110 protein-coding genes and 1 tRNA gene (1 of these 111 running past the window's edge) are annotated in these 114,281 nt (G+C 66.0%); 60 read left to right on the top strand and 51 right to left on the bottom strand.

Annotation, left to right across the window (positions count from 1 at the left end):
* The 8 genes from carB to IEY43_RS08995 all read left to right on the top strand — a co-directional run.
* On the top strand, window positions 1-737 hold the end of the coding sequence (gene carB, locus IEY43_RS09030; RefSeq protein ID WP_188948276.1) for a carbamoyl-phosphate synthase large subunit. It extends 2,542 nt beyond the left edge of the window; 737 of the gene's 3,279 nt are visible here — the last part of the coding sequence; its start codon lies beyond the left edge, outside the window; it ends in the stop codon at window positions 735-737.
* Window positions 730-1,572, top strand: a complete 843-nt coding sequence (gene pyrF / locus IEY43_RS09025) for an orotidine-5'-phosphate decarboxylase (protein ID WP_188948275.1) — start codon at window positions 730-732, stop codon at window positions 1,570-1,572. Before carB ends, pyrF begins: the two co-directional genes overlap by 8 nt.
* Window positions 1,573-1,715: 143 nt before the next feature.
* Window positions 1,716-2,051, top strand: coding sequence for an integration host factor, actinobacterial type (gene mihF / locus IEY43_RS09020; RefSeq protein WP_047119171.1), 336 nt, complete (start codon window positions 1,716-1,718; stop codon window positions 2,049-2,051).
* A 3-nt stretch (window positions 2,052-2,054) separates the two neighbouring features.
* Window positions 2,055-2,618, top strand: coding sequence for a guanylate kinase (gene gmk, locus IEY43_RS09015; protein WP_188948274.1), 564 nt, complete (start codon window positions 2,055-2,057; stop codon window positions 2,616-2,618).
* Window positions 2,619-2,628: 10 nt separating this feature from the next.
* Window positions 2,629-2,889, top strand: a complete 261-nt coding sequence (gene rpoZ, locus IEY43_RS09010; RefSeq protein WP_374189860.1) for a DNA-directed RNA polymerase subunit omega — start codon at window positions 2,629-2,631, stop codon at window positions 2,887-2,889.
* A 99-nt stretch (window positions 2,890-2,988) separates the two neighbouring features.
* Window positions 2,989-4,248: a bifunctional phosphopantothenoylcysteine decarboxylase/phosphopantothenate--cysteine ligase CoaBC gene (coaBC, locus tag IEY43_RS09005; RefSeq protein ID WP_508614597.1), complete on the top strand. Its 1,260-nt coding sequence runs from the start codon at window positions 2,989-2,991 to the stop codon at window positions 4,246-4,248.
* A gap of 76 nt (window positions 4,249-4,324) precedes the next feature.
* A complete protein-coding gene (gene metK, locus IEY43_RS09000) occupies window positions 4,325-5,530 on the top strand; it encodes a methionine adenosyltransferase (RefSeq protein WP_188948272.1) in 1,206 nt (401 codons plus the stop codon).
* Between the two features lie 5 nt (window positions 5,531-5,535).
* On the top strand, window positions 5,536-7,500 hold the full coding sequence (locus IEY43_RS08995) for a primosomal protein N' family DNA-binding protein (protein WP_188948271.1): 1,965 nt from the start codon (window positions 5,536-5,538) through the stop codon (window positions 7,498-7,500).
* 22 nt (window positions 7,501-7,522) lie between these two features.
* Here IEY43_RS08995 and IEY43_RS08990 read toward each other — a convergent pair whose 3' ends face one another.
* Window positions 7,523-7,780, bottom strand: a complete 258-nt coding sequence (locus IEY43_RS08990) for a hypothetical protein (protein WP_188948270.1) — start codon at window positions 7,778-7,780, stop codon at window positions 7,523-7,525.
* Between the two features lie 197 nt (window positions 7,781-7,977).
* Here IEY43_RS08990 and IEY43_RS08985 point away from each other — a divergent pair, with 197 nt between their 5' ends.
* Window positions 7,978-8,160: a hypothetical protein gene (locus IEY43_RS08985; protein ID WP_188948269.1), complete on the top strand. Its 183-nt coding sequence runs from the start codon at window positions 7,978-7,980 to the stop codon at window positions 8,158-8,160.
* A 41-nt stretch (window positions 8,161-8,201) separates the two neighbouring features.
* On the opposite strand, the gene IEY43_RS08980 is transcribed toward IEY43_RS08985, so the two are convergent.
* Together IEY43_RS08980 and IEY43_RS08975 are read right to left on the bottom strand one after the other, a co-directional pair.
* On the bottom strand, window positions 8,202-9,071 hold the full coding sequence (locus tag IEY43_RS08980; protein WP_188948268.1) for an alpha/beta fold hydrolase: 870 nt from the start codon (window positions 9,069-9,071) through the stop codon (window positions 8,202-8,204).
* 9 nt (window positions 9,072-9,080) lie between these two features.
* Entirely contained in the window at window positions 9,081-10,088 is a 1,008-nt protein-coding gene (locus IEY43_RS08975) for a sugar-binding transcriptional regulator (RefSeq protein WP_308425052.1), read from the bottom strand.
* Between the two features lie 107 nt (window positions 10,089-10,195).
* Between IEY43_RS08975 and IEY43_RS08970 the strand changes: the two genes are divergently transcribed.
* The 3 genes from IEY43_RS08970 to glpK all read left to right on the top strand — a co-directional run bounded on the left by IEY43_RS08970 (window position 10,196) and on the right by glpK (window position 14,219).
* The gene (locus IEY43_RS08970) at window positions 10,196-11,872 is read left to right on the top strand and encodes a glycerol-3-phosphate dehydrogenase/oxidase (protein WP_188948267.1); all 1,677 of its coding nucleotides are present in this window, start codon (window positions 10,196-10,198) and stop codon (window positions 11,870-11,872) included.
* Between the two features lie 71 nt (window positions 11,873-11,943).
* Complete coding sequence (locus tag IEY43_RS08965) at window positions 11,944-12,666, top strand: MIP/aquaporin family protein (RefSeq protein WP_188948266.1); 723 nt, start codon at window positions 11,944-11,946, stop codon at window positions 12,664-12,666.
* A gap of 32 nt (window positions 12,667-12,698) precedes the next feature.
* A complete protein-coding gene (gene glpK / locus IEY43_RS08960) occupies window positions 12,699-14,219 on the top strand; it encodes a glycerol kinase GlpK (RefSeq protein ID WP_188948265.1) in 1,521 nt (506 codons plus the stop codon).
* An 84-nt stretch (window positions 14,220-14,303) separates the two neighbouring features.
* On the opposite strand, the gene IEY43_RS08955 is transcribed toward glpK, so the two are convergent.
* Entirely contained in the window at window positions 14,304-16,139 is a 1,836-nt protein-coding gene (locus IEY43_RS08955) for an HNH endonuclease signature motif containing protein (RefSeq protein WP_188948264.1), read from the bottom strand.
* Between the two features lie 89 nt (window positions 16,140-16,228).
* Complete coding sequence (locus tag IEY43_RS08950) at window positions 16,229-16,732, bottom strand: hypothetical protein (RefSeq protein WP_188948263.1); 504 nt, start codon at window positions 16,730-16,732, stop codon at window positions 16,229-16,231.
* A gap of 274 nt (window positions 16,733-17,006) precedes the next feature.
* Between IEY43_RS08950 and leuS the strand changes: the two genes are divergently transcribed.
* The 5 genes from leuS to holA are packed head-to-tail and all read left to right on the top strand — an operon-like array spanning window position 17,007 to window position 24,499.
* A complete protein-coding gene (gene leuS / locus IEY43_RS08945; RefSeq protein WP_188948262.1) occupies window positions 17,007-19,496 on the top strand; it encodes a leucine--tRNA ligase in 2,490 nt (829 codons plus the stop codon).
* A gap of 31 nt (window positions 19,497-19,527) precedes the next feature.
* Window positions 19,528-20,466, top strand: coding sequence for a DegV family protein (locus tag IEY43_RS08940; protein WP_188948261.1), 939 nt, complete (start codon window positions 19,528-19,530; stop codon window positions 20,464-20,466).
* A 15-nt stretch (window positions 20,467-20,481) separates the two neighbouring features.
* Window positions 20,482-21,192 (top strand): ComEA family DNA-binding protein, encoded by a 711-nt coding sequence (locus IEY43_RS08935; RefSeq protein ID WP_188948260.1) that lies wholly within the window; start codon window positions 20,482-20,484, stop codon window positions 21,190-21,192.
* A gap of 10 nt (window positions 21,193-21,202) precedes the next feature.
* Window positions 21,203-23,473, top strand: a complete 2,271-nt coding sequence (locus IEY43_RS08930; RefSeq protein WP_188948259.1) for a ComEC/Rec2 family competence protein — start codon at window positions 21,203-21,205, stop codon at window positions 23,471-23,473.
* Between the two features lie 33 nt (window positions 23,474-23,506).
* Window positions 23,507-24,499, top strand: a complete 993-nt coding sequence (gene holA, locus IEY43_RS08925) for a DNA polymerase III subunit delta (RefSeq protein WP_188948258.1) — start codon at window positions 23,507-23,509, stop codon at window positions 24,497-24,499.
* 146 nt (window positions 24,500-24,645) lie between these two features.
* On the opposite strand, the gene rpsT is transcribed toward holA, so the two are convergent.
* The gene (gene rpsT, locus IEY43_RS08920) at window positions 24,646-24,906 is read right to left on the bottom strand and encodes a 30S ribosomal protein S20 (RefSeq protein ID WP_188948257.1); all 261 of its coding nucleotides are present in this window, start codon (window positions 24,904-24,906) and stop codon (window positions 24,646-24,648) included.
* A 169-nt stretch (window positions 24,907-25,075) separates the two neighbouring features.
* Window positions 25,076-25,666 (bottom strand): type II toxin-antitoxin system PemK/MazF family toxin, encoded by a 591-nt coding sequence (locus IEY43_RS08915; RefSeq protein ID WP_188948256.1) that lies wholly within the window; start codon window positions 25,664-25,666, stop codon window positions 25,076-25,078.
* A gap of 110 nt (window positions 25,667-25,776) precedes the next feature.
* Between IEY43_RS08915 and lepA the strand changes: the two genes are divergently transcribed.
* Together lepA and hemW are read left to right on the top strand one after the other, a co-directional pair.
* On the top strand, window positions 25,777-27,621 hold the full coding sequence (gene lepA / locus IEY43_RS08910) for a translation elongation factor 4 (RefSeq protein ID WP_188948255.1): 1,845 nt from the start codon (window positions 25,777-25,779) through the stop codon (window positions 27,619-27,621).
* Between the two features lie 4 nt (window positions 27,622-27,625).
* The gene (gene hemW, locus IEY43_RS08905; protein ID WP_188948254.1) at window positions 27,626-28,855 is read left to right on the top strand and encodes a radical SAM family heme chaperone HemW; all 1,230 of its coding nucleotides are present in this window, start codon (window positions 27,626-27,628) and stop codon (window positions 28,853-28,855) included.
* Window positions 28,856-28,884: 29 nt separating this feature from the next.
* Here hemW and IEY43_RS08900 read toward each other — a convergent pair whose 3' ends face one another.
* Both IEY43_RS08900 and IEY43_RS08895 read right to left on the bottom strand, forming a co-directional pair.
* Window positions 28,885-29,232, bottom strand: coding sequence for a DUF4870 domain-containing protein (locus IEY43_RS08900; protein WP_308425051.1), 348 nt, complete (start codon window positions 29,230-29,232; stop codon window positions 28,885-28,887).
* Between the two features lie 145 nt (window positions 29,233-29,377).
* Window positions 29,378-30,247: a DUF3097 domain-containing protein gene (locus tag IEY43_RS08895; protein WP_188948252.1), complete on the bottom strand. Its 870-nt coding sequence runs from the start codon at window positions 30,245-30,247 to the stop codon at window positions 29,378-29,380.
* Window positions 30,248-30,374: 127 nt separating this feature from the next.
* On the opposite strand from IEY43_RS08895, the gene hrcA reads away from it, so the two are divergent.
* From hrcA to IEY43_RS08880, 3 genes are all read left to right on the top strand, one after another.
* Window positions 30,375-31,388, top strand: a complete 1,014-nt coding sequence (gene hrcA / locus IEY43_RS08890; RefSeq protein WP_188948251.1) for a heat-inducible transcriptional repressor HrcA — start codon at window positions 30,375-30,377, stop codon at window positions 31,386-31,388.
* Window positions 31,389-31,454: 66 nt separating this feature from the next.
* Window positions 31,455-32,576, top strand: a complete 1,122-nt coding sequence (dnaJ, locus tag IEY43_RS08885; RefSeq protein WP_188948250.1) for a molecular chaperone DnaJ — start codon at window positions 31,455-31,457, stop codon at window positions 32,574-32,576.
* A 3-nt stretch (window positions 32,577-32,579) separates the two neighbouring features.
* Complete coding sequence (locus tag IEY43_RS08880) at window positions 32,580-33,353, top strand: 16S rRNA (uracil(1498)-N(3))-methyltransferase (protein WP_188948249.1); 774 nt, start codon at window positions 32,580-32,582, stop codon at window positions 33,351-33,353.
* 364 nt (window positions 33,354-33,717) lie between these two features.
* Here IEY43_RS08880 and IEY43_RS08875 read toward each other — a convergent pair whose 3' ends face one another.
* Window positions 33,718-33,936, bottom strand: a complete 219-nt coding sequence (locus tag IEY43_RS08875; protein WP_188948248.1) for a hypothetical protein — start codon at window positions 33,934-33,936, stop codon at window positions 33,718-33,720.
* Here IEY43_RS08875 and IEY43_RS18345 point away from each other — a divergent pair.
* Window positions 33,935-34,063: a hypothetical protein gene (locus IEY43_RS18345; protein ID WP_268240061.1), complete on the top strand. Its 129-nt coding sequence runs from the start codon at window positions 33,935-33,937 to the stop codon at window positions 34,061-34,063. The two genes, IEY43_RS08875 and IEY43_RS18345, sit on opposite strands and share 2 nt — an antisense overlap.
* Window positions 34,064-34,547: 484 nt before the next feature.
* Here the strand turns inward: IEY43_RS18345 and IEY43_RS08870 are convergent, their stop codons facing one another.
* Entirely contained in the window at window positions 34,548-35,474 is a 927-nt protein-coding gene (locus tag IEY43_RS08870; protein ID WP_188948247.1) for a GerMN domain-containing protein, read from the bottom strand.
* 303 nt (window positions 35,475-35,777) lie between these two features.
* On the opposite strand from IEY43_RS08870, the gene IEY43_RS08865 reads away from it, so the two are divergent.
* The 4 genes from IEY43_RS08865 to era are packed head-to-tail and all read left to right on the top strand — an operon-like array spanning window position 35,778 to window position 39,538.
* The gene (locus IEY43_RS08865; protein WP_188948246.1) at window positions 35,778-36,806 is read left to right on the top strand and encodes a PhoH family protein; all 1,029 of its coding nucleotides are present in this window, start codon (window positions 35,778-35,780) and stop codon (window positions 36,804-36,806) included.
* Between the two features lie 11 nt (window positions 36,807-36,817).
* Window positions 36,818-37,291 (top strand): rRNA maturation RNase YbeY, encoded by a 474-nt coding sequence (gene ybeY, locus IEY43_RS08860; RefSeq protein ID WP_188948245.1) that lies wholly within the window; start codon window positions 36,818-36,820, stop codon window positions 37,289-37,291.
* Between the two features lie 5 nt (window positions 37,292-37,296).
* Window positions 37,297-38,583, top strand: coding sequence for a hemolysin family protein (locus tag IEY43_RS08855; RefSeq protein ID WP_188948244.1), 1,287 nt, complete (start codon window positions 37,297-37,299; stop codon window positions 38,581-38,583).
* Window positions 38,576-39,538 (top strand): GTPase Era, encoded by a 963-nt coding sequence (era, locus tag IEY43_RS08850; RefSeq protein WP_188948243.1) that lies wholly within the window; start codon window positions 38,576-38,578, stop codon window positions 39,536-39,538. Before IEY43_RS08855 ends, era begins: the two co-directional genes overlap by 8 nt.
* Window positions 39,539-39,561: 23 nt before the next feature.
* Here era and IEY43_RS08845 read toward each other — a convergent pair whose 3' ends face one another.
* Window positions 39,562-40,740, bottom strand: coding sequence for an FAD-dependent monooxygenase (locus IEY43_RS08845; protein WP_188948242.1), 1,179 nt, complete (start codon window positions 40,738-40,740; stop codon window positions 39,562-39,564).
* 291 nt (window positions 40,741-41,031) lie between these two features.
* On the opposite strand from IEY43_RS08845, the gene leuA reads away from it, so the two are divergent.
* From leuA to IEY43_RS08830, 3 genes are all read left to right on the top strand, one after another.
* Complete coding sequence (gene leuA, locus IEY43_RS08840) at window positions 41,032-42,774, top strand: 2-isopropylmalate synthase (RefSeq protein ID WP_188948241.1); 1,743 nt, start codon at window positions 41,032-41,034, stop codon at window positions 42,772-42,774.
* Window positions 42,775-42,877: 103 nt separating this feature from the next.
* Window positions 42,878-43,627: a DNA repair protein RecO gene (gene recO / locus IEY43_RS08835; RefSeq protein WP_188948240.1), complete on the top strand. Its 750-nt coding sequence runs from the start codon at window positions 42,878-42,880 to the stop codon at window positions 43,625-43,627.
* Window positions 43,624-44,430, top strand: coding sequence for an isoprenyl transferase (locus tag IEY43_RS08830; protein ID WP_188948239.1), 807 nt, complete (start codon window positions 43,624-43,626; stop codon window positions 44,428-44,430). Before recO ends, IEY43_RS08830 begins: the two co-directional genes overlap by 4 nt.
* Here the strand turns inward: IEY43_RS08830 and IEY43_RS08825 are convergent.
* Complete coding sequence (locus IEY43_RS08825; protein ID WP_188948238.1) at window positions 44,427-45,458, bottom strand: alpha/beta hydrolase; 1,032 nt, start codon at window positions 45,456-45,458, stop codon at window positions 44,427-44,429. The two genes, IEY43_RS08830 and IEY43_RS08825, sit on opposite strands and share 4 nt — an antisense overlap.
* Before the next feature lie 60 nt (window positions 45,459-45,518).
* Between IEY43_RS08825 and IEY43_RS08820 the strand changes: the two genes are divergently transcribed.
* Entirely contained in the window at window positions 45,519-46,583 is a 1,065-nt protein-coding gene (locus tag IEY43_RS08820) for a quinone-dependent dihydroorotate dehydrogenase (protein WP_188948237.1), read from the top strand.
* 549 nt (window positions 46,584-47,132) lie between these two features.
* Here IEY43_RS08820 and IEY43_RS08815 read toward each other — a convergent pair.
* A complete protein-coding gene (locus tag IEY43_RS08815) occupies window positions 47,133-47,684 on the bottom strand; it encodes a DUF3043 domain-containing protein (protein WP_229777337.1) in 552 nt (183 codons plus the stop codon).
* 111 nt (window positions 47,685-47,795) lie between these two features.
* On the opposite strand from IEY43_RS08815, the gene IEY43_RS08810 reads away from it, so the two are divergent.
* The 6 genes from IEY43_RS08810 (at window position 47,796) to IEY43_RS08785 (ending at window position 53,837) form a co-directional block, all read left to right on the top strand.
* The gene (locus IEY43_RS08810; RefSeq protein ID WP_188948235.1) at window positions 47,796-49,205 is read left to right on the top strand and encodes a dipeptidase; all 1,410 of its coding nucleotides are present in this window, start codon (window positions 47,796-47,798) and stop codon (window positions 49,203-49,205) included.
* 134 nt (window positions 49,206-49,339) lie between these two features.
* A complete protein-coding gene (locus tag IEY43_RS08805) occupies window positions 49,340-49,714 on the top strand; it encodes a HesB/IscA family protein (RefSeq protein WP_047119131.1) in 375 nt (124 codons plus the stop codon).
* A gap of 212 nt (window positions 49,715-49,926) precedes the next feature.
* On the top strand, window positions 49,927-50,814 hold the full coding sequence (gene ctaC, locus IEY43_RS08800; RefSeq protein WP_434089221.1) for an aa3-type cytochrome oxidase subunit II: 888 nt from the start codon (window positions 49,927-49,929) through the stop codon (window positions 50,812-50,814).
* 5 nt (window positions 50,815-50,819) lie between these two features.
* Window positions 50,820-52,538: an aa3-type cytochrome oxidase subunit I gene (gene ctaD, locus IEY43_RS08795; protein ID WP_188948233.1), complete on the top strand. Its 1,719-nt coding sequence runs from the start codon at window positions 50,820-50,822 to the stop codon at window positions 52,536-52,538.
* 2 nt (window positions 52,539-52,540) lie between these two features.
* The gene (locus IEY43_RS08790) at window positions 52,541-52,942 is read left to right on the top strand and encodes a cytochrome c oxidase subunit 4 (RefSeq protein ID WP_188948232.1); all 402 of its coding nucleotides are present in this window, start codon (window positions 52,541-52,543) and stop codon (window positions 52,940-52,942) included.
* A gap of 112 nt (window positions 52,943-53,054) precedes the next feature.
* Entirely contained in the window at window positions 53,055-53,837 is a 783-nt protein-coding gene (locus IEY43_RS08785; RefSeq protein WP_188948231.1) for a GntR family transcriptional regulator, read from the top strand.
* Between the two features lie 473 nt (window positions 53,838-54,310).
* On the opposite strand, the gene qcrB is transcribed toward IEY43_RS08785, so the two are convergent.
* From qcrB to ctaE, 4 genes are all read right to left on the bottom strand, one after another.
* On the bottom strand, window positions 54,311-55,981 hold the full coding sequence (gene qcrB, locus IEY43_RS08780) for a cytochrome bc1 complex cytochrome b subunit (RefSeq protein ID WP_188948230.1): 1,671 nt from the start codon (window positions 55,979-55,981) through the stop codon (window positions 54,311-54,313).
* A gap of 2 nt (window positions 55,982-55,983) precedes the next feature.
* The gene (gene qcrA, locus IEY43_RS08775) at window positions 55,984-57,036 is read right to left on the bottom strand and encodes a cytochrome bc1 complex Rieske iron-sulfur subunit (protein ID WP_188948229.1); all 1,053 of its coding nucleotides are present in this window, start codon (window positions 57,034-57,036) and stop codon (window positions 55,984-55,986) included.
* A 70-nt stretch (window positions 57,037-57,106) separates the two neighbouring features.
* Window positions 57,107-57,901 carry a cytochrome bc1 complex diheme cytochrome c subunit gene (qcrC, locus tag IEY43_RS08770; protein WP_188948228.1) on the bottom strand — a complete coding sequence of 265 codons (795 nt, stop codon included), beginning with the start codon at window positions 57,899-57,901 and terminating at the stop codon, window positions 57,107-57,109.
* Between the two features lie 76 nt (window positions 57,902-57,977).
* Window positions 57,978-58,616 carry an aa3-type cytochrome oxidase subunit III gene (ctaE, locus tag IEY43_RS08765; RefSeq protein WP_188948227.1) on the bottom strand — a complete coding sequence of 213 codons (639 nt, stop codon included), beginning with the start codon at window positions 58,614-58,616 and terminating at the stop codon, window positions 57,978-57,980.
* Between the two features lie 287 nt (window positions 58,617-58,903).
* Between ctaE and trpD the strand changes: the two genes are divergently transcribed.
* On the top strand, window positions 58,904-59,971 hold the full coding sequence (trpD, locus tag IEY43_RS08760) for an anthranilate phosphoribosyltransferase (RefSeq protein WP_188948226.1): 1,068 nt from the start codon (window positions 58,904-58,906) through the stop codon (window positions 59,969-59,971).
* Between the two features lie 83 nt (window positions 59,972-60,054).
* Here trpD and IEY43_RS08755 read toward each other — a convergent pair whose 3' ends face one another.
* The gene (locus tag IEY43_RS08755; protein WP_188948225.1) at window positions 60,055-60,336 is read right to left on the bottom strand and encodes an Lrp/AsnC family transcriptional regulator; all 282 of its coding nucleotides are present in this window, start codon (window positions 60,334-60,336) and stop codon (window positions 60,055-60,057) included.
* Between the two features lie 162 nt (window positions 60,337-60,498).
* Between IEY43_RS08755 and IEY43_RS08750 the strand changes: the two genes are divergently transcribed.
* Complete coding sequence (locus tag IEY43_RS08750; protein WP_188948224.1) at window positions 60,499-61,092, top strand: sigma factor-like helix-turn-helix DNA-binding protein; 594 nt, start codon at window positions 60,499-60,501, stop codon at window positions 61,090-61,092.
* A gap of 5 nt (window positions 61,093-61,097) precedes the next feature.
* Window positions 61,098-61,640 carry a hypothetical protein gene (locus IEY43_RS08745; RefSeq protein ID WP_188948223.1) on the top strand — a complete coding sequence of 181 codons (543 nt, stop codon included), beginning with the start codon at window positions 61,098-61,100 and terminating at the stop codon, window positions 61,638-61,640.
* Here the strand turns inward: IEY43_RS08745 and IEY43_RS08740 are convergent.
* Window positions 61,620-62,003: a DUF3054 domain-containing protein gene (locus IEY43_RS08740; RefSeq protein WP_188948222.1), complete on the bottom strand. Its 384-nt coding sequence runs from the start codon at window positions 62,001-62,003 to the stop codon at window positions 61,620-61,622. The two genes, IEY43_RS08745 and IEY43_RS08740, sit on opposite strands and share 21 nt — an antisense overlap.
* 118 nt (window positions 62,004-62,121) lie before the next feature.
* Here IEY43_RS08740 and IEY43_RS08735 point away from each other — a divergent pair, with 118 nt between their 5' ends.
* From IEY43_RS08735 to IEY43_RS08720, 4 genes are all read left to right on the top strand, one after another.
* Entirely contained in the window at window positions 62,122-63,114 is a 993-nt protein-coding gene (locus tag IEY43_RS08735) for an arsenic resistance protein (RefSeq protein ID WP_229777336.1), read from the top strand.
* An 86-nt stretch (window positions 63,115-63,200) separates the two neighbouring features.
* Entirely contained in the window at window positions 63,201-63,764 is a 564-nt protein-coding gene (locus IEY43_RS08730) for a dihydrofolate reductase family protein (protein WP_188948220.1), read from the top strand.
* Between the two features lie 179 nt (window positions 63,765-63,943).
* A complete protein-coding gene (locus tag IEY43_RS08725) occupies window positions 63,944-64,129 on the top strand; it encodes a hypothetical protein (RefSeq protein WP_188948219.1) in 186 nt (61 codons plus the stop codon).
* Between the two features lie 75 nt (window positions 64,130-64,204).
* Window positions 64,205-64,534, top strand: coding sequence for a dihydrofolate reductase family protein (locus tag IEY43_RS08720; protein ID WP_188948218.1), 330 nt, complete (start codon window positions 64,205-64,207; stop codon window positions 64,532-64,534).
* Between the two features lie 305 nt (window positions 64,535-64,839).
* Here IEY43_RS08720 and IEY43_RS08715 read toward each other — a convergent pair whose 3' ends face one another.
* Window positions 64,840-65,196 carry an ArsR/SmtB family transcription factor gene (locus tag IEY43_RS08715; protein ID WP_188948217.1) on the bottom strand — a complete coding sequence of 119 codons (357 nt, stop codon included), beginning with the start codon at window positions 65,194-65,196 and terminating at the stop codon, window positions 64,840-64,842.
* 318 nt (window positions 65,197-65,514) lie between these two features.
* Here IEY43_RS08715 and zapE point away from each other — a divergent pair, with 318 nt between their 5' ends.
* The 6 genes from zapE to IEY43_RS08685 all read left to right on the top strand — a co-directional run bounded on the left by zapE (window position 65,515) and on the right by IEY43_RS08685 (window position 70,146).
* Window positions 65,515-66,561 carry an AFG1/ZapE family ATPase gene (gene zapE / locus IEY43_RS08710; RefSeq protein ID WP_188948216.1) on the top strand — a complete coding sequence of 349 codons (1,047 nt, stop codon included), beginning with the start codon at window positions 65,515-65,517 and terminating at the stop codon, window positions 66,559-66,561.
* A 2-nt stretch (window positions 66,562-66,563) separates the two neighbouring features.
* Window positions 66,564-67,202, top strand: coding sequence for a peptide deformylase (locus IEY43_RS08705; RefSeq protein ID WP_188948215.1), 639 nt, complete (start codon window positions 66,564-66,566; stop codon window positions 67,200-67,202).
* Window positions 67,202-68,050, top strand: a complete 849-nt coding sequence (locus tag IEY43_RS08700) for a putative RNA methyltransferase (RefSeq protein WP_188948214.1) — start codon at window positions 67,202-67,204, stop codon at window positions 68,048-68,050. Before IEY43_RS08705 ends, IEY43_RS08700 begins: the two co-directional genes overlap by 1 nt.
* A gap of 104 nt (window positions 68,051-68,154) precedes the next feature.
* Window positions 68,155-68,628, top strand: a complete 474-nt coding sequence (locus tag IEY43_RS08695) for an NfeD family protein (protein WP_188948213.1) — start codon at window positions 68,155-68,157, stop codon at window positions 68,626-68,628.
* A 65-nt stretch (window positions 68,629-68,693) separates the two neighbouring features.
* Window positions 68,694-69,611 carry an SPFH domain-containing protein gene (locus IEY43_RS08690; RefSeq protein WP_188948212.1) on the top strand — a complete coding sequence of 306 codons (918 nt, stop codon included), beginning with the start codon at window positions 68,694-68,696 and terminating at the stop codon, window positions 69,609-69,611.
* A 187-nt stretch (window positions 69,612-69,798) separates the two neighbouring features.
* Window positions 69,799-70,146, top strand: coding sequence for an RNA polymerase-binding protein RbpA (locus tag IEY43_RS08685; protein ID WP_188948211.1), 348 nt, complete (start codon window positions 69,799-69,801; stop codon window positions 70,144-70,146).
* Window positions 70,147-70,296: 150 nt separating this feature from the next.
* On the opposite strand, the gene IEY43_RS08680 is transcribed toward IEY43_RS08685, so the two are convergent.
* From IEY43_RS08680 to IEY43_RS08605, 16 genes are all read right to left on the bottom strand, one after another.
* Window positions 70,297-71,025 (bottom strand): polyprenol monophosphomannose synthase, encoded by a 729-nt coding sequence (locus tag IEY43_RS08680; RefSeq protein ID WP_188948210.1) that lies wholly within the window; start codon window positions 71,023-71,025, stop codon window positions 70,297-70,299.
* A gap of 397 nt (window positions 71,026-71,422) precedes the next feature.
* Window positions 71,423-73,030: an amidohydrolase gene (locus IEY43_RS08675; RefSeq protein WP_188948209.1), complete on the bottom strand. Its 1,608-nt coding sequence runs from the start codon at window positions 73,028-73,030 to the stop codon at window positions 71,423-71,425.
* A 69-nt stretch (window positions 73,031-73,099) separates the two neighbouring features.
* Window positions 73,100-75,892: a DEAD/DEAH box helicase gene (locus IEY43_RS08670; protein ID WP_188948208.1), complete on the bottom strand. Its 2,793-nt coding sequence runs from the start codon at window positions 75,890-75,892 to the stop codon at window positions 73,100-73,102.
* 78 nt (window positions 75,893-75,970) lie between these two features.
* Window positions 75,971-76,837 (bottom strand): twin-arginine translocase subunit TatC, encoded by an 867-nt coding sequence (gene tatC, locus IEY43_RS08665; RefSeq protein ID WP_229777335.1) that lies wholly within the window; start codon window positions 76,835-76,837, stop codon window positions 75,971-75,973.
* 9 nt (window positions 76,838-76,846) lie between these two features.
* Complete coding sequence (tatA, locus tag IEY43_RS08660; protein WP_047119106.1) at window positions 76,847-77,062, bottom strand: Sec-independent protein translocase subunit TatA; 216 nt, start codon at window positions 77,060-77,062, stop codon at window positions 76,847-76,849.
* Between the two features lie 32 nt (window positions 77,063-77,094).
* On the bottom strand, window positions 77,095-77,454 hold the full coding sequence (locus IEY43_RS08655) for a hypothetical protein (protein ID WP_188948207.1): 360 nt from the start codon (window positions 77,452-77,454) through the stop codon (window positions 77,095-77,097).
* Complete coding sequence (locus IEY43_RS08650; RefSeq protein ID WP_188948206.1) at window positions 77,455-79,458, bottom strand: helix-turn-helix transcriptional regulator; 2,004 nt, start codon at window positions 79,456-79,458, stop codon at window positions 77,455-77,457. It lies immediately after the preceding gene.
* 99 nt (window positions 79,459-79,557) lie between these two features.
* On the bottom strand, window positions 79,558-79,953 hold the full coding sequence (locus IEY43_RS08645; protein ID WP_188948205.1) for an FKBP-type peptidyl-prolyl cis-trans isomerase: 396 nt from the start codon (window positions 79,951-79,953) through the stop codon (window positions 79,558-79,560).
* A gap of 37 nt (window positions 79,954-79,990) precedes the next feature.
* Window positions 79,991-80,923, bottom strand: a complete 933-nt coding sequence (locus IEY43_RS08640) for an FKBP-type peptidyl-prolyl cis-trans isomerase (protein WP_188948204.1) — start codon at window positions 80,921-80,923, stop codon at window positions 79,991-79,993.
* A gap of 119 nt (window positions 80,924-81,042) precedes the next feature.
* Window positions 81,043-82,416: a Pup--protein ligase gene (gene pafA / locus IEY43_RS08635; protein ID WP_188948203.1), complete on the bottom strand. Its 1,374-nt coding sequence runs from the start codon at window positions 82,414-82,416 to the stop codon at window positions 81,043-81,045.
* A gap of 67 nt (window positions 82,417-82,483) precedes the next feature.
* Complete coding sequence (locus IEY43_RS08630) at window positions 82,484-82,666, bottom strand: ubiquitin-like protein Pup (RefSeq protein ID WP_188948202.1); 183 nt, start codon at window positions 82,664-82,666, stop codon at window positions 82,484-82,486.
* 70 nt (window positions 82,667-82,736) lie between these two features.
* The gene (gene dop, locus IEY43_RS08625) at window positions 82,737-84,350 is read right to left on the bottom strand and encodes a depupylase/deamidase Dop (RefSeq protein ID WP_188948201.1); all 1,614 of its coding nucleotides are present in this window, start codon (window positions 84,348-84,350) and stop codon (window positions 82,737-82,739) included.
* Window positions 84,347-85,981, bottom strand: coding sequence for a proteasome ATPase (gene arc, locus IEY43_RS08620; protein ID WP_188948362.1), 1,635 nt, complete (start codon window positions 85,979-85,981; stop codon window positions 84,347-84,349). Before arc ends, dop begins: the two co-directional genes overlap by 4 nt.
* Window positions 85,982-86,180: 199 nt before the next feature.
* Window positions 86,181-87,263 carry a tRNA (adenine-N1)-methyltransferase gene (locus IEY43_RS08615; protein WP_188948200.1) on the bottom strand — a complete coding sequence of 361 codons (1,083 nt, stop codon included), beginning with the start codon at window positions 87,261-87,263 and terminating at the stop codon, window positions 86,181-86,183.
* Between the two features lie 26 nt (window positions 87,264-87,289).
* Window positions 87,290-88,417, bottom strand: coding sequence for a site-2 protease family protein (locus IEY43_RS08610; protein ID WP_188948199.1), 1,128 nt, complete (start codon window positions 88,415-88,417; stop codon window positions 87,290-87,292).
* On the bottom strand, window positions 88,414-89,127 hold the full coding sequence (locus IEY43_RS08605) for an HAD family hydrolase (protein ID WP_188948198.1): 714 nt from the start codon (window positions 89,125-89,127) through the stop codon (window positions 88,414-88,416). The genes IEY43_RS08610 and IEY43_RS08605 overlap by 4 nt, the downstream gene beginning before the upstream one ends.
* A 95-nt stretch (window positions 89,128-89,222) precedes the next feature.
* Here IEY43_RS08605 and IEY43_RS08600 point away from each other — a divergent pair, with 95 nt between their 5' ends.
* Entirely contained in the window at window positions 89,223-90,131 is a 909-nt protein-coding gene (locus tag IEY43_RS08600; protein ID WP_188948197.1) for a proteasome assembly chaperone family protein, read from the top strand.
* Window positions 90,132-90,167: 36 nt separating this feature from the next.
* On the opposite strand, the gene mshC is transcribed toward IEY43_RS08600, so the two are convergent.
* The 3 genes from mshC to IEY43_RS08585 form a co-directional block, all read right to left on the bottom strand.
* Window positions 90,168-91,433, bottom strand: coding sequence for a cysteine--1-D-myo-inosityl 2-amino-2-deoxy-alpha-D-glucopyranoside ligase (gene mshC, locus IEY43_RS08595; protein WP_188948196.1), 1,266 nt, complete (start codon window positions 91,431-91,433; stop codon window positions 90,168-90,170).
* A gap of 126 nt (window positions 91,434-91,559) precedes the next feature.
* Window positions 91,560-92,384: an undecaprenyl-diphosphate phosphatase gene (locus IEY43_RS08590; protein WP_188948195.1), complete on the bottom strand. Its 825-nt coding sequence runs from the start codon at window positions 92,382-92,384 to the stop codon at window positions 91,560-91,562.
* Window positions 92,385-92,463: 79 nt separating this feature from the next.
* A complete protein-coding gene (locus tag IEY43_RS08585) occupies window positions 92,464-92,673 on the bottom strand; it encodes a hypothetical protein (protein WP_047119094.1) in 210 nt (69 codons plus the stop codon).
* Window positions 92,674-92,717: 44 nt separating this feature from the next.
* On the opposite strand from IEY43_RS08585, the gene IEY43_RS08580 reads away from it, so the two are divergent.
* Entirely contained in the window at window positions 92,718-92,957 is a 240-nt protein-coding gene (locus IEY43_RS08580; RefSeq protein ID WP_188948194.1) for a DUF5703 family protein, read from the top strand.
* Between the two features lie 63 nt (window positions 92,958-93,020).
* Window positions 93,021-94,466 carry an HNH endonuclease gene (locus IEY43_RS08575; protein WP_188948193.1) on the top strand — a complete coding sequence of 482 codons (1,446 nt, stop codon included), beginning with the start codon at window positions 93,021-93,023 and terminating at the stop codon, window positions 94,464-94,466.
* Window positions 94,467-94,532: 66 nt separating this feature from the next.
* Here IEY43_RS08575 and IEY43_RS08570 read toward each other — a convergent pair whose 3' ends face one another.
* The 5 genes from IEY43_RS08570 to IEY43_RS08550 form a co-directional block, all read right to left on the bottom strand.
* Entirely contained in the window at window positions 94,533-95,672 is a 1,140-nt protein-coding gene (locus IEY43_RS08570; RefSeq protein WP_188948192.1) for an acyl-CoA dehydrogenase family protein, read from the bottom strand.
* Between the two features lie 41 nt (window positions 95,673-95,713).
* Window positions 95,714-97,030 carry a M20/M25/M40 family metallo-hydrolase gene (locus IEY43_RS08565; protein WP_188948191.1) on the bottom strand — a complete coding sequence of 439 codons (1,317 nt, stop codon included), beginning with the start codon at window positions 97,028-97,030 and terminating at the stop codon, window positions 95,714-95,716.
* An 86-nt stretch (window positions 97,031-97,116) separates the two neighbouring features.
* Window positions 97,117-98,073 carry a TAXI family TRAP transporter solute-binding subunit gene (locus tag IEY43_RS08560; RefSeq protein WP_188948190.1) on the bottom strand — a complete coding sequence of 319 codons (957 nt, stop codon included), beginning with the start codon at window positions 98,071-98,073 and terminating at the stop codon, window positions 97,117-97,119.
* A gap of 1 nt (window position 98,074) precedes the next feature.
* Window positions 98,075-99,505, bottom strand: coding sequence for a HAMP domain-containing sensor histidine kinase (locus tag IEY43_RS08555; protein ID WP_188948189.1), 1,431 nt, complete (start codon window positions 99,503-99,505; stop codon window positions 98,075-98,077).
* On the bottom strand, window positions 99,502-100,167 hold the full coding sequence (locus IEY43_RS08550) for a response regulator transcription factor (RefSeq protein ID WP_188948188.1): 666 nt from the start codon (window positions 100,165-100,167) through the stop codon (window positions 99,502-99,504). The genes IEY43_RS08555 and IEY43_RS08550 overlap by 4 nt, the downstream gene beginning before the upstream one ends.
* Before the next feature lie 254 nt (window positions 100,168-100,421).
* Between IEY43_RS08550 and IEY43_RS08545 the strand changes: the two genes are divergently transcribed.
* The 3 genes from IEY43_RS08545 (at window position 100,422) to IEY43_RS08535 (ending at window position 104,090) form a co-directional block, all read left to right on the top strand.
* Window positions 100,422-101,705, top strand: coding sequence for an Nramp family divalent metal transporter (locus IEY43_RS08545; protein ID WP_188948187.1), 1,284 nt, complete (start codon window positions 100,422-100,424; stop codon window positions 101,703-101,705).
* 118 nt (window positions 101,706-101,823) lie between these two features.
* Complete coding sequence (locus IEY43_RS08540) at window positions 101,824-102,465, top strand: NADPH-dependent F420 reductase (RefSeq protein WP_188948186.1); 642 nt, start codon at window positions 101,824-101,826, stop codon at window positions 102,463-102,465.
* Window positions 102,466-102,578: 113 nt separating this feature from the next.
* Entirely contained in the window at window positions 102,579-104,090 is a 1,512-nt protein-coding gene (locus tag IEY43_RS08535) for an FAD-dependent oxidoreductase (protein WP_188948185.1), read from the top strand.
* Between the two features lie 150 nt (window positions 104,091-104,240).
* Here IEY43_RS08535 and IEY43_RS08530 read toward each other — a convergent pair.
* A tRNA-Leu gene (locus IEY43_RS08530) sits at window positions 104,241-104,325 on the bottom strand.
* A gap of 279 nt (window positions 104,326-104,604) precedes the next feature.
* Here IEY43_RS08530 and pip point away from each other — a divergent pair.
* Together pip and IEY43_RS08520 are read left to right on the top strand one after the other, a co-directional pair.
* On the top strand, window positions 104,605-105,585 hold the full coding sequence (pip, locus tag IEY43_RS08525) for a prolyl aminopeptidase (RefSeq protein ID WP_229777333.1): 981 nt from the start codon (window positions 104,605-104,607) through the stop codon (window positions 105,583-105,585).
* Window positions 105,586-105,647: 62 nt separating this feature from the next.
* Window positions 105,648-106,838, top strand: a complete 1,191-nt coding sequence (locus IEY43_RS08520) for a glycosyltransferase (RefSeq protein ID WP_188948184.1) — start codon at window positions 105,648-105,650, stop codon at window positions 106,836-106,838.
* Between the two features lie 58 nt (window positions 106,839-106,896).
* Here IEY43_RS08520 and IEY43_RS08515 read toward each other — a convergent pair whose 3' ends face one another.
* From IEY43_RS08515 to IEY43_RS08505, 3 genes are read right to left on the bottom strand one after another with little or no spacing between them, the layout of a single operon-like run.
* On the bottom strand, window positions 106,897-107,754 hold the full coding sequence (locus IEY43_RS08515) for a MaoC/PaaZ C-terminal domain-containing protein (RefSeq protein ID WP_188948183.1): 858 nt from the start codon (window positions 107,752-107,754) through the stop codon (window positions 106,897-106,899).
* Window positions 107,755-109,092: a 3-oxoacyl-ACP reductase gene (locus tag IEY43_RS08510; RefSeq protein WP_188948182.1), complete on the bottom strand. Its 1,338-nt coding sequence runs from the start codon at window positions 109,090-109,092 to the stop codon at window positions 107,755-107,757.
* Window positions 109,092-110,387 carry an acetyl-CoA C-acetyltransferase gene (locus IEY43_RS08505; RefSeq protein WP_188948181.1) on the bottom strand — a complete coding sequence of 432 codons (1,296 nt, stop codon included), beginning with the start codon at window positions 110,385-110,387 and terminating at the stop codon, window positions 109,092-109,094. Before IEY43_RS08505 ends, IEY43_RS08510 begins: the two co-directional genes overlap by 1 nt.
* 66 nt (window positions 110,388-110,453) lie before the next feature.
* On the opposite strand from IEY43_RS08505, the gene IEY43_RS08500 reads away from it, so the two are divergent.
* Together IEY43_RS08500 and IEY43_RS08495 are read left to right on the top strand one after the other, a co-directional pair.
* The gene (locus IEY43_RS08500; protein ID WP_229777332.1) at window positions 110,454-111,131 is read left to right on the top strand and encodes a TetR/AcrR family transcriptional regulator; all 678 of its coding nucleotides are present in this window, start codon (window positions 110,454-110,456) and stop codon (window positions 111,129-111,131) included.
* A gap of 43 nt (window positions 111,132-111,174) precedes the next feature.
* Window positions 111,175-113,196: an acyl-CoA dehydrogenase family protein gene (locus IEY43_RS08495; protein ID WP_188948180.1), complete on the top strand. Its 2,022-nt coding sequence runs from the start codon at window positions 111,175-111,177 to the stop codon at window positions 113,194-113,196.
* Between the two features lie 98 nt (window positions 113,197-113,294).
* Here IEY43_RS08495 and IEY43_RS08490 read toward each other — a convergent pair whose 3' ends face one another.
* Together IEY43_RS08490 and IEY43_RS08485 are read right to left on the bottom strand one after the other, a co-directional pair.
* The gene (locus tag IEY43_RS08490; RefSeq protein ID WP_188948179.1) at window positions 113,295-113,561 is read right to left on the bottom strand and encodes a hypothetical protein; all 267 of its coding nucleotides are present in this window, start codon (window positions 113,559-113,561) and stop codon (window positions 113,295-113,297) included.
* A 179-nt stretch (window positions 113,562-113,740) separates the two neighbouring features.
* Window positions 113,741-114,281, bottom strand: a 541-nt coding sequence (locus IEY43_RS08485; protein ID WP_229777331.1) for a helix-turn-helix domain-containing protein, incomplete at its 5' end; no start/stop codon positions are given.

Genomic DNA, 114,281 nt, shown 5'->3' with positions numbered 1-114,281 from the left:
TGCCGTTCACCTCCAAGGCCACCGGCGTGCAGCTGGCCAAGGTCGCTGCGCTGATCGGCGTGGGCAGGACCCTGTCCGAGCTGCGCGGCAGCTACCTGCCGGCCGAGGGCGACGGCGCGAACCTGCCGGACTCGGCCCCGATCGCCGTCAAGGAAGCGGTCATGCCATTCGCCCGCTTCCGCACCCCGGAGGGCAAGGTCGTCGACTCGCTGCTCGGCCCTGAAATGCGCTCCACCGGCGAGGTCATGGGCATCGACAAGTACTTCGACACCGCCTTCGCCAAGTCTCAGGCCGCCGCGAACAACCCGCTGCCGACCAGCGGCAAGGTCTTCGTCTCGGTCACCAACCGCGACAAGCGCTCGATCGTGTTGCCGGTCAAGCACCTGGCCGACCGCGGCTTCGAGATCATCTCCACCGGCGGCACCGCCGAGGTGCTGCGCCGCAACGGCATCCCGACCCAGGTGGTGGGCAAGCTGCACGAGGGCGGCGAATCCATCGTCGACCTGATCCATGCCGGCGAGATCGGGCTGATCCTGAACACCCCGTCGGGCTCCGACGCCCGCGGCGACGGCTACGAGATCCGTGCGGCCGCCACCTCGGTCGGCACCCCGGTGATCACCACCGTGGCCGAATTCGGCGCCGCGGTCCAGGCCATCGACGCCCTGCGCGAATACGCATGGGACGTCACCAGCCTGCAGGAGCACGAAGCCGCGCTGGAAGCAGCCCGCAATGCCTAGTCCGGTGTCCTTCGGAACCCGGCTGCGGCAGGCCATGGACGCCCGCGGACCGCTGTGCGTGGGCATCGACCCGCACCCGGCGCTGCTGGAGGCCTGGGGCCTTGCGAACAGCGCCGAGGGCGTGCGCGAGTTCTCGCTGCGCGTCGTTGAGGCGATGGCCGGAGTAGCGGCCATCGTGAAACCGCAGGTCGCCTTGTATGAGCGCTTCGGCTCAGCCGGTTTCGCGGCCTTGGAGGAGACCCTCCAGGCCGCGAAGGCGGCCGACCTGCTGACCTTGTCCGATGCCAAGCGCGGCGACATCGGCTCGACCATGGCGGCCTACGCGACCGCCTGGCTGGACGATGCCTCGCCGCTGGCCTCCGACGCAGTGACCCTGAGCCCGTACCTCGGCTACGAGTCGCTGCGCCCGGCCATCGACCTGGCCGCGGCCACCGGCAGGGGAGTGTTCGTGCTGGGCTTGACCTCCAACCCTGAGGGCGCTTCGGTGCAGCACGTCGGCGGCGATAAGTCGGTTGCTAAATCAATCATCGAGCAGGTCAGCAAGGAAAATGCTGCTGCCGAAGATATGGGCCACGTCGGCCTGGTGGTCGGTGCGACGATCGGCGACGCCCCGGCGAAACTGGGGATCGACCTGAGCGCTTCCAAGGCCCCGCTGCTCACCCCGGGCCTCGGCGCCCAGGGTGCAACGGCGCAGGATATCGCGACGGCTTTCGCCTCCAGCTACCGCCAGGTGCTGGGCACCAGCAGCCGCGACATCCTCAAGGCCGGTCCGGATGCGCTGGGTCTGCGCGACAAGGCCCGCAGGGTTCGCGATCAACTGATCGCCGCGAAGTAGCAACAACTGGAAAAGTAACCCAATCGCGTTGTGGCCAAGAGAGTTTCTACTGGCCACAACGCGATTAGTCTTGCCAAACGCGTGTTGGAAAGCTATGTTCGGTTCATAGCCTTAGTCCACTACACATTAAGGATGGCTGAACGATGGTTCTGCGAGAACTCTCTGACGAAGACCGCATCCGGGCACGCGCCAAAGCACTTGCTGCCCGCACCCGTCGTGCTGAAATCAAGGCCCAGTTCAGTGCCGGCAAGATTTCCATCACCGAGGTACTAGACTTGGTATACGAAGATGAGGCCGTGGGGCGCATGCGCGTCATGGACCTTCTGGAATCGGTACCGGGCGTTGGTGAAGTACGCGCGGCGAATTTGCTGGAGCGACTTGGCATTTCACCGTCCCGCCGTTTGCGCGGACTGGGACGCAAGCAGCGCACCGCGATTACCGAACACTTCAAGCAAAGCCCGCCAAAAACGAAAGTGTAGTCAATGACCGCTGCGTCGGTAACTGTTCTAGCCGGCCCCACGGCTGTAGGTAAGGGCACCGTCTCCACCTACATCCGAGATAACTATCCAGATGTCTGGCTCTCGGTGTCGGCAACGACCCGCGACCCGCGACCGGGTGAAAACGACGGAGTCCACTATTTTTTTGTGGGCCCGAAGAAGTTCCACGAGCTCGTCGACCAGGGCCAGATGCTGGAGTGGGCTGTGGTTCACGGCCAGAATAGCTATGGCACGATCCGCTCGACGGTGGAGGCCGCGGTAGCCGAAGGCAAGAAGGTGCTGCTGGAGATCGATCTGCAGGGCGCCCGGCAGGTCAAGGAGTCGATGCCCGAGGCAAAATTCGTCTTCCTGGCCCCGCCGTCGTGGGACGAATTGGTGCGTCGGCTGATCGGCCGCGGCACCGAAACGCCCGAAGAACAGCAGCGCCGTCTGGAAACCGCTAAACTAGAACTTGCGGCGGAATCAGAATTCGACGTGACCATCGTCAACGACGATGTCGCACGTGCCGCCGAAGAGCTTGTGGCCCTCATGGGGCTGAAGAATGACTAAAGGGAGTCCTGTGTCCAACCTAGAGGGAATCATCAACCCGTCGATCGACTCGTTGCTTGAGACGAACGACTCGAAGTACGCGATCGTGCTGAATGCAGCCAAGCGTGCCCGCCAGATCAACGCCTACTACGCACAGCTGAACGAGGGCCTGTTCGAGTACGTCGGTCCGCTGGTGGAAACCAAGCTGAACGAGAAGCCTCTGACCATCGCCCTGCGCGAGCTGGACGGGAACCTCTTGAAGGTAACTCCGTCCGAGGTCACCGAGGACTAGTCGAAAAGGTGGCGCCCCATTTGTGGGCGCCTTCTTTTTCGTTAAGGACCTGAAAACACGCCCGCAACGGGTTGATGTTCCGCGGTGCGGTGAAAATCACTGCTACCGCCCAACCATCCAAGGAAGAGCTGCGTGAAGCGAATCGTCTTAGGCGTCTCGGCTGGGATTGCCGCCTACAAATCCGTCCTCCTGCTGCGTCTGCTGCGCGAGGCCGGCCACCACGTCGACGTCATCCCCACCGGGAACGTGGCCAACTTCGTCGGCAACGCCACCTGGGAGGCGCTCTCGGGCAATCCGGTCACCTCCAACGTCTTCGACGCCGTCGACACCGTGAACCACGTGCGCCTGGGCCAGCAGGCCGATCTGGTGCTCGTCGTGCCCGCTACCGCGGACATCATGGCCCGCGCCGCCTCCGGGCTGGCCGACGACCTGCTCACCGGCACGCTGCTGGCGACCCGTGCCCCGGTGGTCATGGCCCCGGCGATGCACACCGAGATGTGGCAGCATCCGGCCACCGTGGCGAACGCCGCCGTGCTGCGCGAGCGCGGGGTGCGGGTGATCGAACCGGCCTCGGGACGCCTGACCGGCAAGGACACCGGACCCGGCCGGCTGCCCGAGCCCGGGGAGATCTTCGAATCCATCCAGGATCTGCTCTCCGAGCCGACCCTGGCAGGTCGCAGGGTGCTGATCACCGCCGGCGGTACCCGCGAGCCGCTGGACCCGGTGCGTTTCCTTGGCAACCGGTCCTCCGGCCGCCAGGGCGTGGCGCTGGCGCAGGCCGCCCGCGACGCCGGGGCGCAGGTCACGCTCATCGCCACCCACCTCGAAGTGCCCGCCCCCCACGGGGTGGCGCTGGTGCATGCCTCCAGCGCGCTGGAGCTGCGCGAGGCGGTCTTCGCCCACGCCGAGGGGCAGGATGCGCTGATCATGAACGCCGCCGTCGCGGATTTCCGCCCGGCGAGCATCGAGGGCTCGAAGATCAAGAAGCGCGACGAGCATTCCGCCCCGGTGATCGAACTGGTGCGCAACCCCGACATCCTGGCCGAGGTCGTCTCCGCGCGCGGCGCGAACGACCGGCTGCCCCCGGTCGTCGTCGGCTTCGCCGCGGAGACCGGTGACGAGCAGGGCACCGTGCTGGACTACGGCAAGGCCAAGCTCGCACGCAAGGGCTGCGAGCTGCTGGTGGTCAACGAGGTCGGCGCGAACCTGACGTTCGGCACCGACTCGAACACCATCCAGGTGCTGTTCGCCGACGGGAAACCCGCAGTCAGCGCCGCCGGAAGCAAAATCGAGGTGGCCCGCGTCGTCATCGAGCAGCTCGCCGCCGAAATAAACGGACACACTGCCGACGCAAAGTGAGCCGCGCCATATAGCGCTTGGTCACGAACGCGGCAACTTCTGCCAACCGGTCGATTCGACCAGATAGAGTACAAAGGTGACTTCAACAACCCCTGAACTACGTCTTTTCACCTCGGAATCCGTTACCGAGGGCCACCCGGACAAGATCTGCGACCAGATCTCCGACGCGATCCTCGACGCCATGCTGGCGCAGGACCCGGATTCCAAGGTCGCCGTCGAAACCCTGACCACCACGGGCCTGGTGCACGTGGCGGGCGAGGTAACCACCAACGGCTACGTCGAAATCCCGGAGATCGTGCGCCGCACCATTCTGGACATCGGCTACGACTCCTCGGCCAACGGCTTCGACGGCGCGCGCTGCGGCGTGTCGGTCTCGATCGGGCAGCAGTCCCAGGAGATCCACGACGGCGTGTTCAACTCGTTGGAGTCCCGCGAAGGCATCGCCAAGGACCCGCGCGACATGCAGGGCGCCGGCGACCAGGGCCTGATGTTCGGCTACGCGTCGAACGAAACCGCCTCGCTGATGCCGACCCCGATCTTCCTGGCGCACCGCCTCTCCGAGCGGCTGACCCAGATGCGCAAGAACGGCCGCATGCCGCTGCTGCGCCCGGACGGCAAGACCCAGGTCACCATCGGCTACGACGGCGACAAGCCGGTCTCGGTGGACACCGTGGTGGTTTCCAGCCAGCACGCCGCCGAATACGAGCTGAACACCCTGAAGGCCGACCTGCTCGAGGAGGTCGTCACCCCGATCCTTCAGCGCTCGGAGCTGGACATCTCCAACACCAAGGTCATCCTGAACCCCTCGGGCCCCTTCATCATCGGCGGCCCGGTGGGCGACGCCGGGCTGACCGGCCGCAAGATCATCGTGGACACCTACGGCGGCTTCGCCCGCCACGGCGGCGGCGCCTTCTCCGGCAAGGACCCCTCGAAGGTCGACCGCTCGGCGGCCTACGCGATGCGCTGGGTGGCGAAGAACGTCGTCGCCGCGGGGCTGGCCAGCCGCGCCGAGGTCCAGGTGGCCTACGCGATCGGCGTGGCGCGCCCGGTGGGCCTGTACGTGGAGACCTTCGGCACCGAAACCGTGGACCCGGCGAAGATCACCGCCGCGATCAACGAGGTGTTCGACCTGCGTCCGCTGGGCATCATCGAGGACCTGGACCTCAAGCGCCCGATCTACCGCAAGACCGCCGCGCACGGCCACTTCGGCCGCGACGACAACGATTTCACCTGGGAGAAGCTGGACCGCGTCGACGCCCTGCGCAGCTGGTTCAACGCCTAGCAGCCGTGCAGCAGGATGCCCTCATCTCGGCACCCGGACAGGCCCGCGTCAAGCGGGTCGCCCGGGTGCTGATTGACTCCTCGGTCCCGCATCTGGACCGGCTCTTCGACTACGAGGTGCCCGAGTCCATGCACGCGGACGCCCGCGCCGGGGTGCGCGTGAAGGTTCCGTTCGGACCGCAGCAGCTGTCCGGCTTCATCGTCGAGCTGCTGGAAGACCACCAGCCGGCGATGAAGCTGCGCCCGCTGTCCAAGCTGGTCTCCGGCCAGGTGGTGCTGCACCCCGACGTCGTCGAGGCCGCCGCACTGGTCGCCGCGCGCTATGCCGGGACGCTGTGGGACGTGGTGCGCCTGGCCGTGCCCGCCCGCGCGGCCAAGGTCGAGGCCGAGGAACTGGCCTGCGCCCCGGCCCTGCCGGCAAGCGACGCCCCGAACCAGCTGGAGCACTACGAACAGGGCGCCGCGGTGCTGCAGGACTGGGCCGACGGCGCCACCCGCCGCGCGGTGGCGACCTGGGTGCCGAACTTCTACGGCTCCTGGCCCGGATTCCTGCTCGACGCCGCCCGGCCGGTACTCGAGCGCGGGGCCCGGGTGCTGATCGTGGTGCCCGACGCGCGCGACCTGGACCTGCTGTGCGCGCACCTGGACGAGCAGCTCGGCGAGCAGTCCTATGCGCGGCTGCAGGCCGACGACGGCCCGACCGGCCGCTACCGCAATTTCCTGCGCGCCATCGGCGGGCACGTGCAGCTGGTGGTGGGCACCCGCTCCGCCGCCCTGTGCCACGTGCCGGACCTGGAACTGATGATCATCTGGCAGGACGCCGACCGCTCGCACCGCGAACAGCGCGCCCCCTACCAGCACAGCCGCGAGGTGGCGCTGCTGCGTAGCGCGCAGGCGGGCATCTCGCTGCTGCTGGCCTCCCCGTCGCGCTCGGTGGAAGCCCAGCGCCTTGTCGCGACCGGCTGGGCGAGCGAGCTGAAGCTGCCGCGCGAAACGCTGCGCGCCCACACCCCGCGCGTGGTGGCCACCACCAACGACTTCGAGCTGGAGCGCGACCCGCTGCTGGCGCGCGTGCGCATCCCCTCGCTGGCCTGGCGCGAGGCCACCAAGGCGCTGCAGGGCGGCCCGGTGCTGGTACAGGTCGCGCGCACCGGATTCATGCCGGCGCTGGCCTGCCAGGACTGCCGCACCCCGGCGCGCTGCCGGCTGTGCCAGGGGCCGCTGCAGCTGGCCGGAAAGCAGTCCCACGTGGGCTGCCGCTGGTGCGGGGAGCAGTTCCACGACTACCGCTGCGCCCAGTGCGGCTCGCCGCGCATCCGCGCGGCCAGCATCGGCGCCGACCGCACCGCCGAGGAGCTGGGCCTGGCCTTCCCGCAGGTCTCCGTGCTGTCCTCCACCGGGGCCAAACCGCTGGCGCGCATCGGCGAGAAGCCGGCGCTGGTGGTCGCCACCCCGGGGGTGGAACCGGTCGCGGAGGGCGGCTACGCCGCGGTACTGCTGCTGGACGCGGACAAGATGCTCGCCTACGACTCGCTGCGCAACACCGAGGAGGTGCTCGCACGCTGGTTCACCGCCGCGTCGTTGGCGCGCGCCAGCGGGGTCGTGGTGCTCACCGGCACCCCGGGCCCGGCCGGCGCCGCGCTGGTGCGCTGGGATGCGGCCGGGTTCGCCGAGCGCGAGCTGGCCGAACGCCGCGAGGTCGGGCTGCCGCCGTCCGTGCGCAGCGCCCTGGTCTCGGGACCGGGCGCCGAACGGATGATCGCGGCGCTGGACGACGACACCCGCGCGCTGGTCGCGATCCACGGGCCGAGCATCATCGACGGCCCGCCCGTCGAGCACCGCTACGTGCTCTTCTTCAGCTACGCGCACGGCCCGGCGGTCACCGAGGCGCTGCGCGCGGTGCGCGCGCGGATGTCCGCGGCCAAGGAGCCGGTCGCCACCATCGCGGTCGACCCCGATGAGGTGCTCTAGTCCGCGCTCCGGGCGTCCAGGCTCAGGTACCCATTGACGGTCGCGTAGAACCGGCGCCCTGGGAACGACTGCTCCCACCCGTGCGACGCAGCCCGCACACCAGCTCCGGTCCCGGGGTGCGCAGGATCTTGCACTGGTAGAGGTCCAGGACCATCAGCCGGGCCGGCTCCGGCTCCAGTCCTGTCTCCAGCACCTGCTGCGCGATCCGCCGCACCGATCGGGTGTAGCCTTCGGGCCGGGTCTTGCGGGCGCTGATGTTGTTGGCGTCCTCCAGCCGCACCCGCCCCTCGGAGAAGCGCAGGCCGAGCCGTTCGACCGCGCCGGATCAGCTTCTGCGGGGCCAGGGTGCCGAAAATCTTGCGCAACCCCGCATCCGGCTCGCTGCGCGCGAACAGCGACCGGTTTACCGCGCGGCCGTTGATCCCGGCGATGCGCGGGATCACCATGTCCGAGTCGTGCTTCGAGGCGTAGTCCAGCATGCGGCGCGAGCACGTCGTCGGCGTCGGCGAAGAACACGTCGTCGGCGCGCGTGGCATCCAGCCCCGCTTGCGCGGCTGGCCTGGCCAGGCTGTCGAGCAGCTGCTGCAGACAGGGCATGGCGTTGACAACGGGCACGATGACGCCGATGCGGGCGCTGCCTGGAACTCCAACGCACCATGAGCTGCGCCACTCGTTCATGACGGCGCGGGGCGGGCCGCCGGCTAGGCCGAAAGCGGGGACAGGAAACGGCGGATCGCCGCGGCCGTTTCCGGGGCCTTTTCATAGTGGATCAGGTGGCCGACGTCCTCCAGCATCACCAGCCGCGCCTGCGCGAACGTGGAGCGCAGCGCCTCCTGGGTGGCCGGGGTGCCCAGCTCGTCCTGCAGCCCGCCGACCAGCAGCGTGGGGACGCCGATGCCCCGGGAGTACTCGCCCACGGTGTGGCTGATGGAGGCAAGGTAGGCCTCGGCCAGGGTGTCGCGCGAATGGAACCCGCCGAAGTAGGCAAGGTGCTGTTCGCGCACGTAGCGGCGCATCGCCGGGTCGGCGCTCTTGGTCATCACCAGGGACATGCCGTCGGTGAACAGCTTCGAGCGCAGCAGCGGTTCGCCGATGCGCGCCGGCAGCGCGGCGCACAGCGCATAGTAGCCGCTGGTCAGCCGCGCCAGCAGCGCCTGCGAGGATTCCAGCGCCGGTTCGGAGATCGGGTTGAGCAGCGTGAGCGAGGCGAAGTCGCGGCCGGCGGCCAGCCGGGCGGCGACGATGGACCCGAAGGAGTGCCCGAGCAGGTGGGTGCCCGGCCCCAGTCCCAGCTCGTCGGCCAGCACGTCGAGCATGCGGGCGTAGCCCTCGACGTCGTGCGGCGCCTGCGTCATGGAGCTGGACGCGCCGAAGCCGGGCAGGTCGGGCACCACCACGGTGTACCCGGGCAGCTGGGAGATGATCCGATCCAGCCCATGGTGGTCGCCGCGGAATCCGTGGACCGCGTAGATCACCCCGGCGCTGGCCGGGGCGGAGGCCCGGTAGGTGAAGACCCTGGCGGCGGAGCCGAAGAGGCGGTGTGTGGTGACAAGTTGCGTGCGTGGGCCCATGCTCAAATCCTACCCGTCCAGCAGCGCCAGCGCGGCGCCCTCGTCGATCACCAAATCGGTGATCAGCCCGCCCTTCAGCGCCCCGCGCACGGCCTCGATCTTGCCCCGGCCGGCCACCACGCAGAAGCGCTGGGGCACCCGGCGCAGGTCGTCGAGCGCCGGTCCGGTGGAGCGTGCGTTGATCCCGATCCCGGAGCTGTGCCCGTTGGCGTCGAAGAACACCGTGGCCACATCGCCCACCACCCCGATCTTCGCCAGCTGCGCGGTCTCCTGCTTGCTCAGGTAGCCGCCGCGGTAGACCTGCGAGGCGACCTCCGAGCCGGCCGCGCCCAGCGAGAACACCGCCAGGTTCATCTCCGACTGCACCTTCAGCACGCGCTTGACCGAGGTTTCCTGCCACATCGCCCGGCGCGTGGTGGCGCGGTCGAAGAACGCCGGCACCGGGAACTGCTCGGTGCGCGCGGTGAACGCCTCGCCGAAGCGGGTGAGGATTTCGCTGGCGTAGCGCACCCCGCTGGTCACCGGGTTCGCCGCGCCGTTCAACTGCACGATCACGGTGTCGTGGGTCGGATGGGAGCCCAGCGCGGTGGAGACCGCCTGCATGGTCGAGCCCCAGGCGACGCCGACCGTCATCGAGGAGGAGACCATCGCGCCGAGCTGGTGGGCCGCGTGCGCGGCGACGCGCCCGAGCAGCTGGGCGTCGTCCATGGAGCCGTCCGTGGGGACCACCTGCACGTTGATGCCGAAGCGCTCGGCCAGCCGGCTGGAGAGCTGGGCGGACATGTCGGCGCTGGGGGAGATGCTGATCGAGACCATGCCGGTGCGCCTGGCCTGGGTGAGCAGGCGCGAGACCGTGGAGCGCGAGGTGCCCAGTTCGCGGGCGATGACCTCCATCTTCAGGTCCTGCAGGTAGTACAGCTGCGCGGCGCGCAGCGCGTCCCGCTCGCGTGAGCCGTACTGCACGGATGTGTCATGCGCCGGGCGCCGGATGGGCTCCGGGGAGGATGGTTTCTGCATCAATCTGACCATTTCTGCACGTTTGTGCAATTCATTTGACCGGTTTGCGAACTACCGACAACACTAACCGGTAGCACTACTCAATCGTTACAAAGGGGCAACACGTCGTGAATCGGGAACAGCTGGCCAAACTGCGCGAACGGCCGAACGCGCGGGTTCTGATCGTCGGCGGCGGCATCAACGGTGTCGCCACCTTCCGCTACCTTTCCATGCAGGGCATCGATGTCGCGCTGGTCGAACGCGGGGACTACTGCCAGGGTGCGTCGGGGGCCAGCTCGCACATGATCCACGGTGGCATCCGCTACCTGGAGAACGGCGAATTCCGCCTGGTGCACGAGTCCGTGCAGGAGCGCAACTCGCTGCTGCAGATCGCCCCGCACTACGTCAAGCCGCTGCAGACCACCATCCCGATCTTCTCCACCTTCTCCGGGATCCTCTCCGCCCCGCTGCGCTTCCTGACCCACAAGTCCGGCAAGCCCACCGAACGCGGCGCGGCGCTGATCAAGGCCGGGCTGGTGATGTACGACGTCTTCGCCGGCATCGGCGGGCGCAACACCCCGTGGCACAACTTCAAGGCCGGCAAGGCCGCGCGCCGCGACCTGCCGCAGCTGCGCGAGGACGTGAAGTACACCGCCACCTACTTCGACGCCTCCGTGCACAACCCCGAGCGCCTGACCCTGGACGTGTTGCGCGAAGGCCTGCGCGCCAACCCGGAGGCCCGCGCCAGCAACTACGTGGAGCTGGCAGGGATCGACGGCGGCACCGCGCAGCTGCGCGACGTGCTCACCGGAGAAGGCTTCGACTTCGACGCCGAAGTCATCATCAACGCCACCGGCGCATGGGTCGATGAGACCAACAAGCAGCTGGGCCGGGACACCCGGTGGACCGGCGGCACCAAGGGCTCGCACATCGTGCTGGACCACCCGGAGCTGCTCGCCGCCACCGGCGGACGCGAGATCTTCTTCGAGCACGAGGACGGGCGCATCGTGCTGATCTACCCGATGCTCGGGCGCGTGCTGGTGGGCACCACCGACCTGGAACACGACATGGCCGAGCCGGCGGTGTGCACCGAGGAAGAGGTCGACTACTTCTTCGAGCTGGTCCACCACGTCTTCCCGCGCATCACGGTGCGCCGCGAGCAGATCGTCTACAAGTTCTCCGGCGTGCGGCCGCTGCCGAACCACGACGACACCGCCCCCGGCTTCGTCTCCCGCGACTACCAGGTGCGCGAGACCCGGCTGACCGATGCAACCACGATGCTCTCGCTGATCGGCGGCAAGTGGACGACCTTCCGCGCGCTGAGCGAGAACCTGGGCGGCAAGGCGCTGGAGTTCCTGGGCGAGCGCGAGATCCGTTCCACCGTCGGCGTCGCGATCGGCGGCGGCAAGGACTTCCCGATGAACGAGGGCGAGCTGGCGGCCTGGTACGCGGCGCGCGAGAGCATTGCCGGACGCGACCGCCTGCGCGTATTGCTCGAACGCTACGGCACCGGCGCGGACGCGGTGCTGGAACAGCTTGGCGAGGACACGCTGCTGCAGCACTCCGGGGAGCTCTCGCGCCAGGAGCTGGCCTACATGGCCGCCCACGAGCAGGTCGGACGCCTCGTCGACGTCTTCATCCGCCGCACGAACTTGGCCTTCCGCGGCCTGGTCACCAAGGATCTGGTCAGCGAGGCGGGACATTGCCTGGCTGAACCAATGGGCTGGGATGAAACCCGGACCCAGGCCGAGATCGCCCATACGATCTCGGTCCTGGCAGGCAGTCACGGGGTTGTCCTGGACTGAGCCTGCCGTTGCTGCCGGCGGCAGAGCGCCGCCGGCAGGATGTGAAATCACCCTAAAGGTCAAAGTTGCCCATGCAAGTGTTTTTCTCCGAATTCATCGGTACATTTATCCTCGTTCTCATGGGCGCCGGCGTCTGCGCCAACGTGTCCCTGAAGGGAACCCTCGGCAGCGCCGCCGGGTGGGTCGCCATCAGCTTCGGCTGGGGCCTGGCCGTCTTTTCCGGGGTCTGGGTCTCGGCGCCCTCCGGTGCGCACCTGAACCCCGCCGTCACCCTGGGCCTGATGGTCAACCCCGAAGCGACGGAACTCGCCCCTGGTGTGCCCAAGGCGATGGCCACCGCGCTGGTCTACGTGGCGGCGCAATTCATCGGCGCCTTCCTGGGCGCGGTCGTCGCCTGGCTCGCCTACAAGAAGCACTTCGACGAACCGGCAAACCAGGGCAAGGTGCTCGGGATTTTCGCCACCGGCCCGGCCATCCGCTCCTACGGGTGGAACACGGTCTCGGAGATCATCGGCACCTTCGTGCTGGTCTTCGTGATCGGCGGCTTCGGCGGGACCCCGCATGGTCTCGGCCCGCTGGCCGTGGGCCTGCTGGTTGTCGCGATCGGCCTATCCCTGGGCGGCGCAACCGGATACGCTATCAATCCGGCACGCGACCTCGCCCCACGTCTTGCGCATGCGGTGCTGCCGATCCCCGGCAAGGGATCCTCGGACTGGTCCTACTCATGGGTTCCCGTCGTCGGTCCGCTGGCCGGCGGAGCCCTGGGCGGCCTGGCCGTCGCCGTCCTGCTGTAATGCCCGCACCCTCTACAGAAAGTTGATTGACCGTGAGCAACAAGTACGTCATCGCCATTGACCAGGGAACCACCAGCTCCCGCGCCATCGTCTTCGACCACGCAGGAGAGGTCGTCTCCGTGGGGCAGAAGGAACACGAACAGATCTTCCCGGCCGCCGGATGGGTCGAGCACAACCCGGCCGAGATCTGGGACAACGTGCGCGAAGTCATCGGCAACGCGTTGGCCAAGGAGAACCTGACCCGCCACGACATCGAGGTCGTCGGCATCACCAATCAGCGCGAAACCACCGTGGTGTGGGACAAGCGCACGGGCGAGCCGGTCTACAATGCGATCGTCTGGCAGGATACCCGCACCCAGGACATCGTCGACGCGCTGTCGGCCGAGGGCGGGATCGAGCGTTACAAGGACCGCGTCGGGCTGCCGCTGGCCACCTACTTCGCCGGCACCAAGATCAAGTGGATCCTGGACAACGTCGAGGGCGCGCGCGAACGCGCCGAGGCCGGGGACCTGCTGTTCGGCACCACCGACACCTGGGTGCTGTGGAACCTGACCGGCGGGCCGGAAGGCGGAGTGCACGTCACCGACGTCACCAACGCCTCGCGCACGCTGTTCATGAACCTGCAGACCCTGCAGTGGGACGAGCAGATCCTGGCCGACTTCGGCGTCCCGGCCTCGATGCTGCCGGCCATCAAGTCCTCCTCCGAGGTCTACGGCGCCGTGGCGTCGAACCAGCTGCTGCGCGAGGTGCCGGTCGCCGGCATCCTGGGCGACCAGCAGGCGGCGACCTTCGGCCAGGCGGCGTTCGGCGCGGGCAGCGCGAAGAACACCTACGGCACCGGCTGCTTCCTGATCTTCAACACCGGCGAAGAGATCGTCTCCTCGAGCAACGGGCTGATCACCACCCTGGCCTACAAGCTGGGCGACGCGGCCCCGGTGTACGCGCTGGAGGGCTCGATCGCCGTCGCCGGTTCGCTGGTGCAGTGGCTGCGCGACAACATCGGCATGATCGCCAGCGCGCCGGAGATCGAGGAGCTGGCCAGCCAGGTGTCGGACAACGGCGGGGTGTACATCGTGCCGGCGTTCTCCGGGCTGTTCGCCCCGTACTGGCGCTCGGATGCCCGCGGCGCGATCGTCGGGCTGACCCGCTTCGCCGACAAGCACCACATCGCCCGGGCGGCCCTGGAATCCACGGCCTTCCAGACCCGGGAGGTGCTCGACGCGGTCAACGCCGACGCCGAGGTGCCGCTGACCGAGCTGAAGGTGGACGGCGGCATGGTCGCCAACGAGCACCTGATGCAGTTCCAGGCCGACATCCTCGGTGTGCCGGTGGTCCGCCCGAAGGTCACCGAGACCACCGCGCTGGGCGCGGCCTACGCCGCCGGCCTGGCCGTCGGCTTCTGGAAGGACCTCGGCGAGCTGGAGGCGAACTGGTCCGAGGACAAGCGCTGGGAGCCGGTGATGGGCGCCGAAGAGCGCGAACGCAGCCTGCGGCTGTGGAAGAAGGCGGTCACCCGCACCTTCGACTGGGTCGACGAGGACACCAAGGCCTAGAAGCTGAGGGGTTTCCCGGCGGCCAAGCCGCCGGCGGACCAAGGGTCCCGGTCAAACACCAGGTTGGCCGGGATCCTTTTTCGTTCACCCGCGCCGGTCCGCGGGAGGTCCCGCTTCCGGGGGCGGCCCTGCGCCGGGCGGGTCCTCGCCGAGCTGCAGGGCTCCCCAGTAGGTGTTGCGCCGGGGCTTCTGCTCCGGGTCCAGGTGCGGGGGCAGCAGCACATGCGGCAGCCCGTCCACGTCGACGACCTTGAACTGGCCGGAATGGCGGCCGTGGTGCTCGTTGGAGCACATCGCCGCCCCGGAGTCGACGCTGGTGGTTCCGCCCTCGGACCACGGCTTCTTGTAGTGGTCGATCTCCACCAGGTCCGGCGGCGTCGTGCACTCGGGCACAATGCAGCCGCGGTCGCGGGCCATCACCGCCATCTTGAGGTATCCCTGGTGGAAGCGCCTGGAGCGGCCGACGTCGATCGGCTGGCTGTTGCCGCCCAGCACCAGCGGGATCACCCGCGCGGTGGCCAGCAGGCGCCGCAGTTCACCCGGCGGGATGTCCACCCCGTGGGCAGTGATGCCGTGGGCCTCGGCCAGGTTCTGCAGGTCCTTGAGCCAGAGGTAGACCAGCATCTTCGGGACGATCGGCTTGGCGGCTGCGCCTGCGGGCGGCGCGGCGAGGATGGCCATCAGCGCGTTCAGCCGGCGCAGCGGGGCGCTGGGCTCTTCCGGAGCCGGAGTTCCGGTTGCCGTTTCGTCCGTTTCGGCCGTTTCGTCCGCGTCCTGCGCGTCATCGGGTTCCGGTCCATCCTGCTCCGGGGTGCGGTCCGCGCCGCCGTTCGGGCAGGCTTCCTCCGCAGCCCAGTCGGGCATCGGGGACTCGGGCCGGAGCCAGTCCGGGGTCGGCCGCTCGTTGCCGGGGGTGGTGTCCGCGGTGTCCGCGGTGTCAGCGTTGTCCGCCTCGGGGGAGTTCTGCTGTGCTCGGGAGTCCGGGGTTCCGGAGCCTTCCGCGCCGGATGAACCGCCGGAATCCGCCTCGGGCTTGCGCGCATGCCGGCCGGCCTTGGTGCGTTTGCTGCCGGCCTGGGCCGCCACCGAGCGCAGGTATTCCGCGTGGGTGGCCAGCGTGCGCAGGGTGAAGGTGTGCACGCCGCGCACGACGGGCCCGATGAACAGGCCCAAATCCGGCGGAAGCTTGTCCTCGTGCAGGTCCTTGTAGGCCTTGACCAGGGTGCCGATCTGCTTGCGCGCCTCGATCGGGCCGAGCCCGCGCAGCTCCATCGCGGCGTGCTCCTCCAGCGGCCGGCCGTCGGGGGCGCGGGCGGTGAGCGTGCTCGGCACCCCGTCAAAGGTGGTGTCCGGCTTCTCCAGCTTCTCCAGGCTGCGGGCCACGCCGGCGATGGCGCGGCGATCCGCCAGCCCGTCGGCGTAGAGCCCGGCCAGGTGCTCGAAGCGCGGCGCGCAGATGGTGCCCTGGGCGGTGCGGCGGCCGATGAGCAGGTGCGCGTCGTCGATCCGGCGCTGCGCCTCGAAATAGGTGATGCCCAGCCACGCGGCGAGCAGATCGCCGGCGCTCTTGTAGCAGGCGCGCCCGGAGGCGACGTCGGGTTCGGACTCAAGGTCGCAGGTTCCTGCGCGCAGCGCGTCGTAGGTGGCCAGACTGAGCCCGGCCGCGCCGGCGACCTCGGCATCCAGTGCGCAGGCCAGCTGCTGATGGTGCACCTGCTGGCCGAAGTCTTCCACCAGCTGCGCGTGGGCCAGGACCAGGCGCGGATCCCTGGAGTCGCGGACCAGCCGGCCCAGCGCGGTGAACAAGGCCAGGCACAGCGCGCCCAGACGCACCAGCATCCCAGCGGTGAGCTGGGTCCCCAGGTGCTTCGGGGAGGTGCACAGGGTGTGCAGCGCGGTGAGCAGGGCTTCGGTGGTCATGGCTCCAGCCTCCACCCGGCGCCGGCCGCACGGGGGCGGTTGCGTGCGCAGTGTGGATAACCCCGGTGGGCGGAAGCGCCCGCTGCGGGCTACGGCGCCGCGGAGGCGGAATGCGAGGCTGGATCCTCGGGCGCCGGCGGCAGGTCCGGGTAGACCTGGTCGGGCAGCCCGATGGTGTAGCCGGCATCCCAGACCGCGTGGCCGGTGACCGCGACCTGGCCCTCGCCCTCGGCGCTGCCCAGCTGCACGGAATACGCGCTGCCCATCTGCTCGCCGACGCGCACCTGCACGTTCTGCGGGGTGACTCCTGCCTTGGCCAGCAGCTCCCGGGTCGCATCGATCATGCCCGGCTCCAGTTCGATGCCAACGTACGGGGTGGCGACCCGGCAGGCGGCGTCCAGGTCCTGGTCGTACGCGGCCTGGACCAGCTGGCGGCCTGCCTGCTCCAGGGAAGCGACGGGTTTCCTGCCGTCGCAGGTGTGCCCCTCGTAGGTGCCGAGCAGGGCGCAACCGGCCAGCAGGAGGGCGCTGGCGGGCAGCAGCAGCAGCGGGGCGGCGAAGCGGCGCGCGAGGCGCGGGGAGCGTAAGGTCATGAGCCAATTGTGGCAGGCGCCGCGATCGTACGCCTGGACGTGGCGCACATGCAGGCGGCGCGGCCTGGACTGTGGCCAAGCTTGCGCTTCACGGATGCGGCGAGCACCGCCGCCGGTGCGGTAGAATCTCCCTATGTATTCCCAGCGCGACCTAGCCTAAGAACGGCCATGCGGCCGTACCCCCGAGTGGAAATTTGGGGGCTTTTGTTGTGTCTGGAAGCAGAAACCAGTTTTCCGTCAGGAAATTTTTCCGCGAATCTGTGAGAAGAGCTCAGTGACATCATCGACGAACGAGACCAGAACCTACGACTTCAAGGACATTGAGTCCAAGTGGCTACCGGTTTGGGACGAGCTAGAGGTGTTCAAGCCGGCCGACGACGGCACGCGTGAACGCCGCTACGTGCTGGACATGTTCCCGTACCCCTCGGGCGACCTGCACATGGGCCACGCCGAGGCCTTCGCCATGGGCGACGTCGTGGCTCGGTACTGGCGCTTGCGCGGCTACGATGTCATGCACCCCATCGGATGGGACTCCTTCGGGCTGCCCGCGGAGAACGCCGCGATCAAGAACAACGCGCACCCCGCGGACTGGACCTACACGAACATCGACACCCAGGCCGCCAGCTTCAAGCGCTACGCGATTTCCGCCGACTGGGACCGCCGCCTGCACACCTCGGATCCCGAGTACTACCGCTGGACCCAGTGGCTGTTCACCAAGTTCTTCGAGAAGGGCCTGGCCTACCGCAAGGACCACCCGGTGAACTGGTGCCCGAAGGACCAGACTGTGCTGGCCAACGAGCAGGTCGTCAACGGCGCCTGCGAACGCTGCGGCACCGCGGTGACCAAGAAGTCGCTGAACCAGTGGTACTTCAAGATCACCGAGTACGCCGACCGCCTGCTGGAAGACATGGAGCAGCTCAAGGGCCACTGGCCCGAGCGCGTGCTGCTGATGCAGAAGAACTGGATCGGCCGTTCCGAGGGCGCCGAAGTGACCTTCGAGATCGAGGCGCACCAGGAGCAGCCGGCGGTGAAGATCCCGGTCTTCACCACCCGCCCGGACACCCTGTACGGGGCGACCTTCATGGTGGTCGCCGCGGATGCGGAGCTGGCCGGCGAGCTGGTCACCGACGAGCACCGCGAAGCCCTGGAAGCCTACCAGGAGCAGGTCAAGGCGCTGTCCGAGATCGAGCGCCAGTCCACCGAACGCGAAAAGACCGGTGTGTTCACCGGGCGCTTCGGCATCAACCCGCTGTCGGGGGAGAAGCTGCCGATCTGGGCTGCCGACTACGTGCTGGCCGACTACGGCACCGGGGCGATCATGGCCGTGCCCGCGCACGACCAGCGCGACCTGGACTTCGCGCGCACCTTCGACCTGCCGGTGCGCGTGGTCGTCGACACCGGCCTGGAGGACCCGAACGACACCGGCGTCGCCACCGCCGGGGAGGGCCAGCTGGTCAACTCCGGCGAACTGAACGGGCTGACCAAGGTGGACGCGATCGCCAAGGCCATCGAGCTCGTGGAAGCCGCCGGCACCGGCGAGCACACCGTGAACTTCCGCCTGCGCGACTGGCTGCTGTCCCGCCAGCGCTTCTGGGGCACCCCGATCCCGATCATCCACTGCGAAGCCTGCGGCGAGGTCCCGGTTCCCGGGGACCAGCTGCCGGTGCGCCTGCCCGATGACCTGCGCGGCGAGCAGCTCTCCCCGAAGGGCACCAGCCCGCTGGCGGCTGCCGAGGACTGGGTCAACGTGGCGTGCCCGAGCTGCGGCGGCACCGCGAAGCGCGACACCGACACCATGGACACCTTCGTGGACTCTTCCTGGTACTTCCTGCGCTTCGTGTCCCCGAACTACACCGAAGGCCCGTTCGACCCGAAGGCCGTGCGCGACTGGATGCCGGTGGGGCAGTACGTCGGCGGCGTCGAGCACGCGATCCTGCACCTGCTGTACTCCCGCTTCTTCACCAAGGTCATCTACGACCTGGGCCTGATCGACGTGCAGGAGCCGTTCAGCGCGCTGCTGAACCAGGGCCAGGTGCTCAACGGCGGCAAGGCCATGAGCAAGTCGCTGGGCAACGGCGTGGACCTGGGCCAGCAGCTGGACAAGTTCGGCGTGGACGCGGTGCGCCTGACCATGGTGTTCGCCTCCCCGCCGGAGGACGACGTGGACTGGGCCGACGTCTCGCCGTACGGTTCGCAGAAGTTCCTGGCCCGCGCCTGGCGAGTGGCCCAGGACGTGGCCAGCGCCCCGGGCGTGGACTATCGGGAAGGCGACAAGGCGCTGCGCCAGGTCACCCACCGCACCGTGCACGAGTCCGCCGCGCTGCTGGATTCGGGCAAGTTCAACGTGGTGATCGCCAAGACCATGGAGCTGGTCAACGCCGCCCGCAAGACCATCGACTCGGGCGCCGGCGCGGCCGATCCGTCGGTGCGCGAGGCCGCGACCGTGGTCGCCCAGCTGCTGAGCCTGTTCGCCCCGTACACCGCCGAGGACATGTGGGAGGCGCTGGGCTACGCCCCGAGCGTCGCGACCAGCGCCTGGCCGGACGTGGACGAGTCGCTGCTGGTGGATGACACCGTCACCGCCGTGGTGCAGATCAAGGGCAAGGTGCGCGCGCGCCTCGAAGTTCCGGTGGACATCTCCGAGGACGAGCTGCGCGAGCAGGCGCTGGCCCACGAGGCCGTCGTGCGCATGCTGGACGGGAAGGCGCCGCTGAAGGTCATCGTGCGCGCCCCGAAGCTCGTGAACGTGGTTCCGGCGCCGTAGTTCCGGCCGACGCGTACCGTAAGCTCAAGACATGACTGAGCGATCCAAGAGCCCACGCACGGGCTGGCTGCACAAGCTGCTGGCCCCGCGTGGGCTTTCCGGCGCCCGGATCGGGGTGGTGACCGATTCGGCCTCCTGCCTGCCGCCGGCGCTGCTGGCCAGCGCTGACTTCATCCAGCTGGGCATCCCGATCATCGTGGACAACCATGTGCACGGGGAGGACGTGAACGCGCTGATGATGGGCCTGGCCATGGGCCAGAGCGTGAAAACCTCGAGGCCGGCCCCCGGCGAGTTCGCGCGCGCCTATGCGCAGCTGGCCGCGGCCGGCTGCCGGGAGGTCGTCTCCATCCACCTCTCCGCGGGGCTCTCCGGGACGGTGGACGCCGCCCGGCTGGCCGCCTCCCAGGCCCCGGTGCCGGTGAGCGTCATCGATTCGCGCACCGTGGCGATGGCCCAGGGCTTCGCGGTCGCCGACGTGCTCGCCGCGCGCGACGCCGGCGCGCAGCTGGGCATGCTGGAGCAGATCGCCTCCGGCGCCGCCGGCAATACCATCTACTTCGCGGTGCCCTCCCTGGAGCAGCTGCGCCGCGGCGGGCGGATCAGCGCGGTCTCCTCGGTGTTCGGCAGCCTGCTGAACGTCAAGCCGATCCTGGGCCTGGCCGACGGGGTCATCGCCCCGCTGGAGAAGCCGCGCTCCTTCGCCCGCGCCCAGGCGCGGCTGGTCGCCCTCGCCCAGCGCGACGCCGCCGCGGCGCAGGGCCCGGTGCGGCTGGGGGTCATGCACTTCGGCGCCGCGGAGCTGGCCACCGAGATCGCCACCGAGCTGAACCCGTACTGCGCCGGCGAGGTGCTCATCGAGTCGCTGCCGGCGGTGCTGGCCGCGCACACCGGCATGGGGGTGCTCGGCGTGGCCGTGGCCCCGCTGTATCCACAGCCCGCGCCGCAACCCCAGCAGCCGCCCGCCCGCTAACGCACACTGGCTCCCATGGGGCGCCATGACTTCTTCAGCAGGTATGCGCCGCGTGCCTCGCGGCTGCGATTCGCCGTGAGCCGCGTGGCGGTGCTCGTGCTGGTGCTGGTGGTGCTGGCCTGGATCGGGCTGTCGATCCTGCTGGCCCCGCCGCCGACCACCACGCAGCTGCAGACCGTGCCGCTGGTTTCCGATCCCTCGCCGCCGGGCACCGCTGCGCCCGGCCCCTCCGCCGCGTCCTCCGCCGACCCCGGCAGCTCCGCGGGCGCGGTGACCGTGCACGTGGTCGGCGCGGTGAAGCGGCCCGGGGTCTACACCCTGCCCGCCGGATCGCGCATCGCCGACGCGCTGGAGGCGGCCGGCGGCCTGCGGCGCTCCGCCCGCCCCGAACTGCTGAACCTGGCCGCGCGGCTGGCCGACGGGCAGCAGATCGTGCTGCCCGGCGCCTCGGACGCCCCGGCCCCCGCCGCCCCCTCCGCCGCCGGCCCTTCAAGCGGCGCATCCTCCGGCACGCCGGGCGGGGCGCAGCGCGGCGGGAAGATCTCGCTGAACAGCGCCGACGCCCAGCAGCTGCAGGAACTGCCGGGCATCGGTCCCGCGCTGGCCCAGCGCATCATCGACTTCCGCGAAGCCAACGGCCCGTTCGCCTCCGTGGAGGAGCTGGACGCGGTCTCCGGGATCGGCCCCGCGGTGCTGGGCAACCTGCGCGAGCTGGTGCAGCCGTGAGGGGCTCGTAGTGCGCACCGACTTCCGCGGGCTGTGGCTGCTGGCCGGGGCCTGGCTCGCCGCGTTGCTGCCGCCGCCGGGGTGGGCGGTGCTGATGCTGCTCGCGCTCTTCGCCGGGTTGTTCGCGCTGCTGCTGCGCGTCCGGCACGACGCGCCCCATGCGGCCCCGTGGTTCACCGGCCCGCTGGTGCTGCTGCTCGCGGCGCTGGCGGTGCTCGGCACGCACCCGGGCGCGGCCGACTGCACGCTGCCCGACCCCGGAGCGCAGCAGCGCCGGATCACCGCGCATTTCACGGACCCGCCGCGGCCCGTCGACGGCGGCGGGGTCGCCGGCGCGGCGCAGCTGGATGGCTACCAGCACCAGGGCCAGTGGCGGCGCTGCGAGCTCCCGATCCACCTGTCCCTGGGCGGCCCGCTGCCGGGCAGGGCGCGCGACCTCACCGTGATCGCTTCGCTGCAGCCGGCGGGGGACTCTGGCAGCTTCCGCTGGTGGGCCCGCGCCGACAGCGAGCCGCGGGTCACCAGCTGGCAGCTGCCCACCCCCGCCTCGAACCTCAAGGAGCACTTCGCCGCGCAGCTGGACGGGCTGCCGCCCGACGCCAGGGCGCTGCTGCCGGGCATGCTCTACGGGGACCGCTCAGGACAGGACGAGGAACTGGGCGAGGCGATGCGGGGCAGCGGGCTGAGCCACCTGACCGCGGTCAGCGGGTCGAACATCGCCCTGGTCGGCTCGATGCTGATGGTGCTGCTGCGGCTGTTCGCCGTGCCCCGGGTGCTGGCCGGGGTCCTGATGGCCGGCGGGCTGGGTCTGTTCGTCGCCTTCGTCGGCCCGGATCCCAGCGTGCTGCGGGCGGGACTGATGGGCGCGATCGCGGTCTTCTCGCTGCTTTCCGGGCGCGGGCAGGGCTCGCTGGGCATCCTCGGACTGAGCGCCTCGGTGCTGCTGGTCCTGGACCCGTCGCTGGCCGCCGAGCCGGCGTTCGCGCTGTCGGTGCTGGCCACCGCCGGCATCATCATGCTCACCGTGCCGCTGTCCGAGCTGGCCGCCCGGTTCCTGCCCGCGCCGCTGGCGGAACCGACCGCGATCTGCTGCGCCGCCCAGTTCACCTGCCTGCCGGTGGTGATCTCGCTGAATGCGGACTTCAGCCTCTACTCGCTGCCGGCGAACCTGCTGGTTGCTCCGCTGCTGCCGGTGATCACGGGGCTCGGGGTGGCCGCGCTGCTGCTGTGCACCGTGCTGCCCGGCGCCGCGCACGCCTTGGCCTGGCTGATCGGATGGCCGGCCGAAGCGGTCGGGCAGCTCGCCCGGCTGGCCGTGCGGCTGCCCGGGGCCAGCCGCCCGTGGCCCGAGGGGATGCCGGGCATCGTGGTCGCGGCCGGCATCGCGGCGGTCTTCTGCGTGCTGCTGGTCGCCGGGAGCCAGACCGAGCGGCTGCGCGTGCGCCGGATCTGTCTGGCCCTGCTCGGGGTGCTGGCGGTGTTCCTGGCCGCGCTGGTGCTGCCGGCCACGCTGTTCTGGAAACCTGCCGTGGACCAGCCCTGGTCCATCGCGATGTGCGACGTGGGCCAGGGCGACGCGCTGGTCATCCGCGACGGCGAGTCCGCGGGCTGGCTGATCGACGCCGGGCCGCCCGATGGCGGGGTGGCCGGCTGCCTGCGCCAGCTGGGCATCGAGTCGCTGACCAAGGTATTCATCACGCACCAGGATGCCGACCATTTCGGCGGCGTGCCGGAGCTCGAGTCCTCGGGCATCGACCTGGGGGAGCGGCTGGTCTCCGCGGGATTTCCGGAGCCGCTGTGGCAGCCGCACCGGGCGCTGCTCCCGGGGGACACCGGGCAGGGGCAGGGCGTGTCCTACCGGGTCATCGGCCCGGATCCCGCGGCCGTGGCTGGCGCGGAGCCGAACGACATTTCGCTGGTGCTGCGCTTCACCTTCACCCGCGGGGACCGGCAGATCGACTTCCTCACCGCCGGGGACATGGAGGAGCAGGCCATGCACCGGCTGCTCGCGGCCCACCCGCAGGGTCCCGCCGCGATCCTCAAGGCCTCGCACCACGGGGCCCGCAACGGCGGGCAGGAGCTGGTCGCAGCGGCCCGGCCCCGGGTGTTCCTGGTGTCGGTGGGCGCCAAGAACACCTACGGACACCCCAACCAGGGCATCCTCGACACGGCCCAGGCGCAGGGCGCGCAGGTGCTGCGCACCGATAGGCTGGGCACCGTTCTGCTCACATTGGATGCCGACGGCGTGCACGCGGCCTCGCTGGGGGCGCCGGTTCGGTAGGATCGATATATTGCACCTGCACTAAGGAGTTCGATGGCACGCGCCCAGGCCAATCCCGGGATCTCTTGGCGAGACCTCACCCCGCAGCCGCTGATCCTGCTCTCCGGCTCCGAGCAGTACCTGGCTTCCCGCGCCTTCGAACTGCTGCGCGCCCAGGCGGCCTCCCGCGAGGACATCGCCCACACACGGCTGAACGCGCAGAGCTACGAACCGGGGGAACTGCTGCTGGCCACCAGCGCCTCGCTGTTCTCCACCGCGAACCTGGTCGAGATCCACGACCTGGCGACCATGAACGAGTACTTCCTGAAGGACGCGCTGGCCTACCTCAAGAGCCCCGCGCCGGAGAACGTGCTGATCATGCACCACTCGGGCGGCGCCCGGGGCAAGAAGCTGCTCGATGCCGTCAAGGCAGCCGGCGCGGTGCTCGTGAACTGCCAGCCGGTGAAGAAGGACGCGGAGAAGATCGAGTTCGTCACCGCCGAATTCAAGGCCGCCAAGCGGCGCATCACCAACGACGCGGTCAAGGCCTTGGTCGCCGCCGTCGGCAATTCGCTAGCCGAGCTCGGCTCCAGCTGCTCCCAGCTGATCCAGGACACGACCGGCACCGTCGACCAGGACGTGGTCGACAAGTACTACGGCGGCCGCGTGGAAGCCACCGCCTTCAAGGTCGCCGACGCGGCGATCGCCGGCAACGCCCAGGTGGCCCTGCGCACGCTGCGCCACGCGCTGGGCACCGGCACCGATCCGATCCCGATCGTCGCCACGCTGGCCATGAAGGTGCGCCAGCTGGCCAAGGTGCTGGGCGTGAACGAGCCGGCCGCGGTGCTGGCCTCCCAGCTGGGCATGGCCCCGTGGCAGGTCCAGCAGGCGCAGCAGCAGGCCCGCGGCTGGAAGCGCGCGGACTTGGCCGCCTGCGTGGAAACCATCGCGCAGACCGACCGCATGGTCAAGGGCGGGGGGCGATCGCCGGGTTATGCGCTGGAACGCGCGATCCTTTTCATCGCCGGCAAGGCCCCGCGCCACTAGCAGGCCTACGACAAGGCGCCGCCAGGAATTCTGGCGGCGCCTTCGTTGTCCCCGGTGCGCAGCCGCAGTACTGCCGCGGGCTGCACCGGGGCAAAACAAAACCCCCGGAACCGAAGTTCCGGGGGAGTTGTAGAGTCTAGCTGAGCTTAGAGGGCGTTAACCTTCTTGGCCAGGGCCGACTTGCGGTTAGCAGCGTTGTTCTTATGCAGAACACCCTTGCTAACAGCCTTGTCCAGCTTCTTGCCGGCCAGACGCAGTGCGTCGGTTGCCTTGTCCTTGTCGCCGGCAACCACAGCATCGTTGACGCTGCGGATAACGGTCTTGACCTCGGAGCGGACAGCTACGTTACGCAGGCGTGCCTTCTCGTTGGTGAGGATGCGCTTCTTCTGGGACTTGATGTTTGCCACTTAATAAACTCTCTCGTTTATCGTCTAATACGGTCGGTAGAGGGTTCATCCTTCAGGCCATCGACTGAGCGGTGTGGGGCACCTATGGCGACCCGAAGGGGGCGTGTCGCCCAACCTGCGCGACACACAAGAACTAACTCTAGCAGAACAGGCTCCCCGCAGCGACCGCTTAGCGGCGGTTGTTTAGGACCTTCACCACATTGCGGAAACGGTCCTCATCCAGGATCGCCCCTTCGCGCCGCACCGAGTCCTGGGAGAGCCGGATGATGCGGTCCAGCTTGACCTCGCTGGGGCGCCGTTCACGGTCCCAGGCTCCGGTGCCGATATCCAGGTAGTTCGGATTGTGGTGCTGCGAATTGTTCTTGTCCTTGCTGGTGAGCATCAGCCCCAGCAGCCAGCCGTCGTCGCGGCCGATGACCAGCACCGGACGGTCCTTGCCCTGCGAGTAGTCCTTTTCGAAGGGGACCCACCCCCAGACGACCTCGCCCGGGTCCGCGTCGCCGTCCATGCTCGGGTTGTACTCGTAGCGGATGGTTCCGGTGAAGTCGCCCGGGTAGCCCGACCTGGATCCCGCCGCCGGCGCGGGTCGGGGGCTGGCGCCGGCGGATCGGTTGCCTCCCGAGGCAGGACGCCGGGAGTCCGCCACGCCGCCTGGCTGCGGCTTTGCGCCGCCGGCGTTCGTGCTCTTGGTGCTGGAGGAACCCAGTTCCTTGACCGCGCGGAGGATGAAGTCGAAGATCTTCTGTGCATTCAAAGCCATGCACCACAAACTATCAGTGAGCGGCGCCGGAAATATGTTCTCACCGGCAAAGCATGACAGAATAGGCGTAATTCAATCATGTCTGCTCATCGCTAGTGAGGTCTGTTTAGGTGTCTCCATTGGCCCGCACCGCTCCGGTGCCTGCCGCGACGGATCCGTCGCTCATCCGTAACTTCTGCATCATCGCGCATATCGACCACGGCAAGTCCACCCTGGCCGACCGGATGCTGCAGCTCACCGGCGTGGTCTCTGCCCGTGACATGAAGGCCCAGTACCTGGACCGCATGGATATCGAGCGCGAGCGCGGCATCACCATCAAGTCCCAGGCCGTGCGCATGCCATGGGAGGTCGACGGCACCTCCTACGCGCTGAACATGATCGACACCCCCGGCCACGTGGACTTCACCTACGAGGTGTCCCGCTCCCTGGCTGCCTGCGAAGGCGCGGTCCTGCTGGTTGACGCGGCGCAGGGCATCGAAGCCCAGACGCTGGCCAACCTGTACCTGGCGATCGAGAGCGACCTGAACATCATTCCGGTGCTCAACAAGATCGACCTGCCCAACGCCCAGCCCGAGAAGTACGCGGCCGAGCTGGCCAACCTCATCGGCTGCGATCCGAGCGAGGTGCTGAAGGTCTCCGGCAAGACCGGCGAAGGCGTCGAAGCCCTGCTCGACGAGGTCATCAAGCAGCTCCCCGCCCCGGTGGGCGATGCAAATGCTCCGGCCCGCGCGATGATCTTCGACTCGGTCTACGACACCTACCGCGGCGTGGTGACCTACGTGCGCGTGGTCGACGGCAAGCTGGAGCCGCGCGAGCGCATCCAGATGATGTCCACCGGAAGCACCCATGAACTGCTGGAGATCGGTGTCTCCTCGCCGAACCCGGTCCCGACCAAGGGCCTGGGCGTGGGCGAGGTGGGCTACCTGATTACCGGCGTGAAGGACGTGCGCCAGTCCAAGGTCGGCGATACCGTCACCAACTCGCTGAATCCCGCGGAGAAGTCCCTCGGCGGCTACGAGGAACCGAAGCCGATGGTGTTCTCGGGCCTTTACCCGCTGGACGGCACCGACTACCCGGCGCTGCGCGATGCCCTGGACAAGCTGCAGCTCAACGACGCGGCGCTCATCTACGAGCCGGAAACCTCCGTTGCCCTGGGCTTCGGCTTCCGCGTGGGCTTCCTGGGCCTGCTGCACCTGGAAATCACCCGCCAGCGCCTGGAGAGCGAATTCAACCTGGACCTGATCTCCACCGCCCCGAACGTGGTGTACGAGGTCATGGGCGAGGACAAGCAGTTGATCACGGTGACCAACCCCTCGGAATTCCCCGACGGGAAGATCCTGGAAGTGCACGAGCCCATGGTCGCGGCGACCATCCTCGCCCCGAGCGAGTTCATCGGCGCCGTCATGGAGCTGTGCCAGTCGCGCCGCGGCACCATGCGCGGGATGGACTACCTCTCCGAGGACCGCGTGGAAATGCGCTACCACCTGCCCCTGGCAGAAATCGTGTTCGACTTCTTCGACCAGCTCAAGTCCCGGACCCGCGGCTATGCCTCGCTGGACTGGAAGGCCGACGGCGAACAGGTCGCAGACCTGGTCAAGGTCGACATCCTGCTGCAGGGCGAGCAGGTGGACGCATTCTCCGCCATCACCCACCGCGACAAGGCCTACGCCTACGGCACCATGATGACGGTGAAGCTGCGCGAGCTGATCAACCGCCAGCAGTTCGAGGTGCCGATCCAGGCCGCGATCGGTTCGCGCATCATCGCCCGCGAAACCATCCGCGCCATCCGCAAGGACGTGCTTGCCAAGTGCTACGGCGGCGACATCAGCCGCAAGCGCAAGCTGCTGGAAAAGCAGAAGGAAGGCAAGAAGCGCATGAAGATGGTCGGCCGCGTGGAGGTCCCGCAGGAGGCGTTCATCGCCGCGCTGTCCACCGACGAAACGAAAAAGAAGTAGCTAGATGCCCTCAGTCCTGCCTGACGGCGATCCGGCTCCGGCCGATGGTCTGCTCCCCGCAGCGTGCGCGCACGGTGCGTCGGAGCGGACCATGTCCTTTTACGTCCACATTCCGTTCTGCACTGTGCGCTGCGGCTACTGCGATTTCAACACGTATACCGCCACCGAGCTGGGCAACGGCTCCAGCCAGGCGACCTATGCGGCGACGGTCGGAAAGGAGATCGGCTTCGCCAAGCAGGTTCTTGAACGCTCCGGCGTGCCGCAGCGGGAAATCGAGACGGTCTTCTTCGGCGGCGGCACCCCGACCCTGCTGCCCGCCTCCGACCTCGTTTCGGTGCTGGGCCGCATCGTTTCCGACTTCGGCCTGAAGCCCGGCGCCGAGGTCACCACGGAAGCCAACCCGGATTCGGTGACCCGCGAAAGCTTGCAGGAGCTGGCCGACGGCGGGTTCACCCGCGTGTCCTTCGGCATGCAGTCGGCCGTGCCTCACGTGCTGAAGGTGCTGGAGCGCACGCACGATCCTGCAAGGGTGCCGCAGGCGGTGGCCTGGGCCCGCGAAGCGGGGCTGGATGTCAGCGTCGATTTGATCTACGGCACTCCGGGGGAGTCGCTGGCCGATTGGCGCACCAGCATCGAGGCCGCGCTGAGCTATCAGCCGGACCATATTTCCGCCTACGCGCTGATCATCGAGGACGGCACCAAGCTGGCCGCGCAGATCCGCCGCGGCGAAGTTCCGGACATCGACGACGACGACCACGCGGAGAAATACCAGCTGGCCGACGAGCTGTTTTCCGCCGCCGGCCTGAACTGGTACGAGGTGAGCAACTGGGCGCGCGGCGAAGAGCACGCCTGCCGCCACAATATCGCCTACTGGCAGGGCGGGGACTGGTGGGGTGCCGGTCCCGGCGCGCACTCGCATGTCGGCGGGCTGCGCTGGTGGAACGTCAAGCACCCGGCCGCCTACCAGCAGCGCATCGACGGCGGCATCTCGCCGGGGCACGGCCGCGAATTCCCCGACGACCAGGCCGTGCAGCTAGAACGCACCATGCTGCTCACCCGGCTCAGTTCCGGCATGCAGATCGGCGAACTGGAATCCGCGGGCCGCGCCAAGGTCGCCGGACTGATCGCCGACGAGCTGGTCGATCCCAAGGCGGCGTTCGCAGGACGCATCGTGTTAACGCAAAGAGGCCGGCTGCTGGCCGACCTCGTGGTGCGTGAACTGCTGGATTTCTAGGACGTTCGCAAGCGCATGCGCCCCTGCTGCTACTTCATCAACCGCAGGTTGATCGGGTAGCGGTAGGGGCGTCCCTTGTTTGCCTGGATCGCGGCGTACGCGCCCATCAGGGTCATGAAGACCCACAGGCAGACGGCGATGACCGCAAAGAGCCAGCCGATGCCCGGCAGCAGGTTCAGGATGTTCAGCACGATCGCCAGGATGGTCAGCGGGAAGGTGAAGTTGAACGCTTCCTTGGACTCCTGGGCGGTGAAGGGACCGCGGTCGCGGTACACGGCGAAGATGATGGCCGAGGGAATGCATCCGAGGATCGCGCCGAAGTGCGCCATCGTCGCCCACTGGCGATCCTCCGACGGGGAGAGCGGCAGCGCGGACACGTTTGATCCCTCGAAACGCGAATTCTCAGATGATGGTACCTGGCGAGATGTCACGGAAATGTCCTTGTCTTACGGTGCGGCTTCTCCACCATGTTATCGAGCTTCCACGGACGCCCGGCACAACGGCACCCTGAATGTCCAAATCTTAGTCAATCGTTAGGAAACCGTAATCTTCCGTGGTGAGGAAATCGATTAGTTCCTCAACTTTACCCAATAGCGCCGGCTCCAGCTGCCCGTAGTGCTTCACCGTCGACAGGATCCGCTGCCATCCGATGCCGATGTCGGCGGCGGAGTCATGCGGCCAGCCGAAGGCGCGCAGCACACCCGTTTTCCAGTCGGTGCCGCGGGGGATGACCGGCCAGGCCTTGATGCCCAGGGTTTCGGGCTTGATCGCCTGCCAGACGTCCACGTAGGGATGGCCGAGGATCAGCACGTTGCCCGCCGCACCGGGGACCTTCATGGCTTCGGCGACGATCCGCTCCTCCTTGGTGCCGGAGATCAGGTGGTCGACCAGGATGCCCAGGCGCCGGGTCGGGGAGGGAGCGAACTGGCGGATGGCCCCGGCCAGGTCGTCGACGCCGTGCAGCGGCTCGACGACGATGCCTTCAACACGAAGGTCGTGGCCCCAGACCTTCTCGACCAGCTCCGCGTCGTGCTTGCCTTCGACCCAGATGCGGCTGGCGCGGGCGGTGCGGGCCTTCAAGTCGGCCACGGCCCGCGAACCGGACGCGGAGATCATTGTCGCCGGGGCCGCGGCTTTCGCGACGGGTTCGACGATCTCCACCGGTTCGCCTTCCAGCAGGAAGCCGAAGCCGGCCTGGAAGGAGCGCGTCTTGCGGTGGCGGTCCTCCAACACGATCACACGCATGCCGCCGGACTTCTCGGTCCGGATGACTTCGCCGACCCAGCCGGAGACCGCGTCTTCAAGGATCATGCCGCGTTCAACGGGCACCTGGCGGAGTTTTTTGGGTGCCGGAGCACTCAGGTCTTGCGGTCCCCAGGAGAAATTGGACACGGGCTGCCTTTCGCTGTGATCGAATACGCTCGAAATCCAATGCTAGCAACTGCCGAAGGTATTAGACTTGGCACTTGACAGGTTAGAGTGCCAATTGTGCCGGCAGGGGATCCCGGGAGGTGTTTTCGTGAGCGAACTACGACGTCTTGACGTTTTACGCGCCATCGTCGAGGACTATGTACAGTCCCGCGAACCGGTGGGTTCCAAGGCGCTGCGCGAACGCCACAACCTCGGGGTCAGCGCCGCCACCATCCGGAACGACATGGCGTTGCTGGAGGAGGAAGGCCTGATCGCCGCCCCGCACACCTCGTCGGGGCGCATCCCCACGGAGAAGGGGTATCGCCGCTTCGTGGACGAGATCGGCGAACTCAAGCCGCTCTCGCGCGCCGAGCGCGAGGCGATCAACAAGATCCTGGACAGCTCGCAGGACCTCGACGAGATGCTGCACAGCACCGTGCGACTGCTGGCCCGGCTGACCAACCAGGTGGCGATGATCCAGGTGCCGCACTACGACACCGCCGAACTGCGCAACCTCGACCTGGTGGGCCTGGGCGCACGCCAGGTGCTGATGGTCATGATCGCCTCCAACGGCACCGTGGACCAGCGGATGCTCACGGTGTCCCGGTCCTATTCGGACGAGGAGCTGAACGACCTCAAGCAGTGGCTGCTGAACTCCTTCGGCGGCCACCGGCTGGCGGACCTCGTCGGCCCGCTGGGCAACGAGGGAGCCATCCCGGCCCGGCACGAGGCACCGCTGGTGGACAGCGTGCTGCGGGCGTTGGAGGAGATGGCGCAGGCGGCGAACGTGCAGCGCATCGTCATGGCCGGCACCGCGAACCTGGCCCGCGTCGAGGGCGACTTCCCGTTGAGCATCACCCCCGTGCTCGAGGCGCTGGAGGAGCAGGTGGTGCTGCTGAAGCTGTTCTCCGAGCTGGAGGCGGATTCGCGCGGCCTGGCCGTGGCCATCGGCACCGAAAACCATTACGGGCAGCTGTCCGACGCGGCGGTCATCGCCACCACCTACAGCACCGACCAGCGCAGCAAGCTCGGTGTGCTGGGCCCGACCAGGATGAACTACTCCTCGTCCATGGCCTCGGTGCGCGCGGTGGCCCGCTACCTGTCGAAGATTTTGGCGAACTAGCCCCGAAGCCGGTTCGTGGAACAACTTGAGAAGTGAAATTTTAAAGGAAAGGACACGGCGAAGATCGTGAGCTCGCATTACGAGACCCTGGGTGTCGCCAAGGACGCGACCCCGCAGGAAATCAAGAGCGCCTACCGCAAGCTGGCGCGCAAACTCCACCCGGACGTGAACCCCAGCGAGGACGCGGCCGAGCAGTTCAAGCTGGTGACCCGCGCCTACGAGGTTCTTTCCGACGAGAAGAAGCGGGCGAACTACGACGCCACGGGCGATGAGAACGGCAATGGGCAGCCAGGCTTCGGCGGCGGCGCTGGATTCGGCGGCTTCGGAGACATCTTCGAGCAGTTCTTCGGCGGCGGGCAGGGCCAGGGACCGATGTCCCGCACCCAGCCGGGCCGCGACGCGCTGATCACCATCACCATCGATCTGGAAGACGCCGTCAAGGGCACCGTCTACCCGCTGGAGATGGAAACCGCCGTAGTCTGCAAGACCTGCCACGGCGACGGCACCCGCGAAGGCACCAGCCCGGTCACCTGCACCATCTGCCACGGCGCCGGCCAGGTGCAGCGCCCGGTGCGCTCGTTCCTGGGCCAGATGATGACCGTGGAGACCTGCGCCGCCTGCCGCGGCTACGGCACCACGATCCCGGATCCCTGCCTGGAGTGCAACGGCGAGGGCCGCGTGCGCGAGCATGTCTCCAAGTCGCTGAATGTGCCAGCCGGCGTGGACGCGGGCACCCGCATCCAGCTGCGCGGCCAGGGGGAGGCCGGCCCGGGCGGCGGCCCGAACGGCAACCTGTTCGTCGAGATCGACATACGCCGCCACAAGGTGTTCGAACGCTCCGGCAACGACCTGCATGCCAAGATGACGATCCCGATGACCGCCGCGGCCCTGGGGTGCGAGCTGAAGCTTGAAACCTTCGACGAGGAGCAGACCCTGAACGTGGAACCGGGCGCCCAGGACGGGGACACCCTCACGCTTGCGGGCCTCGGCGTGCCGCGGCTGCGCGGTGGCAAGCGCGGGGACATCATCGTGCACCTGCAGGTGGAGACCCCGACCAAGCTGGACGCGGCCCAGCGCGAGCTGCTCGAGCAGCTGGCCAAGCTGCGCGGCGAGGAGCTCAGCGCCGGACGCGTGGAGCATTCCGGCGGCATGTTCTCGCGCCTGCGGGACAAGCTGAACCAGCGCTAGGCCATGAGCAACCACAGTTTCGTGCTCGATCCGGAGCAGGGCGCGGCGGCCCGCGTGGGGGACACCCTGCAGCTGACCGGGCCGGAGGCGCACCACGCGGTGGTCGTCAAGCGCGTCCAGCCCGGTGAGCGGCTGGACCTGCTCGACGGCACCGGGCTGCGCCTGGTCGTCGAGGTATCCTCCGCTGCCAAGGAGCTGCTCACGGTCACCGTCCTGGAACGGAACCAGGAACAGCCCCCGGAGCATCCGGCGACCCTCATCCAGGCGCTGTCCAAGGGGGACCGCGACCTGCAGGCCGTGGAATCCGCCGTGGAACTGGGCGTCTTCACCGTGCGCCCATGGCAGGCCGACCGCTCGATCGTGCGCTGGAACGCGGCGAAAGCCGACAAGGCGCTGGCCAAGTGGCGAGCCCAGGTACGTTCGGCGCAGAAGCAGTCCCGGCGCACCTTCGAACCCGGGGTGAAGGAGCTGGTCACCAGCAAGTCGCTGGCCGCGGCGATTTCCGCCCATGCGGCCGCCGGCGACCTGGTCCTGGTGCTGCACGAGCAGGCGCAGGATTCGGTAACCCAGGCCGTGTCCGGCTGGCTGCCCGCCGCCGCGCCGGGCACCGGCGTGGTGCTGGTCGTCGGCCCGGAGGGCGGCATCAGCGATGCCGAGCTCGAGGCGTTCGTGGCCGCCGGAGCGCGTCCGGCGCTGCTCGGACGCCACGTGCTGCGCGCCTCTACCGCGGGTCCTGCCGCGCTGGTGCTGGTGCGCCACCTGCTCGGCGAGCTCTAGCAAGTTTAAACAGCGATTGCCGTGAACCTCTCGGGTTCACGGCAATCGCTGTTTAAGCAGGCCCGGCATGGGCATGTGCCAGAGTGCGGAAGTCCCTTCTCGAGCAGCTGAGCCTGCAAATCATGAATACCGCTGAGATCGCGTGGCAAAAACCCCAACGAGTGCAATGGTCTTTGACGCGTGGAGTGGCCGGGGCGGGATGGCCACTTTTCATCCTCATGCATCCTCTCTGCCTGGTAGCAAGTAGCTTTGCGCCACGCTGCAAGGTGATGACTTTTTTGGCGGGCAACTCCCTGGTTCCCGCACGACCATGATGGTTTTGGCAGCTCCAGAGGGTTTCTGCTCGTGTCTCGGATATCGTCGCCTACTCCTGCGACGACCTGGCCTTCGACTGGATCCGAAAGTTTGCGATGGCGAGCACCAGTGCTGCCATGAGGAACACGCCGCCGACAGCCCATCCCACTGTCGAGTAGTCGGCGAGCCGCGGAACACGCGGCAAGTTGATCGCTGCAACCGCGAGGAAGAGCAGTGCTGCGACGGTGCCCTTCCGTGCTGCGGATGGTCCGTTCGATATCGCTGTCATGCCTGTGTTTCCTTTCCCGTGGCTAGCCGGCACCGCTCAGGCACTGCCCGACGTCGTCGACGCCGCTGCGGCCGGCCTCGTCAAGGCTGTGCTGCAGCAGTCGGATGCTGCGACGGCGGAGGTGTGAAGTGGTGGCGCCACGGATATCACCCTCGGATGATCCGGACCATGCTTCCTTGTACGGTTCGGCGCACGTTCCGCCGTGCCAAGCGAATGCAGGAATTCGCCACAAGGTCCTGGAGATAGATTGGATTCGTTCAACTGCAAGGACGGTTCCAGTCCATCATGAGAGTCGAAAGTGGTAAATCATCCTTTAGCAGGAGGGCATTTTTCCCGATCAGCAATCGTGATTCGACGACAGGCAGGATTGCTGCCCAGCGGGGCTGGGCTGGACAAGAATGGAAGAAAGAGCATCGTTTCGACATCCCTGGACGGGCGATGCAGCAGCCCGCCCCGGATCATCGCACGCGGATGTTCAGCACACGCTGCACGACCGGTTCGAATTCTGCTGGGGCCACGAAAGGGCCGACACCTCGAAGCGCACAGTGATGCGAGAGGAGAGCGTGAGACACCCCCGCCAACTCGATTCGGTGTTGGGGCGGGGCCGGCGCTCAGCGCACGGTGAAGTCGGAGCTGACCTCGCCGACCTTGGCGTCGCTGCCGGCTTCCTTGCCCCAGACGGTCAGCGTGTAGCTGCCGGCCGGAAGCCGGGTGGTCAGCGTGAAGGACCCGTCGGGCTCCACGCTCTCGTCGTTGATCCGGTTGGCGGCGGTGATCACCTGTGGCTCGCCGTCGGAGGCCTTGGACTGCAGGGAGTAGAAGGTGCCGCCGTCGAAACTGGAGGTGCGCCCGTGGAACTTCACGGCGCCCACCGCGGTGGTGGTGCCGAACTGCGGGTCGATGATCCAGATCGGCGCCATGAACTTCGCATCGCGCTGGTACACGTCCTGCAGGCGGTGGCCGCCGAAGACGGTGGCGTTCTGCCTGCCGTCGACCAGGATGCGGACGCTGGCCGGGGTGTCGCCGACCAGGATGCCGGCGTTGGAGGCGGCGGCGGTGGCGGTGAAGACCAGCTGCTGGATGGCGCGCTCGGCCAGGCCCTCGTCCAGCGTGGCGCTGAAGACCTTGGCCGGCAGGTCCAGGGTGATCAGGTTCTGGTTGTCGATGGACACCCCAACCTCGTCGGTGGACTTCAGGTGGGTGTACCAGGCCGGGTCGGCGGGTTTCCCGGCCAGCAGGTAGGCGATCGCGTCGCTCATCGGTTCCTGGTGGCGGGTGTCGGTAGCGTATTCGCGGTAGAGGTAGACCCCGGAGTCGGTGTTCTCCAGCCAGTAGACCGGCATCTTCTGCCCGGGGAAGGCCTGCTCCATCGAATCGGTGGCCAGCGGTACGCCATGGGCCGCGGCCGCGGAATGGGCAGGCATCTCGAAGCTGTCGTTGCGTGCGGCGAATCCGCAGCCGGCCGCCAGGGCCAGGGCCGCAATGGCGCCGGTCGCCGCGAGTCGTCGCGGGATTCGGCGCTTGTACCACTGCTGCACGTTTCGACCAGTCCATCTGTTCTGCGGGGATTTTCCGGCGCCCGGAACGAGAACGTGGTTCCGTGCGCTCATATAGCGTGACACATCAGCGTGCGCCATGCGGCCGAAAATCGCTAAACCTACCAATCCGTAACCAAATCTATACCTTTGCGACCTGCCCGGATTAGATTCATTTCATACTAGTTTCAGAATTTTCAGCGCTCGGCGGAGCGGTACGTATCGCGTCGGGCGCCCGGGACTAGCTAGACTGGAGATGCGCAAGTTTTTTTATTTTCCGAGCTCAAAAGGGGCACGAAGCACTGCATGCAGGTTGAACAGAACCAGAGGCAATCCGAGACCGGGCCGGCGACGCTGGCCATCACGTTCGAGACTCCCGAGCTGATGATCGCAACCCTGGGCCCGAACGACGAGTTGCTGCGCATCCTCACCGGTGCCTACCCGAAGGTGCAGTTCCGCCCCAACGGGGCCACCCTGAGCCTGGTCGGCGACCCGATCCAGGTGCGCAAGGCGCAGCGGGTGACCGAGGAAGCCCGGTCGCTGGCGCAGCGCGGCTCGCGGATGAGCGCGGAAACCATCGAGCAGATCATCAAGATGCTCAGCGCCGGGAACCCTGATGCGCCCACCGACGTGCTGGGGCTGAAGATCCTCTCCGGCCGCGGGCGCTCCATCCGTCCCAAGACGGTGAACCAGAAGTCCTACGTGGACGCCATCGAGGATTCCACGGTGACCTTCGGCATCGGCCCGGCCGGCACCGGCAAGACCTTCCTGGCCATGGCCATGGCCGTCGCGGCGCTGCAGGACAAGCAGGTCAACCGCATCATCTTGACCCGTCCGGCGGTCGAGGCGGGGGAGAAGCTGGGTTTCCTGCCCGGCACCCTGAGCGAGAAGATCGACCCCTACCTGCGCCCGCTCTACGACGCGCTGCACGACATGGTGGACCCCGATTCGATCCCGCGGCTGCTGGAGGCGGGCACCATCGAGGTCGCCCCGCTGGCCTACATGCGCGGGCGCACGCTGAACGACGCCTTCGTCATCCTCGACGAGGCGCAGAACACCACCAGCGAGCAGATGAAGATGTTCCTGACGCGCCTCGGCTTCGGCTCCAAGATGGTGGTCACCGGGGACGTCACCCAGGTCGACCTGCCGGGCAACGCGGTCTCCGGGCTGCGCATGGCCAGCGAGGTGCTGGAAGGCATCGAGGACATCTCGATCTGCCGGCTGGACGCCAGCGACGTGGTGCGCCACCGGCTGATCGCGGACATCGTCTCCGCCTACGACCGCTGGGACGACAACCGCCGCACGGGCCGCCAACGGCCGCGACATACGAAGTGAGCAGCGAAGCAATGAGCATTGAAGTCAACAACGAAACCGAGTTCGACGTCGACCTGAACGACGTCAACGCACTGGCGCAGTCGGTGATGAGCGCCATGTACCTGCATCCGGAAACCGAGGTGTCCATCGTCTTCCTGGACGAGGAGGCCATGAGCGCGCTGCACGTTCAGTGGATGGACCTCGAAGGCCCCACCGACGTGATGAGCTTCCCGATGGACGAGCTGCGCCCCGGCCGCGAGCACGCTCCCTCGGAGGCCGGCATCCTGGGTGACATCGTGATTTGCCCGACCGTCGCCCAGGCGCAGGCCGAGGCCGGCGGGCACAGCACGCACGACGAAATCCTGCTGCTGGCCACCCACGGGCTGCTGCACCTGATGGGCTTCGACCACATGGAGCCCGAGGAGAAGGAAGAGATGTTCTCCCTGCAGCGCCGCCTGCTGGAGTCCTACACCGGGCGCCCGGCTCCGAAGGAAACGGTGGAATAGCCGCCGTGGGTATACTCCTGCTGGTCCTGGCCATCCTCTTCATCGCCTGCTCGGCGGTGCTCACGGCCGCGGACTCGGCCTTCTATGCGCTCTCCCGGCACGCCGCAGAACGGCTGCGCGCCGACTCCGATTCCAAGGCGCTGAGCGCGATCCTGGACGACACCGAGTCCCACGCCCAGGCCATCAAGTTCTGGCGCGTCTGGTTCGAAACCGCCTCCGCGGTCTCCGTGGCCCTGCTGGTGTCCATCCGGGTGGAGAACATCTGGCTCGCCGGGCTGGTCGCCACCATCGCCATGGCGGCCCTGGGCTTCGTGCTGGTCAGCGTCTCGCCGCGGCGCTACGGCCGCTCCAACGCCCAGCGCGTGGTGCAGGCGACCGCGCCGCTGGTCCGGCTGCTGCGCCGGGCCCTGGGGCCGGTGGCCAACTGGCTGGCGAACATCGCCAAGGCACTGAGCCCCGGCGGCAGCGACGAGGACGGCTACCTGGGCAAGGAGCGCCTGCGCGACCTGGTGGACCGGGCCAGCGAGGGCGAGGACCTTGACGAGGAATCCGCCGAGCTGATCTCCGGGGTCATCGACCTGGAGGAGACCAACGTGCGTGCGGTCATGGTGCCGCGCACCGACATGGTGGTGCTGGACCCTGACCACACCTTCCACAGCGCGCTGGATTTGTTCATGGCCTCGGGCTACTCGCGCATCCCGCTGATCGGCGAGGATACCGACGACATCCGCGGCATCATCTACCTCAAGGACCTGATCGGGGAGATCCACGGCCTGCAGCAGGCCAAGGACCTGGCCGAGCTGTCCCGGCCGGTGCGCTTCGTGCCGGAGTCCAAGTCCGCCGCCGAACTGCTGCAGGAGCTGCAGCAGGAATCGATCCACTTCGCGATCGTGGTCGACGAGTACGGCGGCACCGCCGGGCTGGTCACCTTCGAAGACCTGATCGAGGAGATCGTCGGGGAGATCGACGACGAATACGACCGCAGCCGCACCGAACTGGTGGAAAACCCGGACGGCTCGCTGTTCGCGGTGGCCAGCGCCTCCATCGACGATATTGCAGACCACTTCGATCTGCTCATCGACGAGGAGGATGTGGACACCGTGGGCGGGCTGCTGTCCAAGGCGCTGGAGTCCGTGCCCGTGCTCGGCTCCACCGCGGATGTGAACGGTCTGCGCCTGACCGTGGTCGCCCTGGCGGGGCGCCGCAACCGCATCGGCAAAATCCATGTAGAGCGTCTGGCCAAGGACGCTTTAGATCATATCGAGAACGACGAGGATTCCTCTGATGAGTGAAAACCACACCCCGCGCACCCTGGGCGAATGGCCCGAGGGCTTCCGCTCCGGCTTCACCTCCTTCGTGGGCCGGCCGAACGCCGGCAAGTCCACGCTGACCAACGCCCTGGTGGGCCAGAAGGTGGCGATCACCTCCGCGAAGCCGCAGACCACCCGCCACACCATCCGCGGCATCGTGCACCGCGAGGACGCCCAGCTGGTGCTCGTGGACACCCCCGGGCTGCACCGCCCGCGCACGCTGCTGGGCCAGCGGCTGAACGACCTGGTCGCGCAGACGCTCTCCGAGGTGGACGCGATCGGCTTCTGCCTGCCGGCCAACGAGAAGATCGGCCCCGGCGACCGCTTCATCGCCACCCAGCTGGCGCAGCTGCAGCGCAAGCCCATCGTCGCGATCGTGACCAAGGCGGACCTGGTGGACCGCGAGGCGCTGGCCGCGCAGCTGATCGCCGTGACCGAGCTGGGCAACCAGAACTTCGGCCCGAACGGCTTCGCCGCGATCGTGCCGGTCTCCGCGGTCAAGGAGTTCCAGGTGCAGGAGGTCGCCGACGTGCTCGTGCAGCAGATGCCGGCCGGCCCGCCGCTGTACCCGGACGGCGAGCTGACCGACGAGCCCGAGGCGAAGATGGTCGCCGAGCTGGTGCGCGAGGCCGCGCTGGAGGGCGTGCGCGACGAGCTGCCGCACTCGCTGGCCGTGGTCGTGGAGGAGATGGTCCCGCGCGAGGGGCGCAGCGAGAACAACCCGCTGGTGGACATCCACGTCTCCTTGTACGTCGAGCGCTCCAGCCAGAAGGCCATCGTGATCGGCCGCGGCGGCGCGCGGCTGCGCGAGGTCGGCACCAACGCCCGCAAGGGCATCGAGAAGCTGCTGGGCACCAAGGTGTACCTCGACCTGCACGTAAAGGTCGCCAAGGACTGGCAGCGCGACCCCAAGCAGCTCGGCCGCCTGGGCTTCTAGCCCGCCGCGCAGCTGCGGCGGCACTACTTGGCCAGCGACGCCACGATGCGCCGGGCGATGAGCCGGTCCAGTGGCGGCACGCTCGAACTGCGGATCACCCACCGGCGCAGCAGCAGCCCGGCGCGGGTCGCGGGCAGGAAGCTCGCCGCGGCCCGCCGGCCCGAGGCCTGCGCGGACCGCACCGTCAGCTGCCAGCGGGCGGAGAAGCCGGCCAGGGCTGCGGGGATCCACCCCGGATCCTCCAGGTTCTCCAGCGAAGCGGCGAGTTGCGCGGCGCCCGCCACCGCGAGCGATCCGCCCTGGCCGGCCAGTAGCGACACCGCACCTCCGGCATCACCCAACAGCACCGTGTTCCCGTGCGACAGCCGCGGCATCACCACCTGCGCCACCACGTCGTCGTAGGGCTCCTGCGGGCACAGCTGCAGCAGCCGGTCCACGGTTGCCCCCAGCCCGGTGAAGTGCCGGCGCAGCCTGTCGCGGGCGTTGTGCGGGTCCCCGGGCAGCGCCCGGTAGACCAGCAGCGTGGCCACGCGCCCGTCGCGCAGCCCGTAGTACGCGGCGGTGCGCCCGATGCTGTCGGTGAGCACAAAGCGGTGCCGGGCGCCCGCGTTGATCTCCGGCTCGGCCACGATGTACGCCGCGGCGCGCATGCCCAAATCCCGCAGCCACCCGGACTCGGGACCGAATACCCCCTCGCGCACCCGCGAATGCAGCCCGTCGGCGCCGATCAGCAGGTCGGCCTCGAACCAGCGGCTTTGTCCATGCTGGTCCTCGGCCACGAGCGCGACCGCCCCCGGCCGCTGCACTACGCGCGCCGCCCGGCACCCGTAGTGCAGGTGGATGCCGCCCGCTGGCGCATCACCGAGCGCGCGCAGCGCCGCGGTTTCCAGATCCGGTCGCAGCAGGCTGAGCACGTTGCCTCCCGCCAGCGCGGAGAACTGTTCGTAGTCCAGCCGGGCGGTCTCCCGGCCGTCGACATCGACATAGGCCGCGGCCCGGACGCGGTGTGCTGCCTGCGCCAGGTACGGGTAGAGCCCGATGCGCTCCGCGGCCCGCACCCCGGGACCGAAGAAGTCCATCATGTACCCTTCCGGCCGCGGCCCGGGCGCGCGCTCCAACACGTCCACGGACCAGCCGGCCACGCCCAGCTGCCGGGCCGCGACCAGCCCGGCGATTCCGGCTCCCACGATGAGCGCCCGCATGCTGCACCTGATTTCCCCGACGCGACGATATTCCCATTCTTCGCCCGCCGCTGCGTCCGTGTCCAGCATCCGCCCTGTCCACAATGTGACACAAAGGCGCAACAGTTTCAGCACCCGCCGAGGGCCGGTGTTATGCTCAACACGTGCATTTCGAGCTTCTACTACTACTTAGCCGCTGCGAGGATCCAACGGACCGCTAGTGGTCCCTCGGCCGACCCCTCGTTGCGGAGTAAGCTCTTGTCTGGCCCCACACAAACTACGCACCAACTTTTTGTCTAGGGGACAACCGAAATGCAGAACATGCAGAAATCTTCGAACATGCCAATCCACAAGTATGTTCCGTTCCAGGACCAGATCGAGGTCAATCTGCCCGATCGCACCTGGCCCGACAAGTACATCACCAAGGCCCCGCGCTGGTGCGCGGTCGACCTGCGCGACGGCAACCAGGCGCTGATCGACCCGATGAGCCCCGAACGCAAGCACAAGATGTTCGACCTGCTGGTGCAGATGGGCTTCAAGGAGATCGAGGTCGGCTTCCCGTCCGCCTCGCAGACCGACTTCGACTTCGTGCGCCAACTCATCGAGCAGAACCGCATCCCCGAGGACGTCACCATCCAGGTCCTCACCCAGTCCCGCGAGCACCTGATCGAGCGCACCTACCAGGCGCTGGAAGGCGCCAAGCAGGCGATCGTGCACCTGTACAACTCCACCTCGATCCTGCAGCGCGAGGTCGTCTTCCGCCAGGACCAGGACGGCATCGTCGACATCGCCGTGCAGGGCGCGCGCCTGTGCAAGAAGTACGAAGAGCAGATGACCGGCACCAAGATCACCTACGAGTACTCCCCGGAGTCCTACACCGGCACCGAGCTGGAGTTCGCCAAGCGCATCTCCGAGGCCGTGGCCGAGGTGCTGGAGGCCAGCCCGGAGAACAAGATGATCCTGAACCTGCCGGCCACCGTGGAAATGGCCACCCCGAACGTGTACGCCGACTCCATCGAGTGGATGCACCGCAACCTGGCCAACCGCGACTCGATCATCCTCTCGCTGCACCCGCACAACGACCGCGGCACCGGCGTGGCCGCCGCCGAGCTGGGCTACCTGGCCGGCGCGGACCGCATCGAGGGCTGCCTGTTCGGCAACGGCGAACGCACCGGCAACGTGGACCTGGTGACCCTGGGCATGAACATGTTCGGCCAGGGCATCGACCCGCAGATCGACTTCTCCGACATGGACCACATCCGCCGCACCGTCGAGTACTGCAACCAGCTGCCGGTGCCCGAGCGCAGCCCGTACGGCGGCGACCTGGTGTTCACGGCCTTCTCCGGCTCCCACCAGGACGCCATCAAGAAGGGCCTGGAGGCCATGGAAGCCAAGGCCGGCGAGCAGGGCAAGGACCTGGACGAGCTGGTCTGGGCCGTGCCGTACCTGCCGATCGACCCGAAGGACATCGGCCGCTCCTACGAGGCAGTGATCCGCGTGAACTCGCAGTCCGGCAAGGGCGGGGTGGCCTACCTGCTGAAGAACGACTACAACCTGGATCTGCCGCGCCGCGCGCAGATCGAGTTCTCCGGGGTAATCCAGAAGAAGACCGACGCCGAGGGCGGCGAGGTCTCCTCCTCGACCATCTGGAACGTCTTCCAGGACGAATACCTGCCGGCCGAAGAAGGCTCGGGCCAGGAGACCTGGGGCCACTACCGCATCGCGTCGGCCACCGCGGCCTCCGCCGAGGACGGCAGCTTCCAGCTGGACGCCAAGCTGGTCATCGACGGCGCGCCGCATGAGCGCTCCGCCGGCGGCAACGGCCCGGTCTCCGCGCTGGTGCACATGCTCAACGAGGACGGCGTGGACCTGCGCGTGCTGGACTACTCCGAGCACGCGATGAGCGAGGGCGGCAACGCCCGCGCCGCGGCCTTCGTCGAATGCGCCGTGGGCGACCGCATCTTGTGGGGCGTCGGGCTGGACACGAACACCAACATCGCCGCGCTGAAGGCAGTGGTTTCCGCGGTCAACCGCGCGATCCGCGACGCGAAGTAGCCGCCGCCAGCGCCAACGCACGTCGCCAACGCCACGGCCAGCATCTCCTCGCTGGCCGTGGCGTTGTGCATTCTGTCGGTGCCCAGGTGGGAGAATTGAGCACGTGTCCAGATCAGGTTTCGCCTCCAAGAGCTACCGCACCCGCGGCATCGTTCTGCGTACCCACAAGCTGGGGGAGGCCGACCGCATCATCACGCTGCTCACCCCCAACGGGATCGTGCGCGCCGTGGCCAAGGGCGTGCGCCGCACCACCTCGCGGCTCGGGGCGACCCTCGAACCATTCATGGAGGTCGAGGCCCAGCTGGTGATGGGACGCAACCTGGACATCGTCTCCCAGGCCCAGCTGCGCCATGCCTACGGCCAGCTGCTGGTGGCCGACTACCCGAGCTACACCGTGGCCAACGCCATGGTGGAAATCGCGGAGAAGCTGCTGGAAGCCGACAGCGACTCGACCCTGCGACAGTACCGTTTGCTGCACGGAGCCCTCGCGCTGCTCTCCAAGCTCGCGGTCGAGCCCGGGGCCGTGCTGGACTCCTACATCCTGCGCGCCCTGTCCATCGCAGGCTGGGCCCCGTCCTTCACCAGCTGCGTGCGCTGCGGCAAGCCCGGCCCCCATGAAGCGCTGCACGTGCAGCTGGGCGGCGTGGTGTGCGCCGACTGCCGGCCCTCCGGTTCGCTCTCCCCGCACCCGGTCACCATCCAGTACCTGCAGGCGCTGCTGGAGGGGGACTGGGATGCCGTCGCCCTGGCCGGGCCGCGCGCCCGCAAGCAGGCGGCGGAGATCGTCGCCAATTACCTGCAATGGCACCTGGAGCGTGCCGTCAAGTCCCTACGCCATGTGGAGAGATCATGAAGAAGCTGCCCAAGATCAACGGCCGCCGCGGTCCTGTCGCACCGTTCGCGCACCCGCAGAACCCGGTCATGCCGCAGATCCCGAAGGAGCTCATCCCGGAGCACGTCGCCATCGTGATGGACGGCAACGGCCGCTGGGCCAACCAGCGCGGCCTGCCGCGCACCGAGGGGCACCGGGCCGGCGAGGCGGCGCTGCTGGATGTCATGGCCGGCGCCGTGGAAATGGGCATCAAGTACGTCTCCGTCTACGCGTTCTCCACCGAGAACTGGAAGCGCAGCCCCGAGGAGGTCCGCTTCCTCATGGGTTTCTCCCGCGACGTGCTGCGTCGCCAGCGCGACACCCTGAACTCCTGGGGCGTGCGCATCCGCTGGTCCGGCCGCGAGCCGAAGCTGTGGAAGTCGGTCATCAACGAGCTGCGTGAGGCCGAGGAGCTGACCCGCGAGAACACCGGCTGCCAGCTGACCATGTGCGTGAACTACGGGGGACGGGCCGAGCTGGGCGATGCCATGGCGGCAATTGCCCGGGATGTCGCCGCGGGCAAGCTGCGGGCCTCCTCGGTCGGGGAGAAGACCATCGGCAAGTACCTGCACGCCCCGGAATTGCCGGATGTCGACCTGTTCCTGCGCACCAGCGGCGAGCAGCGCACCAGCAACTTCCTGCTGTGGCAGTCGGCCTACGCCGAAATGGTGTTCCTTGACCAGCTGTGGCCCGACGTCGACCGCCGCACCCTGTTCACCGCGGTGGAGGAATACGCCCAGCGCGACCGGCGCTACGGCGGGGCGATCGACAAGCCCGGCGCTTAACCGTCCAGCATCTTCAGCCACAGGTTCAGATCCCTGAACGCGGTGGCGCGGGCGGGTTCCGCCGAGGTGAAGACATCGTGCATGGCCCCCTCGACCTCCGAAAGGGTCACGAAGCTGCCGAGCTTCAGCGCGCGCAGGCGCGTCTGGGTGACGTCGATGACCGAATCGGTGTACTGCATCTGCTCGGAATATGCGGTGCTGAAGTGCGAGGACTTCGATGTCATCACCAAGACCGGCAGGCTCAGCTCCAATCCCCGGGCCACCCGGGCGTGGCCTTCCAGGATGGTGTGCAGCCAGCCCGCGGTGGTGGGGAAGGCCAGCGTCGGGCGCCACACGGGATGGATATCCCACTGGCCGCTGGCCTGGTCGCTGAGCGACTGCCAGTAGTGGTCGAACTGGTTGGCCAGCACCTTGCGCCGCGGGTTGCTGCGCGACATTGCTTCCATCAGCCCGTTGATCGGCACGCGCAGGAATGCCGTGCCCTGGAACTCCAGCCACGGGGCATTGAGCACCAGTCCCTTGACATTCGGCGACGTGCGTGAAATCCACAGGCTCAGCACCAGCCCGCCCATGGAGTGCCCCTGTGCCACGATCGGCAGCTGCGGGTGCTCGCGGCGAAGAAGGCCAAGGCTCGCGTTCAGCTCCAGGTCGAGGTCTTCCAGGTTCGATATGTACCCGGGAAGCTCGTGCTCCCTGCGAAGGCTGCGCCCATGGTGGCGCAGGTCCAAGGCGTAGAAGTGGTAGCCCCGGTGGTACCAGAACTCGGCCAGCTCGCGGTTGTAGAAGTAGTCGCTCCAGCCATGGACCGACAGCACCACCCCCTTGGCCCGGCGGCCGAGTTTTCTGAACCAGCCCGGGGGCGAGTAGCGCACGAGCGTCGCCAGCAGCGGCCCCTCGGCATCGGCTCCGAAGTCAAGGGTCTGGTACTCGTAGCCCGGACCCAGCGGATCGGGCGCCCAGACACCCCGCGGTGTGGAGGGCATGAATTCGGGCCATCTCACCGTGGGAAGAAGTTCTGCGACCGTCATGAAATCAGCTTACCGACCTCAAGTTGTCTACAGACCCCATTTCACGGGAAGATTGGAACCATGCGCATTTATCCTTTGGTCTTCAAGCATGTTTTCACCAAGATGGATCCTGAAAAGGCCCATCACTTCGCTTTTGACGCGATCAAGATCGCCCAGCGCGTTGGCTTGACCAAGGCAGCCCGCAAGTTCTTCGCCCCGGCCCCCAAGCTGAAGCGCACCGTCATGGGCATCGATTTCCCCTCCCCATTCGGCCTGGCCGCAGGTTTCGACAAGGGTGCCACCGGCATCATGGCCTTGAGCGACATCGGTTTCGGCCACGTCGAAATCGGTACCGTGACAGGACAGGCCCAGCCCGGCAACCCGCAGCCGCGTTTGTTCCGACTGGTTGAGGACCGTGCGGTCATCAACCGCATGGGATTCAACAACGAAGGCGCCGAAGTCGTTGCCGCGCGCGTGGCGCAGGCACGCCAGCAGTTGAAGGCGGACTACGCGGAAAACCGACCCGTGGTCGGCGTCAACATTGGCAAGACCAAGGTCGTCGAGCTTGGTGACGCGGTGGGCGATTACCTCGTTTCAACCCGCCAGCTAGCCATTCATGCCGACTACCTGGTCGTCAACGTGTCCAGCCCGAACACTCCGGGACTGCGGCTGCTGCAGAGCGTCGAAACGCTGCGGCCCCTGTTGACCGAAGTCGGAGAACTAGCGGACCACGTTGCCGGACGCCACGTCCCGTTGCTCGTCAAGATCGCTCCGGATCTGAGCGACGAGGACATCGACGACGTCGCGAAGCTCGCCACCGAACTGGAACTCGACGGCATCATCGCCACCAATACCACCATCGGGCGCGAGGGGCTGAAGAGTCCTGCGGCGAAGGTCGAGCAGATCGGTGCAGGTGGCCTGTCCGGAGCCCCGCTGAAAGAGCGTTCGATGCAAGTCCTCCGCCAGCTGCGAGCCCTGGTTCCTGCCGAGATGGCAATCATCGCCGTTGGCGGTGTGACCGATGCGAAAGACGTGAAGGCCCGCTTGGACGCAGGTGCAGACCTAGTGCAGGGTTATACGGCATTCCTTTACGAGGGACCGTTCTGGGCGCGCTCGATCAATCGCGAGTTGGAGCGCATGCTCTAGCCAAGACCCCGTCAGCCAGAATAATGGAGCTTCGGACCGGCAACGGTTCGGAGCTCCATTGTCTTAATCGGTGCAGGCTAAGATCCACGGCATCTCCCACGGCCACCTGACCGCGAAGAGACCCGGGTTTGGGGGAGTAGCCGCTTCAGGAAATTCCTTGTTCCGCCACTCACAAGATGCACAACTTGTCCGGGATTCATGTGCGAGACGGGGGCAAAGAACCTTGTATCGGCGATTACAAGGGTGCGCCGCCCGTGCAGGAATACTCGCGCGAACCGTCCCGCGGCTCCAACAGAGGTTTCAGCCCACGCCTGCGCGTGGTTTTAACCACGATCTCTCCGCCCTCTTCAAGCCCCTGCCTTTGTGCGAGGGCTTGCCGTCCGTCGTTCTATGCAATGGGGAACAAACTTTAAAGGTGGTGGAAGGGGAGTTTCGGTCCCTTCGTCGAGAGCCGCCGGCGTAGTCCGAATCCTTCGTCGGCGCTTGCTTTCGGATAAGAGAAAGGGCGGATTCCAATCGGAATCCGCCCTTTGAAGTTGTCCAGATCGACTAGTCGATCGATGCTCCACGCTTGACCTGCGGCTTGGGCAGGCGCAGCTTGCGGAACTGCATGCCTCGCATGGTCGCGTACATGCGAACGCCGCGATCCAGCGAGCCGAACTTGGAGACAAGGCGACGCTTCAAGATCGAGGTCGTGACAATTGCCTCGATAATGATCACGGCAATCAGGACCCACAGCGCAACCTGGACGTACATCTGCACGGCCAGGTTGCCGCTGAAAGTCAGCGAAACAACAAGGAAAGCGAGGATGAAGAACATCATGAATTCGCCCACCATCCAGCGGGAGTCAATGAAGTTTCGCGCATAGCGCTTCTGCGGCCCCTTATCGCGAGCCATCAAGTAGCGTTCATCACCGGTTTCGTTGGCGATACGCAGGCGGTTCTGGGACTCGATACGCTGCTGGCGTTCGGCCTCCTTTGCGGCCTTGCGATCGGTCGGGACCAACGGACGCTGGCGATTGGCCTGCTGCGCGCTGCGCTTGGGCGTCGGTCCAGCCTTACGACCGTCGGTCGATTCAGAAGCCTGGTCAACAGGCTCCACATTTACTTGGGATTGAGATTCATCCTTCTTACGTCCAAACACCCCTCTATCCTAGCGGGGATTGAATCATCAGGTGACATTCACAACCACAAGAATTGCTAGGCTGAAACCATGTCATCAAATTCAATGCCTGAGGCCTCCGCACACGGTGTGGATGTAGCTAGCCTCAAGAACCACATCCAGTTGAACTTCGAGCAGATCCTCGAAGAGCTGAGCTCGCTGGTCGCCATCCCCAGCATCGCGTGGGAATCTTTCGACCCGGCAAACCTGGAGAAATCCGCAGAAGCCGTGGCGGCCTTGGCCAGAGGCGCCGGCATGCCCAGCGTGGAGATCCTGCGCGAACCCACTGACGCGGGAATCATGGGTGCTCCAGCAGTTGTCGCCCGCCGCCCTGCGGCCCCCGGCAAGCCAACCGTGCTGCTCTACGCCCACCATGACGTTCAGCCCCCAGGCGATGAAGCGGACTGGAACACCCCGGTCTTCGAGGCAACCCGCGTAGGGGACAGGCTTTACGGGCGAGGAGCCGCAGACGACAAGGCCGGCATCATGGTGCACATCGCCGCATTGCGTGCGGTGCTGGACTCGGTGGCGGACTTCGGCGTCGGCGTCACCTACTTCTTCGAAGGCGAAGAGGAAGCCGGTTCGCCGTCCTTCCGCAACTTCCTCGAAGCACACCAGGACAAACTTGCGGCAGACGTCATCATCGTCGCCGACTCCAGCAACTGGGCGGTAGGCACCCCGGCGCTGACAAGCTCCCTTCGTGGTATGTGCGCCGCAGAGATCACCGTGCGTTCGCTTCGGCACGCCGTGCACTCCGGAATGTTCGGAGGGCCGATCCTCGACGCGCCGATTCTCGCCGCAAAACTCATCTCCACCTTCCACGACGAGGACGGCTCGGTGGCAATCGCCGGTCTTGTGTCCAATGACTCCGCGGATGTCGACTTCGATGAAGCTGAATTCCGCCGCGATTCCGGCGCGCTTGATGCCTACTCGCTTGCCGGCACCGGCAAGATCACCGATCGGCTGTGGAATAAACCAGCCCTCAGTGTCATTGGAATGGATATGCCGAGCGTCGACCATTCCTCGAACACCCTGATTCCGCAGGCTCGATTCAAGGTTTCGATGAGGTTGGCGCCGGGGCAAGATCCAGCCAAGGCCCTGGAAGCCTTCGAGGAACACGTCAAGAACGTCGACCTCAGGGGAGCGGAAGTACAGTTCAAGGCAGTGGAAGCCGGCAATGCCTACCTGGCAGACCTGGCCGCCTCAGCCAACGACACCGCATCCTGGGCGCTGGAACAAGCCTGGGGAGTTGTACCGGTCCACATGGGGCTAGGCGGCTCCATTCCGTTCATCGCCGACCTTTCGGAAATTTTCCCGGAAGCGCAGATCTTGGTGACCGGCGTGGAGGATCCTGACTCGCGAGCCCATTCGGCGAACGAGTCCCTGCACTTGGGAGATTTCCAGCATGCGATTGAAGCGGAAGCGCTGCTTCTGGCCCGGATCAACGCCGAAGGCCTATGAGCCGCGTCATAGACGCAGTTCAAGGGGAAGCATTATTCGGGTCCCCGTCGTACGATAGAACTAAGAACAAAGGCCCCAAGTGCTCGTCACAACGATGAAACTTGGTGCCTAACCAAGCAGTTCGGGAGGAAATGATGACTGCAGCCGTAGACCAGACCAAGGGTGATCCAACCGAGGTCCCAACTCACGACGTCAATATTTCAGATGTCGCAGCAGCCAAGGTTCGCTCGCTTCTGGAGCAGGAAGGCCGCGATGACCTGCGCCTGCGCATTGCAGTGCAGCCGGGCGGTTGCTCCGGCCTCATCTACCAGCTCTACTTCGATGAGCGCATGCTCGACGGAGACGCAGTGCGCGACTTCGACGGCGTGGAAGTTATCGTCGACAAGATGAGTGTTCCCTACCTTGCCGGCGCCTCCATCGATTTCGAGGACACCATTTCCAAGCAGGGCTTCACCATCGACAACCCAGCAGCCTCCGGTTCCTGCGCCTGTGGAGATTCCTTCCACTAGGCCCTAGGGAACTAACGCCGCTGTTCAAACGTTGAAGAAATTTCTCGTTTGAACAGCGGCGTTTTTCGGTATTCTGGGTGCCGAGAGGGTAAGCTCTACGTTAAGTAGTAAAACTATGTTTCGCTTCATAAGCCACCTCACCGTGCAAGCAGTAATTCGCGAGGTGACTTATGAAGACCACATTCTGCACCAACAAAGAGGAAGGGCCGTCTGTGAGTTCGCAAGACCGAACCGGCAGTCGCGGTAAAGCCAAGGCCAAAGTATTAGCCTTGGTCGGCACCAGCGCATTGCTGTTGACGGGATGTTCAGCGGAAGTTCAACGCGGTTGGCTTCCGAACGTGGACCGCGACACCACCAACCACACCGCAGCTATCCAGGACTTCTGGGTTAACTCGTGGATTGCCGTGGTTGTCATCGGTGTTTTGACCTGGGGCTTGATGCTGTGGTGCATCATCGCCTACCGTCGCCGCAAGAACGATACTGGCTACCCACGTCAGCTGAGCTACAACCTGCCATTGGAGATCTTCTACACGGCCATTCCATTGGTCCTTGTTCTGGTCTTCTTTAGCTTCAACAACAACCTGGTTAACAGCATCAACAAGCCTGTTGACTCGGAGATCGTCGTCGACGTTCGCGCCAAGCAGTGGGCTTGGGACTTCAACTACACCTTCGATGGTGATCAGGAGAAGCACTACGCCGGCATTCAGGCTCACCTGAACGACGATGGCTCCGAGGGCATTCAGGAAACTCTGCCAACCCTGTACCTGCCAGTAGGCAAGTCGGTAGAGTTCCAGCTCAACAGCCGCGATGTCATCCACTCGTTCTGGGTTCCGGCCTTCCTTCAGAAGCTGGACATGATCCCAGGTAAGACCAATCACATCTACCTGACCCCACAGGTCGAAGGTACCTTCGATGGTAAGTGCGCCGAGCTTTGCGGCGAGTACCACTCGGAAATGCTCTTCAACTTGAAGGTTGTCAGCGAGGCAGAGTTCAAGGCTCAGATGGCCAAGCTGGAAGATGGACACATTGGTGAAGAATACGACCGCAGTCCGGATACCGTGAACAGCGTGATCGTGAAGCACGAAGGGGAAGGAGAGTAATCGCTATGACTACGTTTGAATATGCAACTGACGACGTGAAGTCGATTGCCCCAGCCGTTGTGCCGAAGTCCAAGGGTCGCCTCTTCGTCGACTTCATTACTTCGACCGACCACAAGAAGATCGGGTACATGTACCTGATCATGTCGTTCGTCTTCTTCTGCATCGGTGGCGTCATGGCGCTGCTGATCCGTGCAGAGTTGTTCGAACCAGGTATGCAGATCCTGCAGACCAAGGAACAGTACAACCAGCTGTTCACCATGCATGGCACCGTCATGCTCCTGATGTTCGCCACCCCGCTCTTCGCAGGTTTCGCCAACGTCATGATGCCGCTGCAGATTGGCTCGCCGGACGTGGCCTTCCCACGTCTGAACGCGCTGGCCTTCTGGTTCTTCGCCTTCGGTTCGACCATCGCCTTGGCCGGCTACCTCACCCCTCAGGGTGCAGCCAGCTTTGGTTGGTTCGCCTACGCTCCGCTGTCGAACACCACGTTCTCGCCGGGCATCGGCGGAGACCTCTGGGTCTTCGGTCTGGCACTGTCGGGCTTCGGCACCATCCTTGGTGCGGTGAACTTCATTACCACCATCATCTGCCTGCGTGCACCGGGCATGACCATGTGGCGTATGTCGATCTTCTCGTGGAACACCCTGATCACCTCGCTGCTGATCCTGATGGCGTTCCCGCCGCTGGCCGCTGCACTGTTCGCACTGGGTGCTGACCGCCGATTCGGGGCGCACATCTTCGATCCGGAAACCGGCGGTGCCATTCTCTGGCAGCACCTGTTCTGGTTCTTCGGCCACCCAGAGGTTTACATCATCGCGCTGCCGTTCTTCGGCATCGTTTCCGAGATCTTCCCGGTCTTCTCCCGCAAGCCGATCTTCGGCTACAAGGGCCTGGTCTTCGCGACCATCTCGATCGCTGCCCTGTCGATTTCCGTGTGGGCACACCACATGTACGTCACCGGTTCGGTTGCGCTGCCGTTCTTCGGCTTCATGACCATGCTGATCGCGGTTCCGACCGGCGTGAAGTTCTTCAACTGGATCGGTACGCTATGGCGCGGCTCGATCACGTTCGAAACCCCGATGCTCTGGAGCATCGGCTTCATGATCACCTTCCTGTTCGGCGGCCTGACCGGTATTATCCTGTCGGCTCCGGCTCTGGACTTCCACGTTTCCGATACCTACTTCGTTGTGGCTCACTTCCACTACGTGGTGTTCGGTACCGTTGTCTTCGCAATGTTCGCCGGATTCTACTTCTGGTGGCCAAAGTGGACCGGCCACATGCTCAACGAGCGTCTGGGCAAGATCCACTTCTGGTTGTTGTTCGTTGGTTTCCATGGAACCTTCCTCATCCAGCACTGGCTGGGTGTCATGGGCATGCCACGTCGCTACGCCGACTACATGCCTGAAGACAACTTCACCGCCATGAACCAGGTCTCCACCGTCTTCGCATTCATCCTGGGCGCTTCGATGATTCCATTCTTCTGGAACGTCTGGATCACCCACCGCAATGCCAAGAAGGTTGAAGTTGATGATCCATGGGGCTTCGGCGCATCGCTGGAGTGGGCAACCTCTTGCCCTCCACCACGTCACAACTTCCACTCCATTCCTCGCATTCGTTCGGAGCGTCCAGCTCTGGACCTGCACCACCCGGAATTGAGCGGCCGCGTCACCCCAGAGTCTCCAGTAGCGAAGATCTTTGGCCCCGCTGATCAGAAGGACCTGTAAAGATGAAAGTTGAAGCATGGATGTTCCTGGGAGGAATTTTCTTCTTCATCCCAGTGGCTTTCGTTTACGGTTACATGACCAACTGGCAGGAACTCGTCGGGTTCCCTGCACTGCTGCTGACCGGCGGCCTGTGCGGCATGGTCGGCTGGTACCTGTACTTCACCGCCCGTCGTGTTGGCCCTCGTCCCGAGGACCGCGTCGACGGTGAGATCCACGAAAACGCAGGCGACATTGGACACTTCTCCCCATGGAGCTGGTGGCCACTGGTCCTTGCCGGCGCTGCAGCCATCGGCTTCCTCGGCATTGCCGTTGGATGGTGGGTGTTCTTCATCGGCGCTGGACTGGCCGTGATCGCACTGGTTGGCTGGGTTTACGAATACAGCCGCGGTGACCACGCACACTAAGCACCAACCCTAACGGGGTGACAAGCATTTTTGCTTGTCACCCCGTTAGTCTTTTAAGCAGCAGTATTACTATCGCCTGGGCTCCAGGCGCCTTGGAAAAGGAGAGTTCGCGGTGCGCCATGCTCCACAGCCGATCGTGCAGGCCGTCCTTAATTCGGACAGCAAGGTCAGCAAATACCGCCAGATCCGCGAGATCCTCAAGACCCATGCGCGCGAGGACTGCAAGCCCGGCTACCGGCTGCCACCGGAACGGGTGCTTGCCGAACACTTCGGGGTGGCCCGCAAGACCATCCGCCAGGCCATCGACGCGCTGGTCGATGAACAGGTCCTCAAACGCGTTGTCGGCATCGGCACCTTTGTCGTCCCGGAGAAACTCGACCTGCGGGTGCGCCTGCACTCGTACTCGGAGGACATGATGCGCCGCGGCATGGTGCCCGATGCCCATGTACTGGAATTCTCGGAGATCAAGGCCAACCCCAACCTCGCCTCCCAGCTCATGGTCGACGAGGGGACCGGTGTCGTGCAGTTCAAGCGTCTGCTGCTGGCCGATGGAACGCCCATGAGCCTTGATGAAAATTACATGCCCGCCGATCTGGTGCCCGGCTTCGTCGACGGTGAACCACCGTCCAAGCTCTACCAGGCCCTGCACGAGCGCTACGGCATTCTCTTGGAGTGGGGTGAGGACCAGGTCGAAAGCACAGCTGCCAGCAAGCGCCAGGCGCAGCTGCTGGGTGTCGAGCCCGGTTTCCCGCTGCTGCAGATCACCCGATACGCCTACATCGGCGAGCGTCTGGCCGACTACTCGATTTCCTTGTACCGTTCGGACCGCTACAAGCTCTTCGTACCGCTGCAACGTCTTGGCACCGGAACGCCGCGCTATACCGACACCGTGTAGCCCCAAGCCCCGCCGCTTGGCGTTCATCGGCCGCCACGCGCCCCTACGCTTCTTTGACCGCGGAACCGCCGACGCGCGAGGTCCTGCGACGCCTGCAGTGCCCCGTGGCCGGAAAACTTGGTTCATTCGGCACTGGAAGGCTGCTCAGGTGCCGTCCGGCGGCTTCCGCGAAGGTCCCTGAGCGCGCGGCGAAAGCGTAGGCTCCCGCGCGTCGGGGTGATTGGATGCGGGGGAGTCAGCCCCGAATCGCCAGCTCCGCCTTGCGCCGCCACGCCTCGCGTTCCCACCCGAAGGCAGCATCGACCCTCCAGGGTCCCTGTGGCGATGCCGCAGCTCCTTCAACCAGCAGGTGTCCACCGTGCTGCGTTTGAGACCTGCAGGAGGCGTTCTGCGGCCTGCGGGAGTGCGAGTTAACGAAACGAGGGACATACCTTTCGGTATGCCCCTCGTTTTGTGACTAACGCGAGCCGAGATTACTTCTCGATCGAGTCCTGCTTCTCGCCTTCAACCTCGTGGTGGCCGTGGGCTGCCTTGGCAGCTTCCAGCTCCGACGGGGTTACTGGGGCGACGCGATCTTCGAAGAAGAACTTCGAGATCTTCGCACGACGCTTCTCCTTGCGGGAGATGTGTCCGGCAGCATCCGGCTGGGCCGGGATGTACTGGTTGTCGTTGAAGTTGGTCAGGACGTAGCGCTTGTAGACATCTACTTCCTCGTGCTTCTCCGAGAAGCCACCCTCTGGCGACATCTGGATGATGCCGGCTTCGCGGCCGTGCAGCACGATCTCGCGATCCTTGCGCTGCAGCGACAGGCAGATGCGGCGGGTCAGCCAGAAGGCAACCAGCGGGCCGACGAAGAACAGAACGCGCAGCCAGTAGGTGACATCGTTCAGTGCTACGTGGAAGTGGGTTGCAATCAAGTCGGACGAGGCAGCTGCCCACATCACGCAGTAGAAGACAACACCAGCAGCGCCCATGGCGGTACGGAACGGTGCGTTGCGCGGACGGTCGAGCAGGTGGTGCTCGCGGTTGTCCTTGGTGACCCAGCGTTCGATCCATGGCCATGCGAACATGACGGCGAACAGGGCACCGGCAGGAACCAGGGCCGGCAACAGGACCGAGAGGACCAGGCTGTTATCGCCCCACGGGAACGGAATGTTCCACACGAAGCTGAAGTCGCCCAGAACACCCGGCATCAGGCGCAGCGCGCCGTCAACGAAACCGATGTACCAGTCAGGCTGGGTACCAGCGGAAACCGGTGACGGGTCATACGGACCGTAGTTCCAGATCGGGTTGATCTGGAAGATGCCCGAGATGAAAGCGACGATGCCGAAGACGATGAAGAAGAAGCCGCCAGCCTTGGCTGCGTACACAGGACCCACTGGGAAGCCAACAACGTTGTCGTTGGTGCGGCCCGGGCCAGGGTACTGGGTGTGCTTGTGGGTCACAACCATGAACAGGTGGACCACGAGCAGCAGGATGATGACCGCCGGAACGATCATGATGTGCAGCGAGTACAGACGTGGAATCACGTGTACCCCTGGGAACTCACCGCCGAAGAAGAACATCGACAGGTAGGTGCCCACAACAGGCAGGGCCTTCATCACGCCATCGATAATGCGCAGACCGTTACCGGAGAGCAGATCATCTGGCAGGGAGTAGCCGGTGAAGCCAGCAGCCAGGCCCATGATCAGCAGTACGCCGCCGACAACCCAGTTCAGCTCACGCGGGCGACGGAACGCACCGGTGAAGAACACGCGCAGCATGTGCACGGAGAGGGAAGCAACGAACAGCAGTGCGGACCAGTGGTGTACCTGGCGCATGAACATACCGCCACGCACGTCGAAGGAGATATCGAGCGTCGACGCCATGGCGGCCGACATGCCGATACCCTTCAACGGTACGTACGAGCCTTCGTAGGTGATGTGAGTCATCGAAGGATCGAAGAAGAAGGTCAGGAAGGTGCCGGAGAGCAGCAGCAGTACGAAGGTGTACAGCGCCACTTCACCGAACATGAAGGACCAGTGGTCAGGGAAGACCTTGCGGCCGAATTCCTTGACGATGGTCGATGCGCCAACGCGGGTGTCGACGAAGTTGGCCAGGCGGCCGGTCTTGGTCGACGCGGTGTACTCGTTAGTAGTCGTCATGATTACTGACCACGCTCCCAGTAAGCTGGGCCAACCGGTTCGTGGAAGTCGCTCTGGGCTACGAGGTAGCCTTCAGCATCCACCGTGATTGGCAACTGCGGAAGTGCGTGACCTGCCGGGCCGAAGACAACCTTGCACTCATTGGCGAGGTCGAAGGTCGACTGGTGGCAAGGGCACAGCAGGTGGTGGGTGTGCTGCTCGTACAGAGCAATCGGGCAACCCACGTGGGTGCAAATCTTGGAGTAGGCGACGATGCCGTCTACGTTCCAGTCTTCGCGGCCCTCGGAGATGTTCATCTCCTGTGGATCCATACGCATCAGCAGAACAACGGCCTTGGCCTTTTCGTTCAGCACGTCCTCGGCTTCGTTCAATCCCTCGGGAATGACGTGGAAAGCCGAGCCGATCTGTACGTCCGAAGCCTTGATCGGGGTACCCGATGGGTCGCGGGTCAAACGAACGCCGGTGTCCCACATGGTGTGACGCAGCTGTTCGACCATTTCGCCAGCGGTCTTTCCGGAACGCTCAAGGTCGCGGAACATGAAGATCGCAGGGATCGGTGCCAAGGCGATGGCGCCGATCAGGGTGTTGCGGATCAGCGGACGGCGCTTGATGCCAGACTCGTCGATGATGGTGTCAACGATGTCGACTGCATCCTGGCGATCTGCTTCGGTGCGAATTTCGTGGCGGCTCTCGACCAGTTCGTGGTCTGGCATCAGGGTCTTGGCCCAGTGAACGATGCCGACACCGATGCCCAGCATCGCGAATGCGGTGCCGAGGCCCAGAGCTGCGTTCTGAACGCGAAGTTCAGCGAAAGTCATGTCGCCCAGGTGGCCCAGGACGAAGTAGGCCACGAAGAAGAACAGCGTGCCGATGATGGAGATGGTAAATAGGAGCGCTACTTGGCGCTCGTGTCGCTTGGCTGCGCGCGGATCGCGGTCTGCGAGACGCGGACGGTGCGGAGGTAGTCCTGGATCCGGGAACCGGTCCTGAGCCACATCGTCAGCCTTAGCAACGGTGCCCGAGTTTTCGGGACTGCCGTGACTATGGTCGCCCATGTTTCTCTCTCATCCTTCTGTTAGGAATTTTTGTACGTAGTGATGTTTGCGGCGCTACGCCGCGAGTGCCTTAGGAAGGACGCGAGGTCAACCAAATGGTGAAGGCGATGATGATACCCAGACCAGCGGTCCAGACGAACAGGCCTTCAGCCACTGGGCCAAGCGATCCGAGTGCGAAACCGCCGGCGGAACCATTGGCTTCAATGGTCTTCAGGAAGGTGACAACGTCGCGCTTCTCGTCCGGGGTGATGTTCGAATCGTTGAACACAGGCATGTTCTGTGGGCCGGTAACCATTGCCTCGTAAATGTGCTTCTCGCTGACACCAGCCAGGGTCGGAGCAAACTTACCGCGGGTCAGGGCGCCACCGGCAGCAGCGGCGTTGTGGCACATTGCGCAGTTGACGCGGAACACGGTTCCACCATGAGCGGCGTCGCCCTTGGTGGTATCCAAGCTTTCCTCATCCGGGATAGCCGGTCCTGCGCCGAGGCTGGCTACGTAAGCAGCCAGCTGCGAGATCTGGTCATCGGTGAACTGCACTGGCTTTGCCTGGGCCTGAGGGCCCTGCATCTGCATCGGCATACGTCCGGTGCCAACCTGGAAGTCAACCGATGCGGCGCCAACGCCGATCAGCGACGGACCCGTGTTGGTTCCTTCTGCATTCATACCGTGGCAGGTGGCGCAGTTGGCGACGAAAAGCTTTCCGCCTTCATCTACATCCGACTGCGAGGCAGTGGTGGTGTCCGCAGCCTTCGCTTCGCTGATGCTTCCCGCTGCAGTGTAGAGACTGCCGGTAATCAGCAATCCGAATAACAGCAGGGCCACAGCGGCGAGCGGGTGGCGGCGCTTTTTCGAAAGAGCCTTCACTTGCTGATTCCTCACTTAATTTCTTGGTGTGGTGTTGCCGTACTTCTGTGGAGGCAACTGATGAATTGTTAGTTGCCTACTTGAGGAAGTAGATGATCGCGAACAGAGCAATCCAGACGACGTCAACGAAGTGCCAGTAGTAGGACACGACGATGGCGCCGGTTGCTTCGAAGTGACCAAACTTCTTCGCGAGCATCGCACGACCAATGATCAGCAGGAATGCAATCAGGCCACCGGCAACGTGAATGCCGTGGAAGCCAGTAGTCATGTAGAACGCCGAAGCATAGCCGTTCGAGTTCATAGCAACGCCCTCATGAATGAGGACGACGTATTCGTAGGCCTGGACCGAAACGAAGATAGCCCCAAGGATGAAGGTGAGAATGAACCATTCGATCATTCCCCATTCCTTGAGGTTGAACACTCCGCCGGTGCGGCGAGGCTTAAATGCCTCGGCCTTGAAAACACCAATCTGGCACGAGAACGAGCTGGACACCAGAATCAAGGTGTTAACCAGCGCGAACGGAACGTTCAGCTTGGCAGTTTCAGTCGCCCAGAGTTCGGGCGCGGCAGCACGGATGCTGAAGTACATGGCGAAGAGGGCGGCGAAGAACATGAGCTCGCTGGAGAGCCACACCATCGTTCCCACCGACACCATGTTTGGGCGGTTCGGCGCATGTGGCGCCGTCGTATTTGGGGCATGAGTCGCAGTTGTCACACTGACATTATGTCTCTAAACGGCCCTCAGATACCAATACAAACCGGGCCTGACAGTGGTTTTTTCCACCACATCAGGGCAACAACCGCGGAAACACGCGGAAGTTCGAATCAAACTCTTTCTACAATTCGTAGAGCTTGATCCGGCGAGTCACGCGAAACATTCACTTATGCAACACCTGTGTTGCGTAATTCTTCCCTGCAAAGTGCCGATTTCGGAGGCCGGAGTCGCAACTTCTTAAGACATGAAGTGGAGAGATTTCCGCGCTTCTCGTTAGGCTTACATACGTGTCAACGAGCCCTGTAAACGAAAAGTTCCCGACGTGGCCAAATCTGCTGGCCACACTGATTTCGGGCGGCGATCTGAGCCGCGACGAAGCAGGCTGGGCCATGAACGAAATCATGAATGGCGAAGCGAGCGACGTACAAATCGCTGGCTTTTTAGTCGCCCTGCGCGCCAAGGGTGAAACCGTCGCCGAATTGACCGGTTTGGTGGACTCGATGGTGGCAAATGCCCGTCCGCTGAGCGTCAATGCACCAACTCTAGACATTGTTGGAACCGGCGGCGATCGTCAGAACACCGTCAATATTTCGACCATGGCGACCTTGGTCTGCGCCGGCGCCGGAGTCAGCATAGTTAAGCACGGCAATCGAGCCTCGTCGTCTTCCTCCGGATCTGCCGACGTGCTTGAGGCCCTTGACGTGCGCCTGGACGTACCAATCGAGCGCCTTGTTGAGGTTTACGACAAGGTTGGGATTGCGTTCTGTTTCGCCAATATCTTCCATCCCTCGATGCGTCATGTCGCCAATGCGCGACGTCAATTGAGGATCCCTACCGCGTTCAATTTCATGGGTCCACTAACCAACCCGGCCTTGCCCAGCGCTTCGGCCATCGGATGCTCAGACCTGAAGATGGCCCCGATTATGGCCGGGGTTCTGGCCAGCCGCGGCGTCCGCGGGCTGGTATTCCGGGGAGAAGACGGCCTGGATGAGTTGACTACCACCGCATCGAACCGCGTTTGGGAAGTGCGCAACGGGCAAGTCAACGAGTTCACTTTTGACGTCCAGGAAATCGGGATCGCACGTGCGACCCTCGAAGACCTCCGCGGAGGCGACGCACAACATAACGCCCAGGTTGTACGCGACATTGTCAACGGCGCCACCGGCCCCGTACGCGATGCAGTCCTTGTCAACGCCGCCGCCGGCATCGTTGCGTTCGACGAGAAGGCCGAGGGCAGCTTCAAGGATCGCATGGCTGCGGCCCTCGACCTCGCCAAGCAGTCGATCGACTCCGGCGCCGCGGCGGCGGTGCTCGCGACCTGGTCTGAAACCACAACGGCTATTGTTGGCAGCTAGGCAAGTGCCGCAGCCAACAAATTGAGGCCTTGGTTCATCGCTTTACAAGCGATGAACCAAGGCCTCGTTTTTTATAGTTTCGCTTATTCGCCCAAGTCCAGGGAGAACGCCGCATCGAGATCGTGCGTAGAGTACGCACGGAACGCGATGTGCGTCTGGGTTCCGCGGATGCCGGGGATCTTGGAAAGCTTGTTCGCGATCACTTCCGCAAGGTCCTCATGCTTGTGCACATGAGCGATTGCGATTAGATCCCAATCGCCGGCAACTGAGTAGACCTCGCGAATGCCTTCGATCTCGGAAATCTGCTGGGCGGATTCGGGAATGCTGTCGGTAGCCGTCTGAATCATTACGAATGCGGTAACCATTGATACCTCTCAATGCTCGTGACCCGCCTGCTTTTGGGCCATCCTCTTGACTCAACCTTAGTCGACAATGGGTGAGATTCGAGCGTTTCGAGAACAAACGGGACACCCATGCTACAAGTTTTAAAATTTGTAAAATAAAAGACAATGTTTTAACATTGTTTCATGATTGTCTTGACGATTGATCAGAGGCGTTCACGTTCCTCTGACGACAAGGTTGAAGCACTGGTCAAACAGGCTAATGCTACCGTACCCGTGGTGCGCCCGTTCCAACGCACCGCGGGAGATGAAATCCAGGCCGTGATGGACGACGCCTCGGAAGCGATCCGCTTGGCGGTCATGATGGCCGCTTCAGGGGATTGGAGCGTTGGCATCGGTTTCGGCCAGGTCGAAACACCTTTGCCGGCTGAAACGCGCGCGGGCCGAGGTCCCGCATTTGAGTTCGCCAGGGTGGCCGTTGAACGAGCCAAGAACACCAATGCGCATTTGGCGGTCCACGGGCCGACCAACGAGGCTTCTCGGCTGGAGGCCGAGCTCCAGCTAACGGCTGCCGTTGTTTCAAAGCGCCGTGCCACGGCGTGGGAAGCCGGAACGCTGGCCGATGAGGGGATGACCCAGCAGCAAATCGCCGTGCGCCTCGGAATCACTCAGCAGGCTGTTTCGTCTAGGCTGTCAGCAGCACTATGGTTCGAAGCTAATCGAATGATGGATGAGGCTGCCAAGTCGCTGGCGCGCCAATTGAAGCTGATAGGGGAGTAGCTCCTGTGTTCTGGACCGCTTGGGCAGTTCTGATCGTTGCCACCGGCTTGTCTGCCGCCGCGAGTTTTCTCAGCTATGCGAAAGGACGCCGCGCGTCAATCCGCACCTGGATTACCCTCGTGGCCGCCGTGCTCGCGCTGGCTTCGCTGGTCTTGGGTCTCGTCGGCCACGCGGTACACGAGAGCGAGTCCGTTCCGGCAGTGTTATCGATTTCGCTGAGCGTGCTCTTCGCGCTTGCGTTCGGTGGACCCTTCACCGAACTGGTTTTCACGATGGCTTCCAGGGCCCCGAAGCCTCCGGCGAAAGAAAAGTCCGATCCGTCACCGCTGCGTGGCGGGTTGTGGATCGGACTTCTGGAACGCGCAGCCATTGTGGGTACGCTCTGGGCCGGCTGGCCCGAGGGAACTGCAGTTGTTCTTGCCGTCAAGGGACTTGGCCGATTCGCGGAACTGAAGAATCACCAGGCCGCTGAACAGTTCATCCTCGGGACGTTCGCCAGCGGGCTTGTCGCAGCTGGCGCTTACGGATTAGGCCTGTTGCTTAGCTAAGCGCTTGGCTACCAGTCCGGTAATGAGGCGCCGGCCCAACAGGAACAGTCCAAGCACCAGGGTGGCAACGATGATGAAGGCCACAGCTGCGGTGTCGTTGAATGCCAGTCGCAAAGCGATGCCCAAGGCCACGGTGCCGATCCAGATCAGCAGTCCGGTGGGCCACAGGTTGTTAATGGTTTTCCATGGGCGCGAAGCCACGGTCACGATCGCGTAGCCGATCAAGAATGGAAGCGCAGTCCACAAGATGCCGCCCAGCGAGAGCCCATGCTCATGCTCGCGGCGGCCCAGCAGGGCGAAGATGGCGATGAGTACTAGATCAATGGCGACCCAGGCGGGCCACTGACGGATTTTTTGAGCCATGAAAATATCCTAGGTTCTTCCTCGCGCTACAACGAATCATTTGATGTCGCTTACAGTTTTGACGTGCGGCAGCCGGAGCCGGAAGGTCTCGTCAGGAGCAAGAAAGGCGGTTCCCTGCGTGTTGGAACACAGCAATGGAATTCTTCAAAAGTGGCAGGTCCCGTTGTACCTGCTTGCCGTGGCGACCGCCGCATCGTTCGGCCTGCTGGAACCGCAGACGGCCACGGTGCTGGATTCAGGGATCAACCCGGCGTTGGCACTGTTGCTCTTCGCGACATTTCTCGCCATTCCGCTCACCCGGCTCATCGGAGCCTTACGCAACATCCGTTTCCTCATGGCCGCGGTGCTGCTGAACTTCGCTGCTGTTCCGCTGGTTGTCTGGCTGCTGAGCCGCGTGGTCGCCGCAGATGCCGAATTGATGATCGGCTTGTTGCTGGTGCTCCTCGCGCCGTGTGTCGACTATGTCATCGTGTTCACCCGGATCGCCGGGGGAGCGAGCCACCAATTGCTGGCGGCCACGCCGGTCTTGATGCTGCTCCAGGTGGTCATGCTGCCCATCTATCTTTCTTGGTTCGCGGGCCCGGCCTTGGGAGCGGTCATCACCCCCGAACCGTTCGCCCATGCGTTCACGTGGCTGATTGCCGTTCCGCTCGTTTCAGCCATGCTGGTCCAGCTATTGGCCCGCAGGTTCAGGTCGGCCGAGGTTATCGAGAACCTGATGGATCTGCTCATGGTGCCGCTGATGATGCTCGTGCTGTTCCTGGTGGTGGCTTCACAGGTCAGTTCAGTCAAGGCCGAGTTCTCCCGTCTGCTGGCGGTTGTGCCGCTCTACGTGCTTTTCCTTGTCGTCATGCCGCCCGTGGGGAAAGGCATCACACGCATCTTCAAACTCGCAGTGCCGGAGCAGCGGGCCCTGGTTTTCTCCGGTGCCACACGCAACTCGCTGGTCGTCCTGCCCCTGGCCTTGGCCATGCCCGCGTCGCTTGCCCTGGTCCCGGCCGTGGTGGTGGCCCAGACGATCATCGAACTTCTCGGAATGCTTGTCTATGTCAAGGTGGTGCCTCGGCTGCTGCCAGGGTCCCCGGTCCAAGGCAGATCCCCGCAAACCTGAGAGGCCTCGGAAGATCCATCCGTCGTGACGGAATACCCGTGTCACGGGTCTACACTGAGCAGACCAATCAGAGGGGAGTACCAGCCATGGGGAACCTGATCTACGGCATGAATGTGAGCCTGGATGGATATATCGCCGACACGGAGGGTGATATTTCATGGGGCGTTTCCACCGAGGAGCTTTTCAGATGGTGGCTCGAGGAGGAACAGGCGGTGAGCCTCATGCTGTACGGGCGCAAGCTGTGGGAAACCATGAGCCCATATTGGCCAACGGGGGACAAGGCGCCCGATGCCCGGTCCGACCAAGTTGACTATGCCCGCAACTGGAGGGACACTCCCAAAATCGTGTTTGCTTCCGACAGCCTACCCCTTGATTGGAACACGCGGCTGGCTACCGGTAATGCCGTGGCTGAGATCCGGGCGCTCAAGGAACAAGTTAATGGGTCCATCCGCATCGGCGGTGCATCGCTTGCGTCCGCCGCCATGCGGGCGGGCTTGATCGATGAATACGCCGTGGTCACGCATCCGGTGCTGCTCGGCGGCGGCAACCCGTTCTTCTGCTTGCTCGACCAACACGTGCACCTCGAGCTTGTGGAAACCCGGGTCTTCGACGGGGGAGTGACCATGAACAGATACCGGTCCGAGACCTGAGCGCACGGCCCCGCACACAATTCCTCCAGAGAACCACCCGGGGGCCTTCGAACTTGCCACAGTCGGACAGCAACCTTCTGAACCCAGACAGGGTCTGAAGAACATTCACTGGTAACGCCTGGTGACGCCGCAAAGTTTGTGGAAAGCTGCAGACCAACTCTGTCCAGAGGAGACGTGAAATGGGTCGCATCGTTGCCATGAATTGGGTCAGTCTCGACGGGGTCATGCAAGCGCCATTATCGTCGGAAGAACACCGTGATGGAGGATTCACGGCCGGAGGTTGGGCCGCAACGACGAATGATGACACCATCGACGAAGTCATGCAAAAGGCCACGATTTCCGCGGCTGGCATGTTACTAGGCTGAAGGACCTATGACATCTTCGCCGAGGCCTGGTCGCAGGCGAACACAGCAGACCCCGCCATCGCGGCCATGAATCGAATGCGCAAGTATGTTGTCACCCAAAGCGCCAGCGAGCTCCAATGGATCAACAGTCAGCGCCTCGGGGGAGAGCTGGTGGCCTCAGTCCGCAAGTTGCGTGAATCGGGCAACGGAAACCTGGTCGTTTTCGGTTCGAGCCAATTGCTTCAAGCCTTGGCGAAAAATGACTTGATCGATGCGTATACGTTGCTTCTGTACCCGGTCATCCTCGGCTCGGGAAAACGACTTTTCGCAAATGACGACCACCGCAGGAACTTCATCTTGTCAGACTCGCTGATCTCGCCGACCGGCGTCGCCATCCTGACCTACCAGCGATCAGCGTATTCCTGAACGTGACAGACCAATCCTCATGCGGAGATGGTGAACGGGACGGCTCTGGATCGCTCCGGCCCGGCTATCTATCGACAACGCTGGATCGTCACCACTGGTCAATCCCTACCGGGGTGAATCCATTGAGCGCAGGCATCGTCAAAGAATGCTTGCACATGCAGGTCAACCATCAGCCAGCAGACGGTCGGGGACCGCCAGATTTCCATAACTTTACATAATGTAGATTATCGGCTTATTTGCAATGTCCCGGAAAGTGGGTGTTTTTCATTGAAATCGCATCACAGGACCACATCAGCGACAGCGTGTCACGAAGCTTCGCCGTCAGCCTGCTGCTCCATGCGGTACCGCGCAAAGTCCAGCGTCTGGCGGATGTACTCACGCGCACGCTCATCACGCATCGAATAGATCATGTGGCGGCCGGACTTACGCGTTTGCAGGACGCCAGCCGTGCGAAGCCGCGTCAGCAACTGGCTCGCAATTGTCGGCGTCACGCCAACCTGCTGGGCCAGCTCGGACAACGTGCGATCCTCCTGGCATAAGGCCCACAGAATCTGCAACCTCGCCGGATCGGAAAGCGTCTTCAGTACCAATACGGACATGTCCAGCAAGTCGCCGTCGATGATTTGGTCGCGCATCGGTTCAACCACAGGTTCGCTGGTCATGACACACGCTCCCAATCATCCGCTTGGCGCCCGGGACTTTCCCGGAGCCGCTACATGCTTCCCGTTCGCAAGTGAGTCCATTATGGTCATGCAAGCGAATAAAGCGATAGGTTCACCCCGGAGATCTCAGAAATTACCGCCTTCCCCTCCAGCGCACAGACTGCTCCCCCGAATAAATCATCTAACTCGAAGAACTCAATACGCGTTTTGACCTGCTGTTTTCCTTTATCCGTGGCTTTCGTGGTGCTCTCGGCCGCTTATGGCGTGGACCGGGGCACGTAAATTGGCCAACACCGCGGCAGATGGGAAGATTTACCTATGCCTTCTTTGCCCCCGATAACAGCACCGGCCAGGGAGCTCGAGGCTCGGATCCTGCGGAATATCGAAGACCATGAGGTGTCGCCCGACACCCAGCAGAAGCGGTTGATCTCGATTCTCAGCTCCGCAGCCGCCAGCAGGTTCTCTGACGAACACCATGGAGCCTACATCTACGGCCCGCCGGGACGCGGCAAAACGCTGATCATCAATGCGCTGGTTGCCTCTTCGCCTCGGCAAACCACCGCGCGATTCCACTTCCACGAGTTCTTCCAGAACCTGAACTCCCCCAAAAACCGTGTGCCCGGGCAACGCCTCGGCGCGATCTTCAGCCAAGGGCTGGAACGCGAGCTCAAGGGGTTGAAGATCCTGGTCTTCGACGAGTTCCACTGCACCGAGCCCGGCGACGCGATGCTGATGGTGCGGCTGGTCAAGTACTGTGCGGAACATTCGATCTTCTTGGTGGCCACTTCGAACTACGAGCCGGACCGGCTGCTGGACGATGACGCCTTCCACCATCTGGTCCAGCCGACCATCGCCTCGATCCGCGAGAACTTCACCGTTTTCGAACTCGATGGATCCGTCGACTACCGTACTCTGGCCGTGGACGGCGAGGCCTGCGACCGGGGGTACCGAGCGGGCACCCTGTCGGTGGGCGTCACCGCCGAGCCAAGCACCGCACGGCGAGAAATGATCCGGATCGGATACGACGAGATCGGCCCGGCCTACGTGGCGGATGAATCCATCTGGATCGGCTTTGACCAGTTGTGCGGCACCCGGCGCAACACGGCGGACTATCTGGAGCTGGTCCGACGATTCACGCGTTGGCATATCACCGCAGTTCCGGCCACCCGGGACTTGCCCATGGACGAGGAGCGCCGTCTGGCGAACGTGCTGGACATCTTCTACGACCGCGACATCGAGCTGCACCTGTATACCGCCGACGGGCTCGAACACCTGGGCTCGTCGCTGCACGACACCGAACGCGACCGGCTGGCCTCACGCCTGGCCCAGCTGCAATTCATTGAACTTGAACGGATGGGCCTCTGAGCATGAGCATCACCTACTCCCCCGAAGAACTCGAGATCCTCGTCGCCGGCGTGCTCGGCACGGCAGAGAACAACGTGGTGCCGATCGTCCAGCTGGGCCACCCGGTGCTGCGTCAGCAGGCTGTCCGCTACACCGGGCAGTTGCCGGGGAAACTGCTCGACGAGCTGCTGTCGGTCATGCGCCAAACCATGTACGCCGCTCCGGGTGTCGGCCTGGCCGCCCCGCAAATTGGTATTCCCCTGCAGATCGCGGTGCTGGAAGACCTCTACAGCCTGCCCGAAGACATGGCGGCCGAACGCGAGCGCGAACCGCTGGAGTACTTCGAGATTTTCAACCCGCGATACGAGCAGCGTGGGGAACGCACCGCCGAATTCTACGAAGGCTGCCTGTCCTTCGACGGATTCCAAGGCGTCGTGACCCGCCCGGCGGACATCCAAGCCAGCTACGAGGACCGCGAGGGGAACCCGGTGGTCCGTGAATTCTCCGGCTGGCAGGCCCGGATCGTGCAGCACGAGACCGACCACTTGTACGGGACCGTCTACATCGACAAGGCGGCCACCCGCTCGCTGATCAACGAGACCGAACTGTGGCGCCACCAGGGCCTGTCCGTGGCCTCCGCCAAGGAAGCACTGGGATTCTGATGCCGGACGCCACCACGTTGCTCTGCCCCGTCTGCCAAGGCGCCTTGGACTTGTCCAGCGAACCGCGCCGCACACTGGCCTGCCCGGCGGGCCACCGCTTCGACGCGGCGAAACAGGGCTACTTCAACTTCCTGACCGGCAAGGGGACGAATTTCCTCGAGGACACCTCGCCCATGGTGCTGGCCCGCGAGGCCTTCCAAAATCGAGGGCACTACGCCCAGCTGGCCGCCGAGCTCGCCGCCCTGGTCGCCGGGCACCACACTGCCCAGCAGCTGGACATCATCGATGCCGGCGCCGGCACAGGCTACTACCTTGGCGAAATCCTGGACCGCCATCCGGCGGCGCGCAAGGACGCGCTGGCCATGGACATCTCCCGGTTCGCCATGCGCCGGGCCGCCAAGCTGCCGGATACGCTCGCGGTTGTCTGGGACGTTTGGCGGGCCATCCCCAGCGGCGACGGATCACGCGACGTGGTGCTCAACTGCTTTGCGCCGCACAACCCTGCGGAGTTCCGCCGCGTGCTGCGCCCGCGGGGCCTGTGCCTGGTGGTCACCGGGGCCGCCGACCATCTGGAAGAGGTCCGCGAACCGCTGGACATGCTTTCGATCGCCGGCGGCAAGCAGGAATCCCTGGTCGAGAAATTCGGCGCTGAGCAGCTGACCCATCTGAGCTCCCGCAACATCAAGTACCAGATGGAGCTGGAACCCGAGGACCTGTTTAATCTGGCCTTCATGGGGCCTGCCGGGCACCATCTGGCCGCAGAGGTCCTGCGCGCCAAAGCCGACGCGCTCGGCCGGCGCACCGTAACAGCATCCTTCGACGTACATTTATTCGTCCCGCAGGGCTAGAAAATACCCCAAAATGACTACACTTTTCGTTCGCTGATTACGGCAGAATGGAGAAAAGGCCACTCGCAACGGGCCATTGATCAATTTGAGCAAAGGTGGATGCCATGACAACGGCCGAATGGATCATCAGCAACGCGTGGGTCATCTGGCTCGCGGTGTTTTTGCTGCTGGCGATCATCGAGATGCTGTCGCTCGACCTGTACTTCATCATGCTCGGGGTAGGCGCACTCGGCGGCGTCGCCGTCGCCCTCTCGGGCGGCCCCATGTGGCTTCAAGTTGTCGTCTTCTGCGTTGTTTCCCTGCTGATGATCCTGCTGGTCCGGCCCATAGCGGTGCGGCATCTGAAGAAATCTCCCGAGGGATTCCGAACGAATATCGAACGCCTGATTGGCGAGGACGCCTTGATCTTGGAGCCGACCTCGCGCCTGTCCGGGTCTGCGAAGATCCATGGCGAGATCTGGACCGCACGCGCCGAGGCGAACTCCCCCACCATGATGCCCGGTACCTACGCGGTGGTCCGGCGTGTGCAGGGAGCCACCGCATATCTTGAACCGGCGCCCCTGGCCCCGGAAAACTAATCCGCAGCGGCAGCTTGCCGCCCCATCGATTTATCACTCAAGCACAAGGAAAGAGAGTACAAACCATGACCGGTAATGGCTTTGGCTTGACCATCGTCCTTGTCGTTCTGGCGATCTTCGTGATCGTCGTGCTACTACGCAGTGTGCGTATCGTGCCCCAGGCACGAGCAGGCATTGTGGAACGCCTCGGCAAGTACAACCGCACCCTCAATCCGGGTCTGACCATCCTGATTCCCTTCGTGGACCGGCTGCTCCCGCTGCTGGATCTGCGCGAACAGGTTGTGTCCTTCCCGCCGCAGCCCGTGATCACCGAGGACAACCTCGTCGTCTCCATCGACACCGTGGTGTACTTCCAGATCACCGAGCCGAGGGCGGCCACCTACGAAATCGCCAACTACATCCAGGCAGTGGAGCAGCTGACCACCACGACGCTGCGTAACGTCGTCGGCGGCCTGAACCTGGAAGAGGCCCTGACCAGCCGCGACCAGATCAACGGCCAGCTGCGCGGGGTGCTGGACGAGGCCACCGGCAAGTGGGGCATCCGTGTCTCGCGCGTCGAGCTGAAGGCCATCGATCCTCCCCTGTCGATCCAGGACTCCATGGAGAAGCAGATGCGCGCAGAGCGTGACCGCCGCGCCGCGATCCTGACGGCGGAAGGCACCAAGCAGTCCGACATCCTGACCGCCGAGGGCAAGCGCCAGGCGTCCATCCTCAAGGCGGAGGGCGATGCCCAGGCCTCGATCCTTCGGGCCGACGGCGAAGCCCAGGCCATCCAGAAGGTATTCGACGCCATCCATGCCGGCCGACCGGACCAGGAGCTCCTGGCCTACCAGTACCTGCAGACCTTGCCGAAGCTGGCCGAAGGCACCTCGAACACCCTGTGGGTGATCCCGAGCGAGCTGACCGAAGCGCTCAAGGGAATCGGCGGCGCGCTGGGCGGAACGGGAACCGCCAAGAACCCGGGCTCCACCGACGGAATCTGATTCCGCGTTGACCCGAACAGGTCAATATCCACGCTGCGGCGAGGTGCGAAGCTTGCACCTCGCCGCAGACGCGTATAATGGATGTTTTGGTGTAAAGAATTTTCTTCCGCCACTTGAGACGGAATTATTTCAGCGCGCCAAACGTTGGTACGTGTAGCGAATTTTTTAGACATCGCGGAGGGAAAACATGAGCGATCGCAGCCTACGAGGCATGCGCCTGGGTGCACAGAGCATGGAATCTGAGGCAGGTGTGGAGCCGGCTGCCCGTCAGCGCGTCGAATACCGTACCGAAGAGGGTGAAACCCTCTTCATCGTCTTTGCCGCCGAGGCAGAGATCCCTGCAACTTGGGCCACCAAGACCGGCAAGGAAGCCAAGCTGGTGCATGGGGAGGCCAAGGCCGAGGAAGCCAGCAATGAGAAGCCCGTGCGTACTCACTGGGACATGTTGCTGGAACGCCGCAGCGAAGAAGAACTCGAGAAGATTCTGGCCGACCGTCTGACCCAGTTGCGCACCGCGCGTGGCGAGGCCGTCTAGACAGCATCGATGCCGCGGGGCCGGTTCCCTCCTGCAACAGGAGGGAACCGGCCCCGCAGTCATTTAAGCGCCGGCGAAGCCGGACACAACAACGCGGCGTCCGCGAAGTCTGGGCTTCGCGGACGCCGCGAGTGGTTTGTTGGGCAGACGCTACTTGCGCGAGGTCAGCTTCTTCCAGCGGGCTCCCAGGCCCCAGCGGGTCACGTTCCACATGGCTTCGAAAACGATGTTGCCGCTCATCTTCGAAGCGCCCAATTCGCGTTCCACGAAGGTCACCGGAACTTCGACGATGCGCTTGCGCATCATGGCGACGCGGAAGGTCATGTCGACCTGGAATCCGTAGCCGCGCGACTCGACCGCATCGAAGTCGATTTCCTCCAGGGTCTGGCGCTTGAAGGCCCGGTAGCCGGCGGTGATGTCGCGCAGCGGCAAGCCGAGCATGGTGCGGGAGTAGAAGGAGCCGCCGCGGGAGATGATCTTGCGCAGCAGCGGCCAGTTCACGACCTCGCCGCCCTTGACCCAGCGCGAGCCGATCACCAGGTCTGCTCCGGCGGCGCTGGCCTCCAGCAGGCGCGGAAGCTGCTCGGGCATGTGCGAGCCATCGGCGTCCATTTCGACCAACACGTCGTAGTCGCGGGCCAGGGCCCACTCGAACCCGGCGATGTACGCGGCGCCCAGGCCATCTTTGCCGGTGCGGTGCAGCACGTGGATATTGCTGTCCTCGGCGGCCATCTTGTCGGCCAATTCGCCGGTGCCGTCGGGCGAGTTGTCGTCGACGATCAGTACGTCCGAGTCAGGAACGGCAGTCCGGAGCCTTCCGACCGTCAGCGGGAGGGATTCCAGTTCGTTGTAGGTCGGAATGATCGTAATGACGCGCACTCGGCGGCACCTTTCTAGGTTAACGGCTGCAATGAGCCCTCGCGGGGCATGGGGGTATGCCCGGAATACTGCGTTATGAGGGCTGATCCAAATTCAAAGTATACTCACCCGGCACAGCGGGCATCGCCCCAGACACAGGAAAACGCAACGATCCCCAGTGACTTCGGCCCTATTTCACAGGTTGGAAAACTCGGGAAATGTTATCTAAGGTCACCGGGGATCGCTATTCAAATTGCGTCGTTTCGAATACAAAGCTGGGTGCATCACGAAGAGGCGCTTAGTACAGCCTAATGGGTGACCCACCCAGCCTGTCAACCAACTGGTGACCACAATCTTCGTCCAATATCTTCAAGTCAGACAAGATGTTGCGAATTTTTTCGGACACCGGTGCCGCGGCTTAAAGGGAGGCTCCCGCCGCTGCTTCCAACTGGTCGAACAGGATCCGCCCGGCGCGCACGGTGCGCAGGCAGGCGGGGATCTGCTCGTCGACGACCGGGAGCATCGGGGTGCCGGCGCGGGCGTCGGTGCTCCAGGAGCTGATGCGCACGTCCGGGGTCTGCACGGCCAGTTCCGAGGCGCTCCACACGGCGAAGGTCGCCGGGGCGCCGATGACCAGCTGGCCGGCCAGCGGGTTGCTCTCCCCCATCGCGCGGTAGGTCGAGCGGGTTTGGGCCAGGAAGGCGGCGCGGGCGGAGATGCGGGCGTCGGCATCCGCCATGTTCATCGCCGCGCGCACGATCTTCCAGCCGTCCACCTCGGTGACCGGGGCGTCGGAGCCGAGCACCAGCGGCACGCCGGAGGACAGCATCGCGGAGAGGTTGTTCATGCCCTGCGCGCGCTCCCCCAGGCGGGCGGCGTACATGCCGTTCTCGCCGGCCCAGGCGGCGTCGAAGCCCGGCTGCATGGAGACCATGATCGAATACTGCAGCAGGCGCTGGCGGGCCGCCTCGTCCACCATCTCGGCGTGCTCGATGCGGTGTCGGCACATCTGCAGCTTGGCGGTGCCGATGCGACCGGCGGCCAGGTCGAAGGCGTCCAACAGCGTGTCCAGCGCGCCGTCGCCGATCACGTGGAAAGCGGCTTGGATGCCGCGCTGGCTGCAGGCGACCAGATGCTCCGCGATCTGTTCGCGGCTCAGGTACAGGTTGCCGCGGGTGCCCGGCGCATCGGCGTAGTCTTCGCGCAGGTAGGCAGTGTGGCTGCCCAGCGAGCCGTCGACCCGCAGATCGCCGCCCAGGCCGAGCACGCGGCCGGCCGGGAAGCTGGACATCAGCTCGTCGGCGCGCCCGGCGTCGGAGACCAGTTCGCCCCAGAAGGCGTAGACCTGCGGAAGCTCTGCATGATCCAGCGACAGCAGCTCATCCAGCACGGCACGGCCTTCAAGCTGCGGGGCTGCCATTTCCACCACGGTGGCGAAGCCGCGCGAGGCGTAGTGCTCCAGGGCCAGACGCTGGTAGTCCGCCTCCGCCGCGGTGCCGGCCAAGGCCTCGCGCACCGCGTCGTGTTCGGCGCCGCGCACCACGCCGGAGGCGATGTCGCCCAGTTCCAGCTCATCGAGCAGCTTCCGGTTCACCAGGGCGCTGTGCACATCGCGGCGCACCAGGTAGTAGCCGCGTCCGCCGGCGGCGGAGGTCAGCTCCGCCTCGCCGGGCAGTTCAGGCTGGGCCCAGGAGGAGTTGTCCCAGCCCTGGGCCAGCACCAGCGAGGCCGAAGCGCGGGCGCGTTCGGAGACCAGGGCTAGCAGCGCGGCGGCGCTGTCGGCGGTGCCCAGGTCGGCGCCGGCCAGGGTGCGGCCCAGTGCGGCCAGGTGGGTGTGGGACTCCACGAAGGCGGGGGTGATCAGCGCGCCGTACAGGTCGACGACCTCGTCCGCGTGCTCCGCGTGGCGGTCGGCAGCCTCCTCACCGCCGATCCAGGCCACGGTGTCGCCGTCCACAACCATCGAGGTCGCGAACGGGTCCGCGGCCGAATACACCGAACCGTTGCGGTACAGGATTTTTGCCATGTGCTAACTTCCTTTTCATTCCACGCCGCCGGGGCGAGCCCGGCGCGAATAAACTCTGCGGGTGCGGCGCTAGTCCAGCACGTTCGAATAGGCGACGACGCCGCGCTTGATGCTGTCCACTGCCTGGTAGGCTCCGCGCACCAGCTGCGGGGGCAGGTCGGTGTTCTTCGCGAACTGGTCCAGGGTGTCGATGACCTGCTTGGCCCAGCGCACGAAGTCGCCCGGGGCCAGATCCGTGCCGCGCAGCGCGCTGTTCAGGCTGGAGCCGCGCGCCCACTTGTACATCGGCCAGATCAGGCCGGATTCCGGAGGGGCGGTGGGGTTCAGGCCCAGGGCTTCCTCGGCATCGGAGAGCGGACCCCAGATGTTGATGGTCTGGGTGAAGATGTCGGCGATCTTCTCGGTGGGCATTTTCGGGTCGGGCCGGTCGTAGTCGCGCCGTCCCTGGTAGACCAGGAAGGCGACCACGGCGCACAGCTCCTCGGGCTTGAGCCCGGTCAGCTTGCCGGTTTCCAGCACCTGGCTGGTGAGCAGGTCGCGTTCGCCGTAGATACGGCGCAGGCGCCGACCGGAGTCCGTGATGCTGAAGTCCTCCCCGTCCTCGCTGGGCAGCAGGTAGCCGAACTGCTCCAGGACCTTGCAGACCTTGTCGAACTGGGTGGCGATGGTGTTGGTGCGGCCGCGGATGTTGCGCCGGGCCTTCTCCGTGTCCTTCTTCAGCTTCCAGTAGCGGTCGGCCCAGCGCATGTGGTCATCGCGCTCGGAGCAGGCGTGGCACGGGTGGTCGCGCAGCTGCAGCCGCAGCTTCTCGATCTCGCGCTCGAAGGAGTCCGCACCCTCGAAGTCGAAGCTCTGCGCGTCCTGGCGCGGCGGACGGTGGTCGTAGATCGCGTTGCGCAACGACGAAGCCAGGTCGCGCCGCTCCTTCGGGCTCTTTCCGGTGAAACCCTTGGGGATCCGGATGCGCGAGACGATTTGCAGCGGACCGTTCAGGTCCTCGGCCGACAGCCGGCGCAGCTGGCCCTCCTCGGTCAGCACGGTATGCCGCGGGTTGTACATCGCCTCGTCCAGGGCGACGACCACGGCGCGGCCGAAGCGACGCCCTCCAGGCAGGTCCACCACGTCGCCGCGGATAACCGCCTGCAGCGAGCGTTCGGCGGCCGAACGGCGCTCATGCCGGCGCGACTTCGCCGCGGTCTTCTCCAGCGCCGCCAGCTCCCGCTGCAGCTTCAGGTACTCGGTGAAGTCGCCCAGGTGGCATTCCATGGACTTGGCGTAGCCGGCCAGCGACTCCTCCCTGGAACGCACCTGCCGGGCCATGCCCACCACGGAGCGGTCGGCCTGGTACTGGGCGAAGGAGCTTTCCAGGATCTGGCGGGTCTGCTCGAGGCCGAACTGCGCCAAGAGGTTCGTGGACATGTTGTAGGTCGGGCGGAACGAGGAGTTCAGCGGGTAGGTGCGGCGCGAGGCCAGACCGGCCAGCGCTTCGGGTTCCATGTCAGGGTTCCACAGCACGATGGAGTGGCCCTCCACGTCGATGCCGCGGCGTCCCGCGCGCCCGGTGAGCTGGGTGTATTCACCCGAGGAGATCTGCACGTGCGATTCGCCGTTGAACTTGACCAGTTTCTCCAGCACCACCGAACGGGCCGGCATGTTCACGCCCAGGGCCAGGGTTTCGGTGGCGAACACGACCTTGACCAGGTTGCGCGCAAACAGGTCCTCGACGATTTCCTTGAAGATCGGCAGCAGCCCGGCATGGTGGGAGGCGAAGCCGCGGACCAGCCCGTCGCGCCAGCTCCAGAATTCCAGCACGTCCAGGTCCTCGTTGGGGATCCTGCAGGCCACCTCGTCCAGCGCCTGTGCGATCTGCGCGGCTTCTTCGTTGGTGGTCAGGCGGAGATCCGCCATGGCGCACTGCTGCACGGCCATGTCGCAGCCCTTGCGGGAGAAAATAAAGAAGATCGCCGGCAGCAGCCCGGCGCGGTCGAGCCTGGCGATGACCGAAGAGCGGGAGACGCGCTGGCTGAGCCCGGGGGCGCGCTGCGGCCCGCGTGGAGCACCGCGGCCCCGTCCGCGCTGCACGCGGCCGCCGGGGCTGTGGCTGTGGCTGCGTACGAGCTTGCGCAGCTCCGGATTCACGCTGGCCTTGATGTCGCCCTCGGCGACCTTGTCGAAGGCGACGTCCTCGGCGAACAGGTCCACCAGGTTCGGGCCGACCATGACGTGCTGGAACAGCGGCACCGGCCGCACTTCGGAGACGATGATGTCGGTGTCCCCGCGCACGGTATCCAGCCAACCGCCGAATTCCTCGGCATTGGAGACCGTGGCGGACAGCGAGATGATCTGCACGTTGGAGGGAAGGTGGATGATCACTTCTTCCCAGACCGCGCCGCGGAACTTGTCCGCGAGGTAGTGGACCTCGTCCATGATGACGTAGCCCAGCCCGTCCAGCGTCTGCGAATCCGCGTACAGCATGTTGCGCAGCACCTCGGTGGTCATCACCACGATCTGCGCCTCGGAATTGATGGAGGTGTCGCCGGTGAGCAGCCCCACCTGCTCCGGGCCGTAGACCTTGACCAGCTCGGTGAACTTCTGGTTGCTCAGCGCCTTGATGGGGGTGGTGTAGAAGGCCTTGCGGTTTTCGGCCATGGCCTGGAAGATCGCGAACTCCCCCACCACCGTCTTGCCGGCTCCGGTCGGAGCGGCCACCAGGACGCCGTGGCCCTCGGCCACCTTGCGGCAGGCTTCGGCCTGGAACGGGTCCAGGTCGAAGGAAAGGGTTGCCCGGAAGTCCGGCAGGCTGGTGCCGAATTCGACCTGGCGCGCCTTGGAATTCGCGTAGCGTTCCGCAGGGGAAGTCACAGGTGGCCGTTCACTTTCTGGACGCGGTGTCAGCCGCTATCCGAACACACAAGGTGGTGGTGGGCGCCGCAGCGGCGGCTACAGCTGGGAGTTCGGTTCCTCGATGGTGCTTGGCGCGTCGATATCCGACATGGCGCCGGAGGCAAGCCGTTCGTTCTCCGCATCCTGGATCCGCTGCTTCTTGGCGCGTTTCTTGTCATTGATGAAGCAGAACAAGGTGGCTGCGGCAAAGGTGATGAACAGGGGTCCGGCCAGCGCGAACATCGTGATCGCGTCGCCGCCCGGGGCCGCCATCGCGGCAACCAGGGCGATCAGGAACACGGTGATGCGCCAGTTCTTCAGGATCACCTTGGAGGACAGCACCCCGACCATGTTCAGTCCGACCATGAGCACCGGCACCAGCATGGCCAGGCCGAAGGCCAGCAGCAGCCTGAAGACGAAGGGCAGGTAGTTGTCGACGGTGACCAGGATCTCGGAGTTCTCCGGGGTCAGCCCGATGAAGAAGTGCAGCGCGAAAGGCAGGATGAAGTACGCCATGGCCACGCCGAACAGGAACAGCGGCACCGCGACGCCGGCGAAGGCCATCGACATGCGGCGCTCTTTTTTCTTCAGCCCCGGGACGATGAAAGCCCAGATCTGGTAGATCCAGACCGGCGAGGAAACCACCAGGCCGACGAACAACGCGACCTTGATCATGATGTCGAACGGCGACATGACGGCCGTGAAATTGACCGATCCGCCCGCGGCGTTCACGGGTGCGATGATCAGCGCAAGCAGCTGGTCGTAGAGGAAGAAACCGGCGATGGTGCCAAGCGCCAGGGCAATCAGCGACTTGAACAGCCGGTTGCGAGCCTCGACGAGATGCTCCTTGAGAGACATCCGCCCTTCGTCGTTTTTTGCCCGCTTTTTCTTGGTCCGCGGGGTCTTCTTTGCGTTAGTTCCCACTGAAAAGGTCTACGAGTTGTTCTTTTCGTTGGGATTCGAGTCATTGACGGTTCCGTCAATGGTCTCCGATTTAGGGTCGTCGTCCTTCATCTGGCGGACTTCCGACTTGAAAATGCGCAGCGACTGGCCCATTGAACGCGCCAGTCCTGGAAGCTTCGGTGCTCCGAAAAGCAGCAGAGCCAAAACGATAATGATGACCAAGTGCCATCCCTGCAAGCCACCCATGTGGATTCCCTTCTCTCAACTTCAAGTCTACGTTAGAACAGGCCCAAGTCCTGCATGTTCTGCGCTTGTCCGCGCTCGGTGCGACGCGCCACGCGGCGGACCCGCCGCGCTTCGATGCGTTCGGCCTTGCCCTTGCGCACGAGATTTTTGATTTTCCGCGGATCGGCGTGGGTCGCCTCGGTGCCGTGCGGATAGCGGCGGCCCGCCGGGGCGTAGTCGACGACGGTGCCGGGCTTGGCGAATTCGGCGCTCAGCTGCTCGGAGGCCTCCCCCAGCGTGTCGAACACCTTCATGCCCTGCCGGAACAGCCGGAAGCCGGCCAGCACCGCGCAGAGCAGGGTTGCCAGGACGAGGACCGTCCACAGCAAGGTCCAGAACCACCAAGGGAGCATTTATTTATCCTCATACATCCGGATAGCTTCGTCCAACCATTCACGCACGCGTTCACGCGTAGCGTCGGGAGAGATCACTGCAATCTTACCGCCGTGACGTGCCACCAGCGGCGCGGGCACCAGATCGTAAGAGATCCGCACCTTGGCCAGGTAGCCGCTGCCGATCTTCGAGCTGGACCATTCCGTGGGCTGGAAGGACTCCACCGCCGGCAGCTCCTCGTCGTCCACGTAGAGCACCGCCTGCAGGTCCTCGGCCGAACCGCGGTAGCGCATGTCCAGTTCCTCGTCGTCGCGGTGGCGCGGCCCCCGTTCGAAGACCTCGCCGGTGGCCTTGGCATCCAGGATGCGGTCCACGCGGAAGGTCAACAGGTCTTCGCGGGTGCGGCACCAGGCGCGCAGGTATTGGGTCGCGCCGTCCTCCACCAGCCGCACCGGCTCCACCTCCCGGCGCTGGTGGGCCTGCGAGTGGGCTGAATAGTAGTCGATGGACAGCACCTGGGAGCCGAGCACTGCGTCCACCAGCTGGGAGGGGATGTCGTGTTCGCGCACCTGGGACAGGGCGAAGCCCAGCGAGCCGTTCCAGCCTTCGAAACGGGCCACGGCGGCGTTGATCTTGTGCAGCGCGGACTCCAGCACCTCGCGATGCTCGAACTTGGGGATGCTGGCCAGCGCGTTCAGCCCGCCGAGCACGGCGACGGCCTCCAGCGGCGCGAGCTTCTGCGGTTCGGCCAGCAGCGCGGCGTTGGAGATGGTGACGGTATCAGCCTCCAAATCGCCGTCGTTGACGTTGATCAGCTCGTCGTGCTGGCCTCCGGGAACACCGCACATCATGATCATCGCCAGTTCCTCGCGGACCTTGTCCACCGGCATCTGGTAGCGCTCGGCGAGCTCCTGGACCTGGACCACCCCGTGGGAGACCACGTACTGGATCATGTCGATGTTGCGCAGCACCTGGGACGCGGTGGTCCCGCGTCCGGTGGCGCGCTGCGGCCGGAAGGACGCGGCATGCATCCTGGGGTCAGCGGCCAGCTGGGCCTGGGCGTCGCGGGCCGCGCGCAGCGTGGCAGCGACCTGATCGGCCAGCGGCGCCGGTTCGAGCACCTTGACCGCCGGGCCGTAGGCGGCCAGTTCTGCGGCGAAGGATTCGGGGTCGGCGTAGGCGATGCGCAAAGGGTTCTGGATGGAGGCGCCGTTCAGGGCGCGCACGCGCAGCGGGGTGGCCGCGTCGTCGCGGATCTCCACGGTGGCCAGATGTCCGGGGTTGCGCAGGTCGAAGTCCAGCAGCACCTGGGACATGCTGAAGTCCGCCGGGCGCGGCCGGTAGCCGGCGCTGCTGGTGCCGCCGCGTCGGATGGTGGTCTTGAAGTTGCCCTTGACGCGCGAGAGGCGGAAGACCCGCTGGGCGTCGCGGGTGTGGTCGAAGCCGGTGAAGTACCAGTTGCCGAAGCGCTGTCCGATCCCCCACATGTCCACCTCGCGCGTCGATTCGACGTTGCCGGCGGTGACGTAGCTGAATTTGACGGTTTTGCGGTTGAACACGGCCAGGGCGCATTCGCGGAAGTTCGGCGCGTCCAGCGAGAGCCGCGGCAGCAGCGAGCCGGCGAATGGCGCGACCGGGGCGGGGACGCTGGAGCCGGTGATCCGCGCGGCTGCTTTCAGGCCCAGGGCCTGCAGCTTCGAATCCTTCCACAGGCTCGCGGCCAGGGAGATCATCGCCGATTCGGCCGGGGTGAAGGCGACCTCGGGCAGGAACCAGTCGCTGGTGTCGATGCCGTAGCGGGTCTCGCCGTCGACCTCTTCAGCGATCAGGCGCAGGCCGAAGTCGTTGCGGATTTCCTCGCGCAGCCGTTCCACGGATTTTTCGCGGGCGGCGTCGCTTCCCTCAGGGGTGAGGTACTCCCCGATCATTGCGGTGGTGAATTTCCGCGGCGTGGTGGCCAACGCGTAGATGAGGCTGGTCAGGCGCTCAGCCTTGCTCGGTCCTGAAGATTGCTTTGTGCTCACGAGATAACCCTAGCGATTTTTGGTGCTGACCGCAGACTTTTAAGACAGCTGTGGCCCCGAAGAAGTCGGGGCCACGGCTTTTTGCGTCAAGCGGTCTGGCTACTTGGTGCCCATCAGGTCAACCACGAAGATCAGTGCTTCGTTCGGCGCGATGGCGCCCGGGGCGCCGCGTTCGCCGTAGGCCAGGTGCGAAGGGATCTCCAGGCGGCGGCGGCCGCCGACCTTCATGCCCAGCAGGCCCTGGTCCCAGCCCTGGATGACCATGCCGACGCCGACCGGGAAGTCGAGGGTCGATCCGCGGCCCCAGGAGGAGTCGAACTCCTCGCCGGTGGACCAGGCGACACCCACGTAGTGGGCCTGGACGGTGGTGCCGGGGGTGACCTCGGCGCCGGTGCCCTCGACCAGGTCGGTGATGACCAGTTCGGTAGGTGCGTCGGTGCCCGGGAAGTCGATTTCCGGCTTGGTGCGGTCGTAGTTGCGTTCTCCGAACGACATATTCACGGCCTTTCTATATTCGTTGTCCGGCTGGCTGTTAGCCGGCCGCGGCGGATACCTCGGTCAATTCTACGTAGAACACCAGGGTTCCGCTTGGCTTTCCAGCTGGGGCCGGGTCGCCGTAGGCCATGTCGCCCGGAACGGTCAGCATGACCTTGGAGCCGGCCTTCAGTCCGGTCAGACCCTGGGTCCAGCCCTTGATGACCTGGTTCAGGCCGAACTGGGTGGCCTCGGCGTCGAAGTTGCCGTCGAATTCCTTGCCGTCGGCGTAGGTGACGCCCAGGTACTTGGCCTTGACCGTGGAGGTCTCGGTGGCGGCTTCGCCCTTGGTGCCTTGCTCCAGCACGTCGACGACCAGGCCCTTGGGCGCCTCGACGTCCTTCGGGATGGCGATGGTCGGCTGCTTGTCCTTGAAGCTGACGGTCGGCAGCTTGCCTTCCTTCTTCAGCTTTGCGGTCTCCTCTTCGGAGAGCTTGGTGCTGGTCGGAGTGCTCTTCTCCACGGTCATCACGATGATCTGATTTGAACGTGTGCCCGGTTCCGGTGTCTTCGGTGTTCCGTTGGCATCCGTGGTTTCAATGGGAGAATAAGCGATCCAGTCACCGACGTGGCCGTCGATCAGCACGTCGTAGAGCGAGGGCATAATTTGCTTGAACTGGTCGTTCAGCACCATCGGCGCGGCCTGGCCGGTGAAGTTTTCATTAACCAGCTTGCCGTCAATGGTCTTGTAAATACCGGACTTCACCTGAATGGTGTCCTCCGGGTTAATCTCGGCTCCGTCACCCTTGACCACGTTGACCGCTTCGTCCTTCTCGGTCAGGAATGGGGCGTCGATGCTGACCTCGGGAGCGGTGCTGGCATCCTTGGCCGGGGTGACCTTGATGTCCGACAGGTCGCTGCCGGAGGACGAACCGCAGGCGGCCAGGGCGAGGATTGAAGCGGTGGCGGCTGCTGCCAAAACTTTGCGCACGAATCTACTTTCGTTCTTCTGTTAATTCAAAAAATTGCGTGGCGAACCTGGGTGTCAGCGGAATGCGCTTGCATCCAAGCCTAGTTCCGCTTGCTGTGAAAAGTCTTTCCGCCAGCTCACTACACCGGCTGGCTCATGATCCGGATCAGCTCGTCGACCTGCGGATTGGTGATCGCGAACGGGTCCTTGGCCAGCACGATGCCGCCGGAGCCTTCCTCGTATTTCATGTGCACCCAGTCGGCGCTGTAGCGCCGGCCGGTGGCGCGGGCAGCGCGGATGAACTTGGCGCGCAGCGCGGCGCGGGTGGTGGCCGGGGGGTTCACCACGGCGTCGCGGATCTGCTCGTCGGACACCACGGAGGTGGCCAGTCCGCGCTTCTTGAGCAGGTGGAACAACCCGCGGGCGGGATCGATGTCGTGGTAGGTCAGGTTCAGCTGGGCCAACCGGTGCGAGGAGAGCTCCAGGGAGTTCTTCTGCGCGTACCCGAGCAGCAGCTTGCGCTTGATGGCCCAGTCGATGTCGGTGTCGATGGTGGAGAAGTCCTGCGCCTCGATGGCGGTGAGCACCCGTTCCCACAGCTCGAGGATCTGCTCGACGCGGTCGTGGTGGGCGCCGTGGCGGGCCACGAATTCCTTCACCGCTTCGAAGAGCACCCACTGGATCTGCAGCGCGGTCGGCTCGTCCCCGCCCATCAGGCGCACGACGGTCTGGCCGGTGAAGTCGTGCGAGACCTGGCGGATGGAGCGGATGGGGTTCTCCAGGCGAAGGTCGTGGTAGATCTCCCCGGATTCGATCAGCCGCAGCACCAGGTCGGTGGCGCCGATCTTCAGCAGCTGGGTGGTTTCGCTCATCGTGGAGTCGCCCACGATCACGTGCAGCCGGCGGTGGTATTCCGCGTCGGCGTGCGGTTCGTCGCGGGTGTTGATGATCGGGCGGGAGCGGGTGGTCGCCGAGGAGACGCCCTCCCACATATGGTCAGCGCGCTGCGAGTACACGTACCGGGTCTCGTCGTCCACCTGCACCAGGTTGCCCGCGCCGCACAGCAGCTGCCGGGTGACCAGGAACGGGATGAGCATGTCGGCCAGGCGCTTGAACTCGATCTTGCGCGGGATCAGGTAGTTCTCGTGGCAGCCGTAGGAGTTCCCGGCCGAGTCCACGTTGTTCTTGAACATGAAGATCTTGCCCTCATGCCCTTCCTCGGCCAGGTGGTCCTCGGCCTGGTCGACCAAGTCCAGCATCAGCGCCTCGCCGGCCCGGTCGTGGGCGATCAGCTGCAGCAGCTGGTCGCACTCCGCGGTTGCGTACTCCGGGTGGGAACCCACGTCCAGGTACAGGCGCGAGCCGTTCTCCAGGAAGACGTTCGAGCTGCGGCCCCAGGCCACGATCGGACGGAACAGGTGCCTGGCGGCGTCTTCCGGGGTCAATCGGCGTCCGTCGGACGGCACGTAGTTGAGCCCGAACTCGGTCTCCAGGCCGAAGATTCTGCGATCCACTGAAAAAGTACTTCCCCTCAGCTGCGGCGCCGGCGGCGCCTATGGATGGTGGCTGCAGCCCGTGGGGCTACTGGCCGCCCTTCTGCACGAAGCCGCGGACGAATTCCTCGGCATTGGATTCCAGCACCGAGTCGATCTCATCGAGCAGGTCGTCCACGCCGGCGGACTGGCCGGTGGTGCTGACCTGGATCTGCTCGGCATGCTCCTGGGTCTCGTGCTGCTTGCGGGACGAAAAGCTTTCCTGCGTCATGGGCCTCTCCTTTGCTTCAAATGCGGCTGCCGTGAAATACGCACCGGCAGTGATTCTTATTCTGCTCGTTCTAGGCGCGCGGCGCCAACTTGTTGATGAACTCGTCGATCTCGAGGTTCGCGTCGAACAGCCGGCCCACGTCCTTGCGCGATCCGCCCAGCGGCTCGGAGAGGAACACGCGGTTCACCCTGCGGGCCCCGGGCACCGCGAAGGTCAGCGCATCCCAGTTCGCCGCGATGACGTAGGGGGCGTAGCGCTGCAGCGTCATGCCGCGCAGGTAGGCGCGGGTGTCCTCCGGCGGGGCGGCGACCGCCTGGTTGACCTGCTCCTGGGTGAACAGCGTCTGCATGGCCCCGCGCGCGGCGAGCCGGTAGTACAGGCCCTTGTCCTGGCGCAGGTCCGCCCACTGCAGGTCCATCAGCCCGATCCGCGGATCGTCCAGGCCCAGGCCGTGGCGGTCCGCGAAGGAGGTCACCAGCCGGTATTTGGCGATCCAGTCGACCTGGTCGGCGGCCAGCATCGGGTCGCGCTCCAGCAGGTCCAGGATTCCCTCCCAGCGCTGCAGGATCTCGGCGGTGTCCGCGTCCTCGATGCCGCGCTGCGCGCAGTAGGCCTGCGCGGCCCGCAGGTATTCGCGCTGGATCTCGATGGCCGTCAGGCGGCGCCCGCCGCGCAGCCGCACCGCGGTCTTCAGGCTCGGGTCGTGGCTGATCTGCTGCAGCGCCGCCACCGGGTCCTCCAGTTCAAGCTTCGGCGCCAGGCCGGCCTCGATGAGGCTGAGCACCAGGTTGGTGGTGCCCACCCGCAGCAGCGTGGAGACCTGCCCGAGGTTCGCGTCCCCGATGATCACGTGCAGCCGCCGGTACTTGTCCCAGACCGCGTGCGGCTCGTCGCGGGTGTTGATGATCGGGCGGTTGATGGTGGTTTCCAGCCCCACCTCCGCCTCGAAGAAATCCGCGCGCTGGGAGACCTGGAATTCGGCGCGTTCCCCGAGCATGCCACGGCCCACGCGGCCGGCCCCGCAGAAGATCTGCCGGCTGACGAAGAAGGGAGTGAGCCCGGCGACCAGGTCGGAGAATTCCACGGCGCGCGGCACCAGGTAGTTCTCATGCGCGCCGTAGGAGACCGACTTGTTGTCGGTGTTGTTCTTGTACAGCAGCAGCTGCCCGCCGCCCAGCGCCTGGGCCGAGGCCGCGGCCCGGCGCATGACCTCGTCGCCGGCCTGGTCCCAGAGCACCGCGGCGCGCGGGGAGGTGGATTCGGGGCTGGAGTACTCGGGGTGGGCGTGGTCCACGTAGAGCCTGGCCCCGTTGCCCAGCACCATGTTCATCACCACGTCGGTGGTGTCCTTCTCCTGGTACAGGGTCGAGCCGATGCGCGCGTCGTTGCCGGACAGCGCGATGGACTCGGCGGTCCAGATGCCCTCCTGCTGGGCCGGCTCCACGTCGGTGAGCTGGCTGGGGTGGGCGGCGGCGCGGTCCATGGCGAAGCCGCGCGCGTCCTGCAGCGGGGATTCGTCGGCGTAGTCCCAGCGCGCGCCTTGGACCCGCGCATCGCCCTGCGCCACCAGCTGGGCGTAGGAGTCGACGATCTGCGCGGAGAGCACCGTGGCGTTGGCCTTGGGCATGCCGGGGCGGATGATGCCGTATTCGGTTTCCAGCCCGACCAGGCGGCGGGCGCTCACTTGGCGGCCCGCTGGTTCACCAGCGAGCGGATGTTGCTGATCCGCTCCCCCTTGCGCCCGGAGATGCGGGCCCAGTCGTCCGGGTTGGTGGTGTTGGGCATGTCCTCGTGCTCGGCGAACTCCTCGCGCACCGCGCGCAGCAGGTACTCCATCTTCAGCCCGCGCTCGCCATCGGTGATCAGCGCCTTGATGGCGTGCTTCTTCGCGCGGTCCACGACGTTGTGGATCACCGCGCCGGAGGCGAAGTCCTTGAAGTAGAGGATCTCCGAATCGCCGGTCACGTAGGTGACCTCCAGGAACTCGTTGACCTGCGCGGTGGAGTACATGGCCTCCACCGTCCCGCGGATCATCCGATCGATGGTGGCCTGCGCGTCGGCGTCGGCGGCCAGCTCCGCGGCGTGGATCGGCAGCTGCGTGGTGAGGTACTTGCCGAAGATCTCCACCGCGCCGGCGGCGTCCGGCCGGCGGATCTTGATCTTCACGTCCAGCCGGCCGGGGCGCAGGATGGCCGGGTCGATCATGTCCTCGCGGTTCGAGGCGCCGATCACGATCACGTTGTCCAGGCGCTCCACCCCGTCGATCTCCGCGAGCAGCTGCGGCACGATGGTGGTTTCCACGTCGGAGGACACGCCGGTGCCGCGCGTGCGGAACAGCGATTCCATCTCGTCGAAGAACACCACCACCGGGTCGCCGTGCAGCGCCTTTTCGCGGGCGCGGGCGAAGATCAGCCGGATGTGGCGCTCGGTTTCCCCGACGTACTTGTCCAGCAGTTCCGGGCCCTTGATGTTCAGGAAGTAGCTGCGGGTGCTGCCCGCCCCGTTGCGCTCCGCGGCGCGCTGGGCCAGCGAATGCGCCACCGCCTTGGCGATCAGGGTCTTGCCGCAGCCCGGGGGGCCGTAGAGCAGGATGCCCTTCGGGGCGCTCAGCCCGTGCTCGCGGTAGAGCTCCGGGTGGGCGAAGGGCAGCTCGACGGAGTCCTGGATCGCCTCGATCTGCGAGTTCAGCCCGCCGATGTCCGAGTAGGCGATGTCCGGGACTTCCTCCAGCACCAGGGACTGCATGTCGGTCAGGTGCACGCGGCTCATGCCCAGGCCGGTGCGGGAGTCCACGGTGAGCTGGTCGCCCACCCGCAGGTGCTCCTCGCGCAGCGGCTGGGCCAGGGTGATCACGCGCTGGTCGTCGGCCCGGGCCATCACCACTGCCTGGTGGTCCTCCAGCAGCTCCTTGATGGTGACCAGCTCGCCGGTTTCCTCGTAGCCCAGCCCGGCGATGACCACCAGCGCCTCGTTGAGCAGCACCTGCTGGCCCACGTGCAGCTTCTCGAAGTCCAGCAGCGGGGAGACTGTCACGCGCAGCTTGCGCCCGGAGTACATCACGTCCACGGCCTGGATCGCGGTGGATTCGATGCCCAGCCCGGGCTCGGGATGCCGGCGCGGGTGCTTGGCGGTGATGGTGGCGTAGCTGAAGGGGGCGTCGCCGTCGCGCTCCAGGGCTGCCTTGAGGGTGATGATCTGCTCGCGCGTGGTTTCCAGCAGCGCGACCAGCCGCTGGTTGTTCCCGCCGATCCCGGCCAGCTGCTTGTCCAGCGCCCGGTTCTTGTCCCGCAGCACGTTGACCTGGCGTTCGGTCATCTGCAGGCGCTGCGCCAGTTGCTGCGCTTCGAGGTTTTCGCTCACAATACATCTCCCAACACTTGTTCCCGCCGCCCGCGGCCACCGGAGCGTGCGGCTACTTCCATCGTACGGACAACGGCCCCGGGGACAGCGCCCCCGGGGCCGCTGGATCACCATGTGAGATGAAGAATCTCAAATGGCGGACCGCCTGCCGCGGCTAGTCCTGCTCTGCGCCCTCGGCGTGGGCGGCCCGCACGCGCACCGACTGGTTCGCGTCGCGCGCGGCGCGGCGCAGCTTCTTGTCCGACAGCCCGCGCTCGCCCAGGGCCTGCGCGGTCCACTCGTTCTCGTCGTGGTCGCGGGTCCAGGCGCTCAAGTCCTCGTCCGAGTAGGAGTGCTCCTTGATGCGCTTGGCCTTCGGGATGCCGTCCGCGGCGTCGGCCAGCCGGCGGGTGGTGATCAGGAACGCGGTGTGCGCGACCATGCGGTGGTCCGGGCGCACGGCCAGCCCGTCCACGTGCCAGCCGCGCACCAGGGTCTCGAAGCATTCGGGCTCGGTGAACTGGCCGGATTCGCGGATGGCCTCCACCACGCGGGACATCTGGGTCACCGAGGAGACGTAGTTGGTCCACACCCCGCCGGGGGCCAGCACGGTGGCGACCGCGTCCAGGCACTCCCAGGGGCTGAGCATGTCCAGCACCACGCGGTCGATGCTGCCCGGCTCCTCCAGCTGGACCACGCGGTCCTGGAAGTCGCCGAGGGAGATCCGCCAGGCCGGGTGCTCCCCGCCGAAGACGGTGGAGATGTTGCCGCGGGCGATGTCCGCGAATTCCTCGCGGCGCTCAAAGGAGTGCAGGTAGCCCGCGTCCCCCACCGCGCGCAGCAGCGAGATGGACAGCGCGCCGGAGCCCACGCCGGCCTCGACCACGCGCGCGCCGGGGTAGATGTCGCCGAACTGCACGATCTGCGCGGCGTCCTTCGGGTAGACCACGGTGGCCCCGCGCGGCATGGACAGCACGAAGTCCTTGGCCAGCGGGCGCAGCGCCTGGTAGCGGAAGCCGTCGGCGTTCTCGATGACCGAGCCCTCGGGCAGGCCGATGATGTCCTCGTGCGGCAGCACGCCCTTGTGGGTGTGGAACTCCCCGCCGGGCTGCAGGGTGATGGTGTTGATGCGGCGCTTTTCATCGGTCAGCTGCACGCGGTCGCCCACGCGGAACGGGCCTCGGCGGGCGTCGGCTCCGTGCGGGGCGGCGGCGGGCTGGGGCTGCTCGGGAGTCTGGCTCACGGTGTCGTCCTTCATTGGTTGGTGCTTGGAAGCGTTGGGGGTTATTTCCTGCGGCCGGTGACCGCGTTGACGATGTCGGCCTGGTGCAGCAGGCCGACCACGACGCCGCGGTGGGAGATCACCGCGTATTCGGCCGTGGGCACGCTGGCCAGGTAGTCGATCAGCTCGCGGCCGTCGGAGTCCTCGGCCACCACGGCGCCTTCGCCCAGCGCCCGGGAGACTGCCAGCGCGGGGACCTGCGCGGCGTGCGCCGGGTCGACCCGGGACAGCGCCGCCTCGTCGACCACGCCCACGGGCATGCCGCGCGGGTCGACCAGGATGACCTGGCCGCCGCGCTGGGCCCGGCGCAGGTGCACGTCGGCGACCGTCGCGGCCGAGGCCATGGCGCTGGCCGGCTGCATCAGGTCGGAGGCGATGACGGTGGGCAGGTTCAGCATCAGCTTGGAGTGGCCGATCAGCGCGGTGGTCGCCTGCCACATGAACACGGCGACCATCAGCCCCACCACGGCGGTGATGATCTGCACCTCCTGGCCGCGCAGGAACGGGAAGACCACGAAGAAGAAGACCACCGCGGCGGCGATCGCCCGGCCCACCCAGGCCGAGGCGATGGTGCCCTTGTACTGCGATCCGGTCGCCTTCCAGACGATCGACTCGACCAGCCGGCCGCCGTCCAGCGGCAGGCCGGGCAGCGCGTTGAATGCGCCCAGCAGCAGGTTCGCGTACACGCCGAAGTCGAGCAGCAATTCCAGGTAGATGTTCAGCTCGGCCAGCTGGCCGATCCCCCAGCCCAGGCCCGCCAGCGCGAAGTTGGACAGCGGCCCGGCCAGCGCGACCCAGAGCGAGGCGCCGGGGCTGGCCTTGAAGGAGCCGAACTGGGTGTGCCCGCCCATCAGGGTCAGCACGATGTGCGCGTCGGGCCATTTGAAGGCGCGCGCCACCATGGCGTGGGCGACCTCGTGCACCAGCACCGCCAACGCGATCGCCACGGCGCAGGCGAAGCCCAGCAGGTAGGCGCCGGCCGCCGGGACCAGCGCGGTCTGCGAGAGCTGCACGCCCATCGAGACGGTGATCACCGCGGTGATGATGAACCAGGAGGAGGACAGGTAGACCGGCACGCCGCCGATCCGCCCGAGCTTGAGCCCCGGCGCCTTGTGCGTTTCTTCGCTCATGCGTTCACCTGGGCCAGCCAGGAAGTCATGGTCTGCAGGTCGACGCCCGCCAGCGAGTCCACCCGGCGCCAGGGCCCGGTGCCGGGATCGGTGGCATTGGGGATCAGCACCGCGTGCAGGCCGGCGGCGCTGGCGGCGGCGATGCCGGGGGCCGAGTCCTCCAGGCCGATGCAGCGGGCCGGGTCCAGCGGCGCGCCGGCCAGCTCGGAGAGCAGCCGCAGCCCGCGCAGGTAGGGCTCGGGGTGCGGCTTGCCCCGGGAGACTTCCTCCCCGGTCACGGTGGCCTGGAAGATGCCCGCGGGCAGCAGCGGCAGCAGCTCGTCCACGACGCTGCGCTCGGACATGGTCACCAGCGCCTGCGGCACCCCGGACGCGTGCAGCCCGGTGAGCAGTTCGAGGGCCCCGGGGCGCCACGGCATCCGCTCGCGGATCCCGGCCGCCACGCGGGCGCCGAGCTTATCGATGATCTCGCGCACGCCCAGCTGGACCCCGGCGGCCTGCAGCACCCGGGCTGCATCGGGCAGCGCGCTGCCGACCAGGGCATGGGCCTGTTCCTCGCTCCAGGTCCCGCCGTGGGCGGCCACCAGTTCCCCTTCGGCGGCGATCCAGTACGGCTCGGTGTCGATCAGGGTGCCGTCCATGTCCCACAGCACGGCGTGCGGGCCCTCGGGCGGCAGATTTGTGTCAAAGGCAAAACTGGTGCTTGGCATGAGTCCATTCTAGATGGAAGAGTGGGGCTAAGCCGTTGCGGCACCCCCGCAGCGGAAGCCCGAAACCTCACACGATAACGCCAAGGGAGTCCCGGTTGACCGAGCAATACCACGCGCCGACGCTCAACGGCTTCATCGCGCGCGGCGGCCATGAGCGCCGCCCGGCGGTGCTCGTCGCCGCCTTCGAAGGCTGGAACGACGCCGGCTCGGCCGCCAGCGATGCGGTGCGCCGCATCCTCGACACCAGCGCCCCGGAGCACGTGGCGACCATCGGTCTGGACGACTACTACGACTACCAGTTCACCCGGCCCACCTCGAAGCTGACCGAGCGCGGCCGCGAGGTGCAATGGCCGCAGACCGATATCTACCGCATCGCGCAGCCGGCGGCCGACGCGGACCTGGTGGTGGTTCTCGGGGTGGAGCCGACGTTCCGCTGGCAGGGATTCTGCGCCCAGATCCTGCAGTACGCGGCCGCGCAGAATGTGCGCGCCGCGTTGACCCTGGGCGCGCTGCTGGCCGACGTGCCGCACACGCGCCCGGTGCCGACCTCCATGTCCAGCGACGATCCGGGACTGCAGGAGCACTTCAACATCACCGCTTCGGGCTATTCCGGGCCCACCGGCATCCCCTCGGTGCTGGGCATCGAGCTGCAGCGCAGCGGGGTCCCGACGATGTCGCTGTGGGCGCAGCTGTCCCACTACGTGGCGCAGGCGCCCAGCCCGCGCGTCCAGCTGGCGCTGGTGGAACTGCTCGAAGAGCTGCTGCCGGCATCGATCCCGGCCCAGCAGCTGCGCGAGGATGCGGTGGCCTGGAAGCTGGGGGTGGACGAGCTGGCCGCCTCGGATCCGGACGTTTCCAAGTACGTGCAGCAGCTGGAGGAGGCCACCGACGCCAGCGAGCTGCCCGAGGCCAGCGGGGAGACCATCGCCCGCGAGTTCGAGCGCTACCTGCGCCGCCGCGGCCGCTACCGCACCGACGGCCAGGGGCCCGACTTCGAGATCTAGGATCACGAAAGCGGGCCCCGCAGCGGCGTCATTCGGCTACCTGAGCTTCAGGCCCAGCAGCGCATCCAGCCCGTCCACGACCAGCGACTCGCCCTCGCCGCTTCCTTCCGGCGCGGTGGCGGCCCACCGGTCGATGGCATCCAGCGCGGCCGGGGCGTTCAGGTCCTCGGCCATGCGCGCGCGGATGGCGGCCATCAGCGCGGTGGCCTCGGCCAGCCCGGTGCCGGCAAGGCGTGCGCGCCAGGCGGCGACGCGCGCGGCGGCCTGCTGAAGCAGCTGATCGGTCCAGAACCAGTCAGAACGGTAGTGCTGCGAGAGCAGCACGGCGCGGATGGCCACCGGCTCCACGCCGGAGGCGCGCAGCTTGGAGACCAGCACCAGGTTGCCCAGCGACTTGCTCATCTTCTCGCCGTCAAGGCCCACCATGCCGGTGTGCACGTAGGCCTGCGCCAGCGCCTTGCCGTCCACGGCCGCCGCGTGCGCCGCGGAGAATTCGTGGTGCGGGAAGATCAAGTCCGATCCGCCGCCCTGCACGGTGAACGGGGCGGGCAGCGTGCGCCGGGCGATCACCGAGCATTCGATGTGCCAGCCCGGGCGGCCCGCGCCCAGCTTGCCGCCGTCCCACGAGGGCTCGCCCGCGCGGGCGGCGCGCCACAGCAGCGGATCCAGCGCATCGCGCTTGCCGGCGCGGCCGGGGTCCCCGCCGCGTTCGGCGAAGAAGCCCAGCATGGTTTCGCGGTCGTAGCCCGAGACGGTGCCCAGCTTCCAGGCGTCGTTCTGCGCGGCGATCGAGTCGAAGTACACGTCGCCCTCCACGCCGTCGGCCCCGGCCGGCACGATGTAGGCCAGGTCCGCGTCCAGCAGCTGCTCGACCACCGGCACCAGCCAGTGGATCGATTCCACGGCGCCCACGTAGTGCTGCGGCGGGATCACGTTCAGCGCTTCCATGTCCCCGCGGAACAGCTCGATCTGCGAGGCGGCCAGCTCGCGCCAGTCCACCCCGGTGGCCTCGGCGCGCTCCAGCAGCGGGTCGTCCACGTCGGTGATGTTCTGCGTGTAGGTCACCGCGCGGCCTTGGTCCAGCCAGGTGCGGTGCAGCAGGTCGAAGGTGACGTAGGTGGCCGCATGCCCCATGTGGGTGGCGTCGTAGGGGGTGATGCCGCAGACATACAGGCTCGCCGGCTCGTTCGCCGTGGCCGCCTCCGCGGTGGCCCGGAGCGCACCGGATGAGGTGTCGAAGACCTCCAGGATCGGGGCCGAGCCCACGATGTGCGGTACTTCCGGGGATTTCCACGCGTGCACTGTTGTACATCCTTTCGCAGATGCGACGATTGAGTTCTTTAAGTCCAAGTCAAGCAGAGTTGGGTTTATTCCCGTTAACCGCGAAGTGTCCGTGAATCGCTTCACGGACACCTGCGGATCATGCGCCTACGGGTTGATCAGGCCCATTCCCAGCACGACGTACAGGCCCAGGCCCAGCAGGATGCGGTACCAGACGAAGACGCGGTAGGAGTGGGAGGAGACGAACTTCAGGAACCAGCCCACGATCAGGAAGCCGACCACGAAGGCCACCGCGGTGGCGAGGCCGGTCTGCGCCAGGGTGTAGACGCCGGGCTCGTCGAAGGACTTGACCAGCTTGTACAGGCCCGAGGCGAACACCGCGGGGATGGCCAGCAGGAACGAGTAGCGTGCGGCCGCTTCCCGGGTATACCCCATGAGCAGGCCCGCGGTGATGGTGCCGCCGGAGCGGGAGACGCCGGGGATCAGCGCCAGCGCCTGCGCGAAGCCGAAGAGGATGCCGTGCTTCGGCGTCAGCGTATCAAGGCTGCGCGTCTGGCGGCCGTAGTGGTCCGCGATGGCCAGGATCAGGCCGAAGACCACCAGCGTGGTCGCCACGATCCACAGCGAACGGAAGTTGGTGTCGATGTAGTCTTCCAGCAGCAGGCCGAGCACCGCGATCGGGATCGAGCCGACGATGATCAGCCAACCCATCTTCGCGTCCGGGTCCGAATGCGGGATCTTCCCCGCCAACGCCTTGCCCCAGGCGCCGATGATCCGCACGATGTCACGCCAGAAGAAAACGACCACGGCGGTCTCCGTGCCCAGCTGGGTGATCGCGGTAAAGGCCGCGCCGGGATCCTGGGCGTTGGGGAGGATCTCGCCGACGATACGCAGGTGGGCTGAGGACGAGATCGGGAGGAACTCTGTCAGGCCCTGGATGAGTCCAAGGAAAGCTGCTTCAAACCAATTCACCCCTCGACATTACTTCACCCGCCCGGTGCGCAGCGCACTGGAAACACCTGCGCGGGCAAAATTCATACCGTGGTCGTGCTCACTGGTCATCCGAAGGTATCGTGAATGGCAAAAGTTCGGAATACTGTTCATACAGCGCATCTTCGTAGTCTTCGAAGGCATCGGCGAGCGACCCGAAAGCCGTATCGATCGCGGCATCGGCCGATCCCCTGCTTTGGGAGACCACGGCCAGGTGTTGCTCCAAATGCGCGATGAGCGCCTGCAGTGCGTAGCTCGGATCAGTACTCATGGCATCACGCTACAACGCAATCATCCTTTCCGATAGGGGGTTCGATGCTTCAGGAAGTCATTAAGGCGCCGTTGCACCAGGAAAACGATTCTCGCTACGAGTACATGGTGATCACCGCTTTTCCCGGCGAGTCCAAGCATGTCGCTCGCGCAGCGCTGCGCGAGCATGCTGACAACGGCAAGTGGGAGCTGATGCGCACCTGCCGCTACGAGGGCGGCGCCTACAAGTACTGGCTGCGCCGGCGGGTCATGAGAGTCCAGAGCACGCTGTCTCCGCTGCCATAGATTCCATGGCATCGCAGCCACAAAACCCTGTTCTCCTGGCGCAAACAGGCGTAAAATGGATATATGTTCGAAGATCTAGATGTGTCTCGAAACTACTTCGAAGAACTGCCGCCCGAGGGGTGGAGCTTCGAAGGCGCACCGCGCCTTGACCCCTTCGACGCCGCGTTCATCAACCAAGCCCTGGATTCAACCAAAGCCTCGGACTGCATCACGGTCATCGAACAAGCCGAACGGCAGCAGGCTTTCTGGTCTTCCGTTCAGGCCCGCGCCGCGGCACGCATCGATTCGCTCACCGGCTGCACCCCGGAGGACCATCCCGTCGACCAGGAGCGCGGCACCGCTCATATGGTGGCGATCGCCCGGCGTCGCTCGCAAAGCGGATCCATCGCCTATCTGCACTGCATGCGCAATCTCATTCCAGACATGCCATACCTGTTTTCGCGCTTCGAGGCCGGGGACCTCAGCGAGTCGCTGGTCCTTGCGATCATGGGCCCCCTTGACGACCTGCCCTCCGACGAACGCCGGATTTTCGACCGCATGTACGCCCACGCACCATCGCTTTTCGATTCCATGTCGACCAAGGCAGCTCGCGACTTCGCCCAGAAATACGTCGATACCAACCACAGCGAAGAGCAAACCCTGCGCATGGAGAAGAAGGCTCGCGACCGTTTTGTGCATATTCGGCCCGGCAAGGACTGCATGCTGGTCAACGCGCGCCTTCCCATCGAAGTGGGGCTGGCGCTGAAAAATGACCTGGAGTCCAAGGCCATGGCCGCCAAGTCCGCGGGTGACCAGCGGACCCTTGAGCAATTGCGGGCCGACGCGCTGGTCGGCACCGCCACCGGGGCTCCGCTTGACCGGCCATTGCCGGTGAAACTCCACATCAACCTCGTCATGACCGACAAGTCGCTCCTGCTGGGTGAGAACCAGCTGGCCGGCATCATCGGCTACGGAAGCATTCCCGCCGAATACGCCCGCCGCTTGGCCATTGCCTGGCAGGCAGCCGGCCCCGATTCACCGGAAGAAGTGCTGGATCTGTTCAGGCGCCGCGTCGAGGCCCTGCCGATGCTCCGCCGGCTGTTCCTGGAACCCAACGGCCAGGATCTGGTCGCCATGGATTCGAAGGAACGCCTCTTCAAGGGGCAGCTGCGCCAGATGATTCTGCTCAGGGACCCGTTCTGCCGCACCCCGCACTGCAACAACACGCCAAGCCATGTCGACCACGTCATGCAACATGCCAAAGGCGGCCAGACCGACTATTCAAATGCATCGGGCCGCTGTCCTGCCTGCAACCTCGCCAAGGAGACACCGGGCTGGGAAGAAGAAGTGGTCAGCGAGGCCCCGCACAAGATCCGTATCAGGCCCACCTCCGGGGTCGAATACGCCTCCACCAGCCCCACACTGGTTGGTCTGGTGCGGTTGGAGCAGCTCATAGGCGGCGACGGGCCTTTCATCCCTCCGGTTCCGGTGAAGAAACCGCCCGGACGCAGGAAAACCGCATCCAAGTAGCACCGAAGACTGAACAGACAGGCAGCAAGCCGGCCGTTTCCGCGCCGTTGTGCTGCCTGTCGCGCGTCATGACTCCAGCGGCCCGACCAGCCAGCTGGCCACGGTGTTCGCCGCGGATGCCGCATTCGACGGGTGGTACCAGCTGGCCTGCACGTCGCGATACAGCCTCTCGAATTCGCTGCCCCGGAAATACGCCCCGCCGCCAAGCAATTGGCCGGCGCCCTGGACGTTTTCCCGGGCTGTCTGCCCGGCCAGGGTCCGCAACGTGACCAGCTTCGGGAACCAGGCCGCACCGTGGTCGACGCCGGATTCCAGGTCTCCGGCCACGGAACGCTGCAGCGCGTCGAGGGCCAGCAGGCGCATCGCTGCGTCGGCCAGGATTCCCCGGGCCCGCACGTCCTGCGAGTACTTCACGCCGTCATGGTGCACCCGCTGGCCCAGCGAATCCGTGGCAAGCTCCACCGCGCGCTCGGCGATGCCGACATACACGCTGGCGGTCAGCGTCAGGAAGGACGCGAAAATGCCGAAGACCAGCAGATCGGGATTCGGTCCTGCCGGCAGCCGCGAGTGCACCCAGGCCTCGGGAGCGGTGGCGGAGTCCAGTTTGGTGGTGTGCGACTGGCTCGCGCGCATGCCCAGGGTGTCCCAGTCCCCGAGCGAACGCACCCCGGCCCCGCGCTCGACGAAAGCGTGGACCAGCTCGCCGGAAACGGTGTCCTTCCCGAAAATCCCCAGGCGCGTGAACGCCGGCGAGAGCGAAGTGAAGATCTTGGTCCCGGTAAAGGACACCGACCCGTCGGAATGGGTCACCGCGCTGGTCTTGGAGTCGAAGAGCACCGCGTCGTTGCCCGGCTCCGAAATGCCGAACGCCATGACCTCGCCCTTGGCCACCCAATCGATCACCATGTCCAGGCGGCGGTCGCCGCGGGCCGCCAGCAGGTGGGCCACCCCGGCCCAGACCTGGTGCATGTTCACCGCCAGCGCGGTGGCCGGCGCGGCCGAGGCCAGCCGCCGCTGCGCCAGGGCCAGCTGCTGGAAATCCCAGCCGAGTCCGCCGCGTTCGACCGGTACCAGTGCGCGCAGGTATCCTGCCGCGGCCAGTTCCTGGAAGTCCTCCGCCGCGAAGCTGTTCTCCCTGTCGTAGTCGGCCGCCCGCCGGCGGAAACGCTCAAGCAGCTCGTCGCTGAGCACGGTTTCAATGGACAAGGTTTTCCTCCTGTGAATCCGGTGGTCTGGAATTCTGTGTATCAGTAGCTGCGCAGCAGGCCTTCGAGCACCCGCACGCCGAACTTGACCGAGTCGACCGGAACCCGTTCATCGACCCCGTGGAACATGCCCGTGAAATCGAGATCGGCAGGAAGCTGCAAGGGCGCGAACCCGTAGCCGGTGATTCCGAGTGTCGCCAGCCACTTGTTGTCCGTCCCGCCGGACAGCATGTACGGAAGCACTACCGCCTCGGGGTCTTCCGCCAGCAGCGATTCGACCATGGAATCCACCAGCGACCCGGCGAACGGGACTTCCAGCGAATCCTGCTCGTGCACCATGGACAGCTCGACGTGCTCGCCGGCGAGCTCCCTGATTTTCGCCACCGCCTGTTCGTGCTCCTCGGGCAGGGTGCGGCAGTCGACCAGGGCTTCGGCATGGCCGGGAATCACGTTGTGCTTGTAGCCCGCGTCCAGGGCCGAGGGGTTGGCGGTGTTCTGCAGCGTCGCGCCGACGAACCGCGAGACGTTGCCCATGGCTTCCAGCAGCGGGGCCGGGTCCTCCTCGTTGAACTCCAGGCCCGCCAGCTCGGCGACGTTCTCCAGCAGCGCCCGGGTGGTTTTCGTGTACGACAACGGCCACTGGTGGCCGCCGATGCGCGAGACCGCGTCGGCCAGGCGCGTCACCGGGTTCTCGGTGTTGATCTGCGAGCCGTGCCCTGCCGTCCCGTGCGCGGTGAGCTTCAGCCAGGCGATGCCCTTCTCGGCGGTCTGCAGCATGTAGGCCCGGCGTCCGTTGATCTCCACGGAGAAGCCGCCGACCTCGCTGATGGCTTCGGCGGCGCCCTCGAACAGCTCCGGATGGTTCTGGACCATCCAGCCGGCCCCGTAGTCGCCGCCGGCTTCCTCGTCGGCGAAGAACGCGATGACCAGGTCCCGCCGCGGGACGATGCGCTGCCGGCACAGGTGGCGGACGGCGGCGATGATCATCGCGTCCATGTTCTTCATGTCCACCGCGCCGCGGCCCCAGATCATGCCGTCGATGACCTCGGCGCCGAAGGGGTCCACGCTCCAGTCCTCGGCGATGGCCGGGACCACGTCCAGATGCCCGTGCACGACCAGCGCCGGAAGCGAAGCGTCAGCACCCTCGATCCGCACCACGACGTTCGCGCGCCCGGGCGCGGACTCGTAGATCCGGGGCTTCAGCCCGACCTCTTCGAGCAGCGCGACGACGTAGCGCGCCGCCTCCAGTTCGCCGGCACCCTTGTTGCCGCCGTAGTTCGTGGTGTCGATCCGGATCAGGCTGCGGCAGAAGTCGACCGCTTCCTCCTCCATGAGTTCTACAGCTGCAGGCTTCGGCATGGAAGGCCTTCCTCTCGCGAACGGGTGCTTGTGGGTTCAACACTAATGCGCAAAACGAATCCCGCAACAAGTGACACCACGTCAGCCTAGCCATGAAGCTGCCGGTAGGCCTGTCGGGCGCCCGGGTGCAGCGGCTGCCCCGCGGTGCTGACCAGGGTCTGCGGGGTCAGGTACTGGATGCCGGCGCTGCTGTGCGGAATCAGCTCCTGGGCTCGCTCGACCAGCAGCCTGACCACCTGGCCGGCGGTCTTCTCGGGCAGGCTGGCCGGCGCCATCAGCAGGTTCGCGACGCCCAGGCTCTGCGCCTGGGCCACGCCCGGGTAGGTCCCCGCCGGAATCACCACCCGGTCGTAGAGGCCGGGATAGCGGGACCGCAGGCCGGGCAGCACGGCGGACAGGTCGAGCAGGCGCAGCTCCACGCGCGCGGCCAGCTCCGAGACGGAGCCCACGGGCATGCCGCCGAAGAGGAACAGCGCGTCGATCCGGCCGGATTCCAGCGCCGCGATCCCGGCGACGTAGCCCAGCTTGCTTTCCCTCGGCGAGGTCCCCGCGGACTTCAGCCCGGCCTGCTCCAGGATCCGCTGCCCGGTCACCCAGGTCCCGGAGCCGGCCGCGCCAGTTCCCAACCGGCGTCCGGCCAGATCGGACAGCCCGCGGATGGGCGCGTCGGCCCGCACGATGCAGTGGAAGTAGTTCTGGTACACGCGGCCCAGGGCCAGCGGATTGCCCGCATTGGCGCCGGCCCGGTAGTGCGCCACGGTGTCGGCCAGGGCCAGCGACAGCGAGGCCCGGCGCTCCGCCAGCAGATGCAGGTTCTGCGCGCTGGCCTCGGTCTGCAGCGCGGACGAGTGCTCGGCGAGCCGGTAGCGGACCACCGCCTGGGAGAGCAGCGTGGCGAATTCGAAGTACATGCCGCCGCTTTCGCCGGCCGCGATGTCCAACCGCTCATGGCGCGGTCCGGCGGCGCATCCTGCCAGCAGTCCGGCGGCCGGGGCCGCCAGGGCATAACCCAGCACCGCGCGCCGTGAAGGAATTCCCGTCATCTCAGGCCTGCTCCCCTGCGGCGCCGACCATGGTGCCGGGGCCGGCCGCGGGCAGCCGCAGGGTCACCTGCAGTCCCCCGCCCTCCGGCGCCTGAAGGAGCAGTTCTCCCCCGTTGGCCCGCACCAGCCGGTCCACGATCGCCATGCCCAGCCCGGTGCCCGGCGACTGCCGGGAGGACTCGGCCCGCCAGAAGCGCTCGGCGGCCGCGGACAGCTCGTGCGCCGCAAGCCCTGGCCCGTAGTCGCGGATCACCAGATCCACGCTCCGGCCGCGGTCCGCGACCGATAGGTCGACCGGACCGCCCGAGGCGTACTTGAAGCAGTTTTCCAGCACCTCGGCGATCATCTGCTGCAGCTCGAAGCCGTTGCACTGCGCGCGGGCATCCAGGCTGCCGGGCGCATTCAGATCCAGCCTGAGCTGCATGCCGCGCTCCCGGGCCGCGACGCTCTGCCGTTCGACTTCCTCGGTCAGCAGCCGGGCCGGGACCACCGTGCCGGGCGCGGCCGGGGTGCCGGCGCTGCGCTCCGAGAGCCGGTGCTCGGCGCTGGCCAGGCGCAGCACCCCGTCCAGCAGCGTTTCAACACGTTCAAGCTCCCGTTCCACGGCGGCGACGCCCTCCGGTTCGGCCTGTTCCCCCAGCCGCAGCTTCAGCAGGTCGACGCGAAGCCGCAAGGCCGCGATCGGGTTGCGCAGCTGGTGGGAAGTTTCGGCGATCAGTTCGCGCTGCTGGGCCAGGCTGTCGGCGACGCTCTGCGCCATGTGCTGAAAGGACCGGGACAGCGCGCGCAGTTCCGGCGGGCCGGCTTCCTGCAGCGGCGTCGGGCTCTGCGTGGTGGCCAGCTCCGCCACCGCGTCGCTCAGCCGGTGCACCGGCCGCAGCACCCAGGCCGAAAGCCGCTCCGCGAGCAGCAGCATGCCGGCGCAGACGCTCAGCGACACCAGCACCACCGCGCCCCAGCTCTGCAGGATCGCCTGCCGGGCGCCGTCGAGGTTGACCTCCATGACCACCGAGCCCAGCACCTGGGTCGAGTTCCCGAAGGGGCGGGCAATCAGCGCGGCGTCCTCGGAGAACGGGCTGATCGGCTCGATCCCGGTCTGGTCGAGGTTCAGCGCGGCGCGGCGCTGCACGGCGCCCACCTCCGGATCCAGCGGATCGATGCCGCCGGAGGTGAACTGCAGCCCGCCCAGGCTGATCAGCAGCCCCTCGCCGAACAGCTCCGAGTAGGCGTCCATCTCCAGCTGGAGCTCCTCGTGGTCGGTGGCATCCTGCGCGTAGGTGCCCAGCTCGACGAAGCGGTTCACCGAGGCGAGCCGGCTGAGCTGGATGTCCTGGGTGGTGTTCCGGCTGATGCTCTGCAGCAGCAGCATGCTCAGGATGGCCGCGATCAGGCACAGCAGCGAGCCGAGCACACCCAGCACACGGAGCCTCACGCGGCCACGGCCTCGATGCGGTAGCCGACCCCGCGCACGTTGACGATCATGCCCGGCCTCCCCAGCTTGGCGCGCAGCCCGGTCAGGTGGACGTCGAGCGAGCGGGAAACCGCCATGAACGCATCGCCCCACAGCGAATCCAGGATCTGTTCGCGGGTGACCACGGAGCCGGCATGCTGGGCCAGCAGCGACAGCAGATCGAATTCCTTGGCGGTCAGCGGCAGCTCGCGTTCGGCCAGCCAGGCCTCGCGCTTGCCGGTGTCCACCCGCAGCTCCCCCACGGCCAGGACATCGGCCTCCGGCGCCTCCACCCTGGAGCGGCGGGCGACGGCCTCGATGCGGGCCAGCAGCACGGCCAGGCCGATGGGCTTGACCAGGTAGTCGTCGGCGCCCTGGCGCAGGCCGCGCACCACGCTGCGTTCGTCGTTGCGGGCGGTGAGGATGACGATGGGCACGCCGGTGACCTGGCGCAGCTTGCGCAGGACCTCCAGCCCGTCCATGTCCGGCAGCCCCAAATCCAGCAGGATCATCTGCGCCTGCTGGTGCTGCAGCAGGGCGTCGGCCCCGCGCGCGACCCGGACCGCATCGTGGCCGGCGGCATTCACGGCATCGACCAACGCCATCGCCACGGCATCGTCATCTTCGACGACCATTAAATGCACGGTATTTCCTCGGATAAAGGGCTCTGAATTGGTCAATTCTATCAGCCGGGCGCCTGCGTGTACTTTGGGTCACGTCCTTTCCTAAGGAAGTGTTAGTTCTTCGCATCCAGCTTTGCCGTAACCGCCATCACTTCTAGATTGGAAATGTTCTTCCAGCCCGCGGCCATTCAATGGTGAACTCCTGCTGCAGCGGCTGACCGAGGTGCCGGGCTTGCCGCCCGGCCCTGATCGACATTCGTAAAGGACTGGCTCACATGTCAGAAAGTACGCGATCGCTGAATGCGGATCTCGACGGCGGTTCACCGCCGAAATGGAAAATCGTCGGCCCCGGCCTGGTGGTCGCCGCCACCGGCGTAGGCGCGGCCGACATGGTCGCCACCCTCGTGGCCGGCAGCCAGTACGGCTACGCGCTGCTCTGGGCGGTGGTGCTGGGCGTGATCCTGAAGATCGTGCTGGTCGAGGGCGCCGGCCGCTACACGCTGGCCACCGGCAAAACCATCTTCGAGGGCTGGCGCACGCTGGGACGCTGGACCACCTGGTACTTCGGCCCCTACATCATCATCTGGGGCTTCGTCTACGGCGCCACCGCCATGAGCTCGGCGGCCATGCCGCTGGCGGCGCTGTTCCCCTCGATCGACCTGAAGATCTGGTCGGTGCTGATGGGCTTGGCCGGTTTCGCCATGGTCTGGTTCGGCAAGTACAACTTCTTCGAGAAGGTCACCGCGGTGCTGGTGGGCGTCATGTTCGTCACCGTGGTCGGCCTGGCGGTCATTGCGGCCCCGAACATCCCGGAGATGTTCTCCGGCCTGATCCCGATGATCCCCGAAGGCGGCATCGTCTACACCCTGGCCCTGGCCGGCGGCGTCGGCGGCACCATCACCCTGGCGGCGTACGGCTACTGGCTGCGTGAAAAGGGCTGGTACACCCCGAAGTGGATGCGCGTGATGCGCATCGACAACACCATGGCCTACGTCGTGACCGGCATCTTCGTGATCGCCATGCTGATCGTCGGCGCCGAGGTGCTGCGCGCCGCGGGCGTCGCCATCTCCGGCGGCGACAAGGGCCTGCTGGAACTGGCCGACGTGCTGCGCGAGCGCTACGGCGTCGTGGTGGGCAACAGCTTCCTCGTCGGCTTCTGGGCCGCGTCCTTCTCCTCGATCATCGGCGTGTGGAACGGCGTCTCGCTGATGTTCGCCGACTTCTGGGGCCACATGCGCAAGAAGCCGGCCGGCCACCCGGACACCATGACCGGCGGCAAGTACTTCAAGTTCTACGTGCTCTGGCTGACCTTCCCGCCGATGGTGCTGTTCCTGCTGGACAAGCCGATCGCGCTGATCCTGGCCTACGGCGTGCTCGGCGCCCTGTTCATGCCGTTCCTGGCCGTGACCCTGCTCGGACTGCTCAACGGCAAGCGGGTGCCCAAGCAATGGGCGAACCGCTGGCACACCAACGGTGCCCTGGCCGTGACCGCGATCCTGTTCATCATCCTGGGTGGACAGCAGCTCTGGAAGTCTCTCTCGCCGCTCTTCGGCGGCTAGCTCCCGGAGCCCCGAGGCCGCCGAACCATGTGCCCCCAAGCATGGTTCGGCGGCCTTTTTCCTTAACCCGGGCCGCCGGATTCGGCCCGCCGGCCGCCAACCACCCAGAATGGATCACATGGATATCACGCGTTTCGGAATTCTGGGGGCCGGCCGGGCCGGCACCGCACTGGCCCGGGTCGCCGCGGCAGAAGGGCTAGAGGTCCAGATCGCCTCCACCCGGACGCCGAGCGCGATGAAATACCACCTGGCGCAGTACGCCAACAAGGCCCAGGCGGTCCCTGCAGAGGACGTGGCGCAGGGTGTCGATCTCGTGGTGCTCATGGTGCCGCAGGAGGAACTGGACGACGTCGACCCGCAGGCGCTGGCCGGGACCATTCTGGTGGATGCCACCAACCGCTGGGAGGACGAACCGCTGCCGCAGTGGTTCGAGGACGGGCTGGAGGCAGGGCTGTCCAGCAGCGAGGTCATCGCCCGTCGGTTCGAGGGCAGCCGCGTGGTCAAGGCGCTGAACCACATCAGCCACTGGGACCTGGATGCCGACAAGGCCTCCCGCCGCGACGCCCAGCGCGCCCTGGGAGTCGCCTCAGATGATCTTCAGGCCGCCGAAGCGGTGGCGCAGCTGATCCGCGTGCTCGGCTTCGCACCGGTGATCCTCCAGAACCTGGCCGCCGGGCGGGCGCTGGAACCGCAGGGCCCGGTCTTCAACGAGGTGCTGGACGCGGCAGGCCTGCGCCGGCTGGCGGGCACCGGAGAATAGCCCCGGCAGGCAGGCGAAACCGGTTCCATCCAGTGGGACTGGGTCCCGGTGAGTCGAACGCGCACAGCTAATCTTCTGGTTACTTTTGGTCCGTTTCGAGAGGATGCCCACGCATGTCCGATACCAGCACGTTTAACATTTCCGCCAGCAGCATCAGCACCTGGGATTTCGAGGCCGACGTGGTCGTGGCCGGCTACGGCATCGCCGGGGCCACCGCCGCGATCGAGGCCGCCAGGGCCGGAGCCGAGGTGCTCGTGCTCGAGCGCTCCGGCGGCTGGGGCGGCGCCGCGTCCATGGCCGGCGGCTTCATCTACCTCGGCGGCGGCACGCCGCTGCAGCAGGCCCTGGGCTTCGAGGACACCGTCGAGAACATGAAGGACTTCATGAAGGCAGCCCTCGGCCCGGGCACCGACGATGCCAAGATCGACGCCTACTGCGAAGGCAGCGTGGAGCACTACAACTGGCTGGTGGACGCGGGCGTCGTCTTCAAGGAGTCCTTCTGGGGCCAGCCCGGCTGGGAGCCGCCCTACGACGACGGGCTGATGTACTCCGGCGGCGAGAACGCCGCCCCGTTCAGCGCTTCGATTCCCCCGGCGCCGCGCGGGCACGTGCCGCAGATGTCCGGCAAGAAGACCGGCGAGCAGGGCGGCGGCTACATGCTCATGAAGCCGCTGGTCGAAACCGCGCAGGCCCTGGGCGTGCGCGCGGAGTACGACCTGCGCGTGCAGGCATTGGTCATCGACGAAGCCGGGCGCGTCGTGGGCATCGGGGCCAAGCGCTACGGCGAGGATGTCTACGTGAAGGCCCGCCGCGGCGTGGTCCTGGCGATGGGCAGCTTCGCCTACAACGAGGAAATGGTCCGCGCCAACGCCCCGCGGATCCTTGGCCGCCCGGCCGCATCCATCGAGGCGCACGATGGGCGCGCCATCCAGATGGGCCAGTCGATCGGCGCCGCCACCGCCCACATGGACGCCACCGAGGTCGCGTTTTTCTGCGATCCGCAGCTGCTGGTGCGCGGCATCCTCGTCAATGGCCGGGGCCAGCGCTATATCACCGAGGACACCTACCCGGGCCGGATCGGACAGGCGACGCTGTTCCACCAGGAAAACCAGTCGTTCCTGGTCATCGACGAGCAGTCCTTCGAAGAAGGCTCGGCCAGCGAGACCTCCAGCCCGGAGCTGCTGATGCAGCCGACCTGGGTGGCCGAGTCCGCCGCTGAGCTGGAAGCCGAGATGGGACTGCCGGCCGGCAGCCTGCAGGCCACCATCGAGCAGTACAACCGGTTCGCGGTGCAGGGCACCGATCCCCTGCTGGGCAAGAACCCGAAGTGGGTCAAGCCGCTGCAGGGCGCACTGGCCGCCATCGACCTGCGCCGCCGCACCGGAGGCTTCACCCTGGGCGGGCTGAAGACCGATACAGACTCCCGGGTGCTGCATGTTTCCGGCGAACCGATCCCGGGCCTGTTCGCCGCGGGGCGCTGCACCTCGGGAGTCTGCGCCGGAGGCTACGCCAGCGGCACGAGCCTGGGTGATGGAAGCTTCTTCGGCCGCCGCGCCGGAATCAGCGCTGCGCAGGAGGCAAGTGTCCACAATGGACTGGCGGCGGCGCAGGGAGCCAGCGCCTGATTTCGAAGAGCGGATCAAGCGGCCCGGCTCGCGACGAGCCAGGCCGCTGATGCCGGTCGCAGCGGAGGATTGGGTCCCAAGCCTTTTTGGCTCCGTCTACATGCATATAAAAAATCCCCGGTTGACCGAAGCCAACCGGGGATTTACCTGTGCGCGAAAGGGGACTTGAACCCCTACCCTCTATTCGAGGACCAGCACCTCAAGCTGGCGCGTCTACCTATTCCGCCACCCGCGCAGGTTGTCTGTTGTTCGCGTTGTTATCGCTGGCAACGAAGTAAAACTTTACCACCGCCTTCGCGTGAATTCCAATCGGGCGCGAGTCGGCCCAAAGAGGTCGAAAATCCCGGAATTTCGCGGAATAATCGCGGTTGAGTAGGCAGTTTCAGCAATCTCGGCGCAAATTCGTGTCAAGGGTCACAACATTTTCGCCTGAATTGCCGGTTTTACTCGCTTGCGGACGTAAGCTGGCAGCGATTCCAGCAATCCACCACACTCGGGCCCGGGAGCGAGCGACATGAACGGACACCACGACAAGCCAGCCATGCCCGATGTGTCAGGCATGCTCCCCTTGGACGACGGGCACCAGATGTATTGGGAGCAATGGGGCAATCCCGACGGCCAACCGGTGCTGTACCTGCACGGCGGCCCGGGCGGGACGCTGGGCGCGAGCGGCTATCGCCACCGCTGGGACCTGGAACGAACCCGGCTCGTCGCTTTCGAACAACGCGGCTGCGGCAGGTCAACCCCATCGGCCGCCAGCCTCCTGGTGCCGCTGTCGGATTTCACCACGGCCAAGCTCGTGGGCGGCATCGAACAGCTGCGCAGCTCATTGGGCATCGGGCAATGGGTGCTCAACGGCGTCTCGTGGGGTTCCACCCTCGCGCTGGCCTACGCGCAGGCCCATCCCGAACGGGTGTCGGGCCTCGTGCTGTTCGCGGTCACCGCTACCAGCGAGGCCGAAGTCCGGTGGATCACCGAGACCGTCGGGGCGGTTTTCCCCGAGGCGTGGGACGAGTTCGCCAGCTTCGCCGAGATCCACCACCCCGCCTACACCCGCGGCGCCGGCCGCATCGTCCAGGCCTACGCCGACCTGCTCGCCGCGCCCGACGCGCAGCTGCGCGACGCGGCATCGCAGGCGTGGGCGCTGTGGGAGGATACGCATGTTTCGCTGGGCCGCGAACCCGCGGTGCGCGACCCGCGCTGGGACGATGCCCGATTCCGCCAGGCCTTCGCGCGGCTCACCACGCATTTCTGGTTGCACGCGGGGTTCAACGACCCGCCGCTGCTGGAGCGGATGGACCGCATCGAGCACATTCCGGGGATCCTGGTCCACGGTCGGCAGGATATCTCCAGCCCCTTGCGCACCGCCTGGGAGCTGCATCGCCACTGGCCCGGATCGCAGCTGGTGATCTGCGAGAACGACGGGCACGGAGGCACGCAGATGGTGGCCCACTGGGAGTCCGCCAACAACACGATGCTCGATTGGCTCAGTTGATAGCATCAAGGGTAGGCCGTTGCCGCGGCCTGTTCGTTCGTTAGGAAATCCGGAGTCCTCCGATGCGCATTGCCATGCTCTCCCTGCACACCTCGCCCATGCAGCAACCCGGGTCGGGCGACGCCGGAGGCATGAACGTGTACATCCAGAATTTGTCCTTCGCGCTGGGCGCGCTGGGGCACGAGGTGCACATGGTCACGCGCACCGCCGCGGACTCCGAATCCCAGCAGGTCGCCGAGGGCGTATGGATGCACCAGGTGCAGATCGCGGCGCACCAGCAGATGGGCAAGGAAGAGCTGCCGCAGATCATCGATCCGGCGGCGGCCGCGATTTCCGAGCACCTGCACGGCCTGGACATCGACATCATCCATGCCCACTACTGGCTCTCGGGCATGGTGGGCCTGCAGCTGGCCCGGGAATTCCGCGCCCCGCTGATCCTCTCGATGCACACCTCGGCCGCCGCGAAGGAATTCGAATCCGGCATCCCGGAGCCCGGGCCGCGCAAGCAGGCCGAGAAGCAGCTGCTGGCCGAGGCCTCGCGCATCATCGCCAACACCCCGGTGGAGGCGCGCCAGCTGGCCCGTTTCTACGAGGTGGACCGGCAGAAGCTGGATGTGGTGCTGCCCGGGGTGAACCACCGGATTTTCCATCCCGAGCAGGACAAGCTCTGCCGCCCCCTGGGCCCCGACGACCTGCACCTGGTGTACGCCGGACGGCTGCAGCCGCTCAAGGGCGCGCATGTGATGCTCGAAGCCATGGGCCTGGCCCGGCGCAGCCACCCGCAGCTGCGTATTACCGCCTCGCTGTTCGGGGCGCGCTCCGGCAGCGCCGACTACGACCTGCAGGCGCTGGTGGAACGCGAGGACCTCGCCGACCTGGTGCGCTTCTTCGACCCGCTGAAGCCAGCGCAGCTGGCGGCGGTGTTCGCCAATGCCGACGTGGTCGCCGTGCCGTCGCTGTCCGAGACCTTCGGGCTGGTCGCCGCCGAGGCGCAGGCCTGCGGCACCCCGGTGCTGGCCAACGCGGTCGGCGGGCTGGGCTACGCGGTGCGCGACGGACGCTCGGGATGGCTCATGCCGGAACCGGACCCGCAGCTGTGGGCGCAGAAGCTCGTCGAGCTGGCCGAAAACCCGAAGCTGGTCACCCAGGCCGGGCACGACGCGCTGGAGCACTCCGGGGAGTTCACCTGGGAGCGGGCCGCGGTCGCCTCGCTGGCCAGCTACCGCATGGCGCAAAGCGCGCTGATCGGCTGAGTCCCCGCAAAAAAGCGAAGGTGCAGGACCTGCATGGTCCTGCACCTTCGCTTGGTGCTTATGCCTGCGTTTGAAGCGTCAGCTCGAAGTGCGGTTTGCCCTTGCGGGGGCTCCACGCCGCCACCTCGAAGCCCGCCTCCGTGCGGGTGAACGCCAGGTCGACGCCGGCCGGCAGCACCACCGGGGTCTTGAACTCGATGCTCCACCGGTACTCGCCGGCCGCCGGCTCGATGCCGGACAGGGCGCGGGCGGCCAGGTAGATGCCGTGGGCGATGGCCCGCGGCATGCCCAGCGCCTTGGCGCTCAGCGAACTGAGGTGGATTGGGTTGTAGTCCCCCGCCACCGCCGCCCAGCGCCGCCCGGTCCCGGCATCCAGCTTCCAGGAGGCGGTGCGCTGCGGCGGCTCGAACGCCGCATGCACCGACTTCTCCGGCACGGAGCCTTCAAGCTTGACCCCCTTGGCCAGGAAGGTGCTGCGCAGCTCCATCCGCTCCTGCCCGTCCACCACGATGCGCACCACCAGGTCGAAGGCCGCGCCCTTGGGGTGGGCGGCCAGGTTCTCGCTGAATACCTCCACGTCGAACACCTCGTCCTCAGCCAGCGGGCGGTGCACTGCCACCTGGTTGCGCAGGTGGATCATGCCCAGCAGCGGCAGCGGGAAGTCGGCGCGCAGCATCAGCGACATGGCCAGCGGGAAGGCCAGCGAATGCACGTAGAGGCTGGGCAGCACCCCATTGGACGGGGCGCCGACCGCGCGGCGGAACGCATCCAGCCCACCCGGATCCGCCGCGGCCGAACGATGGACCAGCACCGTGGAGGGCAGCACCGGGTTGCGCCCCTTGCGGCCCAGGGTCTTCACCGCCTTGGCGTAGACCGAGCCCATGGACGGGATCTGCGCGACCAGCTCGGCGCCCATCTAGGCACCCACCAGCGATTGGCCGCACACGCGCAGCACCTGGCCGTTCAGGCCGGCGGCCGCGTCCGAGCCGAGGAAGGAGATCGCCTCGGCGACGTCCTGCGGCAGCCCGCCCTGCATCAGCGAGGGCAGCACCATGCGGGCCACGGTGCGGGTGCCCAGCGGGATCTTCGCGGTCATCTCGGTTTCGATGAAGCCCGGGGCCACCGCGGCGATGGAGCCGCCCTGTTCGGCGAACAGCTTGGCGCTGGAGCGCACCATGCCGATCACCCCGCCCTTGGAGGCGGCGTAGTTGGTCTGCCCGCGGTTGCCGGCGATCCCGGAGGTGGAAGCCAGCGACACCACGCGCAGCCCCGGCAGCTTGGCGGCCAGGAACACCTCGTTCATGCGCAGCTGCGAGGCGATGTTCACCGCGATCACCGAATCCCAGCGCGCCGCGTCCATGTTGGCCAGCAGCTTGTCGCGGGTGATGCCGGCGTTGTGCACCACGATGTCCAGCGAGCCGTGGCGGCCGATGGCGTGGTCCATGATCTGCTGGGCGGCGTCCTTCGCGGTGACATCCAGCTGCAGGGTGGTCGCGCCGATCTGGTTGGCCACCGCGGCCAGTGCCTCGCCGGCGGCCGGCATGTCCACCACCACCAGCTGGGCGCCGTCGCGGGCCAGGGTGCGGGCGATCGAGGCGCCGATGCCGCGGGCGGCCCCGGTGACCACCGCGACCTTGCCGGCCAGCGGCTTGCGGAAATCCTGAGGCAGCGCGCCCTCGGTGGTGCGCACGGTGAGGAACTGGCCGTCCACATAGGCGCTGCGGCCGGAGAAGAAGAAGCGCAGCGCGCCCAGGGTGCCGGGGCTGAGCAGGTCGGTGCCCTCGTTGAGCAGGATGCCGTTGGCGGTGGCCCCGCCGCGCATTTCACGGCCCAGCGAGCGCATGGCGCCGTCGATGCCCTGGCGCACCGCGGCCAGGGCCGGTGCGTCGGTGTCCAGCGCCGGGCGGGAGATCGAGACCACGCGGGCCCCGGGCACCAGCTGGCGCAGCGCCGCGCCGGCGGCGAGCATCAGCGCAGAGAGCTGTTCGGGGTGGGTGAGCTCGTCGAGCAGCAGCACCAGCCCGCCCAGCTTGGCGTCCCCGGCGTCGTGGCGGCGCACGTCCAGGTCCCAGGAGACCAGCGTGTCGCTCAGTTCCTGGGCGCGGGCCGAACTGCCCAGCACCAGCACCGGGCCGGGCAGCAGCGGGGTGGTTTCGCCGTAGCGGCGCAGCCGCGGCGGACGCGGCAGCCCCAGGAGCTTCGCGAGCTTCTTGGTCATGCCGGTGTTGACCAGTTCCATGTACTTGTCTGCCATTACTTGCGTGCCTCCACAATCGCGACGACTCCCTGGCCTCCGGCGGCGCACACCGAAATGAGTGCGCGGCCGCTGCCCTTTTCGGCCAGCATCTTGGCGGTGCTGGCGATGATGCGCCCGCCGGTGGCGGCGAACGGATGCCCGGCCGCCAGCGAGGAGCCGTTCACGTTCAGCTTGCCGCGGTCGATGGCGCCCAGCGGCGCATCCAGTCCCAGCTTCTCACGGCAGAACTGCTCGTCCTCCCAGGCGGCCAGCGTGGCGAGCACGGTGCCGGCGAAGGCCTCGTGGATCTCGTAGAAGTCGAAGTCCTGCAGCGAAAGGTTGTTGCGCTCCAGCAGGCGGGCGGTGGCGTAGGCCGGGGCCATGAGCAGTCCTTCGGCGCCGTGCACGAAGTCCACCGCGGCGGCTTCGAAGTCCACGAAGTTCGCCAGCATCGGCAAATCGTGCGCGGCGGCGAAGTCCTCGCTGCCCAGCAGCACCGTGGAGGCGCCGTCGGTCAGCGGGGTGGAGTTGCCGGCGGTCATGGTGGCCGCCTCGCCCAGGTTCTTGCCGAAGGCGGGCTTGAGCTTGGCCAGCTTCTCCAGGGTGGAGTCGGCGCGCAGGTTGTTGTCGCGGCTCAGCCCCTTGAACGGGGTCAGCAGGTCGTTGAAGAAGCCGCGGTCGTAGGCGGCGGCGAGATTCAGGTGGCTGGCCAGCGCCAGCTCGTCCTGGGCTTCGCGGGTGATGTTCCAGGCCTTGGTGGTCAGCGCCTGGTGGTCGCCCATGGACAGCCCGGTGCGCGGCTCGCCGGTGCCCGGGGCGCTGGGCGCCAGGTGCGAGGGGCGGATCTTGGCCAGCGCGGCCAGCTTGGCCTTGGTGCTGCGGGCGCGGGAGAGTTCCAGCAGGATGCCGCGCAGCGATTCGGAGACCGCGATCGGCGCGTCCGAGGTAGTGTCCACGCCGCCGCCGATGCCGGATTCGATCTGGCCCAGCTTGATCTTGTTGGCCAGCGAGCCGATGGCCTCCATGCCGGTGGCGCAGGCCATCTGCACGTCGTAGGCGGGGGTGGCGGGGTCCAGCGAGCTGCCCAGCACGGATTCGCGGACCAGGTTGAAGTCCTTGGAGTGCTTGAGCACCGCTCCGCCGGCGACGGCGCCGAGGCGTTCACCCTGCAGGCCGAAGCGCGCCACCAGGCCTTCCAGCGCGGCGGTGAACATGTCCTGGTTGGAGGCGTTGACGTAGGCGGTGTTGGAACGGGCGAACGGGATGCGGTTCCCGCCGATGATCACTGCATTGCGCACTGAGGGCTGGCTCATCTGGGTTGAACTCCTACAGAGAATTTGATGTGACAAGTATTACTGTAACCAAGAGTACATGATACTGTGAGTAACGTGAATAAGATCACCGAAGTATTCGACCCGGCAGCCGACGGCCGCGCATCCCGCTGGGAGGCGCACCGCACCGCCCGGCACGAGGAGCTGCTCAGGCTCGCCCGCAAGGCGGTGCACCAGCTCGGCCCGCAGGTGTCCATCCAGGAGATCGCGAACCACGCCAAGACCTCCAAGCCGGTCTACTACCGCTACTTCGGGGACAAGGAGGGGCTGCGCCAGGCGCTGGGAGCGATGGTCATCACCGACTTCCGCCAGCGTGTGATCGCCGCGGGCCTGGCCAAGCAGGACGAGGCCAGCGCCTTGCACGCAATGGTCACCGCCTACCTGGAGCTGGCCGCGAACTCCCCCAACCTCTACTTCTTCGTCACCGCGGTCCCCCGGGACGCGGCGGCGGCCGGAGCCCCGGCCGCCGGCGGCGACGACGCCTCCGGCGCGCTGAACGACTTCTTCGAGGAGATCACCTCGCTGATCGCGCAGCGCCTGACCAGCTTGCCGGCGGCGGCCGGCGCGACGGCCATCAGCCTGTGGCCGCGCGCGGCGCTGGGCATGGTCCGCGCCGCCGGCGAGCAATGGCTGCGCCAACCGGGCTCGCCGGACAAGCCCAGCCTGGCCGCGCTGGCCGACGAACTGACCAGCTGGCTCATCTACGGCATCGCCGCAACCCGCTAGCAACCACGCCACCAACTTTGTGCAGAGAACGAAAGGTAACGACATGAGTGAGACCCGCATCGACGTCAACGCCCTGGCCGAGCAGCTGCTCGGCCCCTACGCCGAGGTCCGCAAGGCCTCGCGCGCCCGCGCCGCCCGCCCCGAGCTGCAGCGCGACCCCTCCCTGCCGATGGACGCGCACCGCGCCCGCGTGCTGGAGCAGCTGGGCATCCTGGTGCAGGAGCAGGCAGTGCAGCGCGCCTTCCCGACCGAATTCGGCGGCCATGACGACCACGGCGGCTCGCTGGCCTCCTTCGAGGAGCTGGTCGCCGCCGACCCCTCGCTGCAGATCAAGGCCGGCGTGCAGTGGGGACTGTTCGCCGGGGCGATCCTGCACCTGGGCACCGCGGAGCACCACGCCCAGTGGCTGCCGGATGCCATGAGCCTGAAGACCCCCGGCGCCTTCGCGATGACGGAGATCGGCCACGGCTCGGACGTCGCCGCCGTCGCCACCACCGCCACCTATGACGAGGACACCGAGGAATTCGTCATCCACACCCCGTTCAAGGCCGCCTGGAAGGAATTCCTGGGCAACGCCGCGCTGCACGGCAAGGCGGCTACCGTCTTCGCCCAGCTGGTCACCAAGGGCGTCAACCACGGCGTGCACTGCTTCTACGTGCCGATCCGCGACGAAAACGGCGAATTCCTGCGCGGCGTGGGCGGCGAGGACGACGGCCTGAAGGGCGGGCTGAACGGCATCGACAACGGCCGTCTGCACTTCACCAACGTGCGTGTGCCGCGCACCAACCTGCTCAACCGCTACGGCGACGTCGCCGCCGACGGCAGCTACACCTCCCCGATCGCCTCCCCGGGCCGCCGCTTCTTCACCATGCTGGGCACCCTGGTCCAGGGCCGCGTCTCGCTGGACGGCGCCGCCACCAGCGCCTCGAAGATCGCCCTGCAGATCGCGGTGACCTATGCCAACCAGCGCCGCCAGTTCAACTCCACCTCGGACACCGAGGAGACCACGCTGCTGGATTACCAGCGCCACCAGCGCCGCCTGCTCACCCGCGTGGCCCGCACCTACGCCTCCTCCTTCGCGCACGACGACCTGCTGGACAAGTTCGACGCGGTCTTCTCCGGCCGCGAGGACACCGACGAGGACCGCCAGGACCTGGAGACCCTCGCCGCGGCGCTGAAGCCGCTGAGCACCTGGGACGCGCTGGACACCATCCAGGAATCGCGCGAGGCCTGCGGCGGCTCGGGCTACATGGCCAAGAACCGCTTCAACCAGCTCTACAGCGACCTGGACATCTACGTCACCTTCGAGGGCGACAACAACGTGCTGCTGCAGCTGGTGGGCAAGCGCCTGCTCACCGACTACGCCTCTGAATTCCGCAAGCTGGATACCGGCGCGGTGGCCCGCTACGTGGCCAAGCAGGTCGGCAGCACCGCCCTGCACCGCTTCGGGCTGCGCGGCGTGGGCCAGTCCTTCGCCGACGTGAGCGACGAGCGCAAGAGCGCGAACTTCTTCAAGGACCCGGCCAACCAGCGCGCGCTGCTCACCGAGCGCATCAACGCCAAGGTCGTCGAGGTCGCCGGCGCCCTGCGCGCGGCGGGCAAGGACCCGGTGAAGGCGGCCACCGCCTTCAACGAGAACCAGGACCTGCTCATCTCCGCCGCCCGCGACCACGGCCAGCTGCTGCGCTGGGAGGCCTTCACCGCAGCCCTGGCCAAGATCCAGGATCCGGCCACCAAGGAGGTGCTGACCTGGCTGCGCGACGTCTTCGCGCTGAGCGTGATCGAGGACGACCTGGGCTGGTTCCTGGCCAACGGCCGACTGTCCATGCAGCGCGCCCGCACCCTGCCGGAGTACATCAACCGGCTGCTCGCCCGCCTGCGCCCGCACGCCCAGGACCTGGTCGATGCCTTCGGCTACACCCAGGAGCACCTGCGCGCGGAGATCTCCTCCGGAATCGAGGGCCAGCGCCAGGACGAGGCGATGGAGTACTTCCGCCGCCTGCGCGCCAGCGACAACGCCCCGGTCAGCGAGAAGTCCTTGCGCAAGAGCGGCGCCAAGGCCTAGCCAGGACCGCCGAACCGCGTGTATGTCTGCGGGCCCCGTTGTCCTCCCGGATGACGGGGCCCGCACGTGCTTGGGCAGTCTGCGCTGCGCCTGCCAGTTCACCAATCGAGGACAGCACTGCTGCTGGCGAAAGAACATCGGCACGAGGAAATTCTGGAGCATAGTTTCCAAAATCCCCTCGGGACCGGCTGGATCTCGTCGTGGCGTGCCTGTTCTAATGCTTCCAGCGCCACGATGGGTGCATCTTCACGACTGACGGGTGATTCTGCGACATCATCATCTGTGTAGAGTTCTTCCGCAATCCTCACGGCTTCATTGGGGTCCTCGATACCCAACGCGGCAACCAGAAAGCTGATGTCTTCCATATCGCGCTGCCTGGCAGAGAGGCCTCAACATCCCGCGTAACTCTCCTGCTGTGGCCTGACAGTGCTATGGCTGCTCCCCCCCCCGACCAGTCGGATCGTTGTGGCCAGGGCGGCGCTTTCAAGCCGACGGATAAGCTCCCTGAGGAGCCCGCGGATCTCTTCCAGAGTCAGTTCACGACTCAAGCGGCCTCCAGCGAATTGTCCTTAAAGAAGATATTGAAATCTGCAAACTTCTTTGGGGTCCGTCTTATCGTCAGATTTCGAAATGCCTCACCCGTCGTCCGGGTGTCGTCACCGGGGAACCAAGGCTGTGGTAATTTCGCTCCCCCACCGTGGCACATGCGGCAAGTTGCCCTCCATAACAAGTCGCACTCCAGCGGCAAGCAACGCATCAAATTTTGCACTTCCCGTGGATTCAGGCGCTTGAGCGCGTCCATGGCGATCCGCAAGGTGGACTCACGTTCCCCTTGAGAAAGTTCTTCAGCTATATCCTTGGCAACTTGGTCCAAGACCATCTGGGGTGAAGGATCAGGAGCCCCCCAATGAATCCCCAGCGAACTGGCGACTTTGAGCGCAGGACCTAACTCAAGTGAGTTCTTGCCGGATTCCAAATCGCCAATGAACTTCCTCGAAAGCCCATTAAGGTCCGCTAGCTGTACTGTCCAGGGACGTTGGTTGAATTCCTGCGACGACACGATCTGAATTGATGGGATGACGAAG

Origin of the sequence: Glutamicibacter protophormiae (genome assembly GCF_014647495.1) — a bacterium.
Lineage (GTDB): Bacteria > Actinomycetota > Actinomycetes > Actinomycetales > Micrococcaceae > Glutamicibacter > Glutamicibacter protophormiae.
This window is presented reverse-complemented; position numbering and strand designations above follow the sequence as displayed.

Coding starts and splice junctions, on each gene's coding strand:
- leuA (WP_188948241.1), top strand. CDS start 41,032: ATGCAGAACATGCAGAAATCTTCGAACATGCCAATCCACAAGTATGTT.
- IEY43_RS08825 (WP_188948238.1), bottom strand. CDS start 45,458: ATGACGGTCGCAGAACTTCTTCCCACGGTGAGATGGCCCGAATTCATG.
- IEY43_RS08980 (WP_188948268.1), bottom strand. CDS start 9,071: ATGGGCCCACGCACGCAACTTGTCACCACACACCGCCTCTTCGGCTCC.
- IEY43_RS08790 (WP_188948232.1), top strand. CDS start 52,541: ATGAAAGTTGAAGCATGGATGTTCCTGGGAGGAATTTTCTTCTTCATC.
- IEY43_RS08505 (WP_188948181.1), bottom strand. CDS start 110,387: ATGAGCCAGCCCTCAGTGCGCAATGCAGTGATCATCGGCGGGAACCGC.
- IEY43_RS08510 (WP_188948182.1), bottom strand. CDS start 109,092: ATGGCAGACAAGTACATGGAACTGGTCAACACCGGCATGACCAAGAAG.
- IEY43_RS08580 (WP_188948194.1), top strand. CDS start 92,718: ATGCTTCAGGAAGTCATTAAGGCGCCGTTGCACCAGGAAAACGATTCT.
- IEY43_RS08540 (WP_188948186.1), top strand. CDS start 101,824: ATGGATATCACGCGTTTCGGAATTCTGGGGGCCGGCCGGGCCGGCACC.
- IEY43_RS08685 (WP_188948211.1), top strand. CDS start 69,799: ATGAGCGATCGCAGCCTACGAGGCATGCGCCTGGGTGCACAGAGCATG.
- IEY43_RS08950 (WP_188948263.1), bottom strand. CDS start 16,732: ATGACCTTACGCTCCCCGCGCCTCGCGCGCCGCTTCGCCGCCCCGCTG.
- IEY43_RS08495 (WP_188948180.1), top strand. CDS start 111,175: ATGAGTGAGACCCGCATCGACGTCAACGCCCTGGCCGAGCAGCTGCTC.
- IEY43_RS08605 (WP_188948198.1), bottom strand. CDS start 89,127: ATGCCAAGCACCAGTTTTGCCTTTGACACAAATCTGCCGCCCGAGGGC.
- IEY43_RS08730 (WP_188948220.1), top strand. CDS start 63,201: ATGGGGAACCTGATCTACGGCATGAATGTGAGCCTGGATGGATATATC.
- IEY43_RS08575 (WP_188948193.1), top strand. CDS start 93,021: ATGTTCGAAGATCTAGATGTGTCTCGAAACTACTTCGAAGAACTGCCG.
- ybeY (WP_188948245.1), top strand. CDS start 36,818: ATGAGCATTGAAGTCAACAACGAAACCGAGTTCGACGTCGACCTGAAC.
- arc (WP_188948362.1), bottom strand. CDS start 85,981: ATGACCGAACGCCAGGTCAACGTGCTGCGGGACAAGAACCGGGCGCTG.
- IEY43_RS08655 (WP_188948207.1), bottom strand. CDS start 77,454: ATGCTCCCTTGGTGGTTCTGGACCTTGCTGTGGACGGTCCTCGTCCTG.
- IEY43_RS08725 (WP_188948219.1), top strand. CDS start 63,944: ATGGGTCGCATCGTTGCCATGAATTGGGTCAGTCTCGACGGGGTCATG.
- IEY43_RS08645 (WP_188948205.1), bottom strand. CDS start 79,953: ATGTCGTTCGGAGAACGCAACTACGACCGCACCAAGCCGGAAATCGAC.
- zapE (WP_188948216.1), top strand. CDS start 65,515: ATGCCTTCTTTGCCCCCGATAACAGCACCGGCCAGGGAGCTCGAGGCT.
- IEY43_RS08975 (WP_308425052.1), bottom strand. CDS start 10,088: ATGCAGAAACCATCCTCCCCGGAGCCCATCCGGCGCCCGGCGCATGAC.
- ctaD (WP_188948233.1), top strand. CDS start 50,820: ATGACTACGTTTGAATATGCAACTGACGACGTGAAGTCGATTGCCCCA.
- IEY43_RS08845 (WP_188948242.1), bottom strand. CDS start 40,740: ATGCGGGCGCTCATCGTGGGAGCCGGAATCGCCGGGCTGGTCGCGGCC.
- IEY43_RS08560 (WP_188948190.1), bottom strand. CDS start 98,073: ATGACGGGAATTCCTTCACGGCGCGCGGTGCTGGGTTATGCCCTGGCG.
- IEY43_RS08630 (WP_188948202.1), bottom strand. CDS start 82,666: ATGACGCAGGAAAGCTTTTCGTCCCGCAAGCAGCACGAGACCCAGGAG.
- mihF (WP_047119171.1), top strand. CDS start 1,716: ATGGTTCTGCGAGAACTCTCTGACGAAGACCGCATCCGGGCACGCGCC.
- IEY43_RS08875 (WP_188948248.1), bottom strand. CDS start 33,936: ATGACAGCGATATCGAACGGACCATCCGCAGCACGGAAGGGCACCGTC.
- IEY43_RS08565 (WP_188948191.1), bottom strand. CDS start 97,030: ATGCCGAAGCCTGCAGCTGTAGAACTCATGGAGGAGGAAGCGGTCGAC.
- pip (WP_229777333.1), top strand. CDS start 104,605: ATGAACGGACACCACGACAAGCCAGCCATGCCCGATGTGTCAGGCATG.
- IEY43_RS08700 (WP_188948214.1), top strand. CDS start 67,202: ATGCCGGACGCCACCACGTTGCTCTGCCCCGTCTGCCAAGGCGCCTTG.
- IEY43_RS08955 (WP_188948264.1), bottom strand. CDS start 16,139: ATGACCACCGAAGCCCTGCTCACCGCGCTGCACACCCTGTGCACCTCC.
- IEY43_RS08810 (WP_188948235.1), top strand. CDS start 47,796: ATGTCATCAAATTCAATGCCTGAGGCCTCCGCACACGGTGTGGATGTA.
- qcrB (WP_188948230.1), bottom strand. CDS start 55,981: ATGACGACTACTAACGAGTACACCGCGTCGACCAAGACCGGCCGCCTG.
- IEY43_RS08535 (WP_188948185.1), top strand. CDS start 102,579: ATGTCCGATACCAGCACGTTTAACATTTCCGCCAGCAGCATCAGCACC.
- IEY43_RS08520 (WP_188948184.1), top strand. CDS start 105,648: ATGCGCATTGCCATGCTCTCCCTGCACACCTCGCCCATGCAGCAACCC.
- IEY43_RS08755 (WP_188948225.1), bottom strand. CDS start 60,336: ATGGTTACCGCATTCGTAATGATTCAGACGGCTACCGACAGCATTCCC.
- IEY43_RS08515 (WP_188948183.1), bottom strand. CDS start 107,754: ATGGGCGCCGAGCTGGTCGCGCAGATCCCGTCCATGGGCTCGGTCTAC.
- holA (WP_188948258.1), top strand. CDS start 23,507: ATGGCACGCGCCCAGGCCAATCCCGGGATCTCTTGGCGAGACCTCACC.
- pyrF (WP_188948275.1), top strand. CDS start 730: ATGCCTAGTCCGGTGTCCTTCGGAACCCGGCTGCGGCAGGCCATGGAC.
- IEY43_RS08690 (WP_188948212.1), top strand. CDS start 68,694: ATGACCGGTAATGGCTTTGGCTTGACCATCGTCCTTGTCGTTCTGGCG.
- IEY43_RS08830 (WP_188948239.1), top strand. CDS start 43,624: ATGAAGAAGCTGCCCAAGATCAACGGCCGCCGCGGTCCTGTCGCACCG.
- IEY43_RS08985 (WP_188948269.1), top strand. CDS start 7,978: ATGCGGCGCGAGCACGTCGTCGGCGTCGGCGAAGAACACGTCGTCGGC.
- IEY43_RS08740 (WP_188948222.1), bottom strand. CDS start 62,003: ATGGCTCAAAAAATCCGTCAGTGGCCCGCCTGGGTCGCCATTGATCTA.
- IEY43_RS08965 (WP_188948266.1), top strand. CDS start 11,944: ATGCAAGTGTTTTTCTCCGAATTCATCGGTACATTTATCCTCGTTCTC.
- IEY43_RS08585 (WP_047119094.1), bottom strand. CDS start 92,673: ATGAGTACTGATCCGAGCTACGCACTGCAGGCGCTCATCGCGCATTTG.
- era (WP_188948243.1), top strand. CDS start 38,576: ATGAGTGAAAACCACACCCCGCGCACCCTGGGCGAATGGCCCGAGGGC.
- IEY43_RS08610 (WP_188948199.1), bottom strand. CDS start 88,417: ATGAGCGAAGAAACGCACAAGGCGCCGGGGCTCAAGCTCGGGCGGATC.
- tatA (WP_047119106.1), bottom strand. CDS start 77,062: ATGGGTGGCTTGCAGGGATGGCACTTGGTCATCATTATCGTTTTGGCT.
- IEY43_RS08880 (WP_188948249.1), top strand. CDS start 32,580: ATGAGCAACCACAGTTTCGTGCTCGATCCGGAGCAGGGCGCGGCGGCC.
- hemW (WP_188948254.1), top strand. CDS start 27,626: ATGCCCTCAGTCCTGCCTGACGGCGATCCGGCTCCGGCCGATGGTCTG.
- IEY43_RS08615 (WP_188948200.1), bottom strand. CDS start 87,263: ATGAAGGACGACACCGTGAGCCAGACTCCCGAGCAGCCCCAGCCCGCC.
- IEY43_RS08915 (WP_188948256.1), bottom strand. CDS start 25,666: ATGGCTTTGAATGCACAGAAGATCTTCGACTTCATCCTCCGCGCGGTC.
- IEY43_RS08705 (WP_188948215.1), top strand. CDS start 66,564: ATGAGCATCACCTACTCCCCCGAAGAACTCGAGATCCTCGTCGCCGGC.
- IEY43_RS08820 (WP_188948237.1), top strand. CDS start 45,519: ATGCGCATTTATCCTTTGGTCTTCAAGCATGTTTTCACCAAGATGGAT.
- qcrA (WP_188948229.1), bottom strand. CDS start 57,036: ATGGGCGACCATAGTCACGGCAGTCCCGAAAACTCGGGCACCGTTGCT.
- IEY43_RS08675 (WP_188948209.1), bottom strand. CDS start 73,030: ATGGCAAAAATCCTGTACCGCAACGGTTCGGTGTATTCGGCCGCGGAC.
- IEY43_RS08940 (WP_188948261.1), top strand. CDS start 19,528: ATGACTGAGCGATCCAAGAGCCCACGCACGGGCTGGCTGCACAAGCTG.
- IEY43_RS08490 (WP_188948179.1), bottom strand. CDS start 113,561: ATGGAAGACATCAGCTTTCTGGTTGCCGCGTTGGGTATCGAGGACCCC.
- IEY43_RS08805 (WP_047119131.1), top strand. CDS start 49,340: ATGACTGCAGCCGTAGACCAGACCAAGGGTGATCCAACCGAGGTCCCA.
- IEY43_RS08865 (WP_188948246.1), top strand. CDS start 35,778: ATGCAGGTTGAACAGAACCAGAGGCAATCCGAGACCGGGCCGGCGACG.
- IEY43_RS08935 (WP_188948260.1), top strand. CDS start 20,482: ATGGGGCGCCATGACTTCTTCAGCAGGTATGCGCCGCGTGCCTCGCGG.
- IEY43_RS08750 (WP_188948224.1), top strand. CDS start 60,499: ATGATTGTCTTGACGATTGATCAGAGGCGTTCACGTTCCTCTGACGAC.
- IEY43_RS08715 (WP_188948217.1), bottom strand. CDS start 65,196: ATGACCAGCGAACCTGTGGTTGAACCGATGCGCGACCAAATCATCGAC.
- gmk (WP_188948274.1), top strand. CDS start 2,055: ATGACCGCTGCGTCGGTAACTGTTCTAGCCGGCCCCACGGCTGTAGGT.
- IEY43_RS18345 (WP_268240061.1), top strand. CDS start 33,935: ATGCCTGTGTTTCCTTTCCCGTGGCTAGCCGGCACCGCTCAGGCACTG.
- IEY43_RS08695 (WP_188948213.1), top strand. CDS start 68,155: ATGACAACGGCCGAATGGATCATCAGCAACGCGTGGGTCATCTGGCTC.
- IEY43_RS08545 (WP_188948187.1), top strand. CDS start 100,422: ATGTCAGAAAGTACGCGATCGCTGAATGCGGATCTCGACGGCGGTTCA.
- IEY43_RS08720 (WP_188948218.1), top strand. CDS start 64,205: ATGCGCAAGTATGTTGTCACCCAAAGCGCCAGCGAGCTCCAATGGATC.